Origin of the sequence: Pseudomonas sp. URMO17WK12:I11 (assembly GCF_007677725.1) — a bacterium.
Lineage (GTDB): Bacteria > Pseudomonadota > Gammaproteobacteria > Pseudomonadales > Pseudomonadaceae > Aquipseudomonas.
Map to the genome: position 1 here is coordinate 179,275 of NZ_VEDF01000007.1, position 112,778 is coordinate 292,052.

A 112,778-nucleotide genomic window follows, 5' to 3' on the forward strand; every position below is an offset into this window, starting at 1 on the left:
CGGCAAGATTCCGCTGCTGGTCGGCGGCACCATGCTTTATTACAAGGCATTGATCGACGGCCTGGCGGACATGCCGGCAGCCGACAGTGCGGTGCGCGCCGTCCTCGAAGCCGAGGCCGAGGCGCTGGGGCTGAGCGAGTTGCATCGCCAGCTGGCCGCGATCGACCCGGAATCGGCGGCGCGCATCCACCCCAACGATCCGCAGCGGCTGATCCGGGCGCTGGAGGTCTATCGGGTCAGTGGGCAGAGCATGACCGCCCATCGTCAGCGCCAAGCAGCGCAAAGTGCCGACGCAGACACAGGCGCGGGCGGGCATTTGCCCTATACTGTCGCCAGTTTGGCCATCGCACCTGCCGATCGTCACATTCTGCATCAGCGAATTGCGTTACGATTTTCACAAATGTTGGAACAGGGCTTCGTCGAGGAGGTCCGATCGCTGCGAGCCAGAAGTGACTTGCACGCCGGGCTGCCGTCTATACGGGCAGTGGGGTATCGGCAAGTCTGGGACTACCTCGATGGCAAGCTGACTGAGAATGAGATGCGCGAACGCGGTATCATCGCCACTCGGCAGCTGGCCAAGCGGCAGTTCACCTGGTTGCGCGGCTGGCCAGACGTACACTGGCTAGACAGCCTGGCCTGCGACAATCTGTCCCGCACCTTGAAATACCTGGGGTCCGTCTCCATATTGAGCTGAGTTCCTGCTGATTGCCGTCTATTCTTGCGATGGGGCGGCCTAACTTATCGATTTTTCTGATTTTCTATTTTCCTTACAGGAGTGCGGCATATGTCAAAAGGGCATTCGCTACAAGACCCTTACTTGAACCAACTGAGAAAAGAAAAGGTCCCGGTGTCGATCTATCTGGTCAACGGGATCAAGCTGCAGGGTTCGATCGAATCTTTCGACCAATTCGTGGTGCTGCTGAAGAACACCGTCAGCCAGATGGTATACAAGCACGCTATCTCGACCGTCGTCCCTGCCCGCCCGGTTCGCCTGCCAAGCCCGTCCGATTCCGAACACGGCGACAGCGAGCCAGGCAACGCCTGATAGGAGCCTGCATTGTTCTTTGAGCGCCACGGTGGTGGTGAACGGGCGTTGCTCGTTCACTTGGAAGGTCAGAACCCTGAGGCGCGCGAAGACCCGCAGGAGTTTCAGGAACTGGCACTGTCGGCCGGAGCCGACATCGTTTCGTTGGCCACGGTCGCCAGGCATCAGCCTACGGCCAAGTACCTGATTGGCAGCGGCAAGGTCGAGGAGCTGCGCGATCGGGTCAAAGCCGAACAGGTCGACCTGGTGATTTTCAATCACACCCTCACGCCCAGTCAGGAGCGCAACCTCGAACGTGTGTTCGAGTGTCGTGTGCTTGACCGTACCGGGCTGATTCTCGACATCTTCGCCCAGCGGGCGCGTACCCATGAAGGCAAGCTGCAGGTCGAACTGGCCCAGCTCGACCACATGAGCACGCGGCTGGTGCGCGGCTGGACCCACCTCGAGCGGCAGAAAGGCGGTATTGGCCTGCGCGGCCCGGGTGAAACCCAGCTTGAAACCGACCGCCGTCTGCTGCGGGTGCGTATCCGCCAGATCAAAGGGCGCCTGGAGAAGGTGCGCAGCCAGCGCGAGCAGGCTCGCCGCGGGCGCAAGCGCGCCGACATCCCTTCCGTGTCGCTGGTCGGCTATACCAACGCCGGCAAGTCGACCCTGTTCAACGCCCTCACCGAATCCGAGGTCTACGCGGCTGACCAACTGTTCGCCACCCTCGACCCGACCCTGCGCCGGCTCGAACTGGCTGACCTGGGGCCGATCGTGTTGGCCGATACGGTGGGCTTCATTCGTCACCTGCCGCACAAGCTGGTCGAGGCATTTAGGGCTACGCTCGAAGAGTCGAGCAATTCCGACCTGCTCCTGCATGTGATCGACGCCCATGAGCCCGAGCGCATGGAGCAGATCGAGCAGGTGCTCGCGGTATTGGGCGAGATCGGTGCCGAAGGCTTGCCGATCCTCGAGGTCTATAACAAACTCGACCTGCTTGAAGATGTCGAGCCGCAGATCCAGCGCGATGCCGATGGCAAGCCGCAACGGGTCTGGGTATCGGCTCGCGATGGACGTGGTCTGGAGTTGGTTGGCCAGGCGATTGCCGAGTTGCTGGGGGATGATCTGTTTGTCGGCACCCTTTGTCTGGATCAGCGTTTTGCTCGCTTGCGCGCGCAATTCTTCGACCTGGGTGCCGTGCAAAGTGAAGCGCATGACGAAGAAGGGCGCAGCCTGCTGAGTGTTCGGTTGCCCAGGGTCGAGTTGAATCGCCTGGTCAGCCGTGAAGGCATGGAGCCGCAAGTGTTTGTCGAGCAACACACTTTGCAATAAATGCCCGGTGAGGTCGCCGGGCGTCAGTGGCAGGCATTCTGTAGCATTGGACGGCGCGCCGTGGGCGCGTCTTTGCTTTATCAGATGGAGAGCGCTATGGCTTGGAACGAGCCGGGTGGCAACTCGAACAATCAGGATCCCTGGGGCGGCCGTCGCGGTGGCGGCGGTGGTGGCGACAAGAAGGGTCCGCCAGATCTGGACGAGGCCTTCCGCAAACTGCAGGACAGCCTGAACGGCATGTTCGGCGGTGGCAAAAAACGTGGCGGCGGTGACCGCAAGGTCGGCAAGGGTGGTGGCTTCGGACTGCTGGGCATCGGCCTGGCGGTGCTTGCTGCCATCTGGCTGTACAGCGCCGTGTACGTGGTCGACGAGCAGGAGCAGGCAGTCGTGCTGCGCTTCGGCAAGTACCATGAGACGGTCGGTCCCGGCCTGAACATCTACTTCCCGCCCATCGATCGCAAGTACATGGAAAACGTCACGCGCGAGCGTGCCTACACCAAGCAGGGGCAGATGCTCACCGAAGACGAGAACATCGTCGAAGTGCCGCTGACCGTCCAGTACAAGATCAGCAACCTGCAGGACTTCGTGCTCAACGTCGACCAGCCGGAGGTCAGCCTGCAACATGCGACCGACAGCGCCCTGCGCCACGTGGTGGGTTCCACCTCGATGGACCAGGTGTTGACCGAAGGCCGTGAGCAGATGGCCGTGGATATCCGCGAGCGCCTGCAGCGCTTCCTCGACAACTACCGTACCGGTATCACCGTGACCCAGGTCAACGTACAGAGCGCGGCAGCCCCGCGTGAAGTGCAGGAAGCCTTCGACGACGTGATCCGCGCACGCGAAGACGAGCAACGTGCCCGCAACCAGGCCGAGTCCTACGCCAATGGCGTGGTGCCCGAGGCCCGTGGTCAGGCCCAGCGCATCATCGAGGACGCCAACGGTTATCGCGACGAGGTCATCGCCCGTGCCAAGGGTGAGGCCGATCGCTTCGTCAAGCTGGTCGGTGAATACCGCAAGGCGCCTGACGTCACCCGTCAACGTCTGTACCTGGAAACCATGCAAGAGGTGTACAGCAACTCGAGCAAGGTCCTGGTCACGGCCAAGGATGGGCAGAACAACCTGCTCTACCTGCCGCTCGACAAGATGGTTCAAGGCAGCCGCAATGACTCGGCCCCCGGCACCAGCGTCAGCCCGTCGGTCAACGACGCGGCCGCGCGTACGGCGCAGGACCAGCAACAGCAACAGCAGCCGCTGCGCACTAGGGAGAGCCGCTGATGAGCAACCGATCGCTGATCGCCCTGATCGCCGCCGTGGTGCTGGCCATCGTGGCCTGGAACAGCTTCTACATCGTGTCCCAGACCGAGCGTGCGGTACTGCTGCGCTTCGGTAAGGTGGTTCAGGCCGACGTCCAGCCTGGCCTGCACGTGAAGATTCCGTACGTGAACCAGGTTCGCAAGTTCGACGCACGCCTGATGACCCTCGACGCACCGACCCAGCGGTTCCTGACCCTGGAGAAGAAAGCGGTGATGGTCGACGCCTACGCCAAGTGGCGGGTCAAGGATGCCGAGCGCTTCTACACGGCCACCTCCGGCATGAAGCAGATCGCCGACGAGCGCCTCTCGCGACGTCTTGAAAGCGGCCTGCGCGACCAATTCGGCAAGCGCACCCTGCATGAGGTGGTTTCCGGTGAACGCGACGCGCTGATGGCTGACATCACCGCTTCGCTGAACCGCATGGCCAACAAGGAGCTGGGTATCGAGGTCATCGACGTTCGCGTCAAGGCCATCGACCTGCCGAAGGAAGTCAACCGCAGCGTGTTCGATCGCATGAGCACCGAGCGTGAGCGTGAAGCGCGCGAGCACCGCGCCAAGGGTAACGAATTGGCCGAAGGTATTCGTGCCGACGCCGACCGCCAGCGCCGCGTACTGCTCGCCGAAGCCTACCGCGAAGCGGAAGAAACCCGCGGTGACGGTGACGCCCAGGCAGCTGCCATCTACGCCAAGGCCTATACCCAGGACGCGGATTTCTACGCGTTCTACCGTAGTCTGCAGGCGTACCGCGAAAGCTTCTCGAACAAGAGCGACGTGCTGGTCCTGGATGCGAAGAACGAGTTCTTCCGCTACTTGGACAAGAGCAAGCCGTAACGCTCAGGCCCTGATTTTCAGGCAGTGGCGCCCCGCCCGGCGGCTAAAACACCAGGCGGGGTGCATCCTGAATGAAAAGGGGTGTATGATGAGTCAGCCGGGAAATTTCCCGGCTTTTTTGCGTCTGCAAGGTTGATTGGCGAATCGCCAATTGGCGGTTTGCTCAGTGCGCAAGGCAATTAGAGGGTATCGAGTACGGTGGCTGCGCTGGGATCAGTGCTGCCCGCTGCTGTGCGCGATACCGGCTTTACTGACGGCTCGCCTGCAGGCAAGCCGCCCGGACCAGAGGGGAATTGGCGTAATGGCAACGGTAGACCGCTGGCTGCTGCCAGATGGCATCGAGGAAGTACTGCCACCTGAGGCTGCGCGCATCGAGATCGCGCGTCGCCAGGTGTTGGACCTGTTCCAGAGTTGGGGCTACGAACTGGTCGTCACCCCACATATCGAGTACCTGGAGTCGCTGCTGACCGGCGCCGGCCAGGACCTGGACCAGCGTACCTTCAAGGTGGTCGACCCGCAGTCGGGCCGCCTGATGGGTTTCCGTGCCGACTTCACCCCGCAAGTGGCGCGCATCGATGCCCACACCTTGCGTCGTGAAGGCCCGAGCCGTCTGTGCTACGCCGGCAGCGTGCTGCATGCCCAGCCGCGTGCGCTTTCCACTTCGCGCAGTCCGATCCAGCTGGGTGCCGAGCTGTATGGCGACGCCAGCCCGACCAGCGATGTCGAAGTCATCAGCCTGATGCTCGCCACCCTGCAGCTGACCGATGTTGCCGATGTGCACATGGACCTTGGCCACGTCGGTATCTATCGCGGCCTGGCCCGCGCCGCCGGCCTCTCGGGCGCGGTCGAACAACAGCTGTTCGATGCCCTGCAGCGCAAATCGGTCGATGAAGTGCAGGCACTGACTGCCGATCTGCCCAAGGACCTGGGCAACATGCTGCGCGCCCTGGTCGAACTGTGCGGCGGCCGTGAAGTGCTGGCCGAAGCCCGCGTGCGCCTGGGCCGTGCCCCGGCCAGTGTGCTGGCAGCGCTCGATGACCTGCTGGCGATCGCCGATCGCCTGGCGTCGCGCTACCCGCAACTGCCGCTGTACTTCGACCTCGGCGAACTGCGCGGCTACAACTACCACACCGGCGTGGTATTCGCCGTGTTCGTACCTGGCGAAGGTCAGTCGATCGCCCAGGGTGGGCGCTATGACGATATCGGCGCGGATTTCGGTCGGGCCCGCCCGGCCACCGGTTTCTCCACGGATTTGAAGACCCTGGTCACACTGGGGCGAGCGGAGGTCGTATTGCCCACGGGCGGCATCTGGATGCCGGACAGTGGCGACGCGACCCTTTGGCAGCAGGTCTGCCAGTTGCGCAGCGAGGGCCAGCGTGTGGTCCAGGCCTTGCCTGGCCAGCCGTTGAGTGCTGCTCTCGAGGCGGATTGTGATCGGCAATTGATTCAGCAAGACGGGCGCTGGCAGGTTCTGCCGCTGGCCCAGTGAGTTTCTGCGTCGGCACCTAGGCCGGCAACCAAGTTTGCGTGAATGAGGACCAATGTAATGGGTAAGAATGTCGTCGTCCTGGGCACCCAGTGGGGTGATGAGGGCAAAGGCAAGATCGTCGATCTGCTGACCGAACATGCTGCCGCCGTAGTGCGCTACCAAGGTGGCCACAATGCGGGCCACACCCTGGTGATCAACGGTGAGAAAACCGTTCTGCACCTGATTCCGTCGGGCATCCTGCGTGAAGGCGTGCAGTGCCTGATCGGCAACGGCGTGGTCGTTGCCCCTGACGCACTGATGCGCGAAATCACCAAGCTGGAAGAAAAGGGCGTACCGGTGCGCGAGCGCCTGCGTATCTCGCCAGCTGCGCCGCTGATCCTGTCGTATCACGTAGCCCTCGACCAGGCTCGTGAAAAAGCCCGTGGCGAAGCCAAGATCGGCACCACCGGCCGCGGTATCGGCCCAGCCTACGAAGACAAAGTCGCCCGCCGTGGTCTGCGCGTGGGTGATCTGTTCCACCGTGAACGCTTCGCCGCCAAGCTCGGTGAACTGCTGGACTACCACAACTTCCAGCTGGTGAACTACTACAAAGAGCCGGCCATCGACTTCCAGCAGACCCTGGACGAGTGCATGGCCTATGCCGAGCAGCTGCAGCCGATGATGCTCGACGTCACCGCCGAGCTGCACAACCTGCGTCGCGCTGGCAAGGACATCATGTTCGAAGGTGCCCAGGGCTCGCTGCTGGACATCGACCACGGTACCTACCCGTATGTCACCAGTTCCAACACCACCGCTGGCGGTATCTCCACCGGCTCCGGCGTTGGCCCGATGTACCTGGACTACATCCTCGGTATCACCAAGGCCTACACCACCCGCGTAGGTTCCGGTCCGTTCCCGACCGAACTGTTCGACGAAACCGGCGCGACCCTGGCCAAGCGTGGTCATGAGTTCGGTTCGACCACCGGCCGTGCCCGCCGTTGCGGCTGGTTCGATGCGGTGATTCTGCGTCGTGCCATCGACGTCAACAGCATCTCGGGCATCTGCCTGACCAAGCTGGACGTGCTCGACGGCTTGGAAACCATCAACATCTGCGTTGGCTACAAGAACGAGAACGGTGCAGTCATCGATGCCCCCTCCGACGCCGACAGCTACATTGGCCTGGAGCCGGTGTACGAAGAGATGCCAGGCTGGAGCGAGTCGACCGTCGGGGTGAAAGCCCTGGACGAGCTGCCACAAGCTGCGCGTAACTACATCAAGCGCATCGAAGAGCTGGTGGGCGCGCCGATCGATATCATTTCGACCGGTCCGGATCGCAACGAAACCATCGTGTTGCGTCATCCGTTTGCCTAAGTAGCGGCCCCAGGCGCTACCAACGCCGCGATCCTGCATGGGGTCGCGGCGTTTTCGTTTGTGCAGTGCCTTGCGTACTGTGGGTTGCCAGCTTGCTCAAGCTTGGCGCTTTTCCCTGCTGCCCTCGGCATAACCCTTGCTGTAAGAAGTTTCTGTAGATGCCATCAAAATAGTGGCGCCAGAAAACACGAGGGTTACACCGTGTCTGCCATCCTCTCTTTGTTACGAAGCCGCCTGTTGCGGCCTGTGTTTGTTGCGCTGGGTATCGCCCTTTTGGTGCAGGTGGTGGTTGCCGTTGCGCTGACGCGAAGCACGGTTACGGCCCTGGAAGCCGACCTGGCTGAGCGTTTGGGAACTGATGGTCGTCAGCTTGCCGGTGTACTGGAGCAAGCCGGGCGTGATGTGCGATCAGGCCTGGACGGCCTGTCCAGCAGTACCCGTCAGCGCTTGAGTGCCGGGCTATCCACGCGGCTGCAGGATGAACAGCAGCAGATACGCATCACCCTGGAAAAAAACCTCAAGGATTCGGCCAACGACATGGCCGAGCTTCTCGCTTCGGTCGCGCCGCGGGCGATCTGGGACAACGATGTGCCGGTCCTATCGGATTTCGCCCGTCGTGCGCAGCGTAATCCGAACGTGCTGTTTGTGGTCTACGACGATGCCCAGGGCCAGCACCTGACGCGCTACCTGAATCGACAGAACCCCATCAACCAGGCGCTGATGGACAAAGGCCAGGGCGAGCGTGCGCTGGACAAGGTGATCGACGCCGCGCGACATGACCCGGCCGTGTACGTTGTCGAGGCCTCGATCAACCCTAATGGCGCGGAAATCGGCAAAGTATTGATGGGCGTTTCCACCGCGGGTGTCGATCAAGCGCTGGCAGCGCTCGATCAGCGCTTTTCCGCCTTGATCGCCAGCGGCGAGCAACTGGTCGGTGACAGCCTCGGCGCCGCAGCCGCCGACAGTGGCAAGGCCCTGCGCCAGCGCCTGGAGACCGCCCAGGCCAGCGCCGCAGCGATGCAGAGCAATACGGCGCAAACGGTCCGCGAGGCTGCCGGCGAACTGCGTTGGCGCATTGGCTTGGCGCTGGTCATGGTTGGGCTGGGCGTGCTGCTGGTGGTGGCCCTGGTGCTGGGGCGTCGCGTGCTGAATCGGCTGCGCCTGCTGATCACTGCGCTCGATGACCTGGCCGCCGGGGAGGGCGACCTGACCAAGCGGGTCAACCTGAGCAGCCGTGACGAGATCGGTGACATGGCCTCGGCAGTCAACCGCTTCGTCGACAAGCTGCAGCCGATCGTCCGCGAGGCAGGTGATGTGGCCCAGCGTACTGGGGTAGAAATCGGCGCGATGGCCCAGCGCAACGCTGGTGCCGATGCCGCTGCAGCGTTGCAGCGTGACGAGGTCGCTGCCAGCCTGCGCGATCTGTCGAGCATGGCCGACGAGGCGCAGGCCGAAAGCCATGCCATGCAAGCAGCCTTGCAGCAGGTGGTGGATATTCGCCAGGCCACCGATGAAAACAGTCGCGCCTCCACGCAGCTGGCGAGCCTGATCGAGAACCTTGCCGGGCAGGTCGAGACGGGGTCGCAGGTCATCGAGCGCCTGGCCAAGCAGAGCGAGCAGATCGAAGTGGTGCTGACCGTCATCCACGGCATCGCCGAACAAACCAATCTGCTGGCCCTTAACGCTGCAATCGAAGCTGCACGTGCTGGCGAGACGGGTCGCGGGTTTGCTGTAGTGGCCGATGAAGTGCGGGCCCTGGCGAGCAAGACCCAGAGCTCTACCGGCGACATTCAGGCGCACATCACCGCCCTGCAGAAGGGTGCCAAGGAAGCGGTTGCGACCATTAGCCAGGCCGGCCTCAAGGCCAGTGAAGGGTTATTGGTACTGCGTGACAACGAGCGTCGCCAGCAATCGGTTCAGTCGGCAGTGCAGCAGGTGCATGCGGCCATCGGCCTGGCGACCCGTGCTGCCGAGCAACAGGCGCATGGCGCGCAGGCCGTGCGCGGGCGGGTGGAGAACATCCATGCCCAGGCCGAGCGTTCGGCTGAGGTGGTGATGCAGACCACGGCCAGCAGCAAGGTGCTGGATGACCTGGCAGCCCAATTGCGTGCCAGTCTCGGTCAGTTCCGGGCTTGAAGCTTGCGCGATCTGCTGTATGGGCGGCCTTGCCGGTCCGGTGTCCCGGCGAACCCGCTCCTACTGCGAGCCATGTTGCCATGCTGTCGGCGACACATGACCAATGGAGTTGCTCATGTCCGCCCAGTTGGTCGCCGCACAGGCTGACCTGGATTTCCTGTACAGTGACAGCGTACTGCTCACTGCCCCGATGACTGCCCTGCAAGCCTACTGCGCCATGACCTCGGACGTGCCCGGCTGGCTAGCCAAGGCCTTCCGCATTCGCAACACCATCTCACGTCGGTTGAATGTCGCCAACATCCACGGCTTCACTCGCCGCGATCCAGCGCATGTGCCAGCCGTCGGCGAGCACCTGGACTTCTTCACCGTCGAGGCCATCAGCGACCAGCAACTGGTGCTGACTTCGCGCGATACGCACTTGGCGGTGATGGTCTGTATGGATGTGTGCGGGCACAGCTTGAGCGTGACCACGTCGGTGTTGTGCTTCAACATTTTTGGCCGGTTGTACATGCTGCCGGTCGGCATGGTGCATGGCCTGATCATAAAGAACATGCTGGCGAAGCTTTAAGCCGCATTGAGCCTGATCAGGAAACATTCTTTTACTGATCAAGTGGTCATCATCGTCGAAGCTGTAGGAGATTTCTCAAATATTCCCTGATAAGGCGTTTGCTGTTGCAGGGGCTGACACAGGGGGCTAGTGTCGTATTGGACCTGAAAGCGGTCGGTACCAGCCGCCGGTTTACTTCGGGAACAAGCTCAGGATGACGAAGCCGGAGCATCGTCGTTATCAGTCCTATCTTTACCAAGGAGAGGTAAGCATGGCTTTCGATGCTTATGTTCAAATCGCGGAAATCTCTGGCGAAGCACTAGATGAGCAGTACGCCAACTGGATCGAAATCATCGGCTACAAGTTCGGTGCCAATCAGAACACCTCTGCCACCGCCAGCTCTGCGGGCGGCGCATCATCAGGCCGCACCACCCTTACCAACTTCACTTTCACCAAGTACCTGGACAGTGCCAGCTGCAAGCTGCTGGAGGCGAGCTGTGCCGGGCAGCACTTGAAGGAAGTGAAGCTGGTGCTGCGTCGTGCTGGTGGTGACAAGCTCAAGTACTACGAAGTCATCCTGGAAGAAGTGATCATTGCCGACTACGCCCAGAGCGCTAGCGCTGGAGTGCCAGTGGAGGTGGTACAACTGAACTACGGGCGCATCAAGACTACCTACACCCGGCAGAAACGCCTCGATGGCAGCGCCGGCGGCAACGTGACAGGTGGTTGGGATCGTATCAACAACAAGAAGTATGCGTGAGGTGCGACTATGTCCGAGGCGCGCAGCTTCATCAATCCACAAGCGCAGTCGTATGAGTCGCTGAAGGCCGACACCCCGATGTCGGCCAATCAGCGGGCCAAGTTTGATGTTTTGAATGCGCATATCGCCAATGGTGTGGTTGTTGGTGGTGAGTTGGTGATTGTTGGAGATTCCAGTACGCCATCTTGTACGAGTCACGAAGCTTTTTTGATGGCCAAGGCTTTTGAGGTTCACCATCAGCTAGAGGTTAGCGGAGCTGGGGTGGATGACTTCTTTCTTGATAATTATGAAATGTTGCAGACATTGGTTGGGCATGTTTCTACTGGGGTGGGAGTTGCTACTGATGGGTGGAGCAAGCATCTGGAATCCATTAAGAAGACACTGGTGGAGATTGACGAACTGCATAGAGCTTACTTGGGGGATAGCTCGCTCAGGGCGCGTGACGAGTTTTACGCGAAACGGGCGGCCTTGTTCCATGCGCTGGAGGGAAAACTCGACAAAATGGCCGCGTTCGGATCAGGCCTGCGTAACACGGGATCGATCAAGAGGATGTTGGAAATATCCACCAAAAGCTTTTTGCATACAGGAGAAATTGCCAAGTATGCAGATAAAGTGACCGGTGTTTCCAGTGCGGCGAACTTGATAAAAAAGGGAACTTATCTTGGCACGGCATTGGAAGTAGCTTCTACAGGCCTTGCCATCCACAAGGCTTGCACTTTGGGTCGAGAGGAAGATTGCAGAAAAGCCAGATATGTTGAGACCAGCGCCTTGGCAGGTAGGATTTCTGGTAGTGCCGGTGGTGGGGTCGTGGGAGGTGCGTTGCTAAGCTCCCTGTGTGTGGCGGTTGGAATCCCCTCAGCAGGTTTTGGAGGGGTCACATGTGTCGTAATTGGTGCGGCGGTGGGAGGGAAGTATGGAGGGGACTACGGTGGGGAGTGGATGGGTAGTCTCGGGGAGTTGATTTATGAGAGTGTGCGAGAATGAGTGTCGAAGTATTGACAGTGATCGCGTCTGTTCTGCTTGCTTGCATGGCGATCAGTGTGAGTGTGATGATCTATTTGGCTTATCGGTATACAGACGATATTGAAACGGCCTTGCCGAGATGCAGGTATATTCAGAGTAATAAGGAGAATTTTTCAGCAGCCGGCCTTGTTGGAAAAATAATGCGCACCTGCCTGGCAGCAAATATGCTCATGATTCCGAAGTTATTCGTTCGAAAAGGTGTGGCAGATGCTTCGGATGTCGAAAGTTTTCCAGGGCCTATGAAAAGAGTTCTGTTACCGTCTTGGGTGGGGCTTGTGTTATCAACGTCCTTGTTCTTTGCTTTCAACTGGCTAATAGGGATTTTAAAGTGAGCCAATGATGTAGCCTCAGGTGCTCAGGCTTGTGGCCAGGCGGCATTGGCAGCCTGGGCAAACATTCAAGCCTTATTCAAATACATCCGCGTCGTCAGCAGATACACCGGCAACCCCGAAACCACAATCAGCAACGCCGCATAAGGCGCCGCCGCCGCAAACTCGACGTTGGCCGTATGCGCCCAGACTTCGGTGGCCAGGGTGGTCATGCCAGTCGGGCTGAGCAGCAGGGTGGCGGTCAGTTCCTTCATGGCATCAAGGAACACCAGCGCAAACGCCGCTGCCAGCGCCGGGAAGATGATCGGCAAGGTCACCCGGCAGAATGCCGCGAAGCTGCTGGCGCCCAAGGTGCGGGCTGCTTCTTCGAGGGTCGGTGAGGCCTTGTTCAGCGCGGTGCGCACCGGCGCCTGGGCCAGTGGCAGGAACAGCAACGCATAGGCCAGCAGCAACAGCGCAGTGGTCTGGTACAGCGCCGGCACATAGTGCAGCGCAAACACCACCAGGGTCAGGGCGATCACCAGGCCCGGCAGCGCGTGCAGCAAATAGGGCAGGCGTTCGGCCCAAATTGCCAGGCGCCCCTTGTAGCGCACCACCAGGAAGCTGACCGGCAGCGCCAGGACCACGCAGAACCCTGCGCCACCCAGCGATACCGACAGCGAAGTCAACAGCGCTTGGCCGATCGCTGCCACCGGGAACGCCGCCGACGAGCCAACGCTCAGCCAGTAACCAAGCATTGCCAGCGGAATTCCGCTGCCGAGAATCGCCAGGCCCAGGCAGAACAGTTGCGCCAACGGCATCCAGCCGCGCAGCCGTACCGGTTGGCCACGGCGGGCGACGCCCTGGCCAATGCGCACATGCCGAGCCTTGCCGCGTACCCGCAGCTCCAGCCACAGCATCAGCAGGCACAGCGCCAACAGCACGGCCGAGAGCATCGCGGCATTGGCATTGCTGAACTCCAGCTCGAACTGCTGATAGATTGCCGTGGTGAAGGTCTGCAGGCCGAGAATCGACAGTGCGCCGAATTCCACCAGCATGTGCAAGGCGATCAATAGCGCGCCACCGAGCATCGACGGCCATAGCAGTGGCAAGGTGATCTTGTGGAACACGCCCCAGCGGCTGTAGCCCAGGGTGCGCGCCGACTCCTCGAGCGAGGTGTCGAGGTTGCGCAGGGTCGCCGCCACAGGCAGGAACACCAGCGGGTATTTCGACAGCGCCATGACCAGGATCGCTCCGCCCAGGCCTTCGAAATCCGAGCTCAACGACACCCAGGTAAAGCTGCTGACGAACGAGGGGACGGCGAACGGCAGGCACAGCACCACGCCCCACAGGCGCCTACCTGGCAAGTCGCTGCGCTCGAGCAACCAGGCCAGGGCCATGCCCACCACCATGCACACCAAGGTCACGCCACCCATGAGCAGCAGGGTGTTGCGCAGCAGGCCCCAGACGAACGGGCGCCACAGCAGATGCAATGCCTCGCGCCAGCCGGCCTCCCACGCCTTCATGGCGACGTAGAGCAACGGCAGTACACTCATCGCTACCAGAAATAGCACAGGCAGCAGCACCCAGATCGAGGGGCGCTTGCGGCGCGGTACGAAGCGTACCGGCACCGGCTCGGACACGGCGGCGGTCATCAGAGCAAGCCGACCTCGCGTTCAAGCTCCAAGGCTTCCTCGGCGTTGCCAAGGTCGGCAGGGGAAATCTGCGGCGGACGCAACTCTTCGAACGGCTTGAGACCGCGGTCGGAGACCATGCCTTTATGCAGCGGGTATTCGGCGGTGGTCTGGGTGATCACGCGCTGGCCCTCTTCGCTGGCCATCCAGTTGAGCAGGGCCTGGGCTTCTTTGGGATGTTTACTGGCTTTTACTGCGCCTGCACCGGAAATGGTCACCAGGTTGCCGGCATCGCCGTCGGCCAGGTAGTAGAGCTTCGAGTCGAGCTTGCCGCGCTCGCGCTCAAGGGCGTACCAGTAATAGTTGTTGACCAGCACGGCGGCCACTTCGCCTTTCTCCACGGCCTTGAGGGCGACCATATTGTTGGTGTAGGTCTTGCCGAAGGCCTTGAGACCGGTCAGCCATTCTTCGGTGGCTTCACGGCCGTGCATCTTCAAGATGGCCACGGCCTGCTCCTGGAAGGCGCCGCTGGTAGGCACGAAGCCGACGCGACCGTCCCACTGCGGGTCGGCGAAATCCATCACCGTGGTGGGCAGGTCTTTCTCGTCGATCTTCTTCGGGTTGTACACCACCACGCGGGTACGCGCGGTCACGCCCATCCAGGTGCCATTGGCGGCAACGTACTGCTTGGGCAGCATGTTCAAGGTGGCGTCGTCGATCTTCGCCAGCAGGCCCAGTTCGCCCAGGTTGTTCAGCGGCGGCGATTCTTCGGTGTAGATGATGTCGGCCGGCGAACGGTCGCCTTCCTCGATGATCTGGCTGGCCAGCTGGTTGCTGCTGCCCTTGCGGATATTGATGTGGATACCGGTCTTGGCCTCGTAGGCCTTGGCGATGGCCTCGCCGATTTCCTTGTGCTGGCCGTTGTACATGGTCAGCGTGACCGGTTCGTCTGCCAGGGCGGCCGGAGCGCCGATCACCAGGCTCAGAACTGCGGCGGCCAGGGTGCGCATCAGCGGTTGCGGGCGGATCGTCATGCGGGTACTTCCTCGCTTACGGCTACATATTCGGAAACAATGGTAAACGAAATCGTTTCTCAAGTGGCCGGGTGACGAGAAATTCATCGGGCAGACCCAGGCTGTACCGCTGCGTGGCCGCCAGGGGAGGGTGGAAAACCCAAATCGCAGGCAAGAAAAAACCCACTAGCAAGCTAGTGGGTTTTTGTATGGTGCCCAGGAGAAGACTCGAACTTCCACGACCGTTAAGTCACTGATACCTGAAACCAGCGCGTCTACCAATTCCGCCACCTGGGCAAAGCTTTGCATCCTCTGTGGAAGGCGACTATCGTTCGCTTCACACAGTAGTAACAGATCCTTGGTCATCTGTTGCTTGAAAATTTTTGGTGCCCAGGAGAAGACTCGAACTTCCACGACCGTTAAGTCACTGATACCTGAAACCAGCGCGTCTACCAATTCCGCCACCTGGGCACACATTCGAGATTAAAAGATGCTTTACAGCGCCGTTCATCTCTACTACAACTTCGGGGTTGCCCGTCGTTGTGGTGCGCACTATACGGGCGCCTCAGGGGGCTGTAAAGCCCTCGATCAAAAAAAATTTCAAAAAATTCAACTTGTTGATTCCGCAGGCCTATTCAGGCTCCCCGGAGGTACCGGTGGGGCTGTCCAAGGCTGACGTTTCCGGTTTCAATACGCACATGGCAGAATTTCTATCTATATACCCCAAGGTGAACCCCTTCTGATGGCCGATTGGCAATCCCTCGATCCCGAGGCCGCTCGCGAAGCGGAAAAATACGACAACCCTATCCCCAGCCGTGAGCTGATCCTGCAGCGCCTCGCCGACCGTGGCGAACCGGCCGCGCGCGAGGAGCTGGCGGCAGAATTCGGTCTCTACGAAGAAGACCAGATCGAAGCCCTGCGCCGTCGCCTGCGGGCCATGGAGCGTGACGGCCAGCTTATCTATACCCGGCGCGGCACTTATGCCCCGGTAGACAAGTTGGACCTTATCTGTGGTCGCGTCTCCGGCCACCGCGACGGCTTCGGTTTCCTGATTCCCGATGACGGCAGCGAAGACCTGTTCCTCAGCCCCTCGCAGATGCGCCTGGTCTTCGACGGCGACCGCGCCCTGGCCCGTGTTTCCGGCGTCGATCGTCGCGGCCGGCGTGAAGGTGCGCTGGTCGAAGTGGTATCGCGCGCCCACGAAAGCGTGGTTGGGCGCTACTTCGAAGAGGGCGGCATTGGCTACGTGACCCCGGACAACCCGAAAATCCAGCAGGAAGTGCTGGTGACCGCCGGGCGCAATGGCGGGGCCAAGATCGGCCAGTTCGTCGAGATCAAGATCACCCACTGGCCCACGCCGCGCTTCCAGCCGCAAGGCGATGTGGTCGAGGTGATCGGCAACTACATGGCCCCGGGCATGGAAATCGACGTCGCCCTGCGCAGCTACGACATCCCGCACGTCTGGCCCAAGGACGTGATCAAGGAAGCGCGCAAGTTCCGCTCCGAAGTCGAAGAGAAGGACAAGGAAAAGCGCATCGACCTGCGCCACCTGCCGTTCGTCACCATCGACGGCGAAGATGCCCGCGACTTCGACGACGCCGTGTATTGCGAGCCCCTGGGCAAGCTGCGCATGTTCTCCGGCGGCTGGCGCCTGTATGTGGCGATCGCCGACGTGTCCAGCTACGTGCGCCTGGGTTCGGCCCTGGATGTCGAGGCCCAGCAACGTGGCAACTCGGTGTATTTCCCCGAGCGCGTCGTACCGATGTTGCCCGAAGAGCTGTCCAACGGCCTGTGCTCGTTGAACCCGCACGTCGATCGCCTGGCGATGGTCTGCGAGATGACCATGAACAAGGCCGGCCAGATGGTCGACTATCAGTTCTACGAAGGGGTCATCCACTCCCATGCGCGCCTGACCTACAACAAAGTCAGCAGCATGCTCGAACATGCCCGCACCCGTGAGGGCAAGGCGCTGCGCGAGGAGTACAAGGAAGTCCTGCCGGATCTCAAGCACCTCTACAACCTGTACAAGGTGCTGGTCGAGGCGCGCCATGCCCGTGGCGCGATCGACTTCGAGACCCAGGAAACCCGCATCATCTTCGGTGAAGAACGCAAGATCGCGGAAATCCGCCCGACCGTGCGCAACGATGCGCACAAGCTGATCGAAGAATGCATGCTGGCGGCCAACGTGGCCACTGCCGAGTTCCTCCACAAGCACGGTGTGCCTGCGCTGTACCGCGTGCACGATGGCCCGCCGCCGGAGCGCCTGGAAAAACTGCGCGCCTTCCTTGGTGAACTGGGCCTGACCCTGCACAAGGGCAAGGACCCATCGCCGAAGGATTACCAGGCCCTGCTGGCAAGCATTTCCGGGCGTCCGGATTTCCACCTGATCCAGACCGTGATGCTGCGCTCGCTGAGCCAGGCGGTGTACAGCACCGACAACAACGGCCACTTCGGCTTGAATTACGAGGCGTACACCCACTTCACCTCGCCGATCCGTCGCTACCCGGACTTGCTGGTGCACCGCGCCATCCGCAGCGTCATCCGCTCCAAGGTCGACACCCCGCACGTCAAGCGCGCCGGTGCCATGAGCATTCCCAAGGCGCGGATCTACCCCTACGACGTCAACACCCTCGACCAATTGGGCGAGCAGTGCTCGATGACCGAGCGCCGCGCCGACGAGGCTACGCGTGATGTGGTCAACTGGCTCAAGTGCGAGTTCATGAAAGACCGCGTCGGCGAGACCTTCCCCGGCGTGATCACCGCCGTGACCGGCTTCGGCCTGTTCGTCGAGCTGACCGACATCTACGTCGAAGGCTTGGTGCACGTCAGCGCGCTACCGGGCGATTACTACCACTTCGACCCGGTTCATCACCGCCTGTCCGGTGAGCGCACCGGGCGCAGCTTCCGCCTGGGCGACACCATCGAGGTCAAGGTCATGCGCGTCGATCTCGACGAGCGCAAGATCGATTTCGAAGTCTCGCAACAGCAGCTCGAAGCGCCAATCGGTCGCAAAGGGCGTAGCGCCGCGGCGCCTGCCAGCGAACCTGCCGAGCCGCAGGCCGTGGCCAAGGCCACGCCCAAGCCGCGCAGCCGCAAGAGTGAAACTGCCGAAGCGTATTTCCCCAAGGACGCCGTGCAGCGCAACGCCGAGGTGCGCAAGAGCCGCGAAATGAAAAAAGCGCTGATGACCGAGGCGCGTAGCGGCAGCCCAGCCAGCAGCAAGTCGGAAAAGGGCGGCAAGTCGTCCGGCAAGCCGACCAAGCACCGTAAAGGCCCGTCGAAGTCCGGCGCGCCACGCAAGAGCAAGAACAAGTCATGAGTCAGCTGGAAAAAATCTACGGCGTCCACGCCGTACAGGCCTTGCTGCAGCACCATCCGAAGCGGGTCAAGCAGATCTGGCTGTCGGAAGGTCGCAGCGAGCCGCGGATTCAGGCGCTGCTGGCGCTGGCTGCGGAAAACCGCGTCGCGGTCGGTCAGGCCGAGCGTCGCGAGTTGGACGCCTGGGTCGAAGGCGTGCACCAAGGTGTGGTAGCCGAAGTCAGTCCGAGCCAGGTGTGGGGCGAGCTGATGCTCGAGGAAATGCTCGAGCGCAGCGAAACCCCGCCGCTGATCCTGGTCCTGGACGGCGTGACCGACCCGCACAACCTCGGCGCTTGCCTGCGCACCGCCGATGCGGCCGGCGCCACGGCGGTGATCGTGCCCAAGGACAAATCCGCCACCCTGACCCCGGTCGTGCGCAAGGTGGCCTGCGGCGCCGCCGAGGTGATCCCGCTGGTGGCCGTCACCAACCTGGCACGCACGCTGGAGAAGTTGCAGCAGCGTGGCCTGTGGGTAGTCGGCACTGCCGGTGAGGCGGAGCAGGAAATCTACCAGCAGGACCTGACCGGCCCGTTGGTGATGATCATGGGCGCCGAGGGCAAGGGCATGCGCCGGCTGACCCGCGAGCACTGCGATTTCCTGGTGAAGTTGCCGATGAGCGGCAGCGTGAGCAGCCTGAACGTGTCGGTCGCGACGGGCGTTTGCCTGTTCGAGGCCGTGCGTCAGCGTCAGGCCAAGCGCTGAGTCTCAGCGTGCACCGACCGTCTGGCGATCCGGCTGCGCCGGCGCAGCGGTCGGTATCGCGATAAAGTGTTTCCGGCTGTTCAAATAATCGCCAATCGCCTTGCTTGTGGGCAGCGCCTTCTCTACAATTGCGCCCCTTGCCGAGCTGGCAGGCGCGCATGTGCCTCTCCATCGTGCAAGACATACAGTGTCATTCACTCCTTGTCTGACCAGATTCGCTGGCAGACTACTAACCCGTAAGGAGCATTCATGCGTCATTACGAAATCATCTTCCTGGTTCACCCGGACCAGAGCGAGCAAGTCGGCGGCATGGTTGAGCGTTACACCAAGCTGATCGAAGAAGACGGTGGCAAAATCCACCGCCTGGAAGACTGGGGCCGTCGTCAACTGGCCTACGCAATCAACAATGTTCACAAGGCTCACTACGTGATGCTGAACGTTGAGTGCACCGGCAAGGCCCTGGCCGAGCTGGAAGACAACTTCCGCTACAACGATGCCGTTATCCGTAACCTGGTCATCCGTCGCGACGAAGCCGTTACCGGTCAGTCCGAGATGCTGAAGGCTGAAGAAAACCGCAGCGAGCGCCGTGAGCGTCGTGAGCGTCCTGAGCATGCTGAATCCGCCGACGGCGACGACAGCAATGACAGCGACTCCAGCGATAACGCTGACGAGTAATCCACGGACCTTTAGAGGAGCCTATTAAATGGCACGTTTCTTCCGTCGTCGTAAATTCTGCCGCTTCACTGCTGAAGACGTGAAAGAGATCGACTTCAAAGATCTCAACACCCTGAAAGCTTACGTATCCGAAACCGGCAAGATCGTTCCAAGCCGTATCACCGGTACCAAAGCTCGTTATCAGCGTCAGCTGGCTACCGCTATCAAGCGCGCCCGCTTCCTGGCCCTGCTGCCCTACACCGACAGCCACGGCCGCTGAGACCGGGTCGTCGACAAGCAGTAAGGGATTAGCATGCGAGCGTTAGCAAGCTTCATCATGCGCGGTCGTGTGCAGGCCACCCTCGTGGTGGTCATCAGCGCGGTACTGCCGCTGCTGTTCTGGTTGAGTGCCGCTGCCGGCAGCCTTGTGCTGCTGCGGCGTGGCTTCAAGGATGCTTCAACGGTCATCGCCGGCGGCCTGCTGGCCGGGCTGGCCGTGTGGTTCATGGGCGACCCGATCACTTTTCTGGTGATCGCCGGTGCCTTTGGCCTGGCTGCGCTGTTGCGCGCCGAGCAACCCTGGAGCCGTGTGCTGGTCGTCAGTGCCGTGTTCGCCGTGGTCTACAGCCTCGTGCTCGACCTGGCCCTGGCACCGACCTTCGATGCCCTGGCCAAGGCGTTTGCCGAGGCCATGCCGAAGATCGAAGGCGAGCCGGTGCTCTCCGACGAGTTGATCCGCCCTGTGCTGGTCGCCTCAACAGCAGTGACGGTGCAATTGTTCAGCGTGCTGGCGTTGATGCTGGCGCGTTATTGGCAGGCAGCGTTGTACAACCCTGAAGGTTTCGGCCGCGAGTTCCGCGCGCTGAAGCTGCCAAAACAGACCATGGCGGTCTTGGTGGCAGTGATGGTGGTGGCCCCGTTCATCGGGCCGCAGTTCATCATCCTGGCATCGGCGTCCAGCCTGGTTCTGGTACTGGCCGGCATCGCCTTGATGCATGGTCTGGTGGCACAGGGGCGACTGGCCGGTTTCTGGCTGGTCGGCATGTACGTGACGTTGCCGCTGATCATGCAGCTGATCTATCCGTTGCTGATGGTCCTGGCCATTGTCGACAGCCTGATTGATTTTCGCGGTCGCAAGTCCCCTCCGGGGAATGACTCCGCGAACGGTGAAGGTTAAAAGTTAAGAGGTTTTACCAAATGGAACTGATCCTGCTGGAAAAAGTCGCCAACCTGGGCAACCTGGGCGACAAAGTTAAAGTTAAGGCCGGTTACGGTCGTAACTTCCTGCTGCCATTCGGCAAGGCTACCGTTGCCAACGCCGCCAACCTGGCTGCGTTCGAAGAGCGTCGCGCCGAGCTGGAAAAAGCAGCTGCTGACCGCAAATCGTCGGCTGAAAGCCGCGCTGCCCAACTGGCCGAGCTGGAAGTGACCATCACTGCCACCGCTGGCGACGAAGGCAAGCTGTTCGGTTCGATCGGCACCCACGACATCGCTGACGCCCTGACCGCCTCCGGCGTTGAAGTGGCCAAAGCTGAAGTTCGTCTGCCGAACGGCACCATCCGTCAGGTTGGCGAATACGACGTAGCCGTGCACCTGCACAGCGACGTTGAAGCCACCGTACGTGTGGTCGTCGTAGCTGCCTAAGCTGCGCTGACCGGTGGTCCCTCACGGGATAGCCGGTTAACATCGGGCACGGTCCTGTTCACACAGGCCGTGCCCTTTGTCTTTTTCATCCTCCAGAATTCATTCGTGGCCATGAACGAGATCACCAATACCGAACAGCTCGACCTGCAAACTGCAGCCCTCAAGGTGCCGCCGCATTCCATCGAGGCCGAACAGGCCGTACTCGGTGGGTTGATGCTGGACAACAATGCCTGGGAGCGCGTGCTGGACCAGGTGTCGGATGGCGATTTCTATCGGCATGACCACCGCCTGATCTTCCGTGCCGTGCATAAGTTGGCGGACGCCAACCAGCCCTTCGATGTGGTGACCCTGCACGAGCAGTTGGACAAGGAAGGCCTGTCATCCCAGGTCGGCGGCCTGGCCTACCTCGCCGAATTGGCCAAGAACACGCCGTCTGTGGCCAACATCAAGGCCTACGCCGCGATCATTCGCGAGCGCGCGACCCTGCGCCAGCTGATCAGCATCAGCACCGACATCGCCGATAACGCCTTCAACCCGCAAGGGCGCAACGCCGAGGAAATTCTCGACGATGCCGAGCGGCAGATCTTCCAGATCGCCGAGGCGCGGCCGAAAACCGGTGGTCCCGTGGGCGTCAACGAACTGTTGACCATGGCCATCGACCGCATCGATACGCTGTTCAACTCCGACAGCGATATCACCGGCGTTTCCACCGGCTTCACCGACCTCGACGAGAAAACCAGTGGCCTGCAGGCAGCTGACCTGGTGATCGTCGCTGGCCGTCCGTCGATGGGTAAGACCACCTTCGCCATGAACCTGGTCGAAAACGCCGTGCTGCGTACCGACAAGGCTGTGTTGGTGTTTTCCCTCGAGATGCCAGGCGAATCGCTGATCATGCGTATGCTGTCGTCGCTTGGGCGTATCGACCAGACCAAAGTGCGTTCCGGTCAGCTCGATGATGACGACTGGCCGCGCCTGACCTCGGCGGTCAACCTGCTCAACGACCGCAAGCTGTTCATCGACGACACTGCCGGCATCAGCCCTTCGGAGATGCGTGCGCGTACCCGCCGCCTGGCCCGTGAGCATGGTGAGATCGCCATGATCATGGTCGACTATTTGCAGCTGATGCAGATCCCGGGCTCGGCCGGTGACAACCGCACCAACGAGATTTCCGAGATCTCGCGCTCGCTCAAGGCCCTGGCCAAGGAGTTCAACTGCCCGGTGATTGCCCTGTCGCAGCTCAACCGCTCCCTGGAACAGCGCCCGAACAAACGCCCGGTCAACTCCGACTTGCGTGAATCCGGTGCAATCGAGCAGGACGCCGACGTGATCATGTTCGTCTACCGTGACGAGGTGTATCACCCCGAAACCGAGCACAAGGGCGTGGCGGAAATCATCATCGGCAAGCAGCGTAACGGCCCCATTGGCTTCGTGCGCCTGGCCTTCATCGGCAAGTACACCCGCTTCGAGAACCTTGCGCCGGGCATGTACAACTTCGACGACGACGAGTAAGCCCCAGGCGCGAGACGCGTTCATGAATCCGACCACTACCGTCGGATTTGATCAAAATTTGTGCTATATTCCGCGCCCGCGATTTCCCTGCACAACAGAACCGGTCACTGACATGCAAGCAGCCAAACCACTCTACGACTATCCCAAGTACTGGGCCGAATGCTTCGGGCCAGCACCTTTCCTGCCCATGAGCAGGGAGGAGATGGATCTGCTCGGCTGGGATTCCTGCGACATCATCATCGTGACCGGGGACGCCTACGTCGACCATCCGTCGTTCGGCATGGCCATCATCGGCCGGTTGCTGGAAGCCCAGGGCTTCCGCGTCGGCATCATCGCCCAGCCGAACTGGCAGTCCAAAGACGACTTCATGAAGCTCGGCGAGCCGAACCTGTTCTTCGGCGTGGCCGCTGGCAACATGGACTCGATGATCAATCGCTACACCGCCGACAAGAAGATCCGCTCCGACGACGCCTACACCCCAGGTGGCCAGGCCGGTAGCCGGCCGGATCGGGCCAGCCTGGTGTACAGCCAGCGCTGCAAGGAAGCCTACAAGCACGTGCCGATCGTCCTGGGCGGCATCGAAGCGTCGCTGCGGCGCATTGCCCACTACGACTACTGGCAAGACAAGGTTCGCCACTCGATCCTGATCGACGCCAGTGCCGACATTCTGTTGTTCGGCAATGCCGAGCGCGCGGTGGTCGAGGTCGCCCAGCGCCTGTCCAACGGCGAGCGCATCGAGTCGATCACCGACGTGCGCGGCACCGCCTTCGTGCGCCGGGACACGCCGCAAGGTTGGTACGAGATCGACTCGACGCGCATCGACCGCCCGGGGCGGGTCGACAAGATCATCAACCCATACGTCAACACCCAGGACACCCAGGCCTGCGCCATCGAGCAGGCCAAGGGCGAGCAGGAAGATCCCAACGAAGCCAAGGTCGTGCAGATCCTCGACAGCCCGAGCGTGACCCGCGAGAAGTCGGTGATTCGCCTGCCGTCGTTCGAGAAGGTCCGCAACGACCCGGTGCTGTACGCCCACGCCAACCGTGTGCTGCACCTGGAAACCAACCCCGGTAACGCTCGCGCCCTGGTGCAGAAGCATGGCGAAGTGGACGTGTGGTTCAACCCGCCACCCATTCCCATGAGCACCGAGGAAATGGACTACGTGTTCGGCATGCCCTACGCCCGTGTGCCGCACCCGGCCTATGGCAAAGAGCGCATCCCGGCCTACGAGATGATTCGCTTCTCGGTGAACATCATGCGTGGCTGCTTTGGTGGCTGCACCTTCTGCTCGATCACCGAGCATGAAGGCCGCATCATCCAGAACCGCTCCCACGAGTCGATCCTGCACGAGATCGAGGAGATGCGTGACAAGGTGCCAGGCTTCACCGGCGTGGTCTCCGACCTCGGTGGCCCTACCGCCAACATGTACCGCATCGCCTGCAAGAGCCACGACATCGAGAAACACTGCCGCAAGCCGTCGTGCGTGTTCCCCGGCATCTGCGAGAACCTCAACACCGACCACAGCTCCTTGATCGAGCTGTACCGCAAGGCGCGCGCCTTGCCAGGGGTGAAGAAGATCCTGATCGCCTCGGGCCTGCGCTACGACCTGGCCGTGGAGTCGCCCGAGTACGTCAAGGAGCTGGTGACCCATCACGTGGGCGGTTACCTGAAGATTGCCCCGGAGCACACCGAGCGTGGCCCGCTGGACAAGATGATGAAGCCTGGCATCGGTACCTATGACCGCTTCAAGCGCATGTTCGAGAAGTTCTCGAAGGAAGCGGGCAAGGAGCAGTACCTGATCCCGTACTTCATCGCTGCGCACCCTGGCACTACCGATGAAGACATGATGAACCTGGCCCTGTGGCTGAAGGGCAATGGCTTCCGCGCCGACCAGGTGCAGGCCTTCTACCCCTCGCCAATGGCCTCGGCCACGGCCATGTACCACTCGGGCAAGAACCCCCTGCGCAAGGTCACCTACAAGAGCGAAGGGGTGGAGATCGTCAAGAGCGATGAACAACGCCGCTTGCACAAGGCGTTCCTGCGCTATCACGATCCAAAAGGCTGGCCGATGCTGCGCGAGGCCCTGCAACGGATGGGCCGCGCCGACCTGATTGGTCCGGGCAAGCACCAGCTCATTCCCTTGCACCAGCCGCAGAGCGATAGCTACCAGAGTGCACGGCGCAAGAACTCCACGCCGGCGGGCAGCCACAAGGTCGCCAAGGAGCAGAAAGTGCTGACCCAGCACACCGGCCTGCCGCCCCGCGGCAGTGATGGCAGCAAGCCGTGGGACAAGCGTGAGAAGGCCAAGGCCGAGGCGTTCGCCCGCAACCAGCAGGCGGCCAAGGAACGCAAGGAAGCCGCCAAGGGTGGCGGTGGCAAGGGCAAGAAGCCGCGTCAGCCGGTGATCCCGCGCTGACCCACAGCGTTCAGTGACACCAGCGGGCTTGCCCGCGAATGCTCAGGTCAACCCACCCAGGCATTCGCCGGCAAGCCCGTTTGGTTTCAGCGCCGCGCACCCTCGCAGGGTGCTGCAGGCGCGACCTACTCCGGACGGGAAAATTCGCAGGCGGCGCCGCTGGCGCCTTGGGCGTAGGCGGCGAGCAGGCTATTCATGAAACTGGCGAGGGTCATGGCGAGGGTTCCTGAATGAGAGGGTTGTCCCATCGTCTAATAAAAGGGCATGATGTGCCCTTAGATTAGTTGTATACAATCCATTGAACAATTCTACTGACTGGCCACTTGACACCCCCTTGACCCACATCAGCAGGGTGCGCAGCGGTTTCAGGCAGTCTCGCAATTGATAAAAACCCTGCCAAGGAGATTCATGATGTTTGCGAAAGCTGTAGCGGTATCCCTGCTGACCCTCGCCAGCGCTTCGGTCTTTGCCGCCGACTGCTCGGTAACCGTCGACTCCACCGACCAGATGTCCTTCAACACCAAGGAAATCACCGTCGACAAGAGCTGCAAGGAATTCACGGTCAAACTCACCCACTCGGGCAACCTGCCGAAGAACGTCATGGGTCATAACCTGGTGATCAGCAAGACTGCCGACATGCAGGGCATTGCCACCGAAGGCATGAGCCAAGGCCTGGAGAAGGATTACTTGAAAGCTGACAACGCCGGGATCATCGCCCACACCAAGATGATCGGCGCGCCGGAGAAAGAAACCGAAGTCAAGTTCGACACCTCCAAGCTCGAGGCGGGTGGCGACTACAGCTTCTTCTGCACCTTCCCAGGCCACATCTCGATGATGAAGGGCAAGGTCGTGGTCAAGTAAGACGCGACGCACGAGCGCCGCTCTCCATTCACGGGGCGAGCCGGGTAGCCGGCTTGCCCCGTGACGTTTTCAAGGGGCGAACGGCAGCTCGCGCTTGTGCTGGGTCTTGCGGTAGTTGGCGACGATGATCTCGGCCGCTGCCTGATCCACCGGGCGCCCCTGCAGGAAGTCATCGATCTGCTGGTAGGTCACGCCGTGCGCGGCCTCGTCCGGTTTGCCTGGTGCCAGGTCTTCGAGGTCGGCAGTCGGGACTTTTTCGACCAGCGACTCGGGCGCACCGAAGCTGCGCGCGATCGCACGCACCTGACTTTTCACCAGCCCGCTCAGCGGCGCCAGATCACACGCGCCATCACCGAACTTGGTATAGAAGCCCATCACGGCTTCTGCGGCGTGATCGGTGCCGATCACCAGGCCTGCCCGTGCGCCGGCGATCGCGTATTGCGCCACCATGCGCATGCGCGCCTTGACGTTACCCACCACGAAATCCACCAGGCTGGGCGACTGGTCCTTGAGCGCTGCGGTTTCGCCGGCCAGCGCTTTCACGGCTGGGGCGATGTCGATGGTTTGCACTTCATCGGCCTTGATCACCTCCAGGCACGCCTGGGCGTCATGCTCGTCGTGCTGGACGTGATACGGCAAGCGTACGGCAATGAAGGCGTAAGCGTTATCGCCGGTGTCACGGCGCAATTCGTTGATGGCGCGTTGGGCCATCAGCGCCGCGGTCAGCGAGTCGACACCGCCGCTGATGCCCAAGACCAGGGTCTTGAGCCGGGCATTGGCCAGGCAGTTCTTGATGAAGGCCACGCGGCGGGCCACTTCGGCCTCGAGCGCAGCGGCGTCGGCGAATGGCGGCTGGACCTTCAGCGCCTGGGCAATCTCTTGCTGAACCGCTTGCATGGGTTACTCCTTGCTGGGGACTTTGAATACATGACGCATGTAGGCAACGAAATTCTCGTCACGGCATTGGGTCTTGGCGGCCTCGTCCGAGATCTTGGCCACGGGCGAGCCGTTGCAGTCGGTCATTTTAAGCACAATGCTCATCGGTGCCACGCCAGGGATATCGCAGGTCAGGTTGGTACCGATACCGAAGCTCACATTGATGCGACCGCGCAGGGCGCGGAATATCTCGAGCGAGCGCGGCAGGTCGAGACCGTCGGAGAACACCAGGGTCTTGGTCATCGGGTCGATGCCCAGGTGCTCATAGTGCGCGATGGCTTTCTCCGCCCAGGCCACCGGCTCGCCGGAGTCATGGCGCAGGCCGTCGAAGAGCTTGGCGAAGTACAGATCGAAATCGCGAATGAAGGCATCCATGGTGATGCAGTCGGTCAAGGCGATGCCGAGCAGGCCGCGGTATTCGCGAACCCAGCAGTCCAGTGCGGCGATCTGGCTGTCGATCAGGCGCGGCCCAAGCTGTTGATGAGCCATGAACCATTCGTGGGCCATGGTGCCCAGCGGCTTGACGTCGAGCTTCCAGGCCAGGTCGACATTGCTGGTGCCGACGAAGCGACCGGGAAAATCGTCGCGCAGCACACGCACCACTTCTTCCTGGACGCGGCTCGAAAAGCGCCGGCGGGTACCAAAGTCAGCGACCTGAAGATTGCTCAGCTCCTCGTCGCTGGCATTGGCGCGCAACCAGTCGAACTTGCGGTACAGCTGATCACGCGCTGCGGCCAGCGGCATGTGCGGGTGCAGGTGGCGGTTACGCACCTCGCTGATGATGGCCAGCAAGGGCACTTCGAACAGGATCACATGCAGCCATGGGCCTTTGAGGCGCAGGAACAACTGATCGTTTTCGATACCCATGTGTACATAGCGCAGATTGAAACGGAACAGGCGCAAAAAGCGCAGGAAATCTGGCTTGAGGAAGCTGATGCGTTCGAGGAAGGCCGGTTGGCCGTCGTCCAGCGTCAGCTCGCTGAGCAGTTCCAGCTGCTGGCGGATTTCCCCGAGGTAGGGGCGTAGGTCTTCACCATTGCGGCAGCGCATTTCCCATTCGACGTCGGCGTCTGGGTAATTGTGGAGCACGCCCTGCATCATGGTGAGCTTGTAGAAATCGGTGTCGAGCAGGTTATGCACGATGCGCTCGGCGAATGCGCTCTCGCTCATCAAGGGGCTCCAGAGGGGGCGAATGTGCAACATTGTGCCAGTCTTTTCGCTTGCAGTGGGTCCGGGCGGCGCGTTGCGCCAAGCGAGGGACGCGGTGTTGCCCGCGTAAATGCCATAACCGGTGCTTTTTCCGTGCAGCGACTAGCCTATAAACGGTGCCGCCTGTATCAGTTATGCACCAGCGGTGTGCACTTCGGTGACGTCGCTTGTTACACGCCGGTTGCACGTAAACACATGCAGAGGTTGCAATGATGGCACCCCGCGGTTGCGCCTTCATTCGTCACGTGGTGGCGCCAGCCGCAAGGCAGACGGTTGCACGCGCTGTAAAGGTAAGGCCGTCGGTCGCGCTGGCGCGGCCGACGGGCAGTGTTTTCCCAGATGACAAAATCGATGGCACGGCCCTTGCTCAGAGCACAGGGCTGGGAAGTTGTAGTGCCAACCAAAAAAAACTCTAGGAGCACCACCTCATGTCGCAGACGTTTTACAAGAAAGGTTTCCTGGCCCTGGCCGTGGCTACGGCACTGGGTATTTCTTCGTATGTTCAGGCCGACGTCAAAATCGGTGTCGCGGGGCCGATGACGGGAGCCAACGCAGCGTTTGGCGAGCAATACATGAAAGGTGCGCAGGCCGCGGCCGACAAGATCAACGCCGCCGGCGGCGTCAACGGCGAGAAGATCGTCCTGGTCAAGGGCGATGACGCCTGCGAACCCAAGCAGGCCGTCTCGGTGGCCAACCGCCTGGTCGACCAGGACAAGGTCGTTGGCGTGGTCGGGCACTTCTGCTCCTCCAATACCATCCCCGCCTCCGAGGTGTACGACGAAGCCGGTGTGATCGCCATCACCCCGGGCTCGACCAACCCGCAAGTGACCGAGCGGGGGCTGTCGGCAATGTTCCGCATGTGCGGGCGCGACGACCAGCAGGGCGTGGTGGCCGGCGACTATATCGTCGACGTGCTCAAGGGCAAGAAGGTGGCGGTCCTGCATGACAAGGACACCTATGGCCAAGGCCTGGCCGACGCTACCAAGGCGCAGCTGGAGAAGCGCGGCGTGAAACCGGTGCTGTACGAAGGTCTGACCCGTGGTGAGAAAGACTTCAGCGCCGTGGTCACCAAGATTCGCGCCGCTGGCGCCGATGTCGTGTACTTCGGCGGCCTGCACCCGGAGGCCGGGCCGTTGGTGCGCCAGCTGCGCGAGCAGGGCCTCAAGGACGTCAAGTTCATGTCCGATGATGGCATCGTCACTGATGAGTTGGTATCCACCGCAGGCGGCGCGCAGTATGTCGACGGCGTATACATGACCTTCGGTGCCGACCCGCGCATGCTGCCTGACAGCAAGGCGGTGGTGGAAGAATTCCGCAAGGCGGGTACCGAACCCGAGGGCTACACCTTGTACGCCTACGCGTCGCTGCAGGCGCTGGCCGCTGCATTCAATGGCGCCAAGTCGAACAAGGGCGAAGACGCCGCCAAATGGCTCAAGGCCAACCCGGTTCAGACCGTCATGGGCGAGAAGAAATGGGACAGCAAGGGTGACCTGACCGTGTCCGACTACGTGGTCTACCAGTGGGACAAGGACGGCAAGTACCACCAGCTGGAAAAACAAAAATAATAACGGCCAGCGGCCCGGCCACAGGTCTGGGCCATTGCCCCGCGGTACCTGTCCTTCTTCGGAGACCTGCACCCTTGCTGCAGCGCTGGGGCCGCCACATCGGTGGCCTGCGGTGGTCGGCGTGGGTGCCGTCTCGCTCAGGTGAGAGTGCGTTATGGATGGTATTTTCCTGCAGCAACTGGTCAACGGCCTGACCCTCGGGTCGGTCTATGGCCTGATCGCCATCGGCTACACAATGGTCTATGGCATTATCGGCATGATCAACTTCGCGCACGGCGAGGTGTATATGATCTCCGCATACCTCGCGGCGATCAGCCTGGCATTGCTGGCTTACTTCGGTATCGAATCCTTCCCGCTGCTGATGCTCGGCACGCTGTTGTTCACCGTGGTGGTCACCGGCGTCTATGGCTTCACCATCGAGCGCATCGCCTACAAACCGCTGCGTAACTCCACCCGCCTGGCACCGTTGATCAGTGCCATCGGCATTTCCCTGATCCTGCAGAACTACGCACAGATCAGCCAGGGCGCCCGCCAGCAGGGCGTGCCTACCTTGCTCGAAGGCGCCATGCGCGTCGAGGTCGGCTCGGGCTTCGTGCAACTGACCTACACCAAGATCTTCATCCTGGTCGCAGCCTTCGTCGGCATGGGCTTGCTCACCTACGTGATCAAGTACACCAAGCTTGGGCGCATGTGCCGCGCCACCCAGCAGGATCGCAAGATGGCCTCGATCCTCGGCATCAACACCGATCGAGTGATTTCCTATGTGTTCGTCATCGGCGCTGTGATGGCGGCCCTGGCGGGCGTGCTGATCACCATGAACTACGGGACATTCGACTTCTACGCAGGCTTCATCATCGGTATCAAGGCCTTCACTGCCGCGGTACTGGGTGGCATCGGCTCGCTGCCGGGAGCGATGCTTGGCGGCATCATCCTGGGGATTTCCGAGTCGCTGTTCTCCGGCCTGATCAACTCGGACTACAAGGACGTGTTCAGTTTCTCGCTGCTGGTGCTGATCCTGATCTTCCGCCCGCAGGGTCTGCTGGGTCGCCCGCTCGTGGCTAAGGTGTGAACATGTCGATTGCCAAACTTGCCTCTGCCTCCGAAACCAAGGGTTTCGACATCAAACGCAGCCTGCTGGAGACCGTGGTCGCCGGCCTGCTGGCGCTCATCGTCTTTGGTCCGGTCGTCGGCGTGGTGCTCGACGGCTATTCCTTCAATGCCGAACCGCGGCGTGTGGCGTGGTTGGTCGGCGCGGTCATGGTCGGGCGCTTTCTGCTCAGCCTGTACGTGCAGACGGCTGCCGGACGGCGCATGCTCGAAGGCTTCGACAGTGGCGGCTCGGGCGTGCACGTGCGGGCGCCCAACTACGTGTCGCGGCTGCGCTACATCATTCCGGCGCTGATCGTGATCGCCATTGTCTTCCCGATCTTTGCCAACAAATACCTGCTGACCGTGGTCATCCTCGGCCTGATCTACGTGCTGTTGGGCCTGGGCCTGAATATCGTGGTGGGGCTGGCCGGTTTGCTCGACCTGGGCTACGTGGCGTTCTACGCCATTGGCGCCTACGGCCTGGCCCTGGGTTACCAGTACCTGGGCCTGGGCTTCTGGAGCGTGCTGCCCCTGGCAGCCATCGCGGCTGCGTTGGCCGGATGCATCCTGGGTTTTCCGGTGCTGCGCATGCACGGTGACTACCTGGCGATCGTGACCTTGGGCTTCGGGGAAATCATCCGCCTGGTGCTGAACAATTGGCTGTCGTTCACCGGTGGCCCCAACGGCATGCCGGCACCGTCGCCGACCTTGTTCGGCCTGGAGTTCGGCCGCAGGGCCAAGGATGGCGGTGTACCGATCCACGAGTTTCTCGGCATCGACTACAACGCCAATCTCAAGTTCGTATTCATCTACGCCGTGCTGTTCCTGGTCGTGCTGGCGGTGTTGTACATCAAGCACCGCCTGACCCGCATGCCGGTCGGGCGCGCCTGGGAAGCGCTGCGCGAAGATGAAATCGCCTGCCGCTCGATGGGCTTGAACCACGTGCTGGTCAAGCTCTCGGCCTTCACCCTTGGTGCCTCCACCGCGGGTCTTGCCGGGGTGTTCTTCGCCACCTACCAAGGCTTCGTCAACCCGTCATCCTTCACCTTCTTCGAGTCGGCACTGATTCTGGCCATCGTCGTGCTCGGTGGCATGGGCTCGACCGTGGGTGTGGTGATCGCGGCCTTCGTGTTGACCGTGGCCCCGGAGTTGCTGCGCAGCTTCTCGGAGTACCGCGTGCTGCTGTTCGGGGTGTTGATGGTGTTGATGATGATCTGGCGACCGCGTGGGCTGATCCGCATCAGCCGTACCGGCGTAACCCCGCGTAAAGGAGTGGCGCCATGAGCGATGAAGTCATCTTGTCGGTCGAGCACCTGATGATGCAGTTCGGCGGCATCAAGGCGCTCAGCGACGTCAGCCTGAAGGTCAAGCGCAACCAGATCTTCGCCCTGATCGGCCCAAACGGCGCGGGCAAGACCACGGTGTTCAACTGCCTCACCGGCTTCTACAAGGCCAGCGGTGGGCGAATCGAGCTGAACGTGCGCGGCAGCCATACCAACATCATCCAATTGCTCGGCGAGCGCTTCCAGGCCAGCGACTTCGTGTCGCCCGCGCGTTTCGCCAGGCGTCTGTACTACAAGATGTTCGGCGGTACGCACCTGGTCAACCGCGCAGGTCTGGCGCGAACCTTCCAGAACATTCGCCTGTTCAAGGAAATGTCGGTGGTGGAAAACCTGCTGGTCGCCCAGCACATGTGGGTGAACCGCAACCTGCTGGCGGGCGTGCTCAACACCAAGGCCTACCGCAAATCCGAAAGCGATGCCCTGGACCATGCGTTCTACTGGCTTGAAGTGGTTGACCTGGTCGATTGCGCCAACCGCCTGGCCGGTGAACTGTCGTACGGCCAGCAACGGCGCCTGGAGATTGCCCGAGCCATGTGCACGCGGCCCAAGATTATCTGCCTGGACGAGCCGGCTGCCGGCCTCAACCCGCAGGAAACCGAGGCCCTCAGCCGCATGATTCGCGTGCTGCGCGACCAGCACGACCTCACCGTGGTGCTGATCGAGCACGACATGGGCATGGTCATGAGTATTTCCGACCATATCGTCGTGCTCGACCACGGCAACGTGATCGCCGAGGGCGCGCCGCAGGACATCCGCCACAACCCGACGGTGATCGCCGCCTACCTGGGTGCCGACGAAGAGGAACTGGTATGACTGCACCCATTCTCGAACTGCGTAACCTGGACGTGTTCTATGGGCCGATCCAGGCACTGAAGAAGGTCTCGATGCACATCGAGGAGGGCGAGACCGTGAGCCTGATCGGCGCCAACGGTGCCGGCAAGTCCACGCTGCTGATGTCGATCTTCGGCCAGCCGCGCGCGGCATCGGGGCAGATCGTCTACCGCGGCACCGACATCACCCGCAAGTCGTCGCACTACATCGCCTCCAACGGCATCGCGCAGTCGCCGGAAGGACGCCGGGTGTTTCCCGACATGAGCGTCGAAGAAAATCTGATGATGGGCACCATTCCCATCGGGGACAAGTTCGCCAGCGAGGACATGCAGCGCATGTTCGAACTGTTCCCGCGGCTGAAGGAGCGCCGCAATCAGCGAGCCATGACCATGTCCGGTGGCGAGCAGCAGATGCTCGCCATCGCCAGGGCGCTGATGAGCCGGCCCAAGTTGCTGTTGCTCGATGAGCCATCGCTGGGGCTGGCGCCGATCGTCGTCAAGCAGATCTTCTCGACCCTGCGCGAATTGGCCAAGACCGGCATGACGATCTTTCTCGTCGAGCAGAACGCCAACCATGCCTTAAAGCTTTCGGACCGTGCGTACGTCATGGTCAATGGTGAGATTCGCATGACTGGCACAGGACAGGAGCTGTTGGTCAACGAAGAGGTGCGCAACGCTTATCTCGGTGGGCACTGATGTGTCTGCGGGGCTACTTTGCGAGCCCCGCGCTTCGATGTGGACAACGTGCCGCACTGCTTCGCCTTTGCCGCTCGTGATCACTCCCTCTTGGCTGTTGGAGCGTGGCACCAGGTTTTCCACGGTTAATGTGAGCCTGCCTGTGGAAAACATGGTGGCATGTCGCTACAGGCCAGGAAAATCAAGGGTTATAACGATATGCTCATTTTTTGATCAATGACCATTCGATCAGTGGATAACCTGTCCCGAGTGCCTGGTGATGTGAATAACCAAGCCGGTTTTCGGCCTGTGGATAAATCTGTGGGCAAGCATTGGACAGACCGCCGCGAACGGCACCCCACAAGCGCTGCGTTGGACCAGGCGGCAAGCGGTGAGGTCATCACGAGCTGAAAGGTTTCCGTGTTGAACGAAAGTTGCCCCCAATCCGTGGGGAAAGCCCTGTGGATAACATGCGCATAGGTCGCTTCGAGCGCTCTGTTACAAGGGTTTCGCGAAGGCGTACAAAAAATGAACAGCGGTGTTATGACTTGCCCGCTGCGACCCTGGCGGGCATGCTGCGAAGCTGTCGATGACAATCCTTTGAGGAACACAGCATGACGTCCACCGTATTCATCACTGGTGCCACTTCCGGTTTTGGCGAAGCCACGGCACGCCGCTTTGCCGAAGCAGGCTGGAAGCTGGTGCTCACCGGTCGCCGCAAGGAGCGCCTGGACGCCCTGTGCGCCGAGTTGTCGGCCAAGACAGATGTGCATGGCCTGGTGCTGGATGTGCGTGATCGCACGGCCATGGAAGCGGCGATCGCTGGCCTGCCCGCTGGCTTCGAGAAACTGCGCGGCCTGGTCAACAACGCCGGTTTGGCGTTGGGTGTGGACGCTGCGCAGAACTGCAGCCTGGACGACTGGGAAACCATGGTCGACACCAACATCAAGGGTCTGATCTACACCACGCGCCTGCTGCTGCCGCGCCTGATCGCCCATGGCCGTGGCGCGTCGATCCTCAACGTGGGCTCGGTGGCCGGCAACTATCCCTATCCTGGCAGCAATGTCTATGGCGGCACCAAGGCCTTCGTCGGCCAATTCTCGCTGAGCCTGCGCTGCGACTTGCGCGGCACTGGCGTGCGCGTCAGCAACATCGAACCTGGGTTGTGCGAGAGCGAGTTCTCGCTGGTGCGCTTCGGCGGTGATCAGGCCAAGTACGATGCCACCTACGCAGGGGCCGAGCCGATCCAGCCCCAGGACATCGCCGAAACCATCTTCTGGATCCTCAACCAGCCTGCGCACATCAACATCAACAGCCTTGAACTGATGCCGGTGAGCCAGGATTGGGCTGGGTTCTCCATCGACCGTTCGGTCAACGGCTGATCGCGTCTCAGGCCAGGTGTTGTAACCCCTGCAGGCACGTCGCCAAATGATAGGGCGTGGTCGACGGCATGTCGTGGCGGCTTACCGCGCCCTGGCCATCGCGGCATTCGTACCAGCCGCCGGCATGCAGGAACTGCTGCTCCAACGCCTTGAGCTGAGTCAGTAGCCTGGCCTCGTTGCCCGGGCGCAGGGCCAAGGCTCGCAGGTATTCCGCCTGCGCCCAGATGCGTTGGGTGGCGTCGAGGACGTTGCCCTGCACATCGAGCATCGCCAGCACTGCTGCGTTGTTCACCCCGCACTCCTCGGCATATCCGAACGCCCGCTCGATGGAGCGATGCAGGGCGGTGGCGCGCAGCAGCGGTGAGGTCTCGAGCAGGTAGAACCACTCGAACTGATGGCCGGGTTCGAACCAGTTATCCACAGCGCCGCAGGGCTTTTCCAGCATCAGCCCGTGCTGTGGCTCGACGAAGTGCTGCTGCAAGGCTTCGCACAGCTGCAGCAATGACTGCTGTACCTGCGCATCCTGCCGAACTGCCAGCACTTGCAGGAAGGCTTCTGCCAGGTGCATCTGCGGGTTCTGCAGCGCGCCGCTGCCCAGGTCCGACCAGTCTTCACCCAGGCTCGCTTCATACAAGCCATCGTCACGGGCGAACTGCTCGGCGATCACTGCCAAGGCAGCATTGAGCGTGGCCTGCACCAGCCCTTCGCCGACCTGGCCCCAGTAGTGGGCGCAGGCGAAGACGATGAAGGCGTGGGTATACAGGTCCTTGCGCCGGTCCAAGGGCGCGCCCTGGGCGTCGATGCTGTAGTACCAACCACCGTGCTCAGCGTCGTGAAAGTGTTTCTGCAAGGAACGGAAGAGTGCTGCGGCGCGCTCGGCGGCGCCGGGTTCGTCGATGCGGCTGCTGAACAGGTACAACTGCCGTGCACAGGCCATGGCCCGATAGCGCTGCGCGGGCAATGGACGGTGCTGGGCGTCGAGCGCTTCATAGGGCAGGGCCAGCTCGGCATTCCAGCCCGGACCTTGCCACAACGGCACGATGCAGTCGGCGAAGTGCTGGTTGAAACGGGCCAGTTCCGGCAGGGTAGGGCGGGGGTTGGACATGGGTGCGCTCGTCGCTTTCAGGCAGGGCGCCATGGTAGCAGAACTACGGTTGCCGGTTGCCTAGCCCTTGCCAGTGGCGCGCGCCAACGAAAATGAAGCGCAACTGCTGGGTGATCTTTTCCTGGGCACTGAGCGCCTGTGGATAACCGGGCTCGGTACGGTCGATCAGCTCGGGCAAGGTGGCGAACACGGTCTTCACCACCAGATCCGCCATTACCGTCAATGCGGCGCTGTCCAGGTGCTGCCAGCGCTTCATCCGTGCCAGGTCGGTGGCCAGGTCGTCGCTGATGTCCTGGCGCAGGCGCGCGATAGCCTGGCGCACGGCTTGCGAGCCGCCATATTGTTCGCGGGCCAGGAACAGGAACTGGGCGCGGTGGGCTGCAACCACGTCGAGGAAGATCCGTACAGAGGCGTCGGTGATGCCGCCCAGCTCGAACTCATTCTGCCGTACCAGGCGAATGGTCTGCCGGAAGGTGGTGTCGACTTCGGCCACCAGGGCCAGGCCCAAGGCGTCCATGTCGCAGAAATGCCGGTAGAAACCAGTCGGCACGATGCCCGCGAGCTTGGTCACCTCACGCAAGCTGATGCTGCCAAAACCGCGCCCGCTCTCCATCAGCTGGCAGGCGGCATCGAGCAGGGCCTGGCGGGTCTGTAGCTTCTGTTCGGCGCGCGGCGACATGGGGGCGAGCTTCTGTAACGTCGAGGCTGGGCACTCTAGATAAAAAAACGAAGCCCGGTCAATGGACCGGGCTCGGCGGGGCGCAAGCGGCGTGACAGAGGTCGGCCTTTTCGCTCATGGCGATCAGCTCACGCGGCTGATTTCAACCAGACGGTCCGCACCGCCTTCAGCCACACGGCCAGACTGCTCGATCAAGCGATCCGCACCGCCTTCGGCAACACGGCCAGACTGCTCGATCAAGCGATCCGCACCGCCTTCAGCCACACGGCCAGACTGCTCGATCAGGCGATCCGCACCGCCTTCAGCCACACGGCCAGACTGCTCGATCAGGCGATCCGAGCCGCCTTCAGCGACACGGCCGGTGCGCTCGATCAGACGATCCGAGCCGCCTTCGGCAACGCGACCGGTGCGCTCGATGAGGCGATCGGCGCCACCTTCGGCTACGGTTTTCAGGGGTTGGGCAACTTCAACGCTGCTCGAGCGCGATTCGGCGCTCAGGTGCTGCTCGGCAGCAGGCAGGGCGAAGGCATTGGCGGCAAGCAAGGACAGGGTGAGGCTGAGCAGATGGCGTTTCATGATTCGGTGCTCCTCTGGGGGGCTGGAAAGTGGGTACGAAGCCAATGCTACGCCCGGTGACGCCAGAGAGAAGTTCATACGGGTAATGGTAACAATCGACGCCATTGATAACAGTTCGCAAAGCATCTATCTCGCCACTTTCGGCGCCGCTGCGGCATTCCGTGCGCAGGCCGTGCAGGTAACACAGAGGGTGCCGAGCCCGCCCACCTGGTCGGGGCTTATGCCTAATGCGGCTATGATTCGGGTGTTGGATAAAACCCAACGGGTTTTCATCAGTCCCAGTTATTGAATGCCATCGTCGCGCCCGCTTTTTATGCCCCGCCGTCAGGAGAATCACGCAATGACGCGTCCCGCCAGAATCATCATCTGGACCCTAGCCACCGTGTTGACCGTACTGGCGATCCTGGTGGTGATCATCGCCACCTTCGACTGGAACCGCGTCAAGCCGCTGCTCAACGAGAAAGTGTCCGAGGCCCTGCATCGGCCGTTCGCCATCAATGGCAACCTGACCGTGCATTGGCGCACCGAGCCTGAAGAGGGCGGCTGGCGCGCCTGGGTGCCGTGGCCACACTTCACGGCTGAGGACCTGACCTTGGGCAACCCGCAGTGGCTCAAGGAGCCGCAGATGGTTGGCCTCGAGCGCGTGGAGTTTCGCCTGGCGCCGTTGCCGCTGATCGTGCAGAAGATCAGCATTCCGCGCATCAACCTGACCAAGCCCACTGCGAGCCTGACCCGTCTGGCCGACGGCCGTGCCAACTGGAACTTCGATCTAGGTGCCAAGGACGAGAACGAACCCCCTTCCAAATGGCAGCTCGACATCGGCGCCATCGGCTTCGACCAAGGCAACGTCAGCTTCGATGACCAGACCCTGAAAACCAGCATGAAGGTGCAGATCGATCCGCTCGGCAAGCCGATTCCGTTCAGCGCGATTGTCGGCAAGGCCAGTGCGGAAAAAGCTGGCGGGGCGCAGGATTATCAATTCGGCCTCAAGGCCAAGGGTCGCTACCAGGGCCAGGCGGTTTCCGGCACGGGCAAGATTGGCGGCCTGCTGGCGCTGCAAGACGCCAACCAGCCGTTCCCGTTGCAGGCCGATGTGCGCATCGCTGATACCCATGTGGTGCTCGCCGGGACCCTGACCGACCCATTGCACCTTGGCGCGCTGGACCTGCGCCTGCGCCTGTCGGGCGCGAGCCTGGGCAACCTCTACCCGCTCACCGGCGTAACCTTGCCCGATACCCCCGCCTATTCCACCGATGGCCGGCTCAGCGCCAACCTGCATGCTGCCGAAGGCGCGAGCTTCAAGTACCAGGGTTTCAACGGCAAGATCGGCGACAGCGACATTCATGGCGACCTGGCCTATGTCGCCAGCAAGCCCCGGCCGAAGCTCTCCGGCAAGCTGGTTTCCAATCAGCTGCTGTTCAAGGACCTGGCGCCGCTGATTGGCGCTGATTCCAATGCCGAGCAGAAAGCCCGCGGCGGTGCCAGCAAGCAGCCGGCCGACAAGGTTCTACCCGTCGAAGCGTTTCGCACCGAGCGCTGGCGCGCGATGGACGCGGACGTCACGTTCGCGGGCAAGCGCATCGTTCACAGCGAGCAGTTGCCGTTCAGCGATCTGTCCGCGCACCTGATTCTCGATGATGGCCTGCTGCGCCTGGAACCGCTGCGCTTTGGCGTTGCCGGTGGCAATCTCGCCTCCAACATTCGCCTCGATGGGCGCAACGTGCCGCTGCAGGGGCGCGCGCAGTTGACCGCGCGCGGCTTCAAGCTCAAGCAGCTGTTCCCCAACTTCGCGCCGATGCAGACCAGCTTTGGTGAGCTCAACGGCGACGCTGACCTCAGCGGCCGGGGCAATTCGGTGGCGGCATTGCTGGGCACGGCCAACGGCAACCTGCGCATGTTGATCAACGATGGCGCCATCAGCCGCAGTCTGATGGAAATCGCCGGGCTCAACGTCGGCAACTATGTGGTCGGCAAGTTGTTCGGCGACGAGGATGTCGAGATCAACTGCGCGGCGGCGGATGTGGGCATCAAGGATGGCCTGGCCTCGACACGCTTGTTCATCTTCGATACCGAGAACGCGATCATCTACATCAACGGCACGGCCAACTTCGCCAGCGAACAGCTGGACCTGAAGATCACCCCCGAGTCCAAGGGTCTGCGCCTGTTCTCGCTGCGCTCGCCATTGTATGTGCGTGGGCCGTTCGCCAAGCCCAATGCCGGCGTGCAGGCTGTGCCGCTGGCGCTGCGGGGTGCGGGGATGGTGGCGCTGGGCGTAGTGGCCGGTCCGGCTGCCGGGCTGCTGGCGTTGGTGGCGCCCAGCAGTGGCGATGAGCCCAATCAGTGCACGCCTTTGCTGCAGCAGATGAAGGCTGGCAAGGCCCCGGCTGCGGTAAAGGGCCGCAAATGAGTCCAGGCTGCCCGATCAGGTCGCGATTGGCGCAATGAAAAAGGCCGCTCCGGGAGGAGCGGCCTTTGTTTATGCCGGGGCATGGGGAGATCGTGCGATCACAGCCCTTGCAGCAGATCGGACATGTCGTCGGCGTGCTCTTCTTCCTGGGCCAGGATGTCTTCGAAGATACGGCGAGTGGTCGGGTCCTTGTCACCGATGTACTGGATGATTTCGCGGTAGCTGTCGATGGCGATGCGCTCGGCGACCAGGTCTTCCAGGACCATTTCCTTCAGCGAATTGCCCGCCACGTACTGGGCGTGGGAGTTCTTGGTCAGGTTGTCCGGGTTGAAATCTGGCTCGCCGCCCAATTGCACGATGCGCTCGGCGAGCTTGTCGGCGTGCTCGGCTTCCTGGGTAGCGTGCTCGAGGAATTCATCAGCCGCCGCCTTGGCCTTGATGCCGCTGGCCATGAAGTAGTGGCGCTTGTAACGCAGGACGCAGACCAGTTCGGTGGCCAGCGACTCGTTCAGCAGGCGAATGATCTGCTCGCGGTCGGCATGGTAGCCCTCGGTCACCGCGCCTTGCTCGACGTGCTCGCGGGCACGCTGGCGAAGGGTTTGCACATCGGTCAGTTCAACGTTGCTCATGGTTATCTCCAAAGGAATCCGGGCGGGTGGTCACGGTGTACGGGAGGCTCAGGCGCCGTGGGCGGCCTTGCTGTCCTCTTCTCGTTGTTTACAGGTCTTGAAGCCCTTGGCATCGACATGGCCGGTGGCGTCGAAGCGCACGTAGTACGGCTGCTGGTGGCCATCGCGGTTGAGGATGTAGTCATTGCAGGTGCCGCCATTGGGCAGGTCGATGACGTTCGACGGGCTGCCGCCAATGGCGATGACTTTTTGCATGGTCATGCCGTTTTCGACCTGCTTGACCAGGGGTTCGTCGCGGTAGGTCACGTAATCGACCGGATTCTCCGGACGGCTGCCGCAGGCGGCCAGGGTCGCGCTTGCCAGGAGAATTGCCAGGGTCTGTTTGTACATGGTCCAGCTCCTTGCTAAGGGTATGTGCAAGTTGGAACCTCGCTTCGCTTCAGGAGTTCGATTGCGATAGCCATTTGCCCCAGGGTGGGGTTACCCGATCATCTAGAAAAAAAGAGGCTTGCCCATGCAACCGTTGGCGACGCGTTACCCGTTGGTGCTGGTGCCGGGGATGCTGGGCTTCGTCCGGCTGGTGCTCTATCCGTACTGGTTCGGCATCGTGCCGGCCCTGCGCAAAGGTGGCGCACAGGTATTTGCGGTGCAGGTCTCGCCCTTGCACAGCAACGAGGTGCGTGGGGAGCAATTGCTGGCGATCATCGAAGACATCTGCCGGCGCACCGGCGCGCCGAAGGTCAACCTCATCGGTCACAGCCAAGGCGCCCTCAACGCACGCTTCGCTGCGGCGCGGCGGCCAGATCGCGTGGCGTCGGTGACCTCGGTGGCCGGGCCGAACCATGGCTCGGAGCTGGCCGATTACCTGGAGCGCAACGCTCCCGGCGATTCGGCGCAGGGTCGGGTGCTCAGGGCCGTGCTGCACGGCCTGGCTTTCTTGATGGGCAAGCTGGAGACGGGCTGGCGCCGCGAGCCGCTGCCCATCGACGTGCACGCCTCCCACCAGTCGCTGACCAGTGCCGGCGTGGCCCTGTTCAACCAGGCTTACCCACAGGGCCTGCCTGACAGCTGGGGCGGCGAGGGCGCTTATGAAGTCGACGGCGTGCGCTACTACTCCTGGTCCGGCACCGTGCAGCCCGGCCTGACCGACCAAGGGCGCAATCGCTTCGATGGCAGCAGCTATTTCTGCCGGCTGTTCGCGCGCTGTTTCGCCAAGGAGAAAGGCCAATGCGATGGCATGGTCGGGCGCTTCAGCTCGCACCTGGGCCAGGTCATCGGTGACGACTATCCGCTCGATCACCTGGACATCGTCAACCAGTCCCTGGGCGCGGTGGGCAAGGGCGCCGAGCCGCTGCGGCTGTTCACCGAACATGCCGCGCGGCTCAAGGCCGCTGGGCTCTAGCTACGCACCGGGGTGGTCCAGCGCTCGGCCAGGATCACTCCCAGCAGGGTCAGCAGGCCACCGATCAGGTGGTAACTGGCCAGGCGTTCGTCCAGCACCGAGGCGGCGATCAGCGCGGTGACCACCGGCAGCAGGTTGAAGAACAGCGTGGTACGGCTTGGCCCCAGGCGCTGCACCGCCTGCATCCACACCAGCGGCGCGATCATCGAGGCCAGCACGCAGGCGTACAGCACCAGGCCGAGGTTGTGGCCGTTCAGCCCGGTCTTGTCCGACAGCATGAACAGCGGCAGGAGCACCACGATGGCCACCAGCACCTGCAGGTACAGCAGTTGCAACGGCGGCAGACGCAACTGCCACTTCTTCAGCAAGAAGCTGTACAGCGCGTAGGCCAAGGTGGCAATCAGCATCAGCAGATCGCCCACGTTCAGGCCCTGCTGCAACAAGGTGACCGGCGCGCCCGCCGACACCACCTCGAGCACGCCGATGAACGACACCATGGCGCCGGCCAGGGCGCCGTAGGTCAGGCGTTGCCCCAGCCAGGCGATGGACAGGGCCAGCGACATCAGCGGCATCAGCGACAGGATGATGCCCATGTTGGTAGCGCTGGTGATGCCGGCGGCGAAGTAGGCAAGGCTCTGGTACACGGCCATGCCGAGCACACCCAGCACTGCCACCTTGCCCAGGTGCGGCCGTATCGCCGCGCGGTTGCGCCACACGCCAGGCAGCAGGAACGGAGTGAACAGCACACCGGCCAGCAGCCAGCGGTAGAAGCCGATTTCGGCGGGAAAGATGGCGCCGGCGGCCATCTTGGTGACCACGGTATTACCGGCCCAGATGAGGATGGCGAACAGGGGAAACGCGTAATTCATGCAGCAACAGGCTCGTCGGTTCGGCGCGCAGGCCTTGGCCGGTCATTATGCGCGGGGCGCTGGCCGAGCGGGATGTAAAAAATCTTGTCTACACTCAGGGCCATGTCCGTGCATCGGGCGCGGCGCCCAGGAGACCACTCCATGAAGATGCTGCATGTGCCATTGCTGGCGCTCGCTGTGCTATTCAGCGCACAGGGTTTTGCCGCCAATACCGCGCAACAGGAAAAGATGAAAACCTGTAATGCCGATGCCACCGCCCAGGCGCTCAAGGGCGATGAGCGCAAGGCGTTCATGAGCACGTGCCTGAAGAAGCAAGTGCCGCAAACCCAGCAGGAGAAAATGAAGACCTGCAATGCCGACGCCACTGGCCAGTCGCTCAAAGGTGACGCACGCAAAGCCTTCATGAGCGACTGCCTGAAGAAGAAGTGACCTGTGCCTATGCCTGTGCCTTGAAGGCTGGCAGACTGCGGGCATTCCCGCCGTCTGCCGTCGAGGCTGTATGACTTTCACCCCCCGCCAGATCACCCTTGCCAGCCTGGTCATCGTCATGGCCGGGCTGTTGCTGGCCCTGCCCTTGAAGTTGTTGCCGAGCCTGCTGGCCGGCCTGTTGGTGTTCGAACTGGTCAACATGCTCACCCCGCGCCTGCAACCGCTGATTGCCGGGCAGCGTGCACGCTGGCTCGCGGTCGCGCTGCTGGGCACCCTGGTGGTGTGCGCCTTGACCCTGCTGATCGCCGGCGCATTCAGCTTCCTGCTGCACGAGGCAGAGAATCCAGGCGCCTCGCTGGACAAGTTCATGGCCCTGGTCGAGCGCGCGCGCAGTCAGTTACCGCCGTTCATCGAAGCCTACCTGCCGGCCAGTGCCGCTGAGTTCAAGGTGGCCATCGGCGATTGGCTCAAGAGTCACCTGAGCGAGCTTCAGCTGGTGGGCAAGGGCATGGCGCACATGTTCGTGACCCTGCTGATCGGCATGATCCTCGGTGCGATCATCGCCTTGCAGCGCATCCCCGATATTTCCCGACGCAAGCCATTGGCGGCCGCCTTGTTCGAGCGTCTGAGCCTGCTGGTCCAGGCGTTTCGCAACATCGTCTTCGCGCAGATCAAGATCTCGATGCTCAACACGATGTTCACCGGCATCTTCCTGGCTGTGGTGCTGCCCCTGTTCGGCGTGCACCTGCCGTTGACCAAGACACTGATCGTGCTGACCTTCCTGCTCGGCCTGCTGCCGGTGATCGGCAACCTGATGTCCAACACACTGATCACCATCGTCGGCCTGTCGCTGTCGATCTGGGTGGCGGCGGCGGCGCTGGGGTACCTGATCGTCATCCACAAGGTCGAATACTTTCTCAACGCGCGGATCGTCGGTGGCCAGATCAGGGCCAAGGCCTGGGAGCTGCTGCTGGCGATGCTGGTGTTCGAGGCGGCGTTCGGCTTGCCGGGCGTAGTGGCTGGGCCGGTCTACTATGCCTATCTGAAAAGCGAGCTGCGCCGGGCTGAACTGGTCTGAGTACCTGCCTGGGCGCGGTGGCGCGGCGCCCAGGCAGGTGACGGTCAGGCGGCGCCGTAGCGCTTGCGTGCTTCGATGGCCAGGCCGCTGCCGATGCTGCCGAAGATGTTGCCTTCCACATGTCGGGCATTGGGCAGCATCGCCGAGACGCTGTTGCGCAGCGCTGGAATACCGCTCGAGCCGCCGGTGAAGAACACCGTATCGACCTGGCTTGCGTGTACACCGGCCTTGCCCAGCAGTTCGGTGACGCTGCCACGCACCCGCTCCAGCAGACCGTCGATCGCTTCTTCGAACAACGCACGGGTCAATTCGACGCTCAGCTCCCGCTCGACCCGGCCCAGATCGATGCGGCGGCTGGGCTGTTCGGTCAGCTCGATCTTGCTGGCTTCGACTTCCATCGCCAGCCAGTGCCCGGCACGCTCTTCGATCAGCTTGAACAGCCGGTCGATGCCCAGGGTGTCTTCGATGTCGTAGCGCATGCTGTTCAGGGCCAGTTGCGATTTCTGCGCATACAAGGCGTTGATGGTGTGCCAGGTCGCCAGGTTCAGGTGATAGCTGGTGGGCATCAGCGCGCCGCTTTTCATCCGGCTGCCGTAACCGAACAGCGGCATCACGCCCTGCAGGCTGAGCTGTTTGTCGAAATCGGTACCGCCGATATGCACGCCACCGGTGGCGAGGATGTCGCTCTGGCGCTCGGCCACCTGGTGGCGCTCGGGGGAAAGACGAATCAAGGTGAAGTCGGAGGTACCGCCGCCGATATCGACGATCAGCACCAGCTCTTCACGGCTGATGCCTGACTCGTAGTCGAACGCTGCGGCAATCGGCTCGTACTGGAACGACACGTCCTTGAAGCCGATCTTGCGCGCCACCTCGGCCAGGGTGTCCTCGGCTTCCTGGTCGGCGGCGGGGTCTTCGTCGACGAAGAATACCGGGCGGCCCAGCACCACCTGATCGAACTCACGCCCGGCGCAGTGTTCGGCACGTTTCTTGAGCTCGCCGATGAACATGCCCAGCAGGTCCTTGAACGGCAGCGCACTGCCCAGCACGCTGGTGTCGTGCTTGATCAGCTTGGAGCCCAGCAGGCTCTTGAGCGAGCGCATCAGGCGGCCTTCGTAGCCTTCGAGGTATTCGTGCAGGGCCAGGCGACCATACACCGGTCGGCGTTCCTCTATATTGAAGAACACTACCGAGGGCAGGGTGATCTTGCCGTCTTCCAGGGCGATCAGCGATTCGACGCCCGGGCGATGCCAGCCAACGGTCGAGTTGGAGGTGCCGAAGTCGATGCCAAGGGCACGGGCCGGGGATACGTCAGACATGGGAACAGGCTTCCGGAGGCAAAACGGCCGCGCAGTGTATGCCAGCTGGCTAGAGAATCAAGACCGATCGTCTGCGTTGCAGCGACCCCAAGCGAACCTTGAAAGGCTATGCTTGGCCCCTATCTTCAGATGCAACACGCACATTCACACTGGTGATCCATAGATGGACTTCAAAGACTACTACAAGATACTCGGCGTAGAGCCCACGGCGGACGAGAAGGCGATCAAGGCCGCGTACCGCAAGCTGGCGCGCAAGTATCACCCTGACGTCAGCAAGGAGCGCGACGCTGAGGACAAGTTCAAGGAGGCCAACGAGGCCTACGAAGTGCTGGGTGATGCCCAAAAGCGCGCCGAATTCGACGAAATCCGCAAGTACGGCGGCCAGCACGGTCGGCCGTTCCAGGCGCCGCCTGGCTGGCAGAGCCGTGGCGGTGACCCGGGCGGTGGCTTCGAAGGCGGCGATTTTTCCGATTTCTTCAGCTCGATCTTCGGCGCGCGTGGCGGCAACCCGTTCGGTGGCGCACGGCAACAACAACGCAGTGCCGGCAGGCGAGGGCAGGACGTGGAATTGGAATTGGCGATCTTTCTTGAAGAAACCCTGAGCAAGGAGTCCAAGCAGATCAGCTTCCAGGTGCCACAGAGCAACGCTGCCGGCCAGCGCACCGGCTTTACCACCAAGACCCTGAACGTGAAGATTCCAGCCGGGGTCACCGATGGCGAGCGGATTCGCCTCAAGGGCCAGGGTGCACCGGGCAGTGGCGGGGGCGCCAATGGCGACCTGTACCTGACCATCCGCCTGGCACCGCACCCGCTGTTCGACGTCGAAGGCCATGACTTGATCATTACCGTGCCGCTGGCGCCCTGGGAAGCGGCGCTGGGCACCAAGGTGGCGGTGCCGACCCTGACCGGCAAGATCAACCTCACCATCCGCCCTGACAGCCAGAGCGGCCAGCGCCTGCGCGTGCCGGGCATGGGCCTGGCGAACAAGCGCGGCGAGCGCGGCAACCTGTACGCGCAGCTGAAGGTGGTCATGCCACCGGCGTCCGATGAGTCTACCCGCGAGTTGTGGACCCAGCTTTCCGAGAAAGCAGCGTTCAATCCGAGGACACAATGGAGTAAGTGATCATGAGCAGCACCCTGATCGTTCAACTGGACATGCGAACCCTGTGTCAGGAGGCCGACATCTCGGCCGACTGCGTGATCGAAATCGTCGAGCACGGCATTGTCGAACCTTCCGGGCGAACGCCCGAGGACTGGTTGTTCGACGATCAGGCGCCGCTGCTGGCCAAGCGGGCGGCGAAGCTGCGCAAGGAGCTGGAGCTGGAATGGGAGGGCGTGGCCCTGGCGCTGGAACTGTTGCAGGAGGTGCGCCAGTTGCGCACCGAAAACAGCATGTTGAAGCAGCGGCTGGGTCGGTTCATCCAGATGTAGGGCGCTTTGCCTGTGCAGATGCGACTGTGGGAGCAACTGTCTTGCTCAATCATCAAACCCAAAGCGATGTGCTTGTAGGAGCGGCCTTGTGTCGTGAAGGGCGTGCGTAGCGCCCCCAGGATTTCAGCTTCATAGCTGGAATTGCTGGGGCCGCTGTGCGATCCTTTCGCGACACAAGGCCGCTTCCGCAGGCAGGTCCTGAGGTTATTTCTCCAGCTTTTCAGCGGGGTTCAGCCCCCGGGTTCAACACCAGTTGCATGAAGGTCAGGTCCAGCCAGCGACCGAACTTCACCCCCACCTGCGGCATTTGCCCGGTCACCGCGAAGCCGAGCTGCTCATGAAGGCGGACCGAGGCGGCATTGCCGCTCTCGATGGCGGCGACCATCACATGCTTGCCGCAGGCGCGGGCGCGCTCGATCAGCGCTTTCATCAGCAACGGCCCCAGCCCCTTGCCACGCTGGTCGGCGCGCACGTACACCGAATGCTCCACGGTCAGGCGAAAGCCTTCGAACGGTCGCCAATCGCCAAACGACGCATAGCCCAGCACGCCGCTTTCATCCACGGCGACCAGGATCGGATAACCCTGCTGTGCCCTGGCCTCGAACCACGCCTGGCGGTTGTCCAGGTCTACCGGGGTTTGGTTCCAGATCGCCGTGGTATGGCGCACGGCGTCGTTGTAGATCTCCAGGATGCCTGGCAAGTCAGTGACCAGGGCGTCGCGAATCGAATGGTGCATGACAGCTTCTCGCAGGTTCGTGGCGTGCAGATTAAATGGTTACCAGCCCGCGTACACCTTCGGCGTGCATGTCGGCGCCGCGCCCGCGCTGGATCATCTCGCCGCGCGCCATTACCAGGTACTGGTCGGCGAGCGCTTCGGCAAAATCGTAGAACTGCTCGACCAACAGGATGGCCATGTCGCCACGTTCCGCCAGGCGGCGGATGACCGCGCCGATTTCCTTGATCACCGAAGGCTGAATACCCTCGGTAGGCTCGTCGAGGATCAGCAAGCGTGGACGACTTGCCAGGGCGCGGCCGATGGCCAACTGTTGCTGCTGACCGCCAGACAGATCGCCGCCGCGGCGCTGTTTCATCTGCTCCAGCACTGGAAACAGCTCGTAGATGAACGCCGGTACGTCGCGCGCCTCTCGAGCTGGAAAACGCGACAACCCCATCAGCAGGTTTTCCTCGACGCTCAGGCGCGCGAAGATCTCCCGGCCCTGGGGCACGTAGGCAATGCCCGCCTGCACCCGTTGCTGTGGCTTGAGCGTGGTGATCGGCTTGCCTTCCCACGTCACGCTGCCTTCGCGGGCAGGGATCAGGCCCATCAGGCAGCGCAGCAGGGTGGTCTTGCCCACCCCGTTACGCCCCAGCAGGCACGTGACCTCGCCGACCTTGGCCTCGAAGGACAAGCCGCGCAGGATGTGGCTGCCACCGTAGTACTGGTGCAAGGTGTCGATCTGTAGCATGTGAATGTTCCTCAAAGCGTTGCATTGCCTGGGATCAACGGCCCAGATACACCTCGACCACGCGCTCATCGGCCTGCACCTGGTCCAGCGAGCCCTCGGCCAGCACACTGCCCTGGTGCAGCACGGTGACATGGTCGGCGATGCTGCCGACAAAACCCATGTCGTGCTCGACCACCATCAACGAATGCTTGCCCGCCAGGCCTTTGAACAGTTCGGCGGTGAACTCGGTTTCGGCGTCGGTCATGCCGGCCACCGGTTCATCGAGCAGCAACAGCTGCGGCTCCTGCACCAGCAGCATGCCGATCTCCAGAAACTGCTTCTGCCCGTGGGACAACAACCCGGCGCTGCGTTGCGCCATCGGCAGCAGGCGCAGGGTGCCCAGCACCTGCTCGATACGGTCGCGTTGCTCGCCAGTGAGCCGAGCCGTCAGGCTCGCCCACACCGATTTGTCGGCCTTCAACGCGAGCTCCAGGTTCTCGAACACCGTCAAGGCTTCGAATACCGTGGGCTTCTGGAACTTGCGGCCGATCCCGGCCTGGGCGATCTGGTATTCGCTCATGCGGGTCAAGTCGAGGGTTTCGCCGAAGAACGCGCTGCCACCGTCGGGACGCGTCTTGCCGGTGATCACGTCCATCAGCGTGGTCTTGCCAGCGCCGTTGGGGCCGATGATGCAGCGCAGCTCACCCACGCCGATGTAGAGGTTCAAGCCGTTCAGGGCTTTGAAGCCGTCGAAGCTGACGCTGATGTCTTCAAGGCTCAGCACCGTGCCGTGGCGGGTGTCCAGGCCCGCCTGGCGGCGCTGGCCGAGGCCAATCGCCTCGCGCCCGCTGCCCACTTGGTCGAACACCGGTTCAAGCATGAATTCAGGGTGTACCGGGGGCACGCCTCTCATGGCTGGCTCCTTTTCTTCAGCAGGCCGACCACACCCTTGGGCAGGTAAAGGGTGACGACGATGAACAACGCACCGAGGAAGAACAGCCAGAACTCGGGGAACGCCACAGTGAACCAGCTCTTCATGCCATTGACCAGGCCGGCGCCAAGCAGCGGCCCGATCAAGCTGCCGCGCCCGCCCAGAGCCACCCACACAGCGGCTTCGATGGAGTTGGTTGGCGACATCTCACTGGGGTTGATGATGCCCACCTGGGGTACGTACAGCGCGCCGGCCAGGCCGCACAAAACGGCGCTGAGCACCCAGACCAGCAGCTTGAAGCCGCGCGGGTCGTAGCCGCAGAACATCAGGCGGTTTTCCGCATCGCGCACGGCCGTGAGCAGGCGGCCGACCTTGCTCCGGGTCAGGCGCCAGCACAGGTACAGGCTGGCCAGCAGCAGGCCGACCGTCAGCAGGAACAGCACCGCCCGGGTGCCCTGCGCGGTAATGTCGAAGCCGAGGATGGTCCGGAAGTTGGTGAAACCGTTATTGCCGCCAAAGCCCGTTTCGTTGCGGAAGAACAGCAGCATGCCGGCGAAGGTCAGGGCCTGGGTCATGATCGAGAAATACACGCCCTTGATCCGTGAACGGAAGGCGAACCAGCCGAACACCAGCGCCAGCAGCCCCGGTGCCAGCACCACCAGGCACAGCGCCCAGGCAAAGTGCTGGGTACCGGCCCAGTACCAGGGCAGCTCGGTCCAGGACAGGAAGGTCATGAAGCCTGGCAGGCCGTCACCGGCGGCCTGGCGCATCAGGTACATGCCCATGGCGTAGCCGCCCAGGGCGAAGAACAGGCCGTGACCGAGCGACAGCAGGCCGGCATAGCCCCAGACCAGGTCCAGGGCCAGGGCGACGATGGCGTAGCACAGGATCTTGCCGACCAGTGTCAGGGTGTAGGCCGAGACCTGCAGCGCGTGGTTCGCCGGCAGCAGCGCCAGCAGTGGCAGGGCCAGCAGCAGCAGGACCACGGCGGCCCCGACGGCCAGGGTCAGGCGCGGCCCGGCTTTTTGCGTAGCGGTGACAAGCAGTGGCTGGTTCATCAGTCGATTACCCGTCCCTTGAGGGCGAACAGGCCTTGCGGACGTTTCTGGATGAACAGAATGATCAGCGCAAGGATGAGGATCTTGCCGAGTACGGCGCCGATCTGCGGCTCCAGCAGCTTGTTGGCGATGCCCAGGCCGAAGGCCGCCCACAGGCTGCCGGCCAGCTGCCCGACGCCGCCGAGCACCACGACCAGGAACGAGTCGATGATGTAGCTCTGCCCCAGGTCCGGGCCGACATTGCCGACCTGGCTCAGGGCCACGCCGCCCAGCCCGGCGATCCCGGAGCCGAGGCCGAAGGCGAGCATGTCCACGCGCCCCGTCGAGACTCCGCAGCACGCCGCCATGTTGCGGTTCTGAGTCACCGCACGCACGTTCAGCCCCAGCCGCGTGCGGTTGAGCAACAGCCAGGTCAGCAGCACCACCGCCAGGGCGAAGCCGATGATCACCAGGCGGTTGTACGGCAGCACCAGGTTGGGCAGCACCTGAATGCCGCCTGAGAGCCACGCCGGATTACTGACTTCGACGTTCTGCGCGCCGAACAGCAGGCGAATGGCCTGGATCAGGATCAGGCTGATGCCCCACGTGGCGAGCAAGGTTTCCAGCGGGCGGCCGTACAGGTGGCGGATCACCAAGCGCTCCAGCGCCATGCCGACCCCGGTACTGACCAGGAAGGCCACCGGCAGCGCGATCAGCGGGTAGAACTCAATGGCCCCAGGTGCGTAGCGCTGCAGCAGCACCTGGACCATGTAGGTGCTGTAGGCGCCGAGCATGAGCATCTCGCCATGGGCCATGTTGATCACCCCGAGCAGGCCGAAGGTGATGGCCAGGCCCAGCGCTGCCAGCAGCAGGATCGAACCCAGCGACAAGCCGCTGAAGGCCTGGCCCAGCAGTTCGCCCACCAGCAGCTTGCGCTGCACTTGGGCCAGGCTGGTTTCGGCCGCGGTGCGCACGCCTGGGTCGCTTTCGACGTCCGGCTGCAGCAGGGCTTGCAAGCGCGTGCGGGCCAGCGGATCGCCGGTTTCGCCAAGCAGGCGTACGGCGGCCAGGCGCACGGCCGGTTCACTGGCGCCCAGTTGCAGATTGGCCAGCGCCAGACCGAGCGCGGCGTGCACCGCGCCATTCTGCTCAGCGGCGTAGCGCCGATCGAGGAAGGCCATCTGCGCCGGCTGCGCACTTTTTTGCAGCTGCATGGCAGCGGCCAGGCGCATGTCGGCGTCAGCACTGAGCAACTGGTGGCTGGCCAAGGCGTTGTCGATCAGGCCGCGCAAGCGGTTGGTCAAACGCAGCTTGCGCGTGTCGTCGGCAGCGATGCGGCCCTGGCGCAGGTTATCCAGCAAGGGCAGGCGCGCAACATCGGGCTGGGCTGCCCAGCTTTCAAGCAGACGGGCCTGCTCGGCGGGCTTGGCGCTGAGGAACAATTCCCCCTCGCTGGCGTGGGAGGCCAGAGGCCAGAGCAGCAGGAAGGTGAGCAGGAGTCTGAGCATAAGGGCAATCCTGACGATCGGTATTGGATGCTTCGCGGGCGATCAGGCTAGGCCCGCGAATGGCCGCAGCGCGGCCCGTGCACTCAGTTGCCTTTTACGGCGTAGTCCGGACGCTTGTCGTTGCCCGGAATGAAAGGGCTCCACGGCTGCGCGCGCAGCGGTTGCTCGGTTTCCCAGACCACGCTGAATTGCCCGTCATCCTGGATCTCGCCGATCATCACTGGCTTGTGCAGGTGGTGATTGCGCTTGTCCATGGTCAGGGTGAAACCCGACGGCGCCTTGAAGCTCTGCCCGGCCAAGGCCTGGCGGACCTTGTCGACGTCGGTGGATTTGGCTTGCTCGGCGGCCTGCGCCCACATGTGGATACCCACGTAGGTGGCTTCCATCGGATCGTTGGTCACCGCTTTGTCGGCGCCGGGCAGGCCCTTGGCCTTGGCATAGGCTTTCCAGTCGGCGACGAACTGCTGGTTGACCGGATTATCCACCGATTCGAAGTAGTTCCAGGCCGCCAGGTGACCCACCAGCGGCTTGGTATCGATGCCGCGCAGCTCTTCTTCGCCGACCGAGAAGGCCACTACCGGCACCTCGGTGGCTTTCAGGCCCTGGTTGGCCAGTTCCTTGTAGAACGGCACGTTGGAGTCGCCGTTGACCGTGGAAATGACCGCAGTCTTGCCGCCAGCGGAGAATTTCTTGATGTTGGCGACGATGGTCTGGTAATCGCTGTGACCGAACGGGGTGTAGACCTCTTCGATGTCCTTGTCGGCGATCCCCTTGCTGTGCAGGAAGGCGCGCAGGATCTTGTTGGTGGTGCGCGGGTAAACGTAGTCGGTGCCCAGCAGGAAGAAGCGCTTGGCACTGCCGCCGTCTTCGCTCATCAGGTACTCCACGGCCGGGATCGCCTGCTGGTTGGGCGCAGCACCGGTGTAGAACACGTTCGGCGACATTTCCTCACCTTCGTACTGCACCGGGTAGAACAGCAACCCGTTGAGTTCTTCGAACACCGGCAGTACCGATTTGCGCGACACCGAGGTCCAGCAACCGAACACCACCGCGACCTTGTCCTGAGTCAGCAACTGACGGCTTTTTTCCGCGAACAAGGGCCAGTTCGAGGCCGGGTCGACCACCACTGGCTCCAGCATCTTGCCGTTGACCCCGCCCTTGGCGTTGATCTGCTCGATGGTCATCAGCGCCATGTCCTTGAGCGACGTCTCGGAAATCGCCATGGTCCCCGACAGCGAATGCAGGATGCCGACCTTGATGGTCTCGGCCGCCTGGATGCTCCAGCTCAGGCCCATTGCCGCAAGCGATGCGCTGAGGGTAAAAGCCTTGATCAGACTGCGACGCTTCATGTGCTCTCTCCGCTGAGTTTTTATGTGTTGGGCAAGCGGGGAGGGGCGTTGCAAGGGGTGTGCCTAATGGCCAAAGCGCCAGGTTAGAGCAGCTGTGCCAGGGGCTGGGGCGTTTACGCGGTCCAGCCTGGTGCTTGCTCGATAGGCATGCACAGCAATGGGGCCGCTGGGCGGCCCCAGTATCGTTCAGCCGTTACGCACCGCATTGCGCGGGTGGCGTTTGCTGCGTACGAATTGGTAGGTCACCGCCAGCAGCAGGAACCAGATCGGCGTGACGACCAGCGCCGAGCGGGTGTCGGCCTCCAGGCTCAGCAGCACCAGGATGAAGGCGAAGAAGGCCAGGCACACGTAGCACATCACCCGCCCGCCGGGCATCTTGTAGCGCGAGGCCTGGTGCAGCGCGTCGCGGTGCTTGCGGTAGCGCAGGTACGACAACAGGATCAAGGTCCAGACGAACATGAACAGCACGGCCGAGACCGTGGTCACCAGGGTGAACGCCTCGATCACGTTTGGCACCAGGTAGATCAGCACCGCGCCCAGCAGCAGACAGGTGCAGGAGAAGTACAGACCGTTGGCCGGTACCGAACGGCTCGACAGCTTTTCGAACGCACGCGGCGCGTCGCCTTCCTGGGATAGGCCGAAGAGCATGCGGCTGGTGGAGAATACCCCGCTGTTGGCCGAGGAGGCCGCCGAGGTCAGCACCACGAAGTTGATGATGCTCGCTGCAGCAGGCAGGCCAGCCAAGACGAACAGCTCGACGAACGGGCTCTTGCCTGGCACCACGTCGCGCCAAGGCGTCACTGCCATGATCGCGATCAGCGCCAGCACGTAGAAGATGATGATCCGGACCGGGATCGAGTTGATGGCCCGCGGCAGCGTGCGTTCAGGGTTCTTCGCCTCGGCGGCAGTGGTGCCGACCAGTTCGATGCCGACGAAGGCGAACACGGCAATCTGGAAGCCGGCGAAAAAGCCCATCACGCCATTGGGGAACATGCCGCCGTCGTTCCACAGGTTGGCCAGCTGCGCAGTGCGCCCGCTGGGTGAGGTGAACCCGGTGATGACCATGTACAGGCCGGTGGCGACCAGGCCCAGGATGGCGATGATCTTGATCAGGGCGAACCAGAACTCCATTTCGCCGAACATTTTCACGGTGACCAGGTTCAGCGACAGCAGTACCGCCACGCAGGTGAGCGCGGGAATCCACTGGGGCAGCTCGGGGAACCAGAATTGCGTATACGCAGCGATCGCCACCACGTCGGCGATACCGGTCACCACCCAGCAGAACCAGTAGGTCCAGCCTGTGAAGTAGCCGGCCCAGGGCCCGAGCAGGTCGGCGGAGAAGTCGATGAACGACTTGTAGTTGAGGTTCGACAGCAGCAGTTCGCCCATGGCGCGCATGACGAAGAACAGCATGAAGCCGATGATCATGTAGACGAAGATGATCGACGGTCCCGCCAGGCTGATGGTCTTGCCCGAGCCCATGAACAGGCCGGTGCCGATGGCGCCACCGATGGCGATCAACTGAATGTGACGGTTGGTCAGGTTGCGCTGCAGATGCTGGTCATCTGGCGCAGTCGGAGAAGTTTGCGTCATTTAAGCTGCATTCCCTTGAAGGTCAGTCTTCTTGTCAGAGGTAGCCGGCTAGGCTAACACGCTCGTGCCAGATGGGGGCGCGACAGATCGACTCCAGTTTCCGGGTGCAGATGCACACACCGGTCGGCGCGTTCGCAGCCCCGCTGGCGAACGCGCCGGTCGTGCAATCGGTCAGGCGCTGGCAAGGATCCGGCGGCGCTTGACCAGCAGGCTATCGATCACCCACATCAGCACCATCGACACCCCCACCAACGGGAACAGCACCCCCAGCACCAGCATCACCGCCACCGCTGCCTTCCAGCGCGGCAGGTCATGGCGCAGCGGTGGCACCCCCAGCCCGCCGGTGGGGCGGCGTTTCCACCACATCAAGAGGCCACTGACCGAACTCAGCAGAATCATCAGGCACACCAGCAGGATGATGATCTGGTTCAGCGGCCCGAACATCTTGCCTTCGTGCAGCATCACCCCAAGCTCGGTGGCGCGGGCCACCGGGCTATAGTCGCGCCAGCGCACATCGGCGAGCACCTTGCCGGTGTACTGATCCACGTGCAGGGTGGCGTCGTTGCGTGGGTCATCGGCGAACACGGCGATGGTGAACACACCCTCGGCCGTGGTCGGCGCGGTGATACTGTAGCCAGGCTCGACCTGGCGTGCGCTGGCGATGTCCTGCACCTGCTGCAGGCTTACCTGCGGCGCGGCAGGCCCGCTGCTCATGCCGTGGTGCCCGGCGTGCTCGGCATGCGCGCCAGATTGCGGCATCGGGGTGTTTTCCATTGCCCAGGGTACGGTCTGACGGTGGGCGTGGTTCAGCGCGCGGGCCTGTTGGTCGGACTGCGGCACGGCGTTCCACATGGCCGCCGGAAAACGGTTCCACAGGTCGGCATACTGCTTGCCCCAGAACCCGGTCCAGGTCATGCCGCTGAGCAGCATCAGCAACAGCAGGGCCGAGCCCCAGAAACCGCTCACTGCATGCAGGTCACGCCAGAACAGCCGGCCCCGGGCCGCCAGGCGTGGCCACACGACTCCGGCGCCGCTGCGCCCGCGTGGCCACCACAGGTACAGCCCCGACACCACCAGCACGATGCCCCAACCGGCGGCCAGCTCCACCAGCCGATCGCCGACGCTGCCGACCATCAGTTCACCGTGCAGCGCGCGGGCGATGGCTTGCAGGTTCTGCTTGCCGTCCTGCTCGCCGAGCATCTTGCCGCTGTAGGGGTCGATGAACACGTTCAGCTCACGGCCTGCGTCATGCACGACGAATTGCGCGCTGCGCTCGGCGTTGAGCGGCGGCAGGTACTGGCCGACATGGCCCTGCGGGTAGGCCTGGCGCACGCTGGCCAGCAGCGTGTCGGCGCTTTGCCGGTGATCGCCGGCCTCGACCACCATCAGGTCGCGATACAGCAGCGGATCGAGCTGTGGCTTGAACAGGTAGATGATGCCGGTGAGCGCCAGCAGGATCATGAACGGGGCGACGAACAGCCCCGCGTAGAAATGCCAGCGCCAGGCCAGGTTGTAGAAGGAAACGCGTGTTCCACTCATGGGAACCTCCTTTGGACCCACATGAGGGCGCGGCCGCAACCGCGCCCATCGTTATCGTCAGAAGCTGAAATCGACTTTCGTCCACAGGGTCCGGCCTGGCTCGTTGACCGCCTGAGGGTCGCTGGCCGGATAGCCGAACCCGGCGTTGCCGGCCAGGTTCAGGTGCTCGGCGTAGGTCTTGTCGAACAGGTTGTCGACACCGGCGCTGAGCTTGAGGTTGCGGTTGATCTTGTAGGCGGCGTTGAGCGAGAACACGCCGAAGCCTGCGCTCTGGCCGAAGTCCTTGCCGACCACATTGCCCTGGTTCTGGCTGATGCGGTGCTGCGCCGCCACCAGGCGCCACAATGCGCCAGCGCTCCACTGCTCGCGCTGATAGGTCAGGCCCAGGCGGCTCTCCAACGGCGGCATCTGCGCCAGGGCGCGACCGTCGCTGCTGTTCTTGCCCCAGGCGTAGGCCATGGTCGCGTCGGCTTTCCAGCGCTCGCTCAGGGCGTAGGCTGCGCCCACCTCGCCACCCATGATGCGGGCGTCGATGTTGCGCGCTTGCGATGTGCTCATGCCCATCATTGCGCTGCGGTAGTCGAACAGGATGTAGTCGCGGATTTGCCCGACATAACCCGAGGCCCAGGCCTCCAGACGCTCGCTGCGGTAGTGCAGGCCAACGTCGAGCTGGGTGGTCTTCTCCGGCTTGATGCTGTCGAAGGCGTTGAGCGAACCTGCCGGTCCCCGGGTGGGGGAAAACAGCTCCCAGTAGTCCGGGAAGCGCTGGGCATGGCCCAGGCCCACGTAGGCGGTGGCGGGCACTGCCGCGAGATCGTGCTCGTAGCGCACGAAGCCGCTGGGCAGGGTGTCGGCGCGGGTATTGTCGCGGGTCAGGCTGCTGGCGCGGTAGTCCTTGGCCGACGCGCGATCAACGCGGGCGCCGGCGATCAGCCGGTCAACGCCTGTGGCGTACCAGGTGGCCTCGGCGAAGGCGCCGTAGTCGTGAAATGCGGCATCCTTGGTCCAGGGCAGGTGCTTGTAGGTGTCGATGCCCATGGCGCTGCGCGCACGGTGTTGATTGGTCTGTGCATCGAGGCCGCCGATCAGCTGCACGTCGGCCCAGCGCCAGGTCGCCTTGATGCGCCCGCCCATGGTGCGGCGTTCGACGGCGGCGGCCATGGGCCCGGCCATCATGCCGGTGCCCGAGGGCGTGCGCAGGCTGTAGTTGTCCATCACGTGGTCGGCGTAGTTGTAGTAAACCTGCGCCTCGACCTTGTCGAGAACCTCGCCGAGGTTGGACTTTTCGACCCGCAGCCCCAGGCTTTCGCGCTTGAACTGCGCGCCGTCCATGCCGCGCCCGGCATAGCGGGCTTTACCGTCGCCCTTGCCTGCGCTGAGTTCGACCAAGGTGTCCTGGTCGGGCGTCCAGCCCAGCGCTACGTCGCCGTTCCACTTTTCCCAGCGCGAGGGCACGCTGTCACCGTGGCCGTCGTGGTAGTCGTCCGCGCGCGACTGGTTGCCGACAAATCGCGCGTAGCCCTGGCCGTTGCCAGCTGCGGCGTCCAGCACCTTGTCGAAACGGCCATTGGAGCCGGCCAGCAAACTGGCGTTGACCCGGCTGCCGAGGGTGCCGAAGGATACCGGTTCGCGCTCGAACAGAACCGTCCCGGCCGACCCGCCCGGGCCCCAGATGACGCTCTGCGGGCCTTTGATCACGGTCAGGCGGTCATAGGTTTCCGGTGCGATGTAGGACGTCGGCGCATCCATGCGGTTGGGGCAGGCGCCGAGCATCAGCCCGCCATTGGTAAGGATGTTCAAACGTGAGCCGAACATGCCCCGCAGCACCGGGTCGCCGTTGGTGCCACCGGCACGGATCGCGGCAAAACCCGGGATGGTTTTCAGGTAGTCGGCGCCATCACTGGCCGGTACGGGTTGGCGCGGTTCCTTGGGGTTGGTCACCACGGTCAGCGGAGAGCTTGGCGCGATGGCGGTGACGACGGTGGGGCTCAATTCAGCCTCTGGGTGAACATGGCCCGTTGGCGCGGCCACGGCCAGTGGGGCCAAGAGCGATCCGCACAGCGCCGTGAGCGCAGCGCCTCGGTTGGATTTGGACACAAGGGTACAGCCGGACATAGTGATTCCAGTCGATCAGTCAGGAATGAACGCGAAGCCGTGTGGCTTCGAGCGTTAGCGATTGGCTCAAACGCTGATCGAAGAGGGCGGCGCGCGGCTGCGCGCCCCTGGAAATACGGCCTGTCGGGCATGGCCCTGGCGTGTCGGTCGACCGTTGAGGGTGGGCGGGACGCTGCTGGCCAGCGCGAGGGGGCTGTGGGTCTGCGGCAGGGCGGGGCAGTTGAACAGCAAGCTGCAATAGCCGCATTTTTCCCACATCACATGCAACTGGCCATCGTCGCCATGGCTTTGCTGCATGACGCCTGAGGCGTGGTGGGCCTCGGGCATGGACATCGACATCGGCATGGACATGCCGGCGTGGTGATCCATCGGCATCGACTGAGCGATCAGTGGTCCGATGAAGATCATCCACATGGCGAACAGGCTCAGCCAGCCGCCACCGATGCGCCTGCGTTCAGGGCGGGTGGTTCGGCTGGAGCTGTTGCGAGGCAGGCTCATGCTCGCGAGTGCCGGTCAGCAGCTATCAGTGCGCGTGCTGGTGATCCTGCGTGGGCTGCGCTGGCGCCTGCTGCTGCACGGCAACCTGCACGGTGATGTCGCCGGCCCTTTGGAAATGCAGGGTCAGCGGGAAACGCTGGCCATCGCTGAGCAGGCTGCGGTCCTTGGGCTGCATGAGCATGACGTGATAAGCGCCGGGAGCGAAGGTCAAATCCTTGCCGGCTGGCACCACCACGCTCTGGACCTGTTGCATGCGCATGGCGCCGTCGCTGCCCTGGGCGTGTTCGTGCAGTTGCGCGTCGTCGCTGATCGGACTGTCGACGCTCAAGAGGCGGTCATCGACCTTGCCGTTGTTGTGCACGACGAAGTAGGCCGCGACATTGGGCGCGTTGGGCGGCAGTTGCAGTGACCACGGGTGGGCGATGTGCAGGTCGCCAACGCTGTATTCGTGGGCGCTGGCATAGGCACCGGGCAGCAGCAGGGCGGCCAGGATGAGGGCATGCTTGAACATGGTGAGTCTCCGATCGATTGAGGTTCAGGCTGACAGCTGAAAACTCAAGGCAACGGGAGAGGCGCGGGGGTTGAGCGCAGGCCATAACTGGCGCGGAGTGGGGCGATAATCGATGAGCGCCGCGACCTGCCCGGCGAACAGCGCGGGCGGGGTGTGCAGTTGCGCCGGATAGCCTGGCAGCGCCAGCAGCGGGGCCGCGCCCGAGCAGCACCAGCAGTGCTGCATGTTGGAATGCTGGTCGCCCTGGCTGCCGAGGTCGATCTTGGCCAGGGCCTGGATATCGACCTTGGCCTTGCCGGTCATGCTGGAACAGAACGCCCCCCACAGCAGCTGATCGGCCGGGCCTTTGGGCGCGGCAGAAGACAGCGGCATGGCCAGCAGGTTGAACAGCACTGCAAGGCAGGCTATCCAGGCAAGGTGCCGACGTGGGGGCATGGAGAGATCCGGTCAGGAATCGTGGGCGGTATTGTAAAACGGAGTATAGGGAAAAATGCCGGGGTGCGGTGAAGTGACGCAGATGGCCCCGGCTGCGCCTTACACCTTGCCACGGCCCATCAGGCCACGCACCGTCTCCTGCAGGTCCGCAGGCAGCACCACGACCTTGGCATTGTCGCTGCTGGCGAGGTTTTCCATGGCGCCGATGTAGCGCTCACCGAGCAGGTACATGGCCGGTACGGTCTCGTTGCCCACCGCGTCCTTGACCAGGGAAATGGCACGTGCCGACGCTTGCGCGAGGTTGATCTGCGCCTCGGCGTCGAGCTTGGCCGCCTGCAGACGGGCTTCGGCTTCGAGGATCGCCGCCTGCTTGGCCCCTTCGGCGCGCGTCACGTCGGCTTTTCGTTCACGCTCGGCGGCAGCCTGGCGCTCCATGGCCAGCTGCATGTTCTGCGAAGGCTTGATGTCCTGGATTTCCACCGAGCGTACGGTGACGCCCCAGTCCTCGGTCTGCTCGGACATGGCTTCGCGCAGACGCGCCTTGATCTGCTCGCGACTCGACAGGGCTTCGTCCAGGTCCATGGCGCCGACGATGGCGCGCAGCGAGGTCATGGTCAGGCTGGTGACGGCGAAAGAGAAGTTCTGCACGCCGTACGAGGCCTTCTGCGGATCGACCACCTTGGCGAAGCACAGCGCGTTGGCGACGATCACGGCGTTGTCTTTGGTGATGATTTCCTGCTCCTGGACATCGAGAATGATGTCCTTGGTCGGCAGCCGGTAGGCCACCACGTCCATGTAGGGAATGACGATGTTCAGGCCCGGCTTGAGCGTGTTGTGGTAGCGCCCGAGGCGCTCGACGATCCATTCCTCGCCCTGGGGCACGATGCGCACGCCCTTGAACACGGTGATGAGGACGAACACGGCGAGGGCGCCGACGACGATGAGGCTGGTCATGGGAAACTTCCTTTTAAGTTGAGTCGATCAGGCGCGCACGACCCGCGCGGTGTTGCCTTCGACGGCGATCAATCGCACCCGCTCGCCGGCGGGGATGTCGGTGTCGGCGACGCAGGTCCATTCTTCGCTGCCCAGCAACGGCTTCTGGAAACGCACACGGCCTTTCTGGAACTGCGAAACGCTGGCGGTGAGCAGGCCGACTTCACCGATCACGCTGTCTGCGGTCCAGCGCACGTCTGGCTGCTTGGGCTTGAACAGCCTGAACCAGAGCAGCGTGGTCACCGAGGAGAACAGCACCCAACTCAGCACTTGCATGTCCAGCTGCAAGGTCGGCGCGGCCATGGCGATCAGCGCCACCAATACTGCGCCGATACCGAACCAGATGATGAAGAACGTGGGCAGGACCAGTTCGAGCAGAATCAGCGCGATGCCGAAGACCAGCCAGATCCACCATTGCATTTCCATTTGAGCCATACCCTGCGCAGTAGGAGGGGAAGTCTATCCTCGCGTCGAGGCTAATGGCCATTTAGATCTGTCTGATCAGAGAGTGTCTTTTGCCGATTTGCGCTGTGGGAAATTTCTACAAGAATCTGGAAACCTGGGCATCAGACCCGCCAATCTTCGTCGATCGGTCAATGGCATATGCGTTCGAGCAAGGCCTGCACGTCATGAAACTCCCGGTCCGCGCTGGGCAGTTCAGGCCGCTTGAGCACCAGCACCGGAACCCGGCGCTCGCGGGCGACCTCGAGCTTGGGCTCGGTCGCCGCGCTGCCACTGTTCTTGCTGACCAGTACATCGATGCCGCGCCGCGCGAACAGGGCTCGCTCGTCGTCCAGGCGAAATGGCCCGCGGGCGCCGATCACTTCGCAGCGGGCGTTGCCGGGGCAGGCCTCCAGGGCGCGCAAGGTCCAGAACTGTTCTGGCGGAATTTCATCAAGGTGTTGCAGCGGCTCGCGCCCGAGGGTGAACAGCGGGCGGCGAAAGGGCTTGAGCGCTTCGATCAAGCCTGGCCAATCCTCTACCTCTCGCCAGTCGTCGCCGGCCTGCGCCTGCCAGGCTGGCCGGCGCAATGCCCAGTACGGTATACCGACGGCGCGTGCCGCGCTGGCGGCATTGCGGCTGATCTGCGCAGCATAAGGGTGGGTGGCGTCGATCAGCAGGCTGATGCCGGCTTCGCCGAGGTAAGTGGCAAGCCCCTCGGCGCCGCCGTAGCCGCCGACCCGTACCGTGCAGGCAAGGTCCTGCGGTACCCGGCCAATGCCGGCCAGGCTGTAGACATGCTCAGGGCCAAGCTGGCGCGCTACCGCCAGCGCTTCGGTGATACCGCCCAGCAGCAGGATGCGCTTCATTGCACACCCGCCGTGCCGACCACGCCACCCTGGCGGTCGATGGCGAACACCTCGACCTGGACCTGGTCCGGCACCACGCTACGGGCGAAGGCCAGGGCATGGCTACAGACGGCGTCGCCCAAGGCAATGCCGGCGGCGTGCGCCAAGGCCAAGGCCTGCTGGCTGGTGTTGGCGGCTACGATGGCCGCTTGCAACTGATCGTCGGCACCGAGCGCTGCGGCCCAGCCGGCCAACTGCGGCAGGTCGATGCTGGAATGACGGCTGTGCAGGTCCATGTGCCCGGCAGCCAGCTTGCTGATCTTGCCGAAGCCACCGCACAGGCTCAGGCGTGCCACCGGCACCTTGCGCAGGTGCTTGAGCACCGCACCGACGAAGTCGCCCATCTCGATCAAGGCGATTTCAGGCAGGCCGTAGACTCGGCGCATGGTGTCTTCGCTGGCGTTGCCGGTGCAGGCGGCGATGTGCCGGTAGCCATTGCTGTGGGCGACATCGATACCCTGGTGGATGGAGGCGATGTACGCCGCACAGGAGAACGGCCGGACGATGCCGCTGGTGCCCAGAATCGACAAGCCGCCGAGGATGCCCAGGCGCGGGTTCATGGTCTTCAGCGCCAGCTGCTCGCCGCCCTGGACGTTGACCGTGACTTCGAAGCCCCCGGTATAGCCGCAGTCATTGGCCAGCTGCTGCAAATGCTCGCAAATCATGCGTCGCGGGACCGGGTTGATCGCCGGCTCGCCCACCGCCAGCACCAGACCGGGACGGGTCACGGTACCGACGCCTTGGCCCGCAACGAAGCGCACGCCCGCCTGCGCTTGCAGGCGGATCTGACTGTAGAGCAACGCGCCGTGGGTCACGTCCGGGTCATCGCCGGCGTCCTTGAGGGTGCCGGCCTCGGCCATGTCGTGGTCGAGCCGGCAGAATTCCAGACGCATCTGCACCACCTTGCCCTTGGGCAGGGTGATGCTGACCGCGTCATCGCACTGGCCGGTGAGCAGCAGTTTGGCCGCAGCCAGGCTGGTGGCGGTGGCGCAGCTGCCGGTGGTCAGGCCGCTGCGCAGTGGGGCGGGTTGTTCGCGGGTTTCCTCACGCATCGAGCGGTTTCACCACGTCGAGCAGAGTGATCGGCAACGCCTGGCGCCAGGTATCGAAGGCGCCCAGCGGCTGGGCGTGGGCTACATGGATGCGGGTCAGGTCGCCGCCCTGCTGCTGGCGAAACTGCGCCAAGGCCAGTTCGCTCTGCACGGTCACCGCATTGGCGACCAGGCGTCCGCCGGGGCGCAACCGCTCCCAGCAGTGCGGCAACACCCCTTCAGCGGTCACGCCGCCGCCGATGAAGATGGCGTCTGGGCGTTCCAGGCCGGCCAGCGCCTGCGGCGCCTTGCCGCGCACCAGTTGCAAGCCGGGCACGCCGAGGGCGTCGCGGTTGTATTCGATGAAGGCCTGGCGGCCTGCGTCGGCCTCGATCGCCAGGGCGCGACAGGCCGGATGGGCGCGCATCCACTCGATGCCGATCGAGCCGCATCCGGCGCCCACGTCCCACAGCAGCTCGCCCGGCTGCGGCGCCAGGCGCGCCAGGGTGATGGCGCGCACGTCGCGCTTGGTCAATTGCCCGTCATGGCGAAAGGCGTCGTCGGCCAGGCCCGGCACCCGGGGCAGGCGCAGCGCATGGAGCTCAGCCAGACATTCGATGGCCAGCACATTGAGCGCGGCGCTGTCGCCGTGGGGCCAGTCGTCGGCGCTGCCGCTCACCTGCCGCTCGGCTGGCCCGCCCAGGTGTTCGAGCACGTGCAGGCGGCTGGGGCCGTAGCCACGCTCGCGCAGCAGTGCAGCGATGGCCGCCGGGCTCTTGCCGTCGTTGCACAGCACCAGCAGGCGCTGGCCGCTGTACAAGTGAGCATTGAGCGCCGCAAGCGGGCGCGCCACCACCGATAGCACCTGCACGTCGTGCAGCGGCCAGCCCAGGCGCGCGGCAGCCAGGCTGCAACAGGACGGCATCGACAGCACCTGCATTTCTGCTGCTGCCACCTGGCGCGCAAGGCTTGCGCCGACGCCATAGAACATCGGGTCGCCGCTGGCCAGCACGCACACCGGTTGGCCACGCAGGGCCAACACCGGGGCGAGGGCGAACGGGGTTGGCCAGTCTTGCCGCTGCGCGCCGATGCAAGGCGGGAGCAGGGCCAGCTGGCGCGGGCTGCCGATGATCAGCGAGGCACCCAGCAGGGCGCGGCGGGCCTGTTTGCCCAGGCCGCCGTAACCGTCTTCGCCGATGCCTACTACTGTCAGCCAGGGGGTCATGTGTGTGCTTCCGCCATAATTTGGGGGCGCCTTGCCTGCGAAACGGGCGACGCGGTCGTGAAAATCGCGCGCGATCATCGTCGATGCGCGACCACCGGCTTTTCATGCTGCCGGACAAAGCAGGCATAATACCGCGCCTTCTACACTCAAGCGCATTTTCAGCGATTGCCGGACACTCCCTTGACCTCAGCCAAGCCCACCGCCGTTCCTCTGCGCCCCTCGGCCTGCCCGGGGTTGTGGCGCATCGTCAGTGCTCGCGACGGTGGCATCTGCCGGGTCAAGCTGCCGGGTGGCGTGCTGCTGGCCGATCAGGCCGAGGCGCTGGCCACGGCGGCCGAGCGCTTCGCCAGCGGTGTGATCGAGGCGACCAACCGGGGCAACCTGCAGATCCGCGGCATCGGCAGCGATCATGCGGCGCTGATCGACAGCTTGCTGGACGCAGGGCTCGGCCCGCGCGATGCCGCCAGCGACGATGTGCGCAACCTGATGCTCAGCCCCCTGGCCGGGCATGATCCGGCGATGTTGCTGGATGTGCGGCCGCTGGCCGGGCAGATTCTCGAGCTGCTGCAAGGCACCCCACGCTTTCATCAGCTGTCGGCCAAGTTCGCCGTGCAACTTGATGGCGGCGAGGGCGTGGCGATGCTCGAGCACCCCCACGACCTGTGGCTCTCGCCGCTGCAACTGGACCATTGCGACTGGCTGGCATTCGGCCTGGCCAGCAGCCCGGCCGATGGCCAGGTGCTGGGCGCAGTCCCGCTGGCGCAGGGCCTGGCGTTGGTGCGCGCGGTGCTTGAGCGCTTTCTCGACCTGGCCAGCGCCGAGCAGTCACGTATGCGCCAATTGCTCCACGCAGACACGGCGCAAGCGTTCATCGCTGGCCTCGGTCTGCCGCTTCGCCGCGATGCGGCGGTGCTGGGCTGGCGCCGAGCGGCTGCCAACCGCCCGTGGCTGGGCGTGGTCGAGCAGCAGCACGGGCTGGCCCTGGGCGTGGCCCCACCGCTGGGCCGGCTGTCGCCAGGCATGCTGCGCGGCGTGGCCAAGGTGGCCAGGCAGTGGGGTGATGGCAGCCTGCGCCTGAGCCCGTGGCAAAGCCTGATGCTGACCAATATAGAGGCGGCCGGCCTACAGCCTGCACGTGCCGAACTGTCTGCCCTGGGCCTGCTGTGCCAGGCCGATGAGCCGCTGACGCGCCTGGTCGCCTGCACCGGCAGCCAGGGCTGCGCCAAGGGCCTGGCCGACACCAAGGCCGATGCCGTGCAACTGGCCGCAGTACTGGGCGGCGGCGCCCCTGGCAGCGTGCACCTGTCTGGTTGCTCACGCTCTTGCGCCGTGGCGCATGTCGCCGCGGCGACCTTGCTGGCCCGCGCGCCGGGCCGTTACGACCTGTATCTGCGTGACGCGCGTCTTTCGGGCTTCGGTGCCCTGCGCGCCACCGACCTTACCTTGAATGAAGCAGGCGCCATGCTCGCCCTGCCGACGGAGCACCTTGATGATTGACTACATCCGCGATGGTCAGGAGATCTATCGCAATTCCTTCCGCATCATCCGCGAGGAGGCCCGGCTGGAGCGGATCCCTGCCGATCTGGAAAAGCTCGCCGTGCGCGTGATCCATGCCTGCGGCATGGTCGAGGCCATCGATGGCCTGCAGTTCTCCACAGGCGCCGGTCGCGCCGGTCGCGAGGCTTTGGCCAAGGGCGCACCGATCCTGTGTGATGCGCACATGGTCGCCGAAGGCATCACCCGTGCTCGCCTGCCGGCCAACAACCCGGTGATCTGCACCTTGCGCGACCCCAGCGTGCCTGGGCTGGCCAAGGACGCCGGCAATACCCGTTCGGCGGTGGCCCTGGAATTGTGGCGCCCGCACCTGGAGGGCAGCGTGGTGGTCATCGGCAACGCCCCGACCGCGCTGTTCTATCTGTTGGAGATGCTCGATGCCGGTGCACCGAAGCCTGCGTTGATCCTCGGCTTCCCGGTCGGCTTCGTCGGCGCTGCCGAGTCCAAGGCGATGCTGGCGGCCGATAGCCGGGGCGTGCCGTTCGTGATCATGCAGGGCCGCCTGGGCGGTAGCGCGATGGCCGCGGCTGCGGTCAATGCGCTGGCCACGGAGGTGGAATGATGGCGCCGCGTGGACGTCTGCTGGGCCTGGGTGTCGGGCCTGGCGATCCTGAACTGATCACGGTCAAGGCGCTGCGCTTGCTGCGCGAGGCGCCGGTGGTCGCGTATTTCGTGGCCAAGGGCAAGCGCGGCAACGCCTTCGGCATCATCGAAGCGCACCTGCAGGCTGAGCAGACGTTGCTGCCGCTGGTCTACCCGGTGACCACCGAGGTGCTCCCCGCGCCGCTGTCCTACGAGCAGGTGATCAGCGACTTCTATGACGAAGCCGCGGTGCAGGTCGCCGAGCACTTGGACGCAGGGCGCGACGTGGCGGTGATCTGCGAAGGCGATCCGTTTTTCTATGGCTCCTACATGTACCTGCATGATCGCCTGGCAGCGGCCTACCAGGCGCAAGTCATCCCCGGCGTATGCTCGATGCTTGGCGGTGCCTCGGTGCTCGGCGCGCCTCTGGTCTATCGCAACCAGAGCCTGTCGGTACTGTCGGGCGTGCTGCCTGCAGCCGAACTCAAGCGCCGCCTGGCCGACGCCGATGCGGCGGTGATCATGAAGCTTGGGCGTAACTTCCCCAAGGTGCGCGAAGTACTGGCCGAACTGGGCCTTGACCAGCGCGCCCTGTACGTCGAGCGGGCGACCATGGCCAACCAGAAGATCGTGTCGCTGGAGCAGGTCGATCCGCAGTCTTCGCCGTACTTTTCGCTGATCATCGTGCCGGGGGAAAAATGGCAGGGTTGAACATGCACAAGGCACCGGCAATCGTCGTGCTCGGTCCCGGTAGTCTCGCCACCGCCCAGCGCATCCAGCAGTGCTACCCGCAGGCGTCGATCCATGGCCTGCACGGGCGGGTCGCAGGTGCCGACCAGCTGTACAGCCAGTTTGGCGAACACCTGCGTGGGTTGTATCAGCAAGCCACGCCAATCATCGCGCTGTGCGCGGCCGGCATCGTCATCCGCAGCCTGGCCTGCGTGCTCGGCGAGAAGGGCGACGAGCCGCCGGTATTGGCCGTCGCCGAAGATGGCAGTGCCGTGGTGCCGCTGCTTGGTGGGCTGTCCGGAGTCAATGTGATGGCCCGCGAACTGGGCGCTGCGCTGGACGTGGCGGCTGCCATCACCACCAGTGGCGAGCTGCGTTTTGGCACCTGCCTGTTGAATCCGCCGCAGGGCTACGCGCTGGCGGATCTGGAGCAAGGCAAGCGTTTCGTTTCCGATCTGCTGGCAGGTGCAGCGGTGCGTATCGAAGGGGACGCGCCCTGGCTGCAGCAGGCGCAGTTACCAGCCAGCCAGGCGGCACAGCGCACCATTCATGTGGGCCCGCGCGCACGACCGGCGCACCGCGACGAGTTACTGATTCATCCCCGCTCGGTGGTGGTCGGCACGGCAGGCGGCGACCTGGCCAGTATCCGCCAGGCGCTGCAGCAAGCCGGCATTGCCGAGGCGGCACTGGCCTGTGTGCTGGCCGACGAGCAGGCCATGGCCGACAGCGTCCTGCACGAGGCTGCGCAAGCCTTGGCGGTGCCTCTGCGCTTTGCCGCCAAGCCGACCGATGTGGCGGACATGCTCGCCACGGCCTTGCCGACTGCGCAATTGATCGAGCAGACCGGCGTGGCCATCGCCGTGGCAGCGCAACCGGTGCAGGTACACAGCATCGGCCGGCGCCGCGGTCGTCTGGCAGTCGTTGGCTTGGGCCCGGGCGCGGCCGAGTTGATGGTGCCGGCCGTCAAGGCCGAGTTGGCGCGCGCCGATGACGTGCTCGGCTACGAAACCTACGTGCGCATGGCTGGCCCATTCCGTGACGACCAGGTTTTGCATTGCACCGATAACCGTGAAGAAATGCAGCGCGCCCGCCACGCCTTCGAACTGGCCGCTCAGGGACGCCGGGTGGTGGTGGTGTCTTCCGGGGACCCTGGTGTCTTCGCCATGGCTGCGGCTGTACTGGAGGCGCTGGATGCGTCCAGCGACCCCGCCTGGCATCGCGTCGACCTGGAGATGCTGCCAGGGGTCTCCGCGTCCCTGGCTACCGCTGCGCAGGCTGGCGCACCGCTGGGCCACGATTTCTGCGTGATGTCGCTGTCGGACAACCTCAAACCCTGGTCGATCATCGAAAAGCGTCTGGCCCTGGCCGCGCAAGCTGACCTGGTGCTGGCGTTCTACAACCCGATCTCGCGTTCGCGGCCCCATCAGTTGGGGGTGGCCCTGGACGTGGTACGCCAGTACCGCGAGGGTTCGACCCCGGTGGTCCTTGGCCGCGATATCGGCAGACCCGGGCAGACGCTCAAGGTCGTCAGCTTGGCGCAGTTACGCCCGGACATGGTCGACATGCGCACCATGGTGCTGATTGGCTCCTCCACCACGCGCACCATCGAGCGGGTCGATGGCAGCCAGTGGGTGTACACACCGCGCTGGTACCCACAACCGCGCTAAGCGCTCGGGAACGCCTTCCTGCCAGCTTGCCGCAAGGGCATTGCGTAGGGTGCATGGACCTCGACGAACGGCGTCGGGGTCTACCTGCGAGGAAGCGTTGCATGACTATCGACACCACTTCCGCGGCCAATAAGTCGGCTGCGGTCATCGATCAATCCATCCTGGCCTTTGGCGTCGGCCTGGACCCCGACGTTCGCTCCGACATCAAGAACGTCTATCAGTTTGCCTCTCGCGTGGCGTCCAAGCGCTACTCCCAGGAAGGGCAGACCGAAGCGTGGTTCAACCAATTCATCGAAACCATGCGCGACTGTGGCTGGGTCACCCTGCAGCGGGCTTACGAGCGCGAAAGCTCGCAGTCGCAGTCGTTGAAGTTGGGCGCGATCATGTTCAAGGGCATCAAGGTGGTGGGGCAGGCGGTGCTCAGCAACCCACTCACCGACGCCCTGGCGCAGTTGGCCAGCGACGCGCTCGAAGGCCTGGGCAAGGTCACCGAAGCCCAGGACATCTTCCAGCGCAATCTCAAGGAGCGAAAGGCCAGCACCGTCGGGCTGGGCGCCTGCATCCAGAACGATGCCGGCGAGATCTTCCTGGCCGTGAGCGCCGTGGATACCACGCCGTTCGATGACAACAACCTGAACACGGTGCTGTTCGAGTGGAAGAGCTCGGCATCGGCGCTCTATACCGGCAAGGCCTTGTTCGTGTTCAACCGCGATCTGTACGACACCGTACGCGCGACCATTCGCGACAAGCTCACGCAGAACACCATCAGCAAAGTCCTGGACTACGACATTTGAGCCACCTGGGGATGCCTCGGCATCCCTTGCTTTGTTGGTGTGAACAACAGGAGACGCCAGTATGGCCGATGAACGTTTCACCCTGTGGCTGGCAGGCAGTTCGGCACTTTTGATCGATAACGCGCTGACCCTGCAGCAACGTCAAGACGCCCTGGACTGTGTGCTCTACGCGCAATTGCTCGCCAGCAAACGCGCTGGCGAAGCGGCGGCAAATGCCGGGCACTGGTTCGAGCAATTTCGCCAGGGTTTGAGCGACCTGGGGTGGGTCGGTGTAATGAATCACGCCGAGCAATCCACTGTGGATGAACAATCCCCCACGCCGTTGCAGTGCATGGAGCAATGGTTACTCGAGCGCGATGCCTCCCTGGAGGATAGCTTGCCAGGTGTCGCCGGTGCATTAGGCTTGCCCTCTGCGCACAAGCACCTGACGCGCTTCGCGCGCTCGGCGGCCGGGATCGCCAGTGAGCTGGCGGTGGTATCCAGCGCACAGGTAATGGCGTTGTGCAGTGCGGTCGTCGATAGCGGGCCCGTCAGCCAGGAGCGGCGCATGGCGTTTCGCGGCTGGGTGGGCAGCCCTGTCGAGCAGTTGCTGGCGCTCAAGCGCAGCGATCTGCGCGAACTGCTCGAAAGCAAACATGAGCGTGACTACTTCACTTACCTGGGCAAGCTGGGGGCGGGAGGTATGCATGGACGGGGTTAGTGCCTCGGTTGTGGGTGGCAGCCTGGTATCGTTTCTGCCAGGCATTACCGAACAGCAACGTGATGCCGTGCAACTGGCGGTGCTGCTGAGCGAGCGCATCACCCGGCGCGATCACGCAGACGGTCTGGTCGATGACTGGTACAGCTATTACCGCAGGCGTCTGCAGTACCTGGGCTGGGATGCGCTGGCATCCGAGCAGGTGCACTGGCCCAAACCGCAACGCAAAGCTATTACCGACAAGGCGCTGGAATCGGTGGGCAAGGTCGCTGGCGAGCAACATGCCCGCAGTCTGGCGGTGGCGTTGCCCAAGTTGATGAGCACCGAGATGCCGTTGAGGCACATGGAACAACGCACCCGCGAACTGGGCCTGTTCCAGCTAGTGCCATGCGCCCCGAGCAAACAAGGCTATGTGGACGTGGTGATCTATCACGAGGCGGGAAATCGGGCGTCGTTCAGCGCAGGTTTTCTGAGCAGCACCCTGGAAAAAACCCAGGTCCGCGCTGAACTGGTGCGCTTCAATGTGCGGTTGTTCCAGCAGGAGTTCGAAGCCAAGGTGCGGCGCAACCTCGAGAGCGTGATGCGCCAGGAAATCATCGCCCTGGATCTTTAAGGCAGCATGTAGCCTTGGATGCCTGTGAAAATGATCTGCGCCGCCAAGGCGCAGACAAACAGGCCCATCAGTCGACTGACGATCTGCAAGCCCTGGTCGCCCAGCAGCCGCTCGATGCCGTGAGACAGGTACAGCACCACGCCAACGGTGAGACTGGCCAAGGCAATGCTAATGATCGCCAGCAGCTTGTCGGCCACATGCGGCTGACTCACCCCCATCACCAAGAGCGCACCGATGGTCCCTGGGCCGACCGTCAACGGGATGGTCAGCGGCACGATGGTGACGTCCTGCTGTACGTTGTCGACCTGAAAAGCGGCCTTGCCCTGGGCCATGCCCAGCGCCGAGATGAACAGCACGCTGCCCGCGCCGATGCGAAACGCGTCGGCGGTGATTCCGAAGATACCGAAGATCACCCGCCCGAACAGATAGAGCAGCACGCTGGCCACCAGCGCGGCGAATGCGACTTTCCAGGCCAGTTGTTTACGCTCTTTGCTGGAGTAGCCACGCGTCAGGCCAATGAAGCACGACAGCACGAAGAACGGACTGTAGAGCACCAGCATCTTCAGGTAGACACTGAACAGGTCATGCAGCATGGGCGGTGTCCGGTCGGCTCAAATCGCGCCAGTGTAGCAGGGCGCCGAGCCCACGGCTGCAAGTGCCTGGCTCAGGATGTCGGCGCAGGATTGGCCTGGGCCTGGCGCTGATCGGCCCAGTACTGGATCAATTCACGCAGCTGCGAGAGCTCGACCGGCTTGGCCATATGCCCATCCATCCCGGCGAGCCGTGCGCGTTCCTTGTGTTCGGCGAGAATGTGCGCGGTCAGCGCTACCACTGGCGTACGCTGGCGTCGCTGGGTGGATTCCCAGGCGCGCAACTGCTGGGTGGCAGAGAAGCCATCGAGCACCGGCATTTCGCAGTCCATCAACACCAGGTCGTAGCGCTGGGCTTTCATGGCTTGCAGCGCCTCTTCGCCATTGCTGGCCGTGTCGGGCTGCAGGTTGAGCTTGCCCAGCATGCCGCGGATCACCTTGGTCGAAATACTGTTGTCTTCGGCGACCAGCACCCGGAAGTCGCTGGGCAGCTCGAGCGCAGCCGGAGCGGCTGACAGCGCCGTTGGGATGGCCTGCTCGCGGCCGCGTTGGGCCAGTTCTTCGGCCAGGGTGGTTTTCAGCGTGTAGCCGGCCACCGGTTTGGCCAGGATGCGCTTGATGCCTGCGTTGCGGGCAATGACCTTGCTTGGCGCGTTGCTGATGCCGGTGAGCATGACCACCAGGATGTCGTGGTTCAGGCTCGGGTCTTCCTTGATCTTGGCGGCCAGCTGCATGCCGGTCATGCCGGGCATGTTCTGGTCCAGTAGCACGGCGTCGAAGTAGTCGCGCAGGTGCGCCTTGGTGCGCAGCAGCGCCAGGGCTTCCTTGCCTGAAGGCACCGCGCTGACGTTCATGCCCCACGCGCTGCATTGCTGCACCAGCACCTTGCGACAGGTGTCGTTGTCGTCCACCACCAGCACCCGCGCATCACGCAACGGCCCGTCGAGGTCGGCAGGGGGTTGCTCCAGGCGCGAAGGGTCAAGGGGCAGGGTCAGCCACAGGGTGTTGCCCATGCTGGTGCTGCTCTTGATGCCAAACTCACCTTGCATCAGGCCGATCAACTGCTTGGCGATGATCAGCCCCAGATGCCCGCCGAGCTTGTTGCTGGAGAGGAAGTGATGGCTATGCAGCTCGGCCTGCAGCAGCGCTTCGCGCTCAGCGGCGGGCAGTGGCTCGCCGCTGTCCTGCACGGCGATGCGCAGGCGCGGATTGTCGCCGCGCTGGTCCAGCGCCACGACCAGGAGGATCTCGCCGTGACCGGTGTTTTTCAGGGCGTTCTCCAGCAGGCTCGACAACGCCTGGCGCAGGCGCGTGGGATCGCCGCTGATGACCCGCGGTACCTGTGGCTGGGTGAAACTGATCAATTCAATGTTCTGCTGCTCGGCCTTGGCGCGGAAGATGTTGAGGCAATCTTCGATCAACGCGTTGAGGTCGAACTGCACGTCATCGAGCTCGATCTGCCGAGATTCGAGCTTGGAGATGTCGAGAATCTCGTTGATCAGCGTCAGCAGCTCGTTGCCGGCGCTGTGAATGGTCTGCACGTAGTCACGCTGCTTGACCGACAGCGGCGTTCCGAGCAGCAATTCGGTCATGCCTAACACGCCGTTCATCGGCGTGCGGATTTCATGGCTGATCTTGGCCAGAAATTCTGCTTTTGCATTGATTTCCGCATCACTGGCGGCCAATGCGCGGCTGGCGCTGAAGCGCTCTTCGCTCATGCGCCGCAGCCGCTCGCTCACCGCCAGGTTGAGCAGCAGCCCGCTGGTGACCGTCAGGCCGAGCAGGATGCACAGCAGCCAGGGTGTCGAGGTACGGGTCAGGCCCAGCAGTGCCGGCAACAGCACTAGGCCGCCCAGGTTGAAGACCAGCATGGCCAGGGTGAACAGCCGTGCCGGGGCATAGCCCTTGTACCAGTGATAGCAGCTGGTCAGCAGCATGGTCATGCTGCCGATGGCTAACAGCGCGTAGGTCATCAGGTTCAGCGGCAAGGTGTCGACGAACAGCAGCACCAGCCCGCTCACGGCGGCGACCAGCATCTCGCCTTGCAGCAAACGGTTGAGCCGCGGTGCGCTGCAGGCTGCGAAGAAATGCTGGGTGAAATACAAACCCGACAGCCCAGCCAATACCAGGGTCAGGTAGGCCGCCGGGGTTTGCGCACTGTGCCACAGGTGCCACCACGGCCCGCTGAGGTTGAGCAGGATCAAACCGCTGAGCAACATCAGGCTGTGGTAGAGCGCCAGATACAGTGTGGTACCGGAGCGGGTGTAGAGAAAACGGATCAGGTTATGCAAGATGAGCATCACCAGGCCGCCGAACAGCATGCCGAACAGCAGCGGCTGGCTGCGATCGGAGGCAGCCACGGCGGCTGATTCCAAGGTGATCGCCGGGCGCAGTTGGTGCTCGGAGACCAACCGCAGGTAAATGTCCAGCGGTTGCTGGCTGTTGGGCAGGGGCAACACGTGATCGCTGCCGCGCAGCGTCGGGTCGGCCTTGCCGCCTTCACGCCCATGGTGCAGTTGGCGTACCAGGCGTTGGCCATCCAGGGCGTACAAGTCCAGGCGCGACAGGTCCGGGGCGAAGATGCGCAGCAACTGCTCCTGATCGCCCGGCTCCAGACGGTAATGCAACCACAGCGCCTGCTCGGCAGGGGCGGCGTCCAGCTCGCCCAGCGTAGTGGGGCTGAACTGACTGCGATAGCGGTCCGAACGTACGTCGGAGAGTTGCAGATTGGCCTGTTCATCGAGCAGCGCCGACCATCCCACGCCGTCGTCGGCCGAAGCCGCACGCAGGCAGAGCAGGGTCAGCAAGCTGACGATCAGAGCTGTGGCAATCCGAAGCCGACGCACTACGAGATCCCTTCCTAGCCGATGTGCCAGGCACTTACTATGCGCGGCGTGCCAACGCGAAGGCAAGGCCCTTCCGGAGCCCTGTCGACGAGCCGGATGCCGCAGGCACGTGGCGCTGCGGCAAAACCGGTGAAATTTACTGCTGGTGCTCACCGCGTTCGCGGGCAATCGCCCGGTAGCCGATGTCGGTGCGATAGAAGCTGCCGTTCCAGCTCACTTGCTTGGCCAGACGGTAGGCTTGCTGCTGGGCATCGGCAACGCTGGCGCCCATGGCAGTGGCGCACAGCACGCGGCCGCCGCTGGTAACCACGTGACCATCCTTGAGCGAAGTGCCGGCATGGAACACCTTGCCTTCGATCGCGGCGGCGGCCTCCAGACCCTGGATCACATCACCTTTGGCGTAGTCGCCTGGATAGCCACCAGCGGCCAGGACCACACCGAGGCTCGGCCGTGGGTCCCACTGCGCTTCGACCTTGTCCAGTGCCTTGGCGAAGGCGGCCTCGATCAGCAGCACCAGGCTCGACTCCAGGCGCAGCATGACGGGCTGGGTTTCAGGATCGCCGAAACGGCAGTTGAACTCGATGACCTTGGGGTTGCCCGCCTTGTCGATCATCAGGCCTGCATAGAGGAAACCGGTGTAGACGTTGCCTTCTTCGGCCATGCCGCGCACGGTCGGCCAGATCACTTGGTCCATCACGCGCTGGTGCACATCGGCGGTAACGACCGGGGCAGGGGAGTAGGCGCCCATGCCACCGGTGTTCGGCCCAGTGTCCTGATCGCCGACGCGCTTGTGGTCCTGGCTGGTGGCCATTGGCAACACGTTGTGGCCGTCGACCATGACGATGAAGCTGGCTTCCTCGCCGTCCAGGAACTCTTCGATGACCACCCGCGAACCGGCGTCGCCGAAGGCATTGCCGGCCAGCATGTCACGCACGGCAGCCTCGGCTTCTTCGAGGGTCATGGCGACGATCACGCCTTTGCCAGCGGCCAGGCCGTCGGCCTTGATCACGATCGGCGCGCCTTTTTCCTGCAGATAGGCCAGGGCTGGCTCGATTTCGGTGAAATTCTGGTAGTCGGCGGTCGGGATCTTGTGGCGCGCCAGGAAGTCCTTGGTGAAGGCTTTGGAGCCTTCCAGTTGCGCAGCGCCCTGGGTTGGACCGAAGCAGTCCAGGCCGCGGCTGCGGAACAGGTCGACCACGCCAATCACCAGCGGCGCTTCCGGGCCGACGATGGTCAGGTCGACGTGCTTCTCGGCGAAGTCTGCCAGTTGTTCCAGGGCGCAGACGTCGATGGCGACGTTCTCGCACTTGGCCTCGGTGGCAGTACCGGCATTGCCCGGTGCCACGAAGACTTTCTCCACCCGTGGGTCCTGGGCGACTTTCCAGGCCAGGGCGTGCTCACGGCCGCCGCTGCCAATGATCAAAACTTTCATGTCAAAACCTCGAATTCTGGTTGGCGCCGATCCCGGTTCTGCTGTGCGAGCGAGGATCGGCGGCCATCTTGATTAGTGGCGGAAGTGGCGCATGCCGGTGAACACCATGGCGATGCCGGCTTCGTCAGCAGCGGCGATCACTTCGGCATCGCGCATCGAACCACCTGGCTGGATCACGGCGCTGATACCCGCCTTGGCGGCGTTGTCGATGCCATCACGGAACGGGAAGAAGGCATCCGAGGCCATCACGGCACCCTGAACCTGCAGGCCAGCGTGCTCAGCCTTGATCGCGGCGATGCGGGCCGAGTTGACGCGGCTCATCTGGCCGGCGCCGACACCGATGGTCTGGCGCTGCTTGGCGTAGACGATGGCGTTGGACTTGACGAACTTGGCCACTTTCCAGGCGAATACCAAGTCGTGGATTTCCTGCTCGGTCGGCGCGCGCTGGGTGACGATCTTCAGGTCATCGGCACCGATCATGCCGATGTCGCGGCTCTGCACCAGCAGCCCGCCATTGACGCGCTTGAAGTCCCACCCGGCGGCACGCTCGGCTGGCCACTCGCCGCACTCCAAAAGACGCACGTTCTGCTTGGCGGCGACCACGTCGCGGGCAGCCTGGGAGATTTTCGGGGCGATGATCACCTCGACGAACTGACGCTCGACGATCGCCTTGGCGGTTTCGCCATCGAGCTCGCGGTTGAAGGCGATGATGCCGCCGAAGGCCGATTCGGTGTCGGTGGCATAGGCCAGGTCGTAGGCCTTGCGAATGCCGCCTTCCTCTTCCGGTACCACCGCCACGCCGCACGGGTTGGCGTGCTTGACGATCACGCAGGCTGGCTTGACGAAGCTCTTGACGCATTCGAGCGCTGCGTCGGTGTCGGCCACGTTATTGAACGACAGCTCTTTGCCTTGCAGCTGCACGGCGGTGGAGATGCTGGCTTCGCCTTTTTTCGCTTCGACGTAGAACGCCGCGCTCTGGTGCGGGTTCTCGCCGTAGCGCATCTCCTGAGCCTTGACGAACTGGCTGTTGAAGGTACGTGGGAATTCGCTGCGCTCGGCGGTCGACAGGGTGTCTTGGCCTTGATCGATGGTGCCCATGTAGTTGGCGATCATGCCGTCGTAGGCGGCGGTGTGTTCGAACGCCTTGAGCATCAGGTCGAAGCGCTGGGCGTAGGTCAGGCCGCCGGCCTTGAGGCCGGCGAGCACGCTGGCGTAGTCGCCGGCGTTGACCACGATGGCGACATCCTTGTGGTTCTTGGCCGCCGAACGAACCATGGTCGGACCGCCGATGTCGATGTTCTCGATGGCGGTCGGCAGGTCGCAACCTGGCTTGGCAATGGTGGCTTCGAACGGGTACAGGTTCACCGCGACCAGATCGATCGGCTTGATCCCGTGTTCGTTCATGATGGCGTCGTCGGTGCCGCGACGACCGAGGATGCCGCCGTGGATTTTCGGGTGCAGGGTCTTGACCCGGCCGTCCATCATTTCGGCGAAGCCTGTGTAGTCGGCCACTTCCACCGCGTCGACGCCGTTGTCCTTGAGCAGCTTGTAGGTGCCGCCGGTGGACAGGATCTCGACACCGAGCTGTTGCAGCTCACGGGCGAATTCGAGGATACCGGTCTTGTCGGAGACGCTGATCAGGGCGCGGCGGACTGGCAGGCGGGTAGTCTGGTCGGTCATTTCGGATTCCAATAACGCGGTGGAGTCAGCAAAAAAGGCGTCTCTTCGCAGAGGCCGCCTTTTCTGATTGGGATTCTGGCTTTACAACAAGTCGTACTGCTTGAGCTTCTTGCGCAGGGTGCCACGGTTGAGACCGAGCATCTCGCTGGCCTTGGTCTGGTTGCCCTTCACGTAGTTCATCACGCTCTCGAGCAGGGGCGCCTCGACTTCGGAGAGCACCAGGTTGTACACGTCCGTGACGGTCGCGCCTTCCAGGTGTGCGAAGTAGTTGTGCAGCGCCTTCTCGACGCTGTCGCGAAGGGTCTGGCCCTCTTCGCTCGGCGTGTTGAGGTGCTGTTTGAGGTTGGCGTTGTCGCTCACGGGCGTTGTTCCACTCACTAATGTCTCGGTCATCATCGTCATGCGGCCACCCCTTGTCCGTCCTCTGTCTCAAGGCTCTGTCGACGCTCGCTGAAGTACTCGCGAACGTTGGCGCACTGCGCTTGTGTGTCTTCCAAAGCGTTGAACCGGGAGCGAAACTCCTTGCCGCCGGGTCGTGTTGCCAGATACCAGCCCACGTGCTTGCGGGCGATACGCACGCCCATCACATCGCCATAGAAGGCATGCAGCGCGGCCAGGTGCTCCAGCAGGATGCGTTCCACTTCGTCCAACTGCGGGGCTGGCAAATGCTGGCCGGTCCGCAAAAAATGCTCGATCTCGCGAAAGATCCACGGCCGCCCTTGGGCAGCCCGGCCAATCAGCAGGCCATCGACACCGGTGGCGTCCAGCACCGCCCGGGCCTTCTCCGGCGAGGTGATGTCGCCGTTGGCGAAAACCGGGATCGACACCGCCTGCTTGATGGCCGCGATGGTCTCGTATTCGGCGTCGCCGGTGTACAGGTCGGCGCGTGTACGGCCATGCACCGCCAGCGCCTGGATGCCAGCCTGTTCGGCAATCTTCGCCACGTTCAGGCCGTTCTTGTTCGCCCGGTCCCAGCCGGTGCGGATCTTCAAGGTCACCGGAACCTCCACTGCGCCGACCACGGCGTGGAGAATCTCGGCTACCAATGCTTCATCTCTCAATAAAGCAGAGCCTGCAGCTTTGTTGCAGACTTTTTTGGCCGGACAGCCCATGTTGATATCGATGATCTGGGCGCCAGCCTCGACATTGGCCCGTGCTGCCGCTGCCATCATCTGCGCGTCGCCACCGGCGATCTGTACCGAGCGCGGCTCGGGATCGCCTTCATGGATGCGGCGCAGGCTGGACTTGCGGCTGTTCCACAGGCTCATGTCGCTGCTGACCATCTCCGACACCACCATGCCAGCGCCGAGGCGCTGGCAAAGTGTACGGAAAGGCTGGTCCGTGACCCCGGCCATGGGCGCGAGGATCAGGTTGTTGCGTAGTGTGTAAGGGCCGATGCGTACCGCCGACATAGGTGTTCCCTGTTGTGGGGCCGAATCTTTGGAGTTCGAAAAAGGGATCGCATGATACCCGCTCTCGATGACCGGATAAAGATGGATTTGGATAAAATCTGAACAATTGGGGGCGCTGCAAGGGGCGAGCTCCAAGCTGCAGGAGCGAACAGGCCGGCTATCGGCTCGTTCGTCCTGTGGCGTGCAGCTCGCCGCTTGTCGCTTATTCCGGCGAGCGGAAGCTCAAGCTGTAGTTCACCGCCTTCGGGCCTGGGTCGAGGATGTCGAGGGCGATGTGGATCGGTGTCTGGCTGGGCATTTCGCCGCGCCCTGCCAGCTCGCCGGACAGATACTCGCTGGGCTTGAAGCGGCGGCTGGCGATCAGCTGGCCGTTGAGATCGGCAAAGCGCAGCTCCAGCAGCGGAAAGGGTTGGGCGAACGGCGCGCGGTTGTAGATGATCGCATCGACGATCAGGGCGCCGTTGAAGTCCGGATGGCTGCGCACCACCAGGTTGCTGCTTTTGATGCGGCCGATATCGACCCGGGTGGGCACCTCGCAGCCCAGCACCGGGCACAGCTGCTGGAAGAGCGGCCGGTATTGGTCCTGACGGGCCATTTCGTCGAAGTGAAACCATACATACTGGAAGGCCAGCAGGGCTGCCGCCAGCAGGGTCAGTGTACCCCACAGCAAGCGCTTGCCCCAGTTCGGTGCAGGCTTTTCCCAGCCCAGTTGCAGCGGATCGTCCACCACATCGACCAACGGCTCCTTGCGCGTCGGGCGCTCCGGCCGGGCAGCGAGGCCCGGTTCCAGGCGCTCGCCAGGCTCTGGCTGATGCAGTTCGTCATGATCGGCCAATAGATGCGAGTCGCTGTCGTCGTCTCGAGCGCTCAGGCCTTTTTCGTGGACCATGTCATCGTCGTTGTCATCGAAACGAGCCGTCGATGCGGCGTCGGTCTGGACGGGCGTGGGCGCAAGGTCGTCCAGGTCGAGGTCCAGGCGAGCGCCGAGGGTGGGTTCGGTGCGCGCGTCTGCCTGCACTTCAGGCGGCTGTTCGTCCAGCAGCAGCGGCATCGGCTCCTCGGACGCTTCGGGCTCATGGGCATCGTCGCTAGCCGTGCCGAACGGCACGTCATGCTGCTGGTCGCTGACCGGTTCATCGCGCCGGGCCTGGAGGTTGTCGGCAACGGCTTCGGCGCGTGGCTCGGTACGCTCGCCGCGGCGTTCGAGACGGGCCAGCTCCTGATCCAGGTCCAGTTCATCCAGGGCTTGTGCGGTGAGGGTCCAGTCATCCTTGGCCACCGCCGGCGTTGCGCTGGGCGAAGGCTCAGGCGCGGTCGTCGGTGCGAGTGGCGCCGCGGCCGGCTGCTCGGCAGCGGGGCCGGGGGCGGCGCGGTTCTGCTCCAACAGCTGCTTGGCCGCATTGAACACCTGCAGGCAGTGACCGCAGCGCACGACGCCACGGGCCACGCTCAGTTGCTGGTGGGTGACGCGAAAGCTGGTCTGGCAATGCGGGCACTGGGTGACGAAACTGTCGGTCATGCGGCGATCCGGGAGCTGTACGAAAAAGGTAGTTTAGGCCCGCTTAGCGGCGCCGCCCACTGATGCGCACCCAGCCGTCGCGCACGACGATCGGGTCCAGCTCGAAGTCGGCAGCGTAGGCTGCGGCGACTTCCTCACCCTGTTCGGCGAGGATGCCCGACAATGCCAGCAAGCCACCAGGGCGAACCAGCCCGCGCAGCTGCGACGCCAGTGACACCAACGGCCCGGCCAGGATGTTGGCGACCAGCACGTCGGCCTGCATGGCCGGCAGCTGTTCCGGCAGGTAGAGCGCCAGCTTGTCATCGGCGATGCCGTTGCGCTGGGCGTTATCCCGCGAGGCTTCGATGGCCTGCACGTCGATGTCGGTACCGACCGCCTCGCGGGCACCGAGCAACAGCGCGGCGATGGCAAGGATGCCCGAGCCGCAGCCGAAGTCCAGAACCTGCGTGCCTTGCAGTGCCTGGCCATCCAGCCATTCCAGGCACAGCGCGGTGGTTGGGTGCGTACCGGTACCGAACGCCAGGCCCGGATCGAGCAGCAGGTTGACTGCGTCTTTCTCCGGCGCATCGTGCCAGCTCGGCACGATCCACAGGCGCTGGCCAAAGCGCATCGGCTGGAAACCGTCCATCCAGCTGCGTTCCCAGTCCTGGTCTTCGATCACCTCGGCCTGATGCTCGGGCAAGTTAGCGCCGGTCAGCAGTTGCAGATGGGCGAAGACGGCCTCGGGTTCGGCATCGGCTTCGAAAAGGGCCAGCAGATGGGTGTGCGACCACAGCGGGGTGGTATTGAGGTCGGGTTCGAAGATCGGCTGGTCTTCGGCGTCCATGAACGTGACCGAGACGGCGCCCACTTCAAGCAGGGCGTCTTCGTAGGTTTCGGCTTGTTCTGGGTTGATGGCCAGGCGTACTTGCAGCCAAGGCATGGCGGGCACCTTTGGAAAATCGACAGGGGCAGCCCTAGGCTGCGCGAAGGCTGGCAGTTTACGCGAGTGCAGGGGGTTTGTAGAGCAGGCTCGCTGCAGCTGACAGGCAATAAAAAACCCCGGAACACGTCCGGGGTCTTGGGGCATCACGCTAGGGCGATCACTCCTGGTTGGCCAGTTTGTGCTCGAGGTAGTGGATGTTCACGCCGCCTGCGCAGAAACCTTCATCACGCACCAGGTCGCGGTGCAGCGGGATGTTGGTCTTGATGCCGTCGACGACGATTTCGTCCAGCGCATTGCGCATGCGCGCCATGGCTTCGTCGCGGTCCTTGCCGTAGGTGATCAACTTGCCGATCAGCGAGTCGTAGTTCGGCGGTACCGAGTAACCGCTGTACAGGTGCGAATCGACGCGCACGCCGTTGCCGCCGGGGGCGTGGAAGTGCTTGACCTTGCCGGGGCTTGGAATGAACTTCTTCGGGTCTTCGGCGTTGATCCGGCATTCCAGCGAGTGACCACGGATGACCACGTCTTCCTGGCGGAACGACAGCTTGTTGCCAGCGGCGATGCTGAGCATCTCCTTGACGATGTCGATACCGGTGACCATCTCCGACACCGGGTGCTCGACCTGCACGCGGGTGTTCATCTCGATGAAGTAGAAACGGCCGTTCTCGTACAGGAACTCGAAGGTACCCGCACCGCGGTAGCCGATTTCGATACATGCATCGACGCAACGCTTGAAGACTTCCTGACGCGCCTTTTCGTCGATCCCTGGGGCCGGGGCCTCTTCCAGGACCTTCTGGTGACGGCGCTGCAGCGAGCAGTCACGGTCGCCCAGGTGGACGGCGTTGCCCTGGCCGTCGGACAGTACCTGGACTTCGACGTGGCGTGGGTTGGTCAGGAACTTCTCCAGGTACACCATCGGGTTGCCGAAGGCTGCACCGGCTTCGGTGCGGGTGAGCTTGGCCGAGGCGATCAGGTCCTCTTCCTTGTGCACCACGCGCATGCCGCGTCCACCGCCGCCGCCAGCGGCCTTGATGATCACCGGGTAGCCGACGTCACGGGCGATCGCCAGGGCGACCTCTTCGTCTTCGGGCAGCGGGCCATCGGAGCCTGGCACGGTCGGTACGCCGGACTTGATCATCGCGTCCTTGGCCGACACCTTGTCGCCCATCAGGCGGATGGTGTCGGCTTTCGGGCCGATGAAGGCGAAACCGGATTTTTCTACCTGCTCGGCGAAATCGGCGTTTTCCGCGAGGAAGCCGTAACCCGGGTGGATTGCCGTGGCGCCGGTGACTTCGGCGGCAGCGATGATCGCCGGGATCTTCAGGTAGGAATCCTTGGACGCTGCGGGGCCGATGCACACCGACTCGTCTGCCAGGCCCAGGTGCATCAGTTCCCGGTCAGCTGTGGAGTGCACGGCGACGGTCTTGATGCCCAGCTCTTTGCAGGCACGCAGGATCCGCAGGGCAATTTCCCCGCGGTTGGCGATCAGGACTTTTTCGAGCTTCCCAGACATCGTTGGCTCTCCGCGATTCAAACGATGGTGAACAGCGGCTGGTCGAACTCAACCGGCTGGCCGTCTTCCACCAGGATGGCGTCGATGACACCGCCAAACTCGGCTTCGATGTGGTTCATCATCTTCATGGCTTCGACGATGCACAGGGTGTCGCCTTTCTTCACGCTCTGGCCGACTTCAGCGAAGTTCGGCGAGGTCGGCGACGGCTTGCGGTAGAAGGTGCCGACCATGGGCGAGCGCACCACGTTGCCTTTCAGGGCCGGGGCAGCCGCTTCGGCAGCAGGTGCAGCAGCAGCAGCCACTGGCGCTGGAGCGGCAGCAGGTGCGGCGGCCATTGGCGCCGGTGCGTAGAACTGCTGGGCAGCTGGGGTCTTGCTGTGACGGCTGATGCGGACCGACTCTTCGCCTTCCTTGATCTCCAGCTCGTCGATGCCAGACTCTTCCAGCAGCTCGATCAGTTTCTTGACTTTACGGATATCCATTAATCATCAACTCCCAAAGGTTCGGTCAGGGGGCGAAATTTAAAAACGTAACTGAACGTTTCTCTCGAGCCCCGGCTCGCGTGAGCCAGGGTTTTCTTTATCAGGGCTGTGCGTTGGCAGCCAATTGTTCCAGAGCGGACTCCAGGGCCAGGCGATAACCGCTGGCGCCCAGGCCGCAGATCACTCCCACGGCTACGTCGGAAAAGTAGGAGTGATGACGGAACGGTTCGCGTTTGTGCACGTTGGACAGGTGCACTTCGATGAATGGGATGCTCACCGCAAGCAATGCGTCACGTAATGCGACGCTTGTGTGGGTGAAAGCCGCCGGATTGATCAGGATGAAGTCGACACCCTCGTTGCGTGCGGCGTGAATACGCTCGATCAGCTCATACTCAGCATTGCTCTGCAGGTACTGCAGATGGTGGCCTGCGGCGCGGGCGCGTTGCTCCAGGTCCTGGTTGATCTGGGCCAGGGTCACGGCGCCGTAGTGGCCCGGTTCGCGAGTCCCGAGCAAGTTCAGGTTGGGGCCGTGAAGCACCAGTAGGGTTGCCATCTGCGGATTCCTTGGATTTGTAGGGCAATTCGACACAGCGCGGCGAGTGTGCCGCAAAGCGGCCACAAGGTCCAGTTCCCGGCAATAGCCAGCACGTTGGCCGAGGTTTACGCGAAAGATGTGACCGAATTCATTGTTCCGGTCACTCATCCGCCGAAATTTCCCAAGCGCTGGGGAGTTATAGCTGCAGTTGGCTGCGTACGCGCGTGAGAATCTGCGCGAAATCGGCGGCGTTTATCTCGCCAACCACCCGATCGGCGGTCATTTCGCTGCCATTGGCCGCGAAGAACAGCAACGCAGGCGGGCCGAACAGGCGATAGCGATCAAGCAAGGCCCGTTGCGCTGCATTGCTCTGGGTGACATCCAGGCGCAACAGTTTGAACCCGCTCAGCTGGGCATGCACGGCAGGTGCGCCGAGCACTTCACGCTCGATCACTTTGCAGCTGATGCACCAATCGGCGTACCAATCCAGCACCACCGGCTGGCCGGCAGCCTTGGCCTGGTCCAGCGCAGCCTGCAGCGCTGGCGCAGTCGTGATGGTCTGCCACGCATCAGCAGCCGCCGGCTGGCCCTGCCTGGCCTCGGCCAGCACAGGCGCAGGCAACGGTCGCAGTGGATCGCCATTGCCGACCAAGGCGCCGTACCAGCAGGCCAGTGCGTAAACCAGCAGGGCCAGTCCCAGCAATTGTGCCAGGCGCTGCCGGGGCGTTTTCACGACGAATTCCAGCGCGCCGAGAAACAGCGCCACGCCGGCAGCCAGCAAGCCGACCAGCAGCAGCGTGGCCGGCCCTGGCAGAATGCGGCTGAGCAGGCCGATGGCCAGGCCGAGCAACAATACGCCGATAGCGTTTTTCACGGTGTCGAGCCACGGTCCGCTCTTGGGCAGCCAGGCGGCGCCACCGCTGGCGATCAACAGCAGCGGTGCGCCCATGCCCAGACCCAGGGCGAACAGCTTGAGGGCGCCGCCCAGGGCGTCACCGCTGGCACTGATGTACAGCAGTGCACCGGCCAGCGGGGCTGAAACGCAGGGTGAAACCAGCAGGCTGGAAAGCACACCGAGCACTGCGGCGCCGAGCAGCGAACCGCCTTTGGTGCGGCTCGCCACGCTGTCCAGGCGACTGCTCAAAGCTTGCGGCAGCTTGAGTTCGAACAGGCCGAACATGGCCAGGGCAAACGCCACGAAAAACAGCGCAAACGGCACCAGCACCCAGGCCGACTGCAGGCGCGCCTGTAGATTGAGGCCGGCGCCGAACAGTCCCATCAAGGCCCCGAGCACCGCGAAGCTGGCGGCCATTGGCAGCACGTAGGCCAATGACAGGGCGAGGCCCCGCAGCCCCCCGACCTGGCCGCGCAACACCACGCCCGAAAGAATCGGCAGCATGGGCAGCACGCACGGTGTGAAGGTCAGGCCGACACCTGCCAGGAAGAACAGCAGCAGCGACTTCCAGCGCCAGCCCTGGTCAGCGCCAGCGACGGGGGCCGAGCCAGCGGCAGCGTCACTGGCATCGATGTTCAGGCGTTGGGTCTGCGGCGGGTAGCACAAGCCTTTGTCGGCGCAGCCCTGATACCCCACCAGCAGGGTGAAGGCGCGGGCATCGGTGCGCGGGATGTCGATATCGAGCACACCGTGGTACACCTCGACGTCGCCGAAGAACTCGTCGTGCTTGGCCTCACCCTGGGGGATCGATGGCTTGCCCAAGGTCTGCTCGGCAGGTTCGCTGCTGAAGTTGAAGCGATGGCGGTACAGGTAATAGCCGTCGGTGGCGACGAAGCGTACCGTGATGGTCTGCGCATCGGCCTTGACCAGGCTCAGCTTGAACGCCTCCTGCACGGGCAGGAAATCGGCGTTGTTGGCCAGCGAAGCGGCGCCCAGGGTGGCGCTGGGGCGATTGTCGAGCAGGCCGCTGGCAAACACGGGGCTGGCCAGCAGCAGGAACAGCAGGAAAAACAGGCGGCGCATGGCGGACTCGCGAGGTAGAACGTGCCGGCATGATAACGAAGTTGACCGGCGTTGAAAGGGGCGCAGCCCCACGGGCGACACATGGCCGCTGATAGTGCCGCCATCGCTGGCCGTGTTCAGACCCTGAAGGCACCTACCGCCTTGCTCAGTGCTCCGCCAAGGCTCAGCAGCTGTTCACCTTGGGCGCGACCCTCACCGATGCGCTGCAGGTTGTCGGCCCCGAGTTCGTGAATGCGCTCGCTGTGGTCGCGGATTTCGCTCACCGCACCGCTTTGCTGGGCGGTGACCTCGGCGATGCGCACGGCGGTATCGGCAATGGTGCGAATCGCACCGACGATTTCGTCCAGCGCGCCATCGGCGGCCTGGGCCTGATTGGCCGTGGCCTCGGCGTGCTGCAGTTGCGCGCGCATGCCGGCCACCGACTGCCGCGCCGCCTGTTGCAACCGATCGATCAGCGCCTGGATCTCGCCGGTTGCGCCGGTGGTGCGCTGGGCCAGCGAGCGCACTTCGTCGGCCACCACGGCAAAGCCACGGCCCAGCTCACCAGCCCGCGCCGCCTCGATGGCGGCATTCAAGGCCAGCAGGTTGGTTTGTTCGGCGATCGCGCGAATCACTGTCAGCACCCCGCCGATGGTCGCCGATTCTTCGGCCAGTTGCTCGATTGCCCGGGCATTGCCTTGCACTTCTTCGACCAGCGCGCGCAGGCCAGAAAGGCTGTGGCCAATGACCGCCTGACCCTGCTCGACGGCGCGCCCGGCATCTCGACTGGCATCCGCCGCCGCACTGGCATCGCCCGCCACTTGCACGATGGTCGCCTCAAGCTCGCCCAGGGCATCCCGAATCTGCCCGGTATCGCCTGCCTGGCGCTCAGCGCCCTGGTGCAGCGCGGTACTCATGTCGGCCAAGGCATGGCTGCTGCTGGCCACCTGCTGGGCGTTGTCGCGCAGCGCGCCGACCAGCTGCACCAGGTAGTCACGCAGGCGGTTGAGCGAGGCCTGGATGTCATGCAACTCCCGGTAGCCCTTGCCCAACGCCACAGGCGCGGCGAAATAGCCCTGGGCCCAGCGTGACAGCGCCGGTGCCAGCTGGGTCAAGGTGCATGCCAGGCGTCGCTGCAGGGTGTCGATGAGCAGGGCGATCAGCAGGATCAGGCCGATCATTGCGCCCTGCAGCAGACGCACTTCGCCGGCGATTTGCGCATGCTCGGCGCGTACCTGAGGCTCGAGGGCGGCAACGGCACCCTGCACCGCTTCCAGCTTCTGGCGCGCGCTGGTAGCCAGGGCCGCGCGTTGCTCGATCTGCTCGCGGGTGCGCTGCAGCTCGGCGGGGTAGCGGCTCAGCAGGCTTTGCAGCTCACGCTTGAGGCTCACGGCGACATCTTCCTGGGTCGCCTCGCCTTGCGCCTGCAAGCCCATCAGTGCGGCGAAGTCGTCGGCGCCGGATTCGCTGGTTCGGGTCACGCCCAGCAGCGGCAAGTTGTCGATACGCAGCGCCTCGGCCTGCATGGCCTGAAGCTCACGCTCGACCTGCTCGGCAAGTTCTGCGCGGCCACTGCTGACCAGTTTGTCGCGGCTGAGCGACAGCCTGGCCAGATGCACGCTGGCGTCGAGCACTGGCAGCAGGTAACGGCTGGCATCGGCGCTGGCGCTGGTGCGGGCGTAGACGGCCAGTTGCTCCAGGTTCGCCCCCAGCTCGCGTTCAGCCTGCAGTAACAAGGCCTGGGGGTCACCGGCCAGCTTGCCGGCGGCCAGCAGTTGGTTGGCGGTGAACGCTTGCAGCGCCGCAAGGCTGGGTCGCAACTGTTCAGCCAGCGGCGCCGGCCACTGCTCGATGGCTTGCAACAGCTCGCTGTTGGCGTCGACGGCGGCGGCATGGCGCAGGGCATCGCCGCTGTTCAGGTACGCCTGAATGTTGCCTGCCGCCTGGCGCTGAAACTGCTGCGACAGGGTCAGGTAGCGCTCCATCATCTGATAGGGCCGCTCCAGGGCGCGTTGCGACCACCACAGGGTCAGGCCCAAGGCGACACAGACGGTTACCAGTAACAGCGTATTGAGATTGGTCAGCCACTTCAGGCGCATAGCCGCTGATTTCCTGCGGGGCGGTGGAGGTAGGTGGCTGAAGCTATTGCGCTTGTGTGACTGGATGATGACGGGCGCTGGCTTGGTAGTAATTCGCCACGAATTTCCAGCGCCCGACCCACTGGTCGCTTATGCGTATGGCGGTGTCTGCTTTATAGTGCTGCGACGCGGGCTTGCCGTGGCACCCTGGCGCAGGCCTGTGGTCCAAGCCCCTGAACCGTCGTGACTGATTAAGGACAACGCCATGCTGGACTGGAAAAACCGCGAGGCCAAAGCCGAGCCCCGCGAACGTGTGGATGGCCGCGGCGCCGCAGCCCGCAGCTATTTTGGCGGCCTCTGGAGCCGTGCCCTGCTGACCGTGGTCGGGTTGTACCTGCTGGTCTGCATCGGCCTGGGCTGGTACTGGAGCCAGGAGCCGGATCTGTTCCCGGTCCAGCAGAATGCCAAGGCCGCGGCTGAACGCAACGGCCAGCAGATGGTAGTGGGTTACACCACCATCGAAACCCTCAAGAGCGTTGCCGATACCCTGCTCAGCAAGCCCGGCGGCTACATTTCCAATGACCGCTTCCCGCCTGGGCTGTGGATGGACAACATGCCGAGCTGGGAATATGGCGTGCTGGTCCAGGTGCGTGACCTGTCGCGGGCGTTGCGCAAGGACTTCGCGCGGTCGCAATCGCAGTCCACCGAAGACGCCGACCTGGCCAAGGCCGAGCCGCGCTTCAACTTCGACAACAAGAGCTGGATCCTGCCATCGAGCGAATCTGAGTTCGAGGAAGGCATCAAGTCGCTGAGCCGCTATCAGGCGCGCCTGGCGTCTGGCGACAAGGGTGCGATCTTCTACACCCGCGCCGACAACCTCAACAACTGGTTGGGCGACGTCGCCACCCGTCTGGGTTCGCTGTCCCAGCGCCTGTCGGCGAGCGTGGGTCGGGTCAAGCTCAACACCACCTTGAAGACCGAGTCGGTGGTCGCCGGTCAGGCGCCGCAGGTGGATGAAGAGGTGGTCGAGACTCCATGGCTGCAGATCGACAACGTCTTCTACGAAGCCCGTGGCCAGGCCTGGGCCCTGTCGCACCTGCTGCGCGCCATTGAAGTCGACTTCGCCGACGTGCTGGCGAAGAAGAACGCCACCGTCAGCGTGCGCCAGATCATTCGTGAGTTGGAAGCGTCGCAAGAGCCACTGTGGAGCCCGATGGTGCTCAACGGCAGCGGCTTCGGCATGTGGGCCAACCACTCGCTGGTCATGGCCAACTACATCTCCCGTGCCAACGCGGCAGTCATCGACCTGCGCCAGCTGCTGTCGCAAGGCTGAAAATGACCATCAGTGCCAAGGAGGCGGCTCATCGGGCCGCCTCTGATCGCGAGCAGGTCGCCTGGGTCGATGAGCGCGACCAGCTCCTGGGCGCACGGCCCAGGGCCGAATTGCGCAGCCGTGGCCTGATCGGCCGCTGCACTTTCATCTTGCTGTTCAACGGCGCCGGTGAATTGTGCGTGCATCGGCGGGCGCTGAGCAAGGCGCTGTATCCAGGGTTCTGGGATGTGGCCGCCGGCGGCATGGTGGCTGCGCACGAATCCTATGCCGAGTCGGCCGCGCGCGAGTTGGCCGAGGAGCTGGGCATCGTGGATGCCGAGTTGCGCTTTCACGAGCGGTTCTACTTCGATCAACCGGACAATCGGGTGTGGTGCGCGGTGTATTCTGCGGTATCCGATGCGCCGCTGCGCTTGCAGCCTGAAGAGGTGATCGAGGCGCGCTTTCTCAGCGTCGAACAGGTACTTGCCGCCAGCCGGCTCCAGCCGTATTGCCCGGACTCGCTGGCAGCGCTCGAGCGCTATCAGCGGCTGGTCGCAAAACCGTGAGAAAATGCCGCATTCCGGTACTTAGCAACGCCTGGATTTATCGTTACACTGCGCGCCCTTTTCGGGCTGCCGTGACACACCTGCGGCAGTAGCGCCGCCCCTGCCAGAGTGGGGCTTCGCGGTCGGTGCCTGTGCAAGGCGGTCGACCAGTTTTTGTCCTCAGCACCGAGGAACAAAAGTGGCCAAGAAAGCTTCTTCCTTCGCCGCCCTTGGCGGTCTCGTTTACTCCACCGATGCCGGCCGGCACTGTCCCGACTGCGCACAGCCGGTGGATGCCTGCACCTGCAAACAGTCGGTCATCGCCGAAGGCGACGGCATTGCTCGCGTACGCCGTGAAAGCAAAGGCCGTGGCGGCAAGACCGTCACCACCGTCAGCGGCGTGCCGTTGCCTCTCGATCAGCTCAAGGAGTTGGCCTCGACGCTCAAGCGGCGCTGCGGCACCGGCGGCGCCTTGAAAGACGGCGTCATCGAGATCCAGGGCGACCACGTCGAGCTGTTGATTGGTGAATTGACCAAGCAGGGCTTCAAGGCGAAAAAGGCCGGCGGCTGATGGCCACGGGCGTTTTCCCCAATCGCTTTCTAAACTCGTCGCCGTGAGCAGGGTCCTAACCCAAAGCACGGACGAATCGTCATTTTTGCCTTTTACACTGCGCCCGCAACGATGTGCAGCAGTGTCTCGACTTATCTATAGGGGACTTGAATGTCCGTACGACGCACACGCAAAGACGATGGCAGCCAATGGACCGTGGCCGACAGCCGCAGCGTTTATGGTATCCGCCATTGGGGTGCAGGCTATTTCGCCATCAATGAAGCCGGGCGCGTCGAAGTGCGCCCCAACGGCCCGGGCAGCGCTCCGATCGACCTCTACGAGCAGGTCGACGAGCTGCGTCAGAGCGGCTTGTCGCTGCCACTGCTGGTACGCTTCCCCGACATCCTGCAAGACCGCGTGCGCCAGCTGACCGGCGCCTTCGATGCCAACATCGCACGCTTGGACTACCAGAGCCAGTACACCGCGTTGTACCCGATCAAGGTCAACCAGCAGGAAGCGGTGGTGGAGAACATCATCGCCACGCAGAACGTCTCGATCGGCCTGGAAGCAGGCTCCAAGCCCGAATTGCTGGCGGTACTGGCCCTGGCGCCCAAGGGCGGCACCATCGTCTGCAACGGTTACAAGGACCGCGAGTTCATCCGCCTGGCCCTGATGGGCCAGAAGCTCGGCCACAATGTCTTCATCGTCATCGAGAAAGAGTCGGAAGTGGCCTTGGTCATCGACGAAGCCGCCGAACTCAAGGTCAAGCCGCAGATCGGCTTGCGCGTGCGGCTGTCGTCGCTGGCATCGAGCAAGTGGGCCGATACCGGTGGCGAGAAGTCCAAGTTCGGTCTGTCGGCGGCGCAGCTGATTTCCGTGGTGCAACGCTTCCGCGATGCCGGGCTGGATCAAGGCATCCGCTTGCTGCACTTCCACATGGGCTCGCAGATCGCCAACCTGGCCGACTACCAGCATGGTTTCAAAGAGGCGATTCGCTATTACGGCGAGCTGCGTGCGCTGGGCCTGCCGGTCGATCATATCGACGTGGGCGGTGGCCTGGGTGTGGACTACGACGGCACGCACTCGCGCAATGCCAGCTCGATCAACTACGACATGGACGACTACGCCGGCGTCGTGGTGGGTATGCTCAAGGAGTTCTGCGACGCGCAGGGCTTGCCGCATCCGCATATCTTCTCCGAAAGCGGCCGTTCCCTGACCGCGCACCACGCCATGCTGGTGATCCAGGTCACTGATGTCGAGAAGCACAACGACGATGTGCCGACCATCGAGAACAAGGAGGCCTTGCCGGAAACCGTGCAGTGGCTGGTCGACCTGCTTGGTCCGACCGACATCGAGATGGTCACCGAAACCTACTGGCGCGCCACGCACTACTTGGGCGACGTGGCCGCGCAGTATGCCGATGGCAAGATCAGCCTGGCGGAAAAGGCCCTGGCCGAGCAGTGTTACTTTGCCGTGTGCCGGCGCCTGCACAACTCGCTCAAGGCGCGTCAGCGCTCGCACCGCCAGGTGCTGGATGAGCTCAACGACAAGCTGGCCGACAAGTACATCTGCAACTTCTCGGTGTTCCAGAGCCTGCCGGACACCTGGGCCATCGGCCAGGTGCTGCCGATCATCCCGCTGCACCGCCTGGACGAAGAACCGATGCGCCGTGCGGTGCTGCAGGACCTGACCTGCGACTCCGACGGCAAGATCAACCAGTACGTCGATGAGCAGAGCATCGAAACCAGCATGCCGGTGCATTCGGTCAACGAAGGCGAGGACTACCTGCTGGGCGTGTTCCTGGTCGGCGCTTACCAGGAAATTCTGGGCGACATGCACAACCTGTTCGGTGATACCGACTCGGTGAACATCTACCAGAACGCTGATGGCAGCGTGTACCACGCCGGTATCGAAACCCACGACACCATCGAAGACATGCTGCGCTATGTGCACCTGTCGCCCGAGGAGCTGATGACCCACTACCGCGACAAGGTGGCCAGCGCCAACATCAGTACCCGTGAGCGCACGCAGTTCCTCGATGCCTTGCGCCTGGGCCTGACCCGCTCTTCCTACCTGTCGTCCTGATCGCCACAGGCGCCTACCGTTGGCAACGGTGGGCGCTTCGCGCGGATGCTGTCAGGCCGATTGCTCGTCCAGGTGCAGGTACAAGTTGTCGATCAAGCGGGTAGTGCCCAGGTAAGCGGCGACCAGAATCACCAGGTCGCGGTCACCGAAGGTGGCCGGGCGCAGGTTCAGGGCGTGGCGGATTTCCAGATAATCCGGGCGCAATCCGGCCGCCGCCAGCTCGGCCTTGCCTTGGTCGGTCAAGGCGGCGAAATCCACCTGGCCGCGAGCCAGGGCCTGACCTAGCTGTTTCAGCGTGCGGTACACCACGGGCGCGATGGCGCGTTGCTCGGGGGTGAGGTAGCCATTGCGTGAAGACAGGGCCAGGCCGTCGTCGGCGCGCACGGTCGGCTCGCCGATGATCTGGATCGGCAGGTTGAGGTCACGCACCATGGCGCGGATCACCGCCAACTGCTGGTAGTCCTTCTCGCCGAACACAGCCAGATCGGGCTGAACCATGTTGAACAGCTTGCTCACCACCGTGGCCACACCTTCGAAATGCCCTGGGCGGCTCGCGCCACACAGGCCATCGGAGAGGCTGGGTACGCTGACGCGGGTCTGCACGGCCATGCCATCGGGGTACATCTCTTCGACGGTGGGGGCGAACAGCAGGTGGCAGCCGGCCTCGAGCAGGCGTTGCTGGTCGGCGGCAAGGGTGCGCGGGTATTTGTCGAGGTCTTCGTTGGCGCCAAACTGCAGCGGGTTGACGAAGATGCTGGCTACCACGAAATCGGCGCGCTGGGCAGCCTTGGTCACCAGCGCGGCATGGCCGCTGTGCAGGTTGCCCATGGTCGGCACGAAGCCGATGCGCTTGCCTTCCCCGCGCGCGCGGGCAACGGCGGCACGCAACTCGCGAACGGTTTTGACTGTGTTCATGCGCTGAATCCGTGCTCGGTGGCCGGGAAGGTGACCGCCTTGACCGCCGCGACGTAGGCGACCAGGGCGCTGTGGATGTCGGGCTGACCGTCCATGAAGTTCTTGACGAACTTCGGCACCCGACCGCTCAGCGATAGCCCGAGCATGTCGTGCAGTACCAACACTTGGCCATCTGTGGCACTGCCGGCGCCAATGCCGATGACCGGAATGCTCACCGCCTGGCTGATTTCCGCGGCCAGCTCGCTGGGCACGCATTCGAGCAGCAGCATGGCCGCCCCGGCCTGTTCCAGGGCAATGGCGTCGGCGCGCATTTGCCGGGCCTGGGCTTCCTGGCGACCTTGCACCTTGTAACCGCCCAGCACGTTGACCGTCTGCGGGGTCAGCCCCATGTGCGCGCACACCGGGACGCCACGTTCGGCCAGCAGGCGGATGGTCTCGGCCAACCAGGCCGCACCTTCGAGCTTGATCATGTGAGCACCGGCCTGCATCAGCGTGGCGCAGTTGCTGAACGCCTGCTCCGGGGTGGCGTGGGCCATGAATGGCAGGTCGGCGAGGATCAGCGCGCCCTGGTTGCCGCGTTTGACGCAGGCGGTGTGGTAAGCCATGTCGGCGGTGCTCACGGGCAGGGTACTGTCATGGCCTTGCAGGACCATGCCCAGGGAGTCGCCCACCAGCAGCACTTCGACGCCGGCCTGGCTGCAGGCCTTGGCGAAGGTAGCGTCGTAGCAGGTCAGCATGGTGATCTTTTCACCCTTGGCCTTGAGGCCATGCAGGGTGGTCAGGGTTACTTCAGGCATGTAGAGAATCCTCGTTCAGGCGCTGTGAAAAACGACTGCAACCAACGCGTGTAGTCATCTTCCGGAGCGGCACATCATCGCGCGTGATGTTCGGGCACAGGTCCGTCCGGGCCTAAATACGGGTATGTGGCGGCGTGCGGCCACACGGGACGCCTATAGTCGTGAGCGAGGTGGGGGAAGTCAATCACCCTGTTACCGCATTGTTACTAACAGGGTGTTACTGGCGTTACCTGGCGCGGTAGTAACGTCTGCAAGCCATGGCTTACAGGCGCTCCAGGCCGATGAACGGGCACGCCTGCAGAAGCTGCGCGAGGGGGCGGCCGTCGGCCAGGCGGAAATCGGCGGGCACCAGCTCAGCCAAGGGGTAGAGCACGAACGGGCGCGCGTGCATATGGTAGTGCGGCACTTGCAGGCGCGGCATGTCGATGACCTGGTCACCGAACAGCAGGATATCCAGGTCAAGGGTGCGCGGGCCCCAACGCTCCGTGCGCACGCGGCCATGCTCGTTCTCGACGGCCTGCAAGGCGTCGAGCAGTTCCAGTGGGCTCAATGACGTGTCGAGCGCCGCCACGGCATTGGTGTAACGCGGCTGACCCGGCAGTAGCGAGTCACTGGTGTACAGGGCCGAGGCGCCGGCCAGGCGCGTGCCGGGCACCTGGTCCAGCGCCTGCAGGGCGCTGCGCAGCTGCTCGGCAGGTGCGTCCAGGTTGCTGCCCAGGCCAATGTAGGCGCGAGTGGTCACTCGTAGGCCTCGTCACCACCGCTGCGCTTGCGTTTGCTGCCGCTGCGCTTGCGTTTGCGCGGGCCGGCACTGCTGCCTTCGTCACGGCTGCCGAGTTCGCGAATCATCTCGCGACGCTCGCTGTCGTTGGCTTCCTGGTAGTCGGTCCACCATTGGCCGAGGTCGTCGGTTTCTTCACCGGCGCTCTCGCGCAGCAGGAGGAAATCGTAACCAGCACGGAAGCGCGGGTTGTCGAGCAGCACGTCGGCACGCTTGCCGCTGCGACGCGGCAGGCGCTCCTGCATGTCCCAGATCTCGCGGATCGGCAGGGTGAAGCGCTTGGGAATGGCGATGCGCGCGCATTGCTCGGCGATCAGGTCGTGCGCGGCGCCGTTCATGGCCGGGATCGGTGGCACGCCCTGGTTCTGCAAGTGCAGCACGCGGCTCGGCAAGGCCGGCCAGAGCAACGCGGCGAACAGGAAGGCAGGGGTCACCGGCTTGCCCTGTTTGACGCGCAGGTCGGTGTTGCTCAGCGCCTGGCTGATCAGGGTATGGGTGTAGGTCGGGCGATTGATGAGCGCCTGGGCGCTGGCCGGGAACAATGGCTCGAACAGTTCGAGATCGACCAGCATTTCGAAGGCCATGGCACCTTGGCCGGAGAGGAACAGCTTGAGGCTCTCCTCGAACAGGCGCGCCGGCGGGATCTCGCGCAGCAGCGGAGCCAGCTGGCGAATCGGCTGGAACGTGTGCTTCTCGATACCGAAGTCGAGCTTGGCGGCGAAACGCACGGCCCGCAGCATGCGCACCGGGTCTTCCTGGTAGCGGTGCGTGGGGTCGCCGATCAGGCGCAGCAGGCGGTTGCGCACATCGTGCACGCCGTTGGCGTAATCGAGGATGCGTTCGCTGACTGGGTCGTAATACAGCGCATTGATGGTGAAGTCGCGGCGCTGCGCGTCCTCTTCCAAGGTGCCGTAGACGTTGTCGCGCAGGATACGACCACTGGCGTTGTGCGACGAACGGTGGCTATCGCCTTGGTCGTCTTCGCTGTGGTGGGCGCGGAAAGTGGCGACTTCGATGATTTCGCGACCGAAATGCACGTGGACCAGCTTGAAACGCCGGCCGATGATCCGGGCATTGCGAAACTCTGCGCGCACCTGTTCGGGCGTGGCGCTGGTGGCGACGTCGAAGTCCTTGGGCGTGATGCCCAGCATCAGGTCGCGGACACAGCCGCCGACCAGGTATGCCTGGTAGCCCGCACTCTGCAAGCGCTCGACGATGTTCACCGCATGGCGGCTGAACTGCTGGCGCTGCAGCGAGTGTTGGCTCTTGTTGATCACCTCAGGCGTGGTGCGCCGGTGGTGCTGGCCCGGTACGGGAGGGCGGAACGACTGGAACAGCTTCTTCAGCATGGGATGCACTGTTTGAAGGAATGTTCGGCCAACAATAGGAGAATGGCCGCATGATGGGCGGGGATTCTAGCATTTACTCGGGGAATGGTGTAGGCGGTCGCAGGTGGCCCTGCTGAAGGGTAGAAACGACAAGGGGAGCCTAAGCTCCCCAAGAAGTCGTTGCGTGCTCTTATTGTTTTTTTGCTGGGCTTCTTGTTTTTGTTGAGTGCCCTGCCCACAAATCTCGAAGCTTGTGGACGACCCCCAATCCAGGGGTAAAGAGCAAACGGATTGCTTTGGCCGCTGATGTCACGTTGATCCTTCGATCCAACCAGTACAGGTGCTGCTTTTAAGTGCAGTTTTTGTTGTTCTCTGCCTGATCGTGGGGCAAGCCCCAAACACGCATCCTCTCCAAAAGAATCAGTTAGCTGCGCCTCCGCCGTCTTGTTTTTATTGTGCGTGAGCCGTTTCGTCTTGTTCTTATTCTGAGTTGCTGTGCTTGTTATTGTTCTTGTACCAAAGATATAGCAGGTGCCGTGCCAACTTTGACAAAGCCTTATAAATCAGGGGCTTGAGCGATTCGGTAGCGTGCTGCGCGGTCTGAAATGTAGAAATTTCGTTACCGTACGCCTCGGGGATTGTTACGCCGGAAAGCTTGGGTAACAGATTTGTGCAGGGGGGAAGGTGTTACCGGAGGTACAAGGGGTGGCGTCACACGCTGCGCGAGGGCATTGAGCTGCCCCCGCGGTGCAGCGCGATCAGTTGTCGCTGGTGGCGTTGCTCTTGCGCCGTGGAATGCCCAGGCGCTGGCGGCGCTCCCACAGGCACTTGCGGCTGACCCCGAGCTTGCGCGCCAGCTCGGTTTCGGTCATGTGGTCCTGGTGTTCGAGCACGAAATGCTGGAAGTAATCTTCCAGTGACAAGTCCTCGGTCGGCTCATGGCTGGCACTGCTGCCGCTGCTGGCCGCAACCAGGGCGCTGTCGAGGATGTCGTCTTCTTCCAGATCGCTCAGCTCGATGTCGATGCCCAGCAACTCTGCGGAAATTTCCGCGCTCTCGCTGAGGATGACTGCGCGCTCCACAGCGTTTTCCAGTTCGCGCACGTTACCCGGCCAGCTGTAGTGACGGATCGCTTGCTCGGCCTCTGCCGAGAAATGCAGGTCGTCACGGCCGATGCGGGCACTTTGGCGGGCGAGGAACGCATGGGCAATCTCGTTCACGTCGCTGCCGCGTTCGCGCAAGGCTGGCAATTTCAGGGCGATCACGTGCAGGCGGTAGTAAAGGTCTTCGCGGAACTGCCCGGCCTTGGCCAGGTTCTTCAGGTCGCGGTGGGTCGCGGCGATCAGGCGGACATCAACCTTCTGCGACTGCACCGAACCCACCCGGCGGATCTCGCCTTCCTGCAGCACCCGTAGCAGGCGCGCCTGGGCTTCAAGGGGCAGCTCGCCGATTTCGTCGAGGAACAGCGTGCCACCGTCGGCGGCTTCCACCAAGCCGGCACGGCCAGCGCTGGCACCGGTGAAGGCGCCTTTTTCATGGCCGAACAGCTCCGATTCGATCAGCGTTTCCGGGATGGCCGCACAGTTCACCGAGATCATTGGCGCCTTGGCGCGCCGCGACAAGTTGTGCAGGGCGCGGGCCACCAGCTCCTTGCCGGTGCCGGATTCGCCCTGGATCAACACATTGGAGTCAGTGGGCGCAACTTTGCGGATTTTGCTGAACATGTCGAGCATCGGCGGGCATGAGCCGATGATGCCAATGTCGCCATTGGCCGCATTGCTGGCCTTGTCGGCCGCGGCCGCCTTGGCACCGGCGCGCGGCTCGGCGACAGCTGGCGCTGCCGGTGCGGTAGGCGCGGTGCTCGGCCGGTCGCGCAGGATTCGCGCTACCGCCTGGAGCATCTCATCGTGGTCGAAAGGTTTGGCGATGTAGTCCACCGCGCCCATTTTCATCGAGTCCACCGCCGAGCGCAGACTGGCATAGCTGGTCATGATCAGCACTGGCGTGCCTTGCCCAAGCTTGATCAGCTCGGTGCCCGGCGCACCGGGCAGGCGCAGATCGCTGACGATCAGGTCGAAGGTGGCAATGCTGAAGCGTTCCTGGGCTTCCTGCACCGAGCCGGCTTCGCTGACCTGGTACTGGTTCCGCTCGAGCAGACGACGCAGCGCCGAGCGGATGATGGTTTCGTCTTCGACGATCAGAATATGCGGCATTGATTCAATTCTCTCGACGGTCTCGAATTTCAGGGGACGTCGCTACGACATGCCGGGGCAGGGTCACGCGGATCCGGGTGCCACGTTGCCGTTGGATGTCGGCCGGGCTGTCGATGGTGATTTGCCCATAATGCTCTTCCACGATGGAATAGACCAGAGCGAGCCCCAGTCCGGTTCCTTCGCCTGGGTCCTTGGTGGTGAAGAACGGTTCGAACAGGCGGTCCATGATGTTTTTCGGAATGCCACTGCCTTCGTCCTCGACGATCAGATCGACGGTGTGCTCGTTGGCTTCGCTGCGCACCCGCACGGCGCTGCCTGGAGGCGAGGCATCACGGGCGTTGGAGAGCAGGTTGATCAACACCTGGGCCAGACGCTGCGGGTCGCCTTCGGCCCAGTGCTCGGGTTCGCACAGGTTGAAGAACTGCACTTCGAAATTGCGCCGGTTCAAGGCCAGCAGACCGATGGCATCCTGGGCTACTTCGGCCAGGCATACCGGCTCTTCGCTGTTCTGGTGGCTGCCGCCGGCATGGGCGAAACTCATCAGCGATTGCACGATGCGCGACACACGCTTGGTTTGCTCGAGAATCTGGCTGGACAGCTCGATCAGCTCGCCATCGCCTTCGCGCTCTTCGCGCAGGTTCTGCGCAAGGCAGGCGATGCCGGTGATCGGGTTGCCGATTTCGTGAGCCACCCCGGCGGCCAGGCGGCCGATGCTGGCCAGGCGCTCGGAGTGCACCAGCTTGTCTTCCAGGGCCTGGGTTTCGGTCAGGTCCTCGACCAGCAGCACCAGGCCACTGTTGCCCGGCGCCAAGGGCTCGTCGATCGCCGCCTTGTGCAGGTTCAGCCAGCGCGGCTGGCCGTCCAGCGCCAGGCGCTGCTTGTGCAAGTGCTCGTCAGGCACGTTGATGAAACCCTGCAACAGGCCGCGCCATGGCTCACCGATGGTGACCAAGCGCGAGCCGACCACATGCTTGGCGGCGATCCCGGTCAGCTCCTCCATGGCTTTGTTCCACATCAGGATCTCCTGATCCTTGGCCAGCGAGCACACGCCCATGGGCAATTCCTGCAGGGTCTGGCGGTGGTAGCGGCGCAGCGCGTCCAGCTCGGCGGCAAGTCCGGTAAGGCGCGAATGGTAGTCTTCCAGGCGGCTCTCGATGAAATGAATGTCCTCGGTGACGTAGTTTTCGTTACCAGATTTGTAGGGCAGGAAGGTCTCGACCATGTCCTGCGCCACGCTCGGGCCCATCAGGCCGGAGAGGTTGGCCTCGATGCGGTCGCGCAGGCGACGCAAGGCATAGGGACGGCGCTCGTCGAACGGCAGGTAAAGGTCGCGCAGCGCTTGCTCGACCTCCTTCTGCGCCGCTTTGGCGCCCAGTGGCTTGGCCAACTGGGTGGCGAATTCCTGGGGCGAGGCGGCATACAGCTCGCGGCGCTGCGGCCGACGCACGTTGTCCACAGCGCAGGCCTCGGCGGCGCTGACCTCTTCGGTACTGGCATTGGTGAACAGTGAAATCAGCGTGAACAGCAACACGTTGGCGGCCAGCGAGGCGATCGCTGCCATGTGCCAGCTGGTGTCGTCCAGCACATAGATCATGTCCAGCAGCGGGATATAGAAGCCCTGCAGGTTGCCCAGCAGCGGCAGCAGCATGGTCACCATCCACACCAGGGTGCCGGCGAGCAGGCCGGCGATGAAACCGCGGCGGTTGGCGGTCGGCCAGTACAGCACAGACAGCACCCCAGGCAAAAACTGCAGCGTGGCGACGAAGGCGACGATGCCCAGGTTGGCCAGGCTCTGGTGGTTGCTCTGGGTCAGGTAGAACATGAACCCTGCGGTGATGATCGCGACGATCAACGCGCGCCGCGTCCATTTCAGCCAGCGGTAGATGTTGCCTTCAGCGGGCGGCTGGTACAGCGGCAGCACCAGGTGATTGAGCGCCATGCCCGACAACGCCAGGGTGGTGACGATGATCAACCCGCTGGCTGCCGACAGCCCGCCGACGTACGCCAGCAGCGCCAGTGCCTGGTTGTTGGCGGCGATGCCCAGGCCCAGGGTGAAGTATTCAGGGTTGGTGCTGGCGCCCAGGCGTAGCCCGGCCCAGAGCACCAGCGGCACGGCCAGGCTCATCAGCAGCAGGAACAACGGCAGGCCCCAGCTGGCGCTGACCAGGGCGCGCGGGTTGAGGTTTTCGGTGAAAGCCATGTGGTACATGTGCGGCATGACGATCGCCGAGGCGAAGAACACCAGCAGCAGGGTGCGCCACGGCCCCTCTTGCAGCGGGGTATGCAGCGCCGCAAGTGCCGTCTGGTTCTGCAACAGCCACACTTCCAGCTCGTGTGGGCCACCGAACACGCCGTACAGCGCATACAGGCCGATACCGCCCAGCGCCAGCAGCTTGATCACCGACTCGAAGGCGATGGCGAACACCAGCCCTTCGTGCTTCTCACGGGTGGCGATGTGCCGCGAGCCGAAGAAGATGGTGAACAGGATGATCAAGGTGCAAAAGGCGAATGCCACCCGTGCCTTGACCGGCTCACCCGTCAGGATACTGATGGAGTCGGCCACCGCCTGGATCTGCAGGGCCAACAGCGGCAACACGCCGATCAGCATGAAAATGGTCGTCAGCGCCCCGGCCCAGGTGCTGCGAAAGCGAAACGCGAGCAGGTCGGCCAGCGACGACAGCTGATAGGTACGGGTGATCTTGAGGATCGGGTACAGCAACACCGGGGCCAGCAGAAACGCCCCGGAAACCCCCAGGTAACAGGCCAGAAAGCCGTAGCCGTACTGATAGGCCAGGCCCACCGAGCCATAGAACGCCCAGGCGCTGGCATATACCCCCAGCGACAGGGTGTAGGTCAGCGGATGGCGGATGATCGAACGCGGGATCAACCCGCGCTCACTGATCCAGGCTACGCCGAACAGCACCATCAGGTAGCCGGCGCTGATCAGGATCATCTGGGTGAGGCTAAAGCTCATCGGCATCTCGTTGGCTCTGCAGGATGAAGGTCACGACGATCAGGATCAGCCAGAGCAGGTACGGGCGGTACCAGGCACCGGTTGGTTCGATCCACCAGTCCATGATGGCCGGGGAGAACAGGTAGATCCCCACGACCAGAAGCAGGACCAAACGATAGATGTACATGCTGGCCTCGATGGTTGGGCGCTGTGGGCTTGGAGTTATTATTGGCGCAAATGGCGGGGCGGATGCTAGCGGGAATCGGTGTTATTGGCCAAGACTTTGAATTCAGGGGTTTTTGTTGGTGCGCAGACCCGGCTGTCAGCAGGGCAGTGAGGGTTGCGCCGGCCACAGGGGGCATTCAGTGCAAATCCGCCTCTGGCACGGTTGTGCGCTGGGCGATCGCTTCGGGTCGCCACTGCTGGCGAGCGATGTCGAGCACCTGCGCCGGTGTGGCCTGCAGCAGCGTTGGATCGCACGGCTGGCCCAGTGCCCGCAGCGCTCGCAATAACAGCGGCGTAGCTTGGTCGGCTTGCAGCGGCGGTGAGCGGTAGGTCTTGCCCAGCTTGTGTCCGTCGGGCTGGACGATCAGTGGAATGTGCAGGTACCGCGGCTGCGACAAGCCCAGCAGCTCTTGCAGGTACAGCTGGCGCGGCGTGTTGTCGAGCAGATCGGCGCCGCGCACCACATCGGTGACGCCTTGCCAGGCATCGTCGAGCACCACCGCCAGCTGATAGGCGTACAGCCCGTCGCGGCGCTGGATGACGAAATCGCCCACCTCTCGGCCCAGGTGCTGCTGAAACTCGCCCTGCACGCGGTCGGTGAAACGGTAGGTCAGTTCGGGTACCCGCAGGCGAATCGCCGCGCCTTCACGCCGGTGCCCGGCATCGCGGCAGAAACCTGGGTAGATGCCGTTGTAGCCTTCGAGCTGCTTGCGCGAACACGTGCAGGCGTAGGCCAGGCCCATGCTGAACAGGCGATCGACCACCGCGGCATACGCGCTGTGGCGCTGGCTCTGGAACACCACCTCGCCGTCCCAGTGCAGGCCGTAGCGCTCGAGCGTCTGCAGGATCGCATCGCGCGCGCCGGGCATTTCCCGAGGCGGGTCGGTGTCTTCCATGCGCAGCAGCCAGCGACCGCCGACAGCGCGAGCATCGAGCCAGGAGGCGAGGGCGGCGACCAGCGAGCCGAAATGCAGAAAACCACTGGGGGTAGGGGCAAAGCGCCCGATATAGCGTGAGTCGTTCATGGTTGGGCAGGGCATATAAATGAAACGGGGCGCATGTGCGCCCCGTTCGGATGGAAGAACAATCAGCCTTTGCCGACTGTCTTTTCCTTTTTCTCGGCGATTTCCTTGCAGTCGAAGCAGAGGTCGGCGGTTGGGCGGGCTTCCAGACGGCGCAGGCCGATCTCGATGCCGCACGATTCGCACCAGCCGTACTCTTCGTCCTGGATCTTCTGCAGGGTCTTGTCGATTTTCTTGATCAGCTTGCGCTCGCGATCGCGGTTGCGCAGCTCAAGGGCAAACTCTTCTTCCTGGCTGGCGCGGTCGGCCGGGTCCGGGAAGTTAGCGGCTTCGTCCTTCATGTGGTCTACGGTACGGTCGACACTCTGCATGAGCTCGCCCTTCCAAGCATTGAGAAGCTTGGTGAAGTGCTTCTTCATGGGCTCGCCCATGTACTCCTCGCCCTTGGTCTCTTTATAGGGCTCGACACCGTACATGGTTTGACCGATTTTTTGCTTTTCTACGGTGGACATGAATAGACCGCCTCTCACTCATCTGATCCAATGCGCAGGCTGCTCCATCTCCGGCACCCGCCGGCCCTGCGACTGCGAGCCGCCGAACTTACCAGATAGATCGGGGGTTGCGCTAGCCCGCCCGATCCAAGGTGTTGACAGCAGTGCGCGCCGCACGTTCGGTGCCGTGCAAAGGTAAAATACACAGTCTAGTCCCGATTGAGAGAAGGTCATGGCCCACCCTTACAGCGCGCGCAGCCGCGCCATCGAACCCTTCCATGTCATGGCGTTGCTGGCGAGGGCCAATGAACTGCAAGCGGCCGGGCACGATGTGATCCACCTGGAGATCGGCGAGCCGGATTTCACCACGGCCGCCCCGATCGTCGCCGCCGGCCAGGCCGCCTTGGCCGCCGGGCATACCCGCTATACCGCTGCCCGTGGCTTGCCCGCACTGCGCGAGGCCATCGCGGGCTTTTATGCCCAGCGCTACGGCCTGGGCATCGACCCTGAACGGATTCTCATCACCCCGGGCGGCTCGGGCGCGCTGCTGTTGGCCAGCAGTTTGCTGGTCGATCCGGGCAAGCACTGGCTGCTGGCCGACCCAGGCTATCCGTGCAACCGCCATTTCCTGCGGCTGGTCGAAGGCGGTGCGCAGCTGGTACCGGTGGGGCCAGAGGTCAACTACCAGCTGACCGCCGAACTGGTCGCGCGGCACTGGGATGGCGATAGCGTCGGAGCGTTGGTCGCGTCGCCTGCCAACCCGACCGGTACGGTGCTGGATCGGCATCAGTTGGCCAGCCTGTCCCAGGCCACGCGGGAGCGACACGGTCACTTGGTCGTGGATGAGATCTACCATGGCCTGACCTACGGCATGGACGCGCCGAGCGTGCTTGAAGTGGATGACCAGGCGTTCGTCCTGAATAGTTTTTCAAAGTATTTCGGCATGACCGGATGGCGGCTCGGCTGGCTGGTGGCGCCACCTGGCGCCGTGGCCGATTTGGAGAAGCTGGCGCAGAACCTGTACATCAGTGCTCCGAGCATGGCGCAGCATGCCGCCTTGGCCTGCTTCCAGCCTGAGACATTGGCAATCTTCGAACAGCGCCGCGCCGAGTTCGCGCGTCGCCGCGACTACCTGTTACCCGCCTTGCGCGAGCTGGGCTTTGGCATTTCGGTCGAGCCTCAGGGGGCGTTCTACCTGTATGCCGATATCAGCGCCTTTGGCGGCGATGCGTTCAGTTTCTGCCGGCACTTCCTGGAAACCGAACATGTGGCCTTTACCCCCGGGCTGGATTTCGGTCGCCACCTGGCCGGGCATCACGTGCGTTTCGCCTACACCCAGAGCCTGCCGCGCCTTGAACAGGCGGTCGAGCGCATCACCCGCGGCCTGCGCAGCTGGCAGGAACAGCGATGATCTTTCCGGCACTTGAGCAAGGGCGCCTGCTGCGTCGCTACAAACGCTTCCTGGCGGATATCGAGCTGGCCAACGGCGAACAGCTGACCATCCACTGCCCCAACACCGGTTCCATGCTCAACTGCATGCGCGAAGGCGGGCAGGTGTGGTTCAGCCGTTCCAATGACCCCAAGCGCAAACTGCCCGGCACCTGGGAGATCAGCGAAACGCCCCAGGGCCGCCTGGCCTGCATCAACACCGGCAGGGCCAATGCCCTGGTAGAAGAGGCTTTGCGCGCCGGGGTGATCGAGGAGCTGGCCGGGTTTACCGCGCTCAAGCGTGAAGTCGCCTATGGCCAGGAGGGCAGCCGTGTGGACTTCCGTCTGGAGTATGCCGACGGCCCGGCCTATGTCGAGGTCAAGAGTGTCACCCTGGGTTACCCCGACAGCTCGGTCGCGGCCTTCCCTGATGCCGTGACTCAACGCGGGGCCAAGCACCTGCGCGAATTGGCAGCGCTGGCGCGCCAGGGCATCCGAGCTGTGCAGCTGTACTGTGTGAACCTGACCGGGGTCGATGCAGTGCGCCCGGCGGGCGAGATCGATGCTGCCTATGCCGATGCCCTGCGCGCAGCGGTGGCTGACGGCGTGCAGGTACTGGCCTACGGCGTGCGCCTGGACGCGGCGCACATCATCATCGACCGGCCATTGCCGGTCATACTGGAGACGTGAGCCAGAGACCCTGGGCGTTTTCGTGACAGTCGAGCGGCTCAAGACTGTCGCCCTCGCAGGGCCCGGCCACGCATTCGCCGCTTTCGATCAGAAACTGCGCTCCATGGTGAGCGCAGTGGATCAGGCTGGCGCTGGGGTCGAGAAAGCCATCGTCCGCCCAGTTCAGCGCGATGCCTCGGTGCGGGCAACGGTTGCGGTACAGATAGGCGCGGCCGTGGCGGCGCACCCCGAACAGCTCGATGCCGGCTACGCTGAAGGCGCGGCTATGGCCCTCGGGCAGCGCCGCTGAAAGACAAACAAGGTGCATGACTGCAAAGGCCTATCGAACAAAGGGTAGCTTGACGCGTCAATGCGAATAATTATCAAATCTCCGCACGCGCTGCGCCAGCCGCCTATGCTGCGTAGTTTTGCCGCGCGCTACAAGGCGTGCGGCCCGCCTTCAGAAGGAATTCGATGATGCGCCGACCTGCCGCCTTGCTTGCCCTGTGTACTGCCCTGGCGCTATCTGCCCAGGCCGTGGCTGCCGACCTGCCGCAGCGCTGGGTCAGTGCCGGTGGAGCGTTGAGCGAGTGGATCAGCGCATTGGGCGGTGAGTCTCGCCTGGTCGGTGTCGATACCACCAGCCAGTACCCGCAATCGCTGCGCGCCCTGCCGAGTGTCGGCTATCAGCGACAGCTCTCGGCCGAAGGCATTCTCAGCCTGCGCCCCGACCTGCTGGTGGGCACCGATGAAATGGGTCCGCCCCCGGTGCTGGCGCAGGTGCGCAAGGCTGGCGTGCAGGTCGAGGTGTTGTCCAGCCAGGCGACGTTGACTGCGCTGGATCACAACCTTGAGCAGTTGGGAGCCCTGCTGGGTGCGGCGGACACCGCTGCGCAACTGACGGCGCGTTACCATCAGCAAATCGAGGCCGTACAGCAGCAGGTCAGGCAGGCACAACAGCAGCACAAGGCGCCAGGGGTGGTGTTACTGGTAGGGCATGCCGGCACGAAGCCACTGATCGCCGGGCAGGGCACGGCGGGCGACTGGGTGTTGCGTCAGGCCGGCGCGCGCAACCTGGCCCAGCATCAAGGCTACAAGAACTTCTCCAGTGAGGCCCTGGCGGCCCTCGATCCGCAGGTGCTGGTGGTGTCCGACCGAGCGCTTGACGGTGAGCAGGCCTTGCCGGCGCTGTTCAAGGAAAACCCGGCGCTGGCGACATCGCGCGCGGTGCGGGACAAACGCGTCGTGGCATTGGACCCGACGCTGCTGGTGGGCGGGCTGGGTCCACGGCTACCGGCCACCCTGCAGGCGCTGGTCACGACGTTCTATCCGACCAGCGCTGCTCAATGAAGCAGCGGATTCGACCGCGCACGCTGTTTGTCATCCTTGGCGCGCTGTGCCTGCTTGCGGTCTGGCTGTCGCTGGCCCTCGGGCCTGTGAGCCTGCCGCTGATGGACACTGTGCGCGCCGGCTTGCGCCTGCTGGGGCTGCCGCTGGCGCCACAAGGCCTTGAGCAGGCTGAAATGATCCTCGGGCAGATCCGTCTGCCGCGGACCCTGTTGGGCTTGGCGGTGGGCGCGGTGCTGGCGCTGTCGGGGGTGGCGATGCAGGGTTTGTTTCGTAACCCCCTGGCCGACCCAGGGCTGGTCGGCGTCGCCAGCGGCGCGGCATTGGGTGCTGCCGTGGCGATCGTCGGCGGCAGCTGGCTGGGCGGCGTGGCGCCCTGGTTCAGCCCGTATCTGTTGTCGGTGTGCGCGTTCATCGGCGGGCTTGGGGTGACCGCGCTGGTCTATCGCCTGGGCCGGCGCGACGGGCAGACCCATGTCGCCACCCTGTTGCTCGCCGGCATTGCCTTGACGGCATTGGGCGGCTCGGCGGTGGGGTTGTTCACCTACCTGGCTGACGATGCCACCCTGCGTACCCTGACATTCTGGAACCTGGGCAGCCTCAATGGTGCCAGCTACGAGCGCCTCTGGCCGTTGTTGCTGATCACTGCCGGCGTCGCCCTGTGGCTGCCGCGCCGCGCCCAGGCGCTCAATGCCCTGCTGCTTGGCGAGTCGGAAGCTCGGCACCTGGGCATCGAGGTCGAGCGGCTCAAGCGCGAGCTGGTGTTCTGCACGGCACTGGGCGTTGGCGCAGCGGTAGCGGCAGCGGGGCTGATCGGCTTCGTCGGCCTGGTGGTGCCGCACCTGGTTCGACTGCTGGCTGGACCGGATCATCGCGTATTGCTGCCGGCTTCGCTGCTGGCGGGCGGGGCGTTGCTGCTGTTCGCCGACCTGATCGCGCGGCTGGCGTTGGCACCGGCCGAACTGCCCATTGGCATCGTCACCGCTTTCGTCGGCGCGCCGTTCTTTCTGTTGCTGTTGGTGCGAGGGCGTCATTGATGCTTGAAGTACAAGGTTTGCACCTGCGCCGCGGCAACAATGAGGTGCTGCAGGATATCAATCTGCAACTTGTGCCTGGCCAGGTGCTCGGCGTACTGGGGCCTAATGGCGCTGGCAAGAGCAGCCTGTTGAGTGTGCTGTGCGGCGAGCTGACGCCCGATCAGGGGCGGGTGACGTTGCAGGGCCAGGCGTTGGACGCCTGGCCCGGGCCAGCCCGCGCCCAGCGCCTGGCGGTGTTGCCGCAAATATCGAGCCTGGGCTTTGCCTTCAGTGTTCAGGAGGTGGTCGGCCTGGGCCGTCTGCCCCATGCCAGCGGCCAGCAGCGCGATCGCGAGATCGTCGAGGCGGCGCTGCGCGCGGCCGATGCCGGGCATTTGGTCGAGCGCAGTTACCTGGCGCTGTCCGGGGGCGAGCGCCAGCGGGTACACCTGGCCCGCGTCCTGGCTCAACTGTGGCCGGGCGAACAGGGCAGCACGCTGCTGCTCGACGAACCGACCTCGATGCTCGATCCGCTGCATCAGCACACCACATTGCAAGCGGTGCGCAGCTTTGCTGACCGTGGCGCGGCGGTGCTGGTGATTCTGCATGACCTCAACCTGGCGGCGCGTTACTGCGACCGTATCCTGTTGCTGCATCAAGGCCGCTGTCACGCCCTGGCCACACCCCAGGCGGTGCTCACGCCTGGCGCACTCGAAGCGGTGTTCGGCATTGACGTATTGGTGCTGCCTCATCCGGAGCGGGCTCACCCGCTGATCATCACTCGCTAAAAGAGGCGACCAGTAGCTCGGCTCGAGGGCTCAGTCGAGACACGGATCAAGCGCAAAAAATGCTGTTGCGCAGGCAAAAAAAGACCCGGCAAAAAGCCGGGTCAATAACCGTGATTAGCCTGATGAGGAGATAATCTAGCATCCGAACCAGGGACGCTTAGGTTACCCAACCAGTCTCGCGACCAGTTGTGATAATCATAACGATTCTCATTTCAGCGTCAATCCCTCTGACGCATTTATTTCGGATTTTTTTGCGCGGGGCTTTTCGCGTCCAGCTGTTGGTTCAGCGCCTGCTTGCGCTCGGCCGGCAAATCGTTCCAGTGCACGTCCAGCAACGCGCCTTCAATGGCATACAACAACACCTTGGAAGCTCGGAACCCCCGGGTCTTCACGGCCTGATAGGCACCGACCGCGCCCAGCCGGCGCAGGTCCGATGCGCTATGGATGCCAGCCGCATGCAGCCACTGCGCCGAGGTTTTGCCGAGGTTCTTCAGGTGCTGCAATTCATCGTTCATCGAGCCTCCTTGCGATGGCTGAACGGGTCGTAGGGATAAATCGCGAGCAGGTTTCACAGGAGTGTAGCGGGGGATGGAAATCGCGCGGCCTTTTGCCATCGACGACGATGAGCTGCCAGTGCCCGGCAAGCTGCAGGCACTGGCAGGCAAACCGCTTACAAACCCGGCAAGCGCTGGCGAATCTGCTCGATCACCTGGTCCATGCTGGCCGCTTCGTGGGTATCGACGCGGGTGCTGTGGCTCAGCTCGTCGGCAGTCAGCGGTTCGCGGCTGGCTTGTTGGGCTTTGACCACTTCCAGCGTGGCATCCGACGGGTCGGCGTTTTCGCCCTGGCGCTGCTCGAGCCAGCTGGCGATCACCGCGTCAGGTGCATGGCAGTCGAGGATCAGGAACGGCACGCCGGTCTCGCTGGCCACGGCTGCTGCTGCCTGGCGCTGTTCAGTCTTGAGGTAGGTGGCATCGAGCACCACCGGGAAGCCGGCGCGCAGGATCGTCGCGGCCAGTTCGTGCAAGCGCTGATAGGTCGCCACGCTGGCGTCACGGTCGTAGATGCCCGTGGCCAGTTGGCCGGCGTCCTGTTGCTGCTGCGCACCGAACAGGCGCTTACGCTCGACGTCCGAACGCACCCGGATCGCTCCCAGTGCTTCGACCAGGCGCATGGCCACGTGGCTTTTGCCCACGGCGGAAACACCATGGGTGATGGCCAGCAGGCGCGATGGAATGGCGCTGTAGCTTTCTGCCAGGTTGGCGTAGTTGCGGTAGGTACGCAGGGTGGTAGCACGCTGTACGCCCTCGGCATCGGCCGGCAGGCTGAACAGGGCGACCTTGGCCCGTACCAGGGCGCGGTAGGCTTTGTAGAAGTTCAACAGCTCAAGGCCCGCGTAATCACCGGTCAGTTCCAGGTACTGGCTGATGAATCGGCGTGCCAGGCACTTCAGGCCGCGATCCTCGAGGTCCATGGCCAGGAAGCCGACGTCGGCGTAGACATCGGTCAGGCGGAACGGCTCGTTGAACTCGATGCAGTCGAAGATCACCACCTTGCCGTCGATCAGCGTGGCGTTACCCAGGTGAATGTCGCCATGGCATTCGCGAATGAAGCCATTGGCCTTGCGCGTTTCGAGCAGACCGTGCAGGCGTTCGAAGCTGCTGCGCGCCCACGCTTGCAGGTTGTCCAGCTGTTGCAGGTCGGCTTTGTCAGTGAGGAACGGGCGGATCTGCTCGAAGTTCTGCTCCACCGGCGCCATGACGCTCTCAGGCGTGCCGAGTGGGTGCTCCGGCGAGACCTTTGGCGCTTGCAGGTGGAATTCGGCGATCTGCCTGGCCATCTGGTCGATATGCCCGGTGTGCAGCTCGCCATTGGCTTGCAAGGTGCTGAGCATCTGGCCTTGCGGGAACTGACGCATCTTCAGCGCATACTCGATCGGCGCGCCGTCACCGCCCAGTTGCGGCGCTTCGGCGCTCCCGGTGATCGGCAGTACTTCGAGGTACAGGCCCTCGGTGAGCCGCTGGTTCAGGCGCAATTCTTCGTTACAGAAATGCTGGCGTTGGTCCAGGCCGGTGAAGTCAAGAAAGCCGAAATTCATCGGTTTCTTGACCTTGTAGGCGTATTCGCCGGTGAGCAGAACCCAGGAGATATGCGTCTCGATGAGTTGGAACCCGTCCACGGGATGGGGATAGAGGGCAGGGTTCTGCAACGCGTTGATCAGGGTTTGGCTCACGGGCAATCCTTCCGGGCAGGGAATTCGAATGCGCCATTATGGTCAATGGTGCCGTCCCTGCCTACCGCCAGAGGGCGCCTGCCTCCCCTTTATAAAGTGCGTATAATCCGCGGCCATGACTCGAACTCGAAATTCCCGTACCCCTAAGAAACGCCCGACCGGCCGCTCCCGCGCCTGGCTGGGCTGGGCCTTGAAGCTCAGCCTGGTCGGTTTGGTGATCATCGCCGGCTTCGCGGTTTACCTAGATGCCGTCGTCCAGGAAAAGTTCTCTGGCAAGCGCTGGACCATCCCGGCCAAGGTGTATGCCCGGCCGCTGGAGCTGTTCACCGGCCAGAAACTGAGCAAGGCCGACTTCCTCACTGAGCTGGACGCCCTTGGCTATCGCCGTGAAAGCGCCGCCAATGGCCCGGGCGCTGCGGCGGTCAATGGCAACACGGTCGACCTCAATACCCGCGGTTTCCAGTTCTACGAGGGCATGGAACCGGCGCAATTCGTGCGCGTGCGCTTCTCTGGCGACTACGTGGCAGGCCTTGCCGGGGCCAATGACAAGAAGCTCGACGTGGTGCGCCTCGAGCCACTGATGATTGGTGGCATCTATCCGAAAAACCTCGAAGACCGCATTCTGATCAAGATCGACCAGGTGCCACCGTATCTGCTGGAAACCCTGGTAGCCACCGAGGACCGGAACTTCTACAGCCACTTCGGCGTGTCGCCCAAGTCCATCGCCCGTGCCATGTGGGTCAACACCTCATCGGGCTCGATGCGCCAGGGCGGCAGTACCTTGACCCAACAGCTGGTGAAGAATTTCTACCTGACCAGCGAACGTAGCCTCACGCGCAAGTTGACCGAAGCGATGATGGCCATGTTGTTGGAGATGCACTACGACAAGCGCGAGATTCTCGAGGCCTACCTCAACGAAGTGTTCGTCGGCCAAGACGGTCAGCGCGCGGTGCACGGCTTCGGTCTGGCCAGCCAGTTCTTCTTCAGCCAGCCGCTGGCAGAGCTCAAGCTGCACCAGATCGCCTTGCTGGTAGGCATGGTCAAGGGGCCTTCCTACTACAACCCACGGCGCTACCCGGAACGCGCGCTGGCGCGGCGTAACCTGGTGCTCGACCTGGTTGCCGAACAAGGCGTGGCGAGCCAGGCCGAGGTCGATGCAGCGAAGAAGATGCCGCTTGGCGTGACCAAGCGCGGCAGCCTTGCCGACAGCTCGTTCCCGGCCTTCCTCGACCTGGTCAAGCGGCAGTTGCGCCAGGACTACCGTGATGAAGACTTGACCGAAGAAGGCCTGCGCATCTTCACCAGTTTCGACCCGATCCTGCAGATGAAGGCCGAGACGTCCATGAGCGAAACCTTCAAGCGCCTGGCGGGGCGCAAGGGTGCCGACGAGGTGGAATCGGCGATGGTCGTGACCAATCCGGAAACCGGTGAGGTGCAGGCCCTGATCGGCAGCCGTCAGTCGGGCTTCGCCGGGTTCAACCGGGCCATCGATGCGGTGCGTCCCATTGGCTCGCTGGTCAAGCCGGCCGTGTACCTGACGGCCTTGGAGCAGCCGAGCAAGTACACCCTGACCAGCTGGGTTCAGGATCAACCGTTCTCGGTCAAGGGCGCCGACGGCCAGGTCTGGCGTCCGCAGAACTACGACCGGCGTGCCCACGGCACCATCTACTTGTATCAGGGCCTGGCCAACTCGCTGAACCTGTCTACCGCCAAGCTCGGCCTGGAAGTGGGCGTGCCGAACGTGATCAAGACCATTGGCCGCCTGGGTGTCAATGTCGACTGGCCGGCGTTCCCGGCCATGTTGCTCGGTGCCGGCGGCATGTCGCCGATGCAAGTTGCGACCATGTACCAGACCATCGCCAACGGCGGCTTCAACACGCCGATGCGCGGTATCCGCAGCGTGCTGACGGCCGAGGGCGAGCCGCTCAAGCGCTATCCGTTCCAGATCCAGCAGACCTTCGACCCAGGTTCCATCTATCTGGTACAGAACGCCATGCAGCGGGTCATGCGCGAGGGCACCGGGCGCTCGGTCTACAATGTGCTACCCAAGACCCTGA

103 protein-coding genes, 2 tRNA genes and 1 pseudogene (2 of these 106 only partly in view) are annotated in these 112,778 nt (G+C 63.3%); 51 read left to right on the forward strand and 55 right to left on the reverse strand.

The genetic code is table 11. From position 1 onward, the window contains the following. The 13 genes and pseudogenes from miaA to FS665_RS15265 form a co-directional block, all read left to right on the forward strand. Positions 1-694: the 3' portion of a tRNA (adenosine(37)-N6)-dimethylallyltransferase MiaA gene (gene miaA / locus FS665_RS15210; protein ID WP_145189969.1), read on the forward strand. Its footprint begins 278 nt before the window's first position; the window shows 694 of its 972 coding nt (coding positions 279-972); its start codon lies off the left edge, out of view; it ends in the stop codon at positions 692-694. Positions 695-784: 90 nt separating this feature from the next. After that, on the forward strand, positions 785-1,045 hold the full coding sequence (hfq, locus tag FS665_RS15215) for an RNA chaperone Hfq (protein WP_027920748.1): 261 nt from the start codon (positions 785-787) through the stop codon (positions 1,043-1,045). A gap of 12 nt (positions 1,046-1,057) precedes the next feature. Next, a complete protein-coding gene (hflX, locus tag FS665_RS15220) occupies positions 1,058-2,359 on the forward strand; it encodes a ribosome rescue GTPase HflX (RefSeq protein WP_145189972.1) in 1,302 nt (433 codons plus the stop codon). Between the two features lie 96 nt (positions 2,360-2,455). After that, positions 2,456-3,634, forward strand: coding sequence for an FtsH protease activity modulator HflK (gene hflK / locus FS665_RS15225; RefSeq protein WP_145189975.1), 1,179 nt, complete (start codon positions 2,456-2,458; stop codon positions 3,632-3,634). Continuing rightward, entirely contained in the window at positions 3,634-4,503 is an 870-nt protein-coding gene (gene hflC, locus FS665_RS15230) for a protease modulator HflC (protein WP_145189978.1), read from the forward strand. The genes hflK and hflC overlap by 1 nt, the downstream gene beginning before the upstream one ends. A gap of 301 nt (positions 4,504-4,804) precedes the next feature. Beyond that, complete coding sequence (locus FS665_RS15235; protein ID WP_145189981.1) at positions 4,805-5,992, forward strand: ATP phosphoribosyltransferase regulatory subunit; 1,188 nt, start codon at positions 4,805-4,807, stop codon at positions 5,990-5,992. A gap of 57 nt (positions 5,993-6,049) precedes the next feature. Continuing rightward, a complete protein-coding gene (locus FS665_RS15240) occupies positions 6,050-7,342 on the forward strand; it encodes an adenylosuccinate synthase (RefSeq protein WP_145189984.1) in 1,293 nt (430 codons plus the stop codon). Positions 7,343-8,434: 1,092 nt separating this feature from the next. Continuing rightward, a pseudogene (locus FS665_RS23955) lies at positions 8,435-8,572 on the forward strand (hypothetical protein); the annotation flags it as partial. Between the two features lie 201 nt (positions 8,573-8,773). Beyond that, positions 8,774-9,478 (forward strand): methyl-accepting chemotaxis protein, encoded by a 705-nt coding sequence (locus FS665_RS23960; RefSeq protein WP_371921281.1) that lies wholly within the window; start codon positions 8,774-8,776, stop codon positions 9,476-9,478. 115 nt (positions 9,479-9,593) lie between these two features. Beyond that, positions 9,594-10,046: a DUF2867 domain-containing protein gene (locus FS665_RS15250; protein WP_145189990.1), complete on the forward strand. Its 453-nt coding sequence runs from the start codon at positions 9,594-9,596 to the stop codon at positions 10,044-10,046. 250 nt (positions 10,047-10,296) lie between these two features. Beyond that, complete coding sequence (locus FS665_RS15255; RefSeq protein ID WP_145189992.1) at positions 10,297-10,785, forward strand: type VI secretion system tube protein Hcp; 489 nt, start codon at positions 10,297-10,299, stop codon at positions 10,783-10,785. Positions 10,786-10,794: 9 nt separating this feature from the next. Beyond that, a complete protein-coding gene (locus tag FS665_RS15260) occupies positions 10,795-11,769 on the forward strand; it encodes a hypothetical protein (RefSeq protein WP_145189995.1) in 975 nt (324 codons plus the stop codon). Next, positions 11,766-12,140 (forward strand): hypothetical protein, encoded by a 375-nt coding sequence (locus FS665_RS15265; RefSeq protein ID WP_145189998.1) that lies wholly within the window; start codon positions 11,766-11,768, stop codon positions 12,138-12,140. The genes FS665_RS15260 and FS665_RS15265 overlap by 4 nt, the downstream gene beginning before the upstream one ends. A 65-nt stretch (positions 12,141-12,205) precedes the next feature. Here FS665_RS15265 and FS665_RS15270 read toward each other — a convergent pair whose 3' ends face one another. From FS665_RS15270 to FS665_RS15285, 4 genes are all read right to left on the reverse strand, one after another. Further along, the gene (locus tag FS665_RS15270; RefSeq protein WP_145190001.1) at positions 12,206-13,771 is read right to left on the reverse strand and encodes an iron ABC transporter permease; all 1,566 of its coding nucleotides are present in this window, start codon (positions 13,769-13,771) and stop codon (positions 12,206-12,208) included. Continuing rightward, positions 13,771-14,784 (reverse strand): extracellular solute-binding protein, encoded by a 1,014-nt coding sequence (locus tag FS665_RS15275; protein ID WP_145190004.1) that lies wholly within the window; start codon positions 14,782-14,784, stop codon positions 13,771-13,773. The genes FS665_RS15270 and FS665_RS15275 overlap by 1 nt, the downstream gene beginning before the upstream one ends. A gap of 189 nt (positions 14,785-14,973) precedes the next feature. Beyond that, a tRNA-Leu gene (locus FS665_RS15280) sits at positions 14,974-15,060 on the reverse strand. A gap of 87 nt (positions 15,061-15,147) precedes the next feature. Then, a tRNA-Leu gene (locus FS665_RS15285) sits at positions 15,148-15,234 on the reverse strand. Between the two features lie 271 nt (positions 15,235-15,505). On the opposite strand from FS665_RS15285, the gene rnr reads away from it, so the two are divergent. The 9 genes from rnr (at position 15,506) to azu (ending at position 25,909) form a co-directional block, all read left to right on the forward strand. Continuing rightward, positions 15,506-18,082, forward strand: a complete 2,577-nt coding sequence (rnr, locus tag FS665_RS15290; RefSeq protein ID WP_145190007.1) for a ribonuclease R — start codon at positions 15,506-15,508, stop codon at positions 18,080-18,082. After that, positions 18,079-18,825: a 23S rRNA (guanosine(2251)-2'-O)-methyltransferase RlmB gene (rlmB, locus tag FS665_RS15295; RefSeq protein ID WP_145190010.1), complete on the forward strand. Its 747-nt coding sequence runs from the start codon at positions 18,079-18,081 to the stop codon at positions 18,823-18,825. The genes rnr and rlmB overlap by 4 nt, the downstream gene beginning before the upstream one ends. Positions 18,826-19,074: 249 nt before the next feature. Continuing rightward, positions 19,075-19,500 carry a 30S ribosomal protein S6 gene (gene rpsF, locus FS665_RS15300; RefSeq protein ID WP_013974420.1) on the forward strand — a complete coding sequence of 142 codons (426 nt, stop codon included), beginning with the start codon at positions 19,075-19,077 and terminating at the stop codon, positions 19,498-19,500. Positions 19,501-19,528: 28 nt separating this feature from the next. Continuing rightward, complete coding sequence (rpsR, locus tag FS665_RS15305; protein WP_003249563.1) at positions 19,529-19,759, forward strand: 30S ribosomal protein S18; 231 nt, start codon at positions 19,529-19,531, stop codon at positions 19,757-19,759. A 33-nt stretch (positions 19,760-19,792) separates the two neighbouring features. After that, positions 19,793-20,656, forward strand: coding sequence for a hypothetical protein (locus FS665_RS15310; protein WP_145190013.1), 864 nt, complete (start codon positions 19,793-19,795; stop codon positions 20,654-20,656). Between the two features lie 20 nt (positions 20,657-20,676). Further along, a complete protein-coding gene (rplI, locus tag FS665_RS15315; protein ID WP_012316464.1) occupies positions 20,677-21,123 on the forward strand; it encodes a 50S ribosomal protein L9 in 447 nt (148 codons plus the stop codon). A 111-nt stretch (positions 21,124-21,234) separates the two neighbouring features. Further along, positions 21,235-22,632, forward strand: a complete 1,398-nt coding sequence (gene dnaB / locus FS665_RS15320; protein ID WP_145190016.1) for a replicative DNA helicase — start codon at positions 21,235-21,237, stop codon at positions 22,630-22,632. A gap of 112 nt (positions 22,633-22,744) precedes the next feature. Continuing rightward, entirely contained in the window at positions 22,745-25,048 is a 2,304-nt protein-coding gene (locus tag FS665_RS15325; protein ID WP_145190019.1) for a YgiQ family radical SAM protein, read from the forward strand. A 411-nt stretch (positions 25,049-25,459) separates the two neighbouring features. Beyond that, complete coding sequence (gene azu, locus FS665_RS15330; RefSeq protein WP_145190022.1) at positions 25,460-25,909, forward strand: azurin; 450 nt, start codon at positions 25,460-25,462, stop codon at positions 25,907-25,909. A gap of 69 nt (positions 25,910-25,978) precedes the next feature. On the opposite strand, the gene nadE is transcribed toward azu, so the two are convergent. Further along, positions 25,979-26,806: an ammonia-dependent NAD(+) synthetase gene (nadE, locus tag FS665_RS15335; protein ID WP_145190025.1), complete on the reverse strand. Its 828-nt coding sequence runs from the start codon at positions 26,804-26,806 to the stop codon at positions 25,979-25,981. Between the two features lie 3 nt (positions 26,807-26,809). Next, complete coding sequence (gene pncB / locus FS665_RS15340) at positions 26,810-28,015, reverse strand: nicotinate phosphoribosyltransferase (RefSeq protein WP_145190028.1); 1,206 nt, start codon at positions 28,013-28,015, stop codon at positions 26,810-26,812. 467 nt (positions 28,016-28,482) lie between these two features. On the opposite strand from pncB, the gene FS665_RS15345 reads away from it, so the two are divergent. The 6 genes from FS665_RS15345 (at position 28,483) to FS665_RS15370 (ending at position 34,938) form a co-directional block, all read left to right on the forward strand. Beyond that, positions 28,483-29,619 (forward strand): branched-chain amino acid ABC transporter substrate-binding protein, encoded by a 1,137-nt coding sequence (locus FS665_RS15345; RefSeq protein WP_145190031.1) that lies wholly within the window; start codon positions 28,483-28,485, stop codon positions 29,617-29,619. Positions 29,620-29,773: 154 nt separating this feature from the next. Further along, positions 29,774-30,688, forward strand: coding sequence for a branched-chain amino acid ABC transporter permease LivH (locus FS665_RS15350; RefSeq protein WP_145190034.1), 915 nt, complete (start codon positions 29,774-29,776; stop codon positions 30,686-30,688). Positions 30,689-30,690: 2 nt separating this feature from the next. After that, positions 30,691-31,992, forward strand: coding sequence for a high-affinity branched-chain amino acid ABC transporter permease LivM (gene livM, locus FS665_RS15355; protein WP_145190037.1), 1,302 nt, complete (start codon positions 30,691-30,693; stop codon positions 31,990-31,992). Next, positions 31,989-32,864 carry an ABC transporter ATP-binding protein gene (locus FS665_RS15360; RefSeq protein WP_145190040.1) on the forward strand — a complete coding sequence of 292 codons (876 nt, stop codon included), beginning with the start codon at positions 31,989-31,991 and terminating at the stop codon, positions 32,862-32,864. Before livM ends, FS665_RS15360 begins: the two co-directional genes overlap by 4 nt. Then, on the forward strand, positions 32,861-33,577 hold the full coding sequence (locus FS665_RS15365) for an ABC transporter ATP-binding protein (RefSeq protein WP_145190043.1): 717 nt from the start codon (positions 32,861-32,863) through the stop codon (positions 33,575-33,577). The genes FS665_RS15360 and FS665_RS15365 overlap by 4 nt, the downstream gene beginning before the upstream one ends. A gap of 593 nt (positions 33,578-34,170) precedes the next feature. Next, the gene (locus FS665_RS15370; protein WP_145190046.1) at positions 34,171-34,938 is read left to right on the forward strand and encodes an SDR family oxidoreductase; all 768 of its coding nucleotides are present in this window, start codon (positions 34,171-34,173) and stop codon (positions 34,936-34,938) included. Between the two features lie 7 nt (positions 34,939-34,945). Here the strand turns inward: FS665_RS15370 and FS665_RS15375 are convergent, their stop codons facing one another. From FS665_RS15375 to FS665_RS15385, 3 genes are all read right to left on the reverse strand, one after another. Further along, complete coding sequence (locus FS665_RS15375) at positions 34,946-36,043, reverse strand: AGE family epimerase/isomerase (RefSeq protein ID WP_145190049.1); 1,098 nt, start codon at positions 36,041-36,043, stop codon at positions 34,946-34,948. A 43-nt stretch (positions 36,044-36,086) separates the two neighbouring features. Next, positions 36,087-36,722, reverse strand: a complete 636-nt coding sequence (locus FS665_RS15380) for a TetR family transcriptional regulator (RefSeq protein ID WP_145190052.1) — start codon at positions 36,720-36,722, stop codon at positions 36,087-36,089. Positions 36,723-36,845: 123 nt separating this feature from the next. Further along, positions 36,846-37,298, reverse strand: coding sequence for a phage infection protein (locus FS665_RS15385; RefSeq protein WP_145190055.1), 453 nt, complete (start codon positions 37,296-37,298; stop codon positions 36,846-36,848). Between the two features lie 340 nt (positions 37,299-37,638). Here FS665_RS15385 and FS665_RS15390 point away from each other — a divergent pair, with 340 nt between their 5' ends. Beyond that, positions 37,639-39,705 carry an AsmA family protein gene (locus tag FS665_RS15390; protein ID WP_145190058.1) on the forward strand — a complete coding sequence of 689 codons (2,067 nt, stop codon included), beginning with the start codon at positions 37,639-37,641 and terminating at the stop codon, positions 39,703-39,705. Between the two features lie 98 nt (positions 39,706-39,803). Here FS665_RS15390 and FS665_RS15395 read toward each other — a convergent pair whose 3' ends face one another. Together FS665_RS15395 and osmE are read right to left on the reverse strand one after the other, a co-directional pair. Beyond that, entirely contained in the window at positions 39,804-40,334 is a 531-nt protein-coding gene (locus FS665_RS15395; protein WP_145190061.1) for a bacterioferritin, read from the reverse strand. A 48-nt stretch (positions 40,335-40,382) separates the two neighbouring features. Next, positions 40,383-40,724 carry an osmotically-inducible lipoprotein OsmE gene (osmE, locus tag FS665_RS15400; RefSeq protein WP_145190064.1) on the reverse strand — a complete coding sequence of 114 codons (342 nt, stop codon included), beginning with the start codon at positions 40,722-40,724 and terminating at the stop codon, positions 40,383-40,385. A gap of 124 nt (positions 40,725-40,848) precedes the next feature. Between osmE and FS665_RS15405 the strand changes: the two genes are divergently transcribed. Continuing rightward, entirely contained in the window at positions 40,849-41,736 is an 888-nt protein-coding gene (locus FS665_RS15405; protein WP_145190067.1) for a triacylglycerol lipase, read from the forward strand. Here FS665_RS15405 and FS665_RS15410 read toward each other — a convergent pair. Continuing rightward, complete coding sequence (locus tag FS665_RS15410; RefSeq protein ID WP_145190070.1) at positions 41,733-42,605, reverse strand: DMT family transporter; 873 nt, start codon at positions 42,603-42,605, stop codon at positions 41,733-41,735. The two genes, FS665_RS15405 and FS665_RS15410, sit on opposite strands and share 4 nt — an antisense overlap. A 141-nt stretch (positions 42,606-42,746) precedes the next feature. Between FS665_RS15410 and FS665_RS15415 the strand changes: the two genes are divergently transcribed. Both FS665_RS15415 and FS665_RS15420 read left to right on the forward strand, forming a co-directional pair. Further along, positions 42,747-43,034 carry a PsiF family protein gene (locus FS665_RS15415; RefSeq protein ID WP_145190073.1) on the forward strand — a complete coding sequence of 96 codons (288 nt, stop codon included), beginning with the start codon at positions 42,747-42,749 and terminating at the stop codon, positions 43,032-43,034. Between the two features lie 70 nt (positions 43,035-43,104). Next, entirely contained in the window at positions 43,105-44,112 is a 1,008-nt protein-coding gene (locus tag FS665_RS15420) for an AI-2E family transporter (protein WP_145190076.1), read from the forward strand. Positions 44,113-44,156: 44 nt separating this feature from the next. Here the strand turns inward: FS665_RS15420 and FS665_RS15425 are convergent, their stop codons facing one another. After that, the gene (locus FS665_RS15425) at positions 44,157-45,428 is read right to left on the reverse strand and encodes an Hsp70 family protein (protein WP_145190079.1); all 1,272 of its coding nucleotides are present in this window, start codon (positions 45,426-45,428) and stop codon (positions 44,157-44,159) included. 163 nt (positions 45,429-45,591) lie between these two features. On the opposite strand from FS665_RS15425, the gene cbpA reads away from it, so the two are divergent. Both cbpA and FS665_RS15435 read left to right on the forward strand, forming a co-directional pair. Continuing rightward, a complete protein-coding gene (cbpA, locus tag FS665_RS15430) occupies positions 45,592-46,551 on the forward strand; it encodes a curved DNA-binding protein (RefSeq protein ID WP_145190082.1) in 960 nt (319 codons plus the stop codon). Between the two features lie 2 nt (positions 46,552-46,553). Then, the gene (locus FS665_RS15435) at positions 46,554-46,859 is read left to right on the forward strand and encodes a chaperone modulator CbpM (protein WP_145190084.1); all 306 of its coding nucleotides are present in this window, start codon (positions 46,554-46,556) and stop codon (positions 46,857-46,859) included. Positions 46,860-47,079: 220 nt separating this feature from the next. Here FS665_RS15435 and FS665_RS15440 read toward each other — a convergent pair whose 3' ends face one another. From FS665_RS15440 to cbiE, 17 genes are all read right to left on the reverse strand, one after another. Further along, a complete protein-coding gene (locus tag FS665_RS15440; protein ID WP_145190087.1) occupies positions 47,080-47,595 on the reverse strand; it encodes a GNAT family N-acetyltransferase in 516 nt (171 codons plus the stop codon). 31 nt (positions 47,596-47,626) lie between these two features. Continuing rightward, positions 47,627-48,325, reverse strand: a complete 699-nt coding sequence (gene urtE, locus FS665_RS15445) for an urea ABC transporter ATP-binding subunit UrtE (protein ID WP_145190090.1) — start codon at positions 48,323-48,325, stop codon at positions 47,627-47,629. Between the two features lie 34 nt (positions 48,326-48,359). Then, positions 48,360-49,217, reverse strand: coding sequence for an urea ABC transporter ATP-binding protein UrtD (urtD, locus tag FS665_RS15450; protein WP_145190093.1), 858 nt, complete (start codon positions 49,215-49,217; stop codon positions 48,360-48,362). Beyond that, on the reverse strand, positions 49,214-50,293 hold the full coding sequence (urtC, locus tag FS665_RS15455; RefSeq protein ID WP_145190096.1) for an urea ABC transporter permease subunit UrtC: 1,080 nt from the start codon (positions 50,291-50,293) through the stop codon (positions 49,214-49,216). Before urtC ends, urtD begins: the two co-directional genes overlap by 4 nt. Then, on the reverse strand, positions 50,293-51,780 hold the full coding sequence (gene urtB, locus FS665_RS15460; RefSeq protein WP_145190099.1) for an urea ABC transporter permease subunit UrtB: 1,488 nt from the start codon (positions 51,778-51,780) through the stop codon (positions 50,293-50,295). Before urtB ends, urtC begins: the two co-directional genes overlap by 1 nt. A gap of 83 nt (positions 51,781-51,863) precedes the next feature. Continuing rightward, positions 51,864-53,129: an urea ABC transporter substrate-binding protein gene (urtA, locus tag FS665_RS15465; protein ID WP_145190103.1), complete on the reverse strand. Its 1,266-nt coding sequence runs from the start codon at positions 53,127-53,129 to the stop codon at positions 51,864-51,866. 186 nt (positions 53,130-53,315) lie between these two features. Continuing rightward, entirely contained in the window at positions 53,316-54,722 is a 1,407-nt protein-coding gene (gene cycA, locus FS665_RS15470; protein ID WP_145190107.1) for a D-serine/D-alanine/glycine transporter, read from the reverse strand. A 171-nt stretch (positions 54,723-54,893) separates the two neighbouring features. Further along, positions 54,894-56,261, reverse strand: coding sequence for a PepSY domain-containing protein (locus FS665_RS15475; protein WP_145190110.1), 1,368 nt, complete (start codon positions 56,259-56,261; stop codon positions 54,894-54,896). Between the two features lie 57 nt (positions 56,262-56,318). After that, positions 56,319-58,376, reverse strand: a complete 2,058-nt coding sequence (locus FS665_RS15480; protein WP_145190113.1) for a TonB-dependent copper receptor — start codon at positions 58,374-58,376, stop codon at positions 56,319-56,321. Positions 58,377-58,442: 66 nt separating this feature from the next. Beyond that, positions 58,443-58,874: a DUF2946 domain-containing protein gene (locus tag FS665_RS15485; protein WP_145190116.1), complete on the reverse strand. Its 432-nt coding sequence runs from the start codon at positions 58,872-58,874 to the stop codon at positions 58,443-58,445. A gap of 25 nt (positions 58,875-58,899) precedes the next feature. Next, on the reverse strand, positions 58,900-59,385 hold the full coding sequence (locus tag FS665_RS15490) for a copper chaperone PCu(A)C (protein ID WP_145190119.1): 486 nt from the start codon (positions 59,383-59,385) through the stop codon (positions 58,900-58,902). Positions 59,386-59,409: 24 nt separating this feature from the next. Beyond that, entirely contained in the window at positions 59,410-59,820 is a 411-nt protein-coding gene (locus tag FS665_RS15495) for a DUF2946 domain-containing protein (protein ID WP_145190122.1), read from the reverse strand. Between the two features lie 99 nt (positions 59,821-59,919). Beyond that, positions 59,920-60,774 (reverse strand): SPFH domain-containing protein, encoded by an 855-nt coding sequence (locus tag FS665_RS15500; RefSeq protein WP_145190125.1) that lies wholly within the window; start codon positions 60,772-60,774, stop codon positions 59,920-59,922. Between the two features lie 27 nt (positions 60,775-60,801). Beyond that, positions 60,802-61,239, reverse strand: coding sequence for an NfeD family protein (locus FS665_RS15505; RefSeq protein WP_145190128.1), 438 nt, complete (start codon positions 61,237-61,239; stop codon positions 60,802-60,804). A gap of 167 nt (positions 61,240-61,406) precedes the next feature. After that, positions 61,407-62,123, reverse strand: coding sequence for a cobalt-precorrin-6A reductase (locus FS665_RS15510; protein WP_145190131.1), 717 nt, complete (start codon positions 62,121-62,123; stop codon positions 61,407-61,409). Further along, complete coding sequence (locus FS665_RS15515) at positions 62,120-63,214, reverse strand: cobalt-precorrin-5B (C(1))-methyltransferase (protein WP_145190134.1); 1,095 nt, start codon at positions 63,212-63,214, stop codon at positions 62,120-62,122. Before FS665_RS15515 ends, FS665_RS15510 begins: the two co-directional genes overlap by 4 nt. Continuing rightward, positions 63,207-64,418 carry a precorrin-6y C5,15-methyltransferase (decarboxylating) subunit CbiE gene (gene cbiE, locus FS665_RS15520; RefSeq protein ID WP_145190136.1) on the reverse strand — a complete coding sequence of 404 codons (1,212 nt, stop codon included), beginning with the start codon at positions 64,416-64,418 and terminating at the stop codon, positions 63,207-63,209. Before cbiE ends, FS665_RS15515 begins: the two co-directional genes overlap by 8 nt. Positions 64,419-64,583: 165 nt before the next feature. Here cbiE and cobG point away from each other — a divergent pair, with 165 nt between their 5' ends. The 7 genes from cobG to FS665_RS15555 all read left to right on the forward strand — a co-directional run bounded on the left by cobG (position 64,584) and on the right by FS665_RS15555 (position 71,054). After that, positions 64,584-65,915 carry a precorrin-3B synthase gene (gene cobG, locus FS665_RS15525; protein WP_371921275.1) on the forward strand — a complete coding sequence of 444 codons (1,332 nt, stop codon included), beginning with the start codon at positions 64,584-64,586 and terminating at the stop codon, positions 65,913-65,915. Then, positions 65,908-66,534 carry a precorrin-8X methylmutase gene (locus tag FS665_RS15530; protein ID WP_145190142.1) on the forward strand — a complete coding sequence of 209 codons (627 nt, stop codon included), beginning with the start codon at positions 65,908-65,910 and terminating at the stop codon, positions 66,532-66,534. Before cobG ends, FS665_RS15530 begins: the two co-directional genes overlap by 8 nt. Beyond that, positions 66,531-67,265, forward strand: a complete 735-nt coding sequence (locus FS665_RS15535; protein WP_178108353.1) for a precorrin-2 C(20)-methyltransferase — start codon at positions 66,531-66,533, stop codon at positions 67,263-67,265. The genes FS665_RS15530 and FS665_RS15535 overlap by 4 nt, the downstream gene beginning before the upstream one ends. Beyond that, on the forward strand, positions 67,253-68,950 hold the full coding sequence (cobJ, locus tag FS665_RS15540) for a precorrin-3B C(17)-methyltransferase (protein WP_145190145.1): 1,698 nt from the start codon (positions 67,253-67,255) through the stop codon (positions 68,948-68,950). Before FS665_RS15535 ends, cobJ begins: the two co-directional genes overlap by 13 nt. Positions 68,951-69,051: 101 nt before the next feature. Beyond that, on the forward strand, positions 69,052-69,744 hold the full coding sequence (locus tag FS665_RS15545) for a hypothetical protein (protein WP_145190148.1): 693 nt from the start codon (positions 69,052-69,054) through the stop codon (positions 69,742-69,744). 61 nt (positions 69,745-69,805) lie between these two features. Beyond that, on the forward strand, positions 69,806-70,444 hold the full coding sequence (locus tag FS665_RS15550) for a hypothetical protein (protein ID WP_145190150.1): 639 nt from the start codon (positions 69,806-69,808) through the stop codon (positions 70,442-70,444). Continuing rightward, positions 70,431-71,054 carry a hypothetical protein gene (locus FS665_RS15555; RefSeq protein ID WP_145190153.1) on the forward strand — a complete coding sequence of 208 codons (624 nt, stop codon included), beginning with the start codon at positions 70,431-70,433 and terminating at the stop codon, positions 71,052-71,054. Before FS665_RS15550 ends, FS665_RS15555 begins: the two co-directional genes overlap by 14 nt. On the opposite strand, the gene FS665_RS15560 is transcribed toward FS665_RS15555, so the two are convergent. The 13 genes from FS665_RS15560 to FS665_RS15620 form a co-directional block, all read right to left on the reverse strand. Beyond that, on the reverse strand, positions 71,051-71,644 hold the full coding sequence (locus FS665_RS15560; protein WP_178108357.1) for a MarC family protein: 594 nt from the start codon (positions 71,642-71,644) through the stop codon (positions 71,051-71,053). The genes FS665_RS15555 and FS665_RS15560 overlap by 4 nt on opposite strands. Positions 71,645-71,718: 74 nt before the next feature. After that, on the reverse strand, positions 71,719-74,490 hold the full coding sequence (locus FS665_RS15565) for a hybrid sensor histidine kinase/response regulator (protein WP_145190158.1): 2,772 nt from the start codon (positions 74,488-74,490) through the stop codon (positions 71,719-71,721). 136 nt (positions 74,491-74,626) lie between these two features. Continuing rightward, complete coding sequence (gene purD / locus FS665_RS15570) at positions 74,627-75,922, reverse strand: phosphoribosylamine--glycine ligase (RefSeq protein ID WP_145190161.1); 1,296 nt, start codon at positions 75,920-75,922, stop codon at positions 74,627-74,629. A gap of 72 nt (positions 75,923-75,994) precedes the next feature. Next, positions 75,995-77,602 (reverse strand): bifunctional phosphoribosylaminoimidazolecarboxamide formyltransferase/IMP cyclohydrolase, encoded by a 1,608-nt coding sequence (gene purH / locus FS665_RS15575; RefSeq protein WP_145190164.1) that lies wholly within the window; start codon positions 77,600-77,602, stop codon positions 75,995-75,997. Between the two features lie 81 nt (positions 77,603-77,683). Then, positions 77,684-78,004: a DNA-binding transcriptional regulator Fis gene (fis, locus tag FS665_RS15580; RefSeq protein ID WP_008093076.1), complete on the reverse strand. Its 321-nt coding sequence runs from the start codon at positions 78,002-78,004 to the stop codon at positions 77,684-77,686. After that, a complete protein-coding gene (gene dusB / locus FS665_RS15585; protein ID WP_145190166.1) occupies positions 78,001-79,014 on the reverse strand; it encodes a tRNA dihydrouridine synthase DusB in 1,014 nt (337 codons plus the stop codon). Before dusB ends, fis begins: the two co-directional genes overlap by 4 nt. Before the next feature lie 202 nt (positions 79,015-79,216). Beyond that, entirely contained in the window at positions 79,217-80,533 is a 1,317-nt protein-coding gene (locus tag FS665_RS15590; protein WP_145190169.1) for a DUF3426 domain-containing protein, read from the reverse strand. Positions 80,534-80,576: 43 nt separating this feature from the next. Further along, positions 80,577-81,455 carry a 50S ribosomal protein L11 methyltransferase gene (gene prmA, locus FS665_RS15595; protein ID WP_145190172.1) on the reverse strand — a complete coding sequence of 293 codons (879 nt, stop codon included), beginning with the start codon at positions 81,453-81,455 and terminating at the stop codon, positions 80,577-80,579. A gap of 160 nt (positions 81,456-81,615) precedes the next feature. Continuing rightward, entirely contained in the window at positions 81,616-82,971 is a 1,356-nt protein-coding gene (gene accC, locus FS665_RS15600; RefSeq protein WP_145190174.1) for an acetyl-CoA carboxylase biotin carboxylase subunit, read from the reverse strand. A gap of 17 nt (positions 82,972-82,988) precedes the next feature. Continuing rightward, positions 82,989-83,453 (reverse strand): acetyl-CoA carboxylase biotin carboxyl carrier protein, encoded by a 465-nt coding sequence (accB, locus tag FS665_RS15605; RefSeq protein WP_145190177.1) that lies wholly within the window; start codon positions 83,451-83,453, stop codon positions 82,989-82,991. Positions 83,454-83,553: 100 nt separating this feature from the next. Beyond that, on the reverse strand, positions 83,554-84,006 hold the full coding sequence (aroQ, locus tag FS665_RS15610; RefSeq protein ID WP_027920816.1) for a type II 3-dehydroquinate dehydratase: 453 nt from the start codon (positions 84,004-84,006) through the stop codon (positions 83,554-83,556). 178 nt (positions 84,007-84,184) lie between these two features. Then, on the reverse strand, positions 84,185-85,966 hold the full coding sequence (locus tag FS665_RS15615) for a protein-disulfide reductase DsbD (protein ID WP_145190180.1): 1,782 nt from the start codon (positions 85,964-85,966) through the stop codon (positions 84,185-84,187). Positions 85,967-86,082: 116 nt separating this feature from the next. Further along, positions 86,083-88,044 (reverse strand): methyl-accepting chemotaxis protein, encoded by a 1,962-nt coding sequence (locus FS665_RS15620; RefSeq protein ID WP_145190184.1) that lies wholly within the window; start codon positions 88,042-88,044, stop codon positions 86,083-86,085. Between the two features lie 244 nt (positions 88,045-88,288). Between FS665_RS15620 and FS665_RS15625 the strand changes: the two genes are divergently transcribed. From FS665_RS15625 to speA, 4 genes are all read left to right on the forward strand, one after another. After that, positions 88,289-89,356: a DUF2333 family protein gene (locus FS665_RS15625; RefSeq protein ID WP_145190187.1), complete on the forward strand. Its 1,068-nt coding sequence runs from the start codon at positions 88,289-88,291 to the stop codon at positions 89,354-89,356. 2 nt (positions 89,357-89,358) lie between these two features. Further along, positions 89,359-89,901: an NUDIX hydrolase gene (locus FS665_RS15630; protein WP_145190190.1), complete on the forward strand. Its 543-nt coding sequence runs from the start codon at positions 89,359-89,361 to the stop codon at positions 89,899-89,901. A 178-nt stretch (positions 89,902-90,079) separates the two neighbouring features. After that, positions 90,080-90,451, forward strand: coding sequence for a translation initiation factor Sui1 (locus FS665_RS15635; protein ID WP_145190193.1), 372 nt, complete (start codon positions 90,080-90,082; stop codon positions 90,449-90,451). 150 nt (positions 90,452-90,601) lie between these two features. Further along, on the forward strand, positions 90,602-92,515 hold the full coding sequence (speA, locus tag FS665_RS15640; protein ID WP_145190196.1) for an arginine decarboxylase: 1,914 nt from the start codon (positions 90,602-90,604) through the stop codon (positions 92,513-92,515). Between the two features lie 51 nt (positions 92,516-92,566). Here the strand turns inward: speA and panC are convergent, their stop codons facing one another. From panC to dksA, 9 genes are all read right to left on the reverse strand, one after another. Continuing rightward, entirely contained in the window at positions 92,567-93,430 is an 864-nt protein-coding gene (gene panC, locus FS665_RS15645; protein ID WP_145190199.1) for a pantoate--beta-alanine ligase, read from the reverse strand. Next, positions 93,427-94,227: a 3-methyl-2-oxobutanoate hydroxymethyltransferase gene (gene panB / locus FS665_RS15650; RefSeq protein ID WP_145190202.1), complete on the reverse strand. Its 801-nt coding sequence runs from the start codon at positions 94,225-94,227 to the stop codon at positions 93,427-93,429. Before panB ends, panC begins: the two co-directional genes overlap by 4 nt. Before the next feature lie 262 nt (positions 94,228-94,489). Continuing rightward, a complete protein-coding gene (gene folK, locus FS665_RS15655) occupies positions 94,490-94,969 on the reverse strand; it encodes a 2-amino-4-hydroxy-6-hydroxymethyldihydropteridine diphosphokinase (protein WP_145190205.1) in 480 nt (159 codons plus the stop codon). Beyond that, entirely contained in the window at positions 94,966-96,357 is a 1,392-nt protein-coding gene (locus FS665_RS15660) for a polynucleotide adenylyltransferase PcnB (protein ID WP_145190208.1), read from the reverse strand. The genes folK and FS665_RS15660 overlap by 4 nt, the downstream gene beginning before the upstream one ends. 737 nt (positions 96,358-97,094) lie before the next feature. Next, positions 97,095-98,549, reverse strand: a complete 1,455-nt coding sequence (locus FS665_RS15670; RefSeq protein ID WP_145190214.1) for a sigma-54 dependent transcriptional regulator — start codon at positions 98,547-98,549, stop codon at positions 97,095-97,097. 4 nt (positions 98,550-98,553) lie between these two features. Then, a complete protein-coding gene (locus FS665_RS15675; RefSeq protein ID WP_178108354.1) occupies positions 98,554-101,529 on the reverse strand; it encodes a sensor histidine kinase in 2,976 nt (991 codons plus the stop codon). After that, entirely contained in the window at positions 101,513-101,689 is a 177-nt protein-coding gene (locus tag FS665_RS15680; RefSeq protein ID WP_003250005.1) for a hypothetical protein, read from the reverse strand. The genes FS665_RS15675 and FS665_RS15680 overlap by 17 nt, the downstream gene beginning before the upstream one ends. A 175-nt stretch (positions 101,690-101,864) precedes the next feature. Further along, positions 101,865-102,752, reverse strand: coding sequence for a tRNA glutamyl-Q(34) synthetase GluQRS (gene gluQRS, locus FS665_RS15685; protein WP_145190220.1), 888 nt, complete (start codon positions 102,750-102,752; stop codon positions 101,865-101,867). 62 nt (positions 102,753-102,814) lie between these two features. Continuing rightward, on the reverse strand, positions 102,815-103,261 hold the full coding sequence (gene dksA / locus FS665_RS15690; protein ID WP_145190223.1) for an RNA polymerase-binding protein DksA: 447 nt from the start codon (positions 103,259-103,261) through the stop codon (positions 102,815-102,817). A 211-nt stretch (positions 103,262-103,472) separates the two neighbouring features. Between dksA and FS665_RS15695 the strand changes: the two genes are divergently transcribed. Both FS665_RS15695 and sfsA read left to right on the forward strand, forming a co-directional pair. Further along, positions 103,473-104,651 carry a pyridoxal phosphate-dependent aminotransferase gene (locus FS665_RS15695; RefSeq protein ID WP_145190226.1) on the forward strand — a complete coding sequence of 393 codons (1,179 nt, stop codon included), beginning with the start codon at positions 103,473-103,475 and terminating at the stop codon, positions 104,649-104,651. Continuing rightward, complete coding sequence (gene sfsA, locus FS665_RS15700) at positions 104,648-105,358, forward strand: DNA/RNA nuclease SfsA (protein WP_145190230.1); 711 nt, start codon at positions 104,648-104,650, stop codon at positions 105,356-105,358. The genes FS665_RS15695 and sfsA overlap by 4 nt, the downstream gene beginning before the upstream one ends. Here sfsA and FS665_RS15705 read toward each other — a convergent pair. Continuing rightward, positions 105,342-105,665, reverse strand: a complete 324-nt coding sequence (locus FS665_RS15705) for a Rieske (2Fe-2S) protein (RefSeq protein ID WP_145190233.1) — start codon at positions 105,663-105,665, stop codon at positions 105,342-105,344. The genes sfsA and FS665_RS15705 overlap by 17 nt on opposite strands. A 146-nt stretch (positions 105,666-105,811) precedes the next feature. Here FS665_RS15705 and FS665_RS15710 point away from each other — a divergent pair, with 146 nt between their 5' ends. The 3 genes from FS665_RS15710 to FS665_RS15720 are packed head-to-tail and all read left to right on the forward strand — an operon-like array spanning position 105,812 to position 108,488. Then, on the forward strand, positions 105,812-106,687 hold the full coding sequence (locus tag FS665_RS15710; protein ID WP_145190236.1) for a hemin ABC transporter substrate-binding protein: 876 nt from the start codon (positions 105,812-105,814) through the stop codon (positions 106,685-106,687). A 50-nt stretch (positions 106,688-106,737) separates the two neighbouring features. Further along, on the forward strand, positions 106,738-107,721 hold the full coding sequence (locus FS665_RS15715; protein WP_178108358.1) for an iron ABC transporter permease: 984 nt from the start codon (positions 106,738-106,740) through the stop codon (positions 107,719-107,721). Beyond that, a complete protein-coding gene (locus tag FS665_RS15720; RefSeq protein WP_145190242.1) occupies positions 107,721-108,488 on the forward strand; it encodes a heme ABC transporter ATP-binding protein in 768 nt (255 codons plus the stop codon). Before FS665_RS15715 ends, FS665_RS15720 begins: the two co-directional genes overlap by 1 nt. A gap of 236 nt (positions 108,489-108,724) precedes the next feature. Here FS665_RS15720 and FS665_RS15725 read toward each other — a convergent pair whose 3' ends face one another. Further along, on the reverse strand, positions 108,725-109,003 hold the full coding sequence (locus FS665_RS15725; RefSeq protein WP_145190244.1) for a TfoX/Sxy family protein: 279 nt from the start codon (positions 109,001-109,003) through the stop codon (positions 108,725-108,727). Positions 109,004-109,158: 155 nt separating this feature from the next. Further along, positions 109,159-110,721, reverse strand: a complete 1,563-nt coding sequence (locus FS665_RS15730) for a bifunctional aminoglycoside phosphotransferase/ATP-binding protein (protein WP_145190248.1) — start codon at positions 110,719-110,721, stop codon at positions 109,159-109,161. A gap of 115 nt (positions 110,722-110,836) precedes the next feature. On the opposite strand from FS665_RS15730, the gene mrcB reads away from it, so the two are divergent. Then, positions 110,837-112,778 carry the 5' portion of a penicillin-binding protein 1B gene (gene mrcB / locus FS665_RS15735; RefSeq protein ID WP_145190251.1) on the forward strand. Its footprint extends 380 nt past the window's final position, so the window shows 1,942 of its 2,322 coding nt (coding positions 1-1,942); it begins with the start codon at positions 110,837-110,839; its stop codon lies off the right edge, out of view.

Excerpts from the sequence above, each read along its gene's own strand:
- hfq (WP_027920748.1), top strand. The coding sequence starts at position 785 with ATGTCAAAAGGGCATTCGCTACAAGACCCTTACTTGAACCAACTGAGA.
- hflK (WP_145189975.1), top strand. The coding sequence starts at position 2,456 with ATGGCTTGGAACGAGCCGGGTGGCAACTCGAACAATCAGGATCCCTGG.
- hflC (WP_145189978.1), top strand. The coding sequence starts at position 3,634 with ATGAGCAACCGATCGCTGATCGCCCTGATCGCCGCCGTGGTGCTGGCC.
- FS665_RS15235 (WP_145189981.1), top strand. The coding sequence starts at position 4,805 with ATGGCAACGGTAGACCGCTGGCTGCTGCCAGATGGCATCGAGGAAGTA.
- FS665_RS15240 (WP_145189984.1), top strand. The coding sequence starts at position 6,050 with ATGGGTAAGAATGTCGTCGTCCTGGGCACCCAGTGGGGTGATGAGGGC.
- FS665_RS23960 (WP_371921281.1), top strand. The coding sequence starts at position 8,774 with ATGGCCGACGAGGCGCAGGCCGAAAGCCATGCCATGCAAGCAGCCTTG.
- FS665_RS15250 (WP_145189990.1), top strand. The coding sequence starts at position 9,594 with ATGTCCGCCCAGTTGGTCGCCGCACAGGCTGACCTGGATTTCCTGTAC.
- FS665_RS15255 (WP_145189992.1), top strand. The coding sequence starts at position 10,297 with ATGGCTTTCGATGCTTATGTTCAAATCGCGGAAATCTCTGGCGAAGCA.
- FS665_RS15260 (WP_145189995.1), top strand. The coding sequence starts at position 10,795 with ATGTCCGAGGCGCGCAGCTTCATCAATCCACAAGCGCAGTCGTATGAG.
- FS665_RS15265 (WP_145189998.1), top strand. The coding sequence starts at position 11,766 with ATGAGTGTCGAAGTATTGACAGTGATCGCGTCTGTTCTGCTTGCTTGC.
- FS665_RS15270 (WP_145190001.1), bottom strand. The coding sequence starts at position 13,771 with ATGACCGCCGCCGTGTCCGAGCCGGTGCCGGTACGCTTCGTACCGCGC.
- FS665_RS15275 (WP_145190004.1), bottom strand. The coding sequence starts at position 14,784 with ATGACGATCCGCCCGCAACCGCTGATGCGCACCCTGGCCGCCGCAGTT.
- rnr (WP_145190007.1), top strand. The coding sequence starts at position 15,506 with ATGGCCGATTGGCAATCCCTCGATCCCGAGGCCGCTCGCGAAGCGGAA.
- rlmB (WP_145190010.1), top strand. The coding sequence starts at position 18,079 with ATGAGTCAGCTGGAAAAAATCTACGGCGTCCACGCCGTACAGGCCTTG.
- rpsF (WP_013974420.1), top strand. The coding sequence starts at position 19,075 with ATGCGTCATTACGAAATCATCTTCCTGGTTCACCCGGACCAGAGCGAG.
- rpsR (WP_003249563.1), top strand. The coding sequence starts at position 19,529 with ATGGCACGTTTCTTCCGTCGTCGTAAATTCTGCCGCTTCACTGCTGAA.
- FS665_RS15310 (WP_145190013.1), top strand. The coding sequence starts at position 19,793 with ATGCGAGCGTTAGCAAGCTTCATCATGCGCGGTCGTGTGCAGGCCACC.
- rplI (WP_012316464.1), top strand. The coding sequence starts at position 20,677 with ATGGAACTGATCCTGCTGGAAAAAGTCGCCAACCTGGGCAACCTGGGC.
- dnaB (WP_145190016.1), top strand. The coding sequence starts at position 21,235 with ATGAACGAGATCACCAATACCGAACAGCTCGACCTGCAAACTGCAGCC.
- FS665_RS15325 (WP_145190019.1), top strand. The coding sequence starts at position 22,745 with ATGCAAGCAGCCAAACCACTCTACGACTATCCCAAGTACTGGGCCGAA.
- azu (WP_145190022.1), top strand. The coding sequence starts at position 25,460 with ATGTTTGCGAAAGCTGTAGCGGTATCCCTGCTGACCCTCGCCAGCGCT.
- nadE (WP_145190025.1), bottom strand. The coding sequence starts at position 26,806 with ATGCAAGCGGTTCAGCAAGAGATTGCCCAGGCGCTGAAGGTCCAGCCG.
- pncB (WP_145190028.1), bottom strand. The coding sequence starts at position 28,015 with ATGAGCGAGAGCGCATTCGCCGAGCGCATCGTGCATAACCTGCTCGAC.
- FS665_RS15345 (WP_145190031.1), top strand. The coding sequence starts at position 28,483 with ATGTCGCAGACGTTTTACAAGAAAGGTTTCCTGGCCCTGGCCGTGGCT.
- FS665_RS15350 (WP_145190034.1), top strand. The coding sequence starts at position 29,774 with ATGGATGGTATTTTCCTGCAGCAACTGGTCAACGGCCTGACCCTCGGG.
- livM (WP_145190037.1), top strand. The coding sequence starts at position 30,691 with ATGTCGATTGCCAAACTTGCCTCTGCCTCCGAAACCAAGGGTTTCGAC.
- FS665_RS15360 (WP_145190040.1), top strand. The coding sequence starts at position 31,989 with ATGAGCGATGAAGTCATCTTGTCGGTCGAGCACCTGATGATGCAGTTC.
- FS665_RS15365 (WP_145190043.1), top strand. The coding sequence starts at position 32,861 with ATGACTGCACCCATTCTCGAACTGCGTAACCTGGACGTGTTCTATGGG.
- FS665_RS15370 (WP_145190046.1), top strand. The coding sequence starts at position 34,171 with ATGACGTCCACCGTATTCATCACTGGTGCCACTTCCGGTTTTGGCGAA.
- FS665_RS15375 (WP_145190049.1), bottom strand. The coding sequence starts at position 36,043 with ATGTCCAACCCCCGCCCTACCCTGCCGGAACTGGCCCGTTTCAACCAG.
- FS665_RS15380 (WP_145190052.1), bottom strand. The coding sequence starts at position 36,722 with ATGTCGCCGCGCGCCGAACAGAAGCTACAGACCCGCCAGGCCCTGCTC.
- FS665_RS15385 (WP_145190055.1), bottom strand. The coding sequence starts at position 37,298 with ATGAAACGCCATCTGCTCAGCCTCACCCTGTCCTTGCTTGCCGCCAAT.
- FS665_RS15390 (WP_145190058.1), top strand. The coding sequence starts at position 37,639 with ATGACGCGTCCCGCCAGAATCATCATCTGGACCCTAGCCACCGTGTTG.
- FS665_RS15395 (WP_145190061.1), bottom strand. The coding sequence starts at position 40,334 with ATGAGCAACGTTGAACTGACCGATGTGCAAACCCTTCGCCAGCGTGCC.
- osmE (WP_145190064.1), bottom strand. The coding sequence starts at position 40,724 with ATGTACAAACAGACCCTGGCAATTCTCCTGGCAAGCGCGACCCTGGCC.
- FS665_RS15405 (WP_145190067.1), top strand. The coding sequence starts at position 40,849 with ATGCAACCGTTGGCGACGCGTTACCCGTTGGTGCTGGTGCCGGGGATG.
- FS665_RS15410 (WP_145190070.1), bottom strand. The coding sequence starts at position 42,605 with ATGAATTACGCGTTTCCCCTGTTCGCCATCCTCATCTGGGCCGGTAAT.
- FS665_RS15415 (WP_145190073.1), top strand. The coding sequence starts at position 42,747 with ATGAAGATGCTGCATGTGCCATTGCTGGCGCTCGCTGTGCTATTCAGC.
- FS665_RS15420 (WP_145190076.1), top strand. The coding sequence starts at position 43,105 with ATGACTTTCACCCCCCGCCAGATCACCCTTGCCAGCCTGGTCATCGTC.
- FS665_RS15425 (WP_145190079.1), bottom strand. The coding sequence starts at position 45,428 with ATGTCTGACGTATCCCCGGCCCGTGCCCTTGGCATCGACTTCGGCACC.
- cbpA (WP_145190082.1), top strand. The coding sequence starts at position 45,592 with ATGGACTTCAAAGACTACTACAAGATACTCGGCGTAGAGCCCACGGCG.
- FS665_RS15435 (WP_145190084.1), top strand. The coding sequence starts at position 46,554 with ATGAGCAGCACCCTGATCGTTCAACTGGACATGCGAACCCTGTGTCAG.
- FS665_RS15440 (WP_145190087.1), bottom strand. The coding sequence starts at position 47,595 with ATGCACCATTCGATTCGCGACGCCCTGGTCACTGACTTGCCAGGCATC.
- urtE (WP_145190090.1), bottom strand. The coding sequence starts at position 48,325 with ATGCTACAGATCGACACCTTGCACCAGTACTACGGTGGCAGCCACATC.
- urtD (WP_145190093.1), bottom strand. The coding sequence starts at position 49,217 with ATGAGAGGCGTGCCCCCGGTACACCCTGAATTCATGCTTGAACCGGTG.
- urtC (WP_145190096.1), bottom strand. The coding sequence starts at position 50,293 with ATGAACCAGCCACTGCTTGTCACCGCTACGCAAAAAGCCGGGCCGCGC.
- urtB (WP_145190099.1), bottom strand. The coding sequence starts at position 51,780 with ATGCTCAGACTCCTGCTCACCTTCCTGCTGCTCTGGCCTCTGGCCTCC.
- urtA (WP_145190103.1), bottom strand. The coding sequence starts at position 53,129 with ATGAAGCGTCGCAGTCTGATCAAGGCTTTTACCCTCAGCGCATCGCTT.
- cycA (WP_145190107.1), bottom strand. The coding sequence starts at position 54,722 with ATGACGCAAACTTCTCCGACTGCGCCAGATGACCAGCATCTGCAGCGC.
- FS665_RS15475 (WP_145190110.1), bottom strand. The coding sequence starts at position 56,261 with ATGAGTGGAACACGCGTTTCCTTCTACAACCTGGCCTGGCGCTGGCAT.
- FS665_RS15480 (WP_145190113.1), bottom strand. The coding sequence starts at position 58,376 with ATGTCCGGCTGTACCCTTGTGTCCAAATCCAACCGAGGCGCTGCGCTC.
- FS665_RS15485 (WP_145190116.1), bottom strand. The coding sequence starts at position 58,874 with ATGAGCCTGCCTCGCAACAGCTCCAGCCGAACCACCCGCCCTGAACGC.
- FS665_RS15490 (WP_145190119.1), bottom strand. The coding sequence starts at position 59,385 with ATGTTCAAGCATGCCCTCATCCTGGCCGCCCTGCTGCTGCCCGGTGCC.
- FS665_RS15495 (WP_145190122.1), bottom strand. The coding sequence starts at position 59,820 with ATGCCCCCACGTCGGCACCTTGCCTGGATAGCCTGCCTTGCAGTGCTG.
- FS665_RS15500 (WP_145190125.1), bottom strand. The coding sequence starts at position 60,774 with ATGACCAGCCTCATCGTCGTCGGCGCCCTCGCCGTGTTCGTCCTCATC.
- FS665_RS15505 (WP_145190128.1), bottom strand. The coding sequence starts at position 61,239 with ATGGAAATGCAATGGTGGATCTGGCTGGTCTTCGGCATCGCGCTGATT.
- FS665_RS15510 (WP_145190131.1), bottom strand. The coding sequence starts at position 62,123 with ATGAAGCGCATCCTGCTGCTGGGCGGTATCACCGAAGCGCTGGCGGTA.
- FS665_RS15515 (WP_145190134.1), bottom strand. The coding sequence starts at position 63,214 with ATGCGTGAGGAAACCCGCGAACAACCCGCCCCACTGCGCAGCGGCCTG.
- cbiE (WP_145190136.1), bottom strand. The coding sequence starts at position 64,418 with ATGACCCCCTGGCTGACAGTAGTAGGCATCGGCGAAGACGGTTACGGC.
- FS665_RS15530 (WP_145190142.1), top strand. The coding sequence starts at position 65,908 with ATGATTGACTACATCCGCGATGGTCAGGAGATCTATCGCAATTCCTTC.
- FS665_RS15535 (WP_178108353.1), top strand. The coding sequence starts at position 66,531 with ATGATGGCGCCGCGTGGACGTCTGCTGGGCCTGGGTGTCGGGCCTGGC.
- cobJ (WP_145190145.1), top strand. The coding sequence starts at position 67,253 with ATGGCAGGGTTGAACATGCACAAGGCACCGGCAATCGTCGTGCTCGGT.
- FS665_RS15545 (WP_145190148.1), top strand. The coding sequence starts at position 69,052 with ATGACTATCGACACCACTTCCGCGGCCAATAAGTCGGCTGCGGTCATC.
- FS665_RS15550 (WP_145190150.1), top strand. The coding sequence starts at position 69,806 with ATGGCCGATGAACGTTTCACCCTGTGGCTGGCAGGCAGTTCGGCACTT.
- FS665_RS15555 (WP_145190153.1), top strand. The coding sequence starts at position 70,431 with ATGGACGGGGTTAGTGCCTCGGTTGTGGGTGGCAGCCTGGTATCGTTT.
- purD (WP_145190161.1), bottom strand. The coding sequence starts at position 75,922 with ATGAAAGTTTTGATCATTGGCAGCGGCGGCCGTGAGCACGCCCTGGCC.
- purH (WP_145190164.1), bottom strand. The coding sequence starts at position 77,602 with ATGACCGACCAGACTACCCGCCTGCCAGTCCGCCGCGCCCTGATCAGC.
- fis (WP_008093076.1), bottom strand. The coding sequence starts at position 78,004 with ATGACGATGATGACCGAGACATTAGTGAGTGGAACAACGCCCGTGAGC.
- dusB (WP_145190166.1), bottom strand. The coding sequence starts at position 79,014 with ATGTCGGCGGTACGCATCGGCCCTTACACACTACGCAACAACCTGATC.
- FS665_RS15590 (WP_145190169.1), bottom strand. The coding sequence starts at position 80,533 with ATGACCGACAGTTTCGTCACCCAGTGCCCGCATTGCCAGACCAGCTTT.
- prmA (WP_145190172.1), bottom strand. The coding sequence starts at position 81,455 with ATGCCTTGGCTGCAAGTACGCCTGGCCATCAACCCAGAACAAGCCGAA.
- accC (WP_145190174.1), bottom strand. The coding sequence starts at position 82,971 with ATGTCTGGGAAGCTCGAAAAAGTCCTGATCGCCAACCGCGGGGAAATT.
- accB (WP_145190177.1), bottom strand. The coding sequence starts at position 83,453 with ATGGATATCCGTAAAGTCAAGAAACTGATCGAGCTGCTGGAAGAGTCT.
- aroQ (WP_027920816.1), bottom strand. The coding sequence starts at position 84,006 with ATGGCAACCCTACTGGTGCTTCACGGCCCCAACCTGAACTTGCTCGGG.
- FS665_RS15615 (WP_145190180.1), bottom strand. The coding sequence starts at position 85,966 with ATGCGCCGCCTGTTTTTCCTGCTGTTCCTGCTGCTGGCCAGCCCCGTG.
- FS665_RS15620 (WP_145190184.1), bottom strand. The coding sequence starts at position 88,044 with ATGCGCCTGAAGTGGCTGACCAATCTCAATACGCTGTTACTGGTAACC.
- FS665_RS15625 (WP_145190187.1), top strand. The coding sequence starts at position 88,289 with ATGCTGGACTGGAAAAACCGCGAGGCCAAAGCCGAGCCCCGCGAACGT.
- FS665_RS15630 (WP_145190190.1), top strand. The coding sequence starts at position 89,359 with ATGACCATCAGTGCCAAGGAGGCGGCTCATCGGGCCGCCTCTGATCGC.
- speA (WP_145190196.1), top strand. The coding sequence starts at position 90,602 with ATGTCCGTACGACGCACACGCAAAGACGATGGCAGCCAATGGACCGTG.
- panC (WP_145190199.1), bottom strand. The coding sequence starts at position 93,430 with ATGAACACAGTCAAAACCGTTCGCGAGTTGCGTGCCGCCGTTGCCCGC.
- panB (WP_145190202.1), bottom strand. The coding sequence starts at position 94,227 with ATGCCTGAAGTAACCCTGACCACCCTGCATGGCCTCAAGGCCAAGGGT.
- FS665_RS15660 (WP_145190208.1), bottom strand. The coding sequence starts at position 96,357 with ATGCTGAAGAAGCTGTTCCAGTCGTTCCGCCCTCCCGTACCGGGCCAG.
- FS665_RS15670 (WP_145190214.1), bottom strand. The coding sequence starts at position 98,549 with ATGCCGCATATTCTGATCGTCGAAGACGAAACCATCATCCGCTCGGCG.
- FS665_RS15675 (WP_178108354.1), bottom strand. The coding sequence starts at position 101,529 with ATGCCGATGAGCTTTAGCCTCACCCAGATGATCCTGATCAGCGCCGGC.
- FS665_RS15680 (WP_003250005.1), bottom strand. The coding sequence starts at position 101,689 with ATGTACATCTATCGTTTGGTCCTGCTTCTGGTCGTGGGGATCTACCTG.
- gluQRS (WP_145190220.1), bottom strand. The coding sequence starts at position 102,752 with ATGAACGACTCACGCTATATCGGGCGCTTTGCCCCTACCCCCAGTGGT.
- dksA (WP_145190223.1), bottom strand. The coding sequence starts at position 103,261 with ATGTCCACCGTAGAAAAGCAAAAAATCGGTCAAACCATGTACGGTGTC.
- FS665_RS15695 (WP_145190226.1), top strand. The coding sequence starts at position 103,473 with ATGGCCCACCCTTACAGCGCGCGCAGCCGCGCCATCGAACCCTTCCAT.
- sfsA (WP_145190230.1), top strand. The coding sequence starts at position 104,648 with ATGATCTTTCCGGCACTTGAGCAAGGGCGCCTGCTGCGTCGCTACAAA.
- FS665_RS15705 (WP_145190233.1), bottom strand. The coding sequence starts at position 105,665 with ATGCACCTTGTTTGTCTTTCAGCGGCGCTGCCCGAGGGCCATAGCCGC.
- FS665_RS15710 (WP_145190236.1), top strand. The coding sequence starts at position 105,812 with ATGATGCGCCGACCTGCCGCCTTGCTTGCCCTGTGTACTGCCCTGGCG.
- FS665_RS15720 (WP_145190242.1), top strand. The coding sequence starts at position 107,721 with ATGCTTGAAGTACAAGGTTTGCACCTGCGCCGCGGCAACAATGAGGTG.
- FS665_RS15725 (WP_145190244.1), bottom strand. The coding sequence starts at position 109,003 with ATGAACGATGAATTGCAGCACCTGAAGAACCTCGGCAAAACCTCGGCG.